This is a genomic window from Paraburkholderia suaedae (assembly GCF_040812055.1).
Lineage (GTDB): Bacteria > Pseudomonadota > Gammaproteobacteria > Burkholderiales > Burkholderiaceae > Paraburkholderia.
The window spans coordinates 115,344-230,413 of sequence record NZ_JBFOAH010000001.1; the positions used below are offsets into that span (position 1 = coordinate 115,344).

Annotated in this window: 102 protein-coding genes and 6 tRNA genes (2 of these 108 cut by a window edge); 82 read left to right on the plus strand and 26 right to left on the minus strand. The window is 64.0% G+C overall.

The genetic code is table 11. The features are described 5' to 3' along the window. Nucleotides 1-891 carry the 3' portion of a D-alanyl-D-alanine endopeptidase gene (gene pbpG / locus ABQJ48_RS00445; protein ID WP_367835226.1) on the plus strand. It extends 300 nt beyond the left edge of the window, so 891 of the gene's 1,191 nt are visible here — the last part of the coding sequence; the start codon falls outside the window, past its left edge; it ends in the stop codon at nt 889-891. 127 nt (nt 892-1,018) lie between these two features. Here pbpG and ABQJ48_RS00450 read toward each other — a convergent pair whose 3' ends face one another. Further along, nucleotides 1,019-1,825, minus strand: coding sequence for an IclR family transcriptional regulator (locus ABQJ48_RS00450; RefSeq protein ID WP_367835227.1), 807 nt, complete (start codon nt 1,823-1,825; stop codon nt 1,019-1,021). A 179-nt stretch (nt 1,826-2,004) separates the two neighbouring features. Here ABQJ48_RS00450 and ABQJ48_RS00455 point away from each other — a divergent pair, with 179 nt between their 5' ends. Continuing rightward, the gene (locus ABQJ48_RS00455; RefSeq protein WP_367835228.1) at nt 2,005-2,733 is read left to right on the plus strand and encodes a (Fe-S)-binding protein; all 729 of its coding nucleotides are present in this window, start codon (nt 2,005-2,007) and stop codon (nt 2,731-2,733) included. Nucleotides 2,734-2,900: 167 nt separating this feature from the next. Next, a complete protein-coding gene (locus ABQJ48_RS00460; protein ID WP_367835229.1) occupies nt 2,901-4,316 on the plus strand; it encodes a lactate utilization protein B in 1,416 nt (471 codons plus the stop codon). Between the two features lie 184 nt (nt 4,317-4,500). Here the strand turns inward: ABQJ48_RS00460 and ABQJ48_RS00465 are convergent, their stop codons facing one another. Further along, the gene (locus ABQJ48_RS00465; RefSeq protein WP_367835230.1) at nt 4,501-5,067 is read right to left on the minus strand and encodes a hypothetical protein; all 567 of its coding nucleotides are present in this window, start codon (nt 5,065-5,067) and stop codon (nt 4,501-4,503) included. Between the two features lie 263 nt (nt 5,068-5,330). Between ABQJ48_RS00465 and ABQJ48_RS00470 the strand changes: the two genes are divergently transcribed. The 10 genes from ABQJ48_RS00470 (at nt 5,331) to iscX (ending at nt 12,519) form a co-directional block, all read left to right on the plus strand. Beyond that, nucleotides 5,331-5,570, plus strand: a complete 240-nt coding sequence (locus ABQJ48_RS00470) for a hypothetical protein (RefSeq protein WP_367835232.1) — start codon at nt 5,331-5,333, stop codon at nt 5,568-5,570. A gap of 193 nt (nt 5,571-5,763) precedes the next feature. After that, nucleotides 5,764-6,261 carry a low molecular weight protein-tyrosine-phosphatase gene (locus ABQJ48_RS00475; protein ID WP_367835234.1) on the plus strand — a complete coding sequence of 166 codons (498 nt, stop codon included), beginning with the start codon at nt 5,764-5,766 and terminating at the stop codon, nt 6,259-6,261. 132 nt (nt 6,262-6,393) lie between these two features. After that, on the plus strand, nt 6,394-6,924 hold the full coding sequence (iscR, locus tag ABQJ48_RS00480) for a Fe-S cluster assembly transcriptional regulator IscR (RefSeq protein ID WP_367835236.1): 531 nt from the start codon (nt 6,394-6,396) through the stop codon (nt 6,922-6,924). A 76-nt stretch (nt 6,925-7,000) separates the two neighbouring features. Continuing rightward, a complete protein-coding gene (locus ABQJ48_RS00485; protein WP_367835237.1) occupies nt 7,001-8,224 on the plus strand; it encodes an IscS subfamily cysteine desulfurase in 1,224 nt (407 codons plus the stop codon). Nucleotides 8,225-8,288: 64 nt separating this feature from the next. Next, nucleotides 8,289-8,702: a Fe-S cluster assembly scaffold IscU gene (iscU, locus tag ABQJ48_RS00490; RefSeq protein WP_367835238.1), complete on the plus strand. Its 414-nt coding sequence runs from the start codon at nt 8,289-8,291 to the stop codon at nt 8,700-8,702. Nucleotides 8,703-8,851: 149 nt separating this feature from the next. After that, nucleotides 8,852-9,175, plus strand: a complete 324-nt coding sequence (gene iscA, locus ABQJ48_RS00495) for an iron-sulfur cluster assembly protein IscA (RefSeq protein WP_367835239.1) — start codon at nt 8,852-8,854, stop codon at nt 9,173-9,175. 136 nt (nt 9,176-9,311) lie between these two features. Continuing rightward, nucleotides 9,312-9,839 (plus strand): Fe-S protein assembly co-chaperone HscB, encoded by a 528-nt coding sequence (gene hscB / locus ABQJ48_RS00500; protein ID WP_367835241.1) that lies wholly within the window; start codon nt 9,312-9,314, stop codon nt 9,837-9,839. 121 nt (nt 9,840-9,960) lie between these two features. Beyond that, nucleotides 9,961-11,832, plus strand: a complete 1,872-nt coding sequence (gene hscA / locus ABQJ48_RS00505) for a Fe-S protein assembly chaperone HscA (RefSeq protein WP_367835242.1) — start codon at nt 9,961-9,963, stop codon at nt 11,830-11,832. A 132-nt stretch (nt 11,833-11,964) separates the two neighbouring features. After that, entirely contained in the window at nt 11,965-12,306 is a 342-nt protein-coding gene (gene fdx / locus ABQJ48_RS00510; protein ID WP_367835244.1) for an ISC system 2Fe-2S type ferredoxin, read from the plus strand. 15 nt (nt 12,307-12,321) lie between these two features. Continuing rightward, nucleotides 12,322-12,519, plus strand: coding sequence for a Fe-S cluster assembly protein IscX (iscX, locus tag ABQJ48_RS00515; RefSeq protein ID WP_007181290.1), 198 nt, complete (start codon nt 12,322-12,324; stop codon nt 12,517-12,519). A gap of 132 nt (nt 12,520-12,651) precedes the next feature. On the opposite strand, the gene ABQJ48_RS00520 is transcribed toward iscX, so the two are convergent. The 5 genes from ABQJ48_RS00520 to ABQJ48_RS00540 all read right to left on the minus strand — a co-directional run bounded on the left by ABQJ48_RS00520 (nt 12,652) and on the right by ABQJ48_RS00540 (nt 19,564). After that, a complete protein-coding gene (locus ABQJ48_RS00520) occupies nt 12,652-13,386 on the minus strand; it encodes a glycine zipper 2TM domain-containing protein (RefSeq protein ID WP_367835245.1) in 735 nt (244 codons plus the stop codon). Nucleotides 13,387-13,694: 308 nt separating this feature from the next. Next, on the minus strand, nt 13,695-15,236 hold the full coding sequence (gene lysS / locus ABQJ48_RS00525) for a lysine--tRNA ligase (RefSeq protein WP_367835246.1): 1,542 nt from the start codon (nt 15,234-15,236) through the stop codon (nt 13,695-13,697). Nucleotides 15,237-15,409: 173 nt separating this feature from the next. After that, nucleotides 15,410-16,514 (minus strand): peptide chain release factor 2 gene (prfB, locus tag ABQJ48_RS00530; protein WP_367835248.1). Its coding sequence is split into 2 segments (ribosomal slippage): nt 15,410-16,432 and nt 16,434-16,514, totalling 1,104 coding nucleotides; the frame shifts between segments, so codons are not numbered across the junction. Between the two features lie 160 nt (nt 16,515-16,674). Beyond that, complete coding sequence (gene recJ, locus ABQJ48_RS00535; RefSeq protein WP_367835249.1) at nt 16,675-18,381, minus strand: single-stranded-DNA-specific exonuclease RecJ; 1,707 nt, start codon at nt 18,379-18,381, stop codon at nt 16,675-16,677. 40 nt (nt 18,382-18,421) lie between these two features. Next, a complete protein-coding gene (locus tag ABQJ48_RS00540) occupies nt 18,422-19,564 on the minus strand; it encodes a regulator (RefSeq protein ID WP_367835251.1) in 1,143 nt (380 codons plus the stop codon). Between the two features lie 356 nt (nt 19,565-19,920). Between ABQJ48_RS00540 and ABQJ48_RS00545 the strand changes: the two genes are divergently transcribed. The 9 genes from ABQJ48_RS00545 (at nt 19,921) to ftsB (ending at nt 31,910) form a co-directional block, all read left to right on the plus strand. Then, nucleotides 19,921-21,174 carry a lipoprotein-releasing ABC transporter permease subunit gene (locus ABQJ48_RS00545; protein WP_367835252.1) on the plus strand — a complete coding sequence of 418 codons (1,254 nt, stop codon included), beginning with the start codon at nt 19,921-19,923 and terminating at the stop codon, nt 21,172-21,174. Then, complete coding sequence (gene lolD / locus ABQJ48_RS00550) at nt 21,167-21,910, plus strand: lipoprotein-releasing ABC transporter ATP-binding protein LolD (RefSeq protein WP_367835253.1); 744 nt, start codon at nt 21,167-21,169, stop codon at nt 21,908-21,910. The genes ABQJ48_RS00545 and lolD overlap by 8 nt, the downstream gene beginning before the upstream one ends. A 56-nt stretch (nt 21,911-21,966) precedes the next feature. Next, complete coding sequence (locus ABQJ48_RS00555) at nt 21,967-22,755, plus strand: TatD family hydrolase (RefSeq protein ID WP_367835254.1); 789 nt, start codon at nt 21,967-21,969, stop codon at nt 22,753-22,755. A gap of 111 nt (nt 22,756-22,866) precedes the next feature. Next, a complete protein-coding gene (locus ABQJ48_RS00560; RefSeq protein ID WP_367835255.1) occupies nt 22,867-26,073 on the plus strand; it encodes a ComEC/Rec2 family competence protein in 3,207 nt (1,068 codons plus the stop codon). Between the two features lie 180 nt (nt 26,074-26,253). Next, entirely contained in the window at nt 26,254-27,057 is an 804-nt protein-coding gene (locus ABQJ48_RS00565) for an alpha/beta fold hydrolase (protein WP_367835256.1), read from the plus strand. 301 nt (nt 27,058-27,358) lie between these two features. Next, entirely contained in the window at nt 27,359-29,032 is a 1,674-nt protein-coding gene (locus ABQJ48_RS00570; RefSeq protein WP_367835258.1) for a CTP synthase, read from the plus strand. Continuing rightward, on the plus strand, nt 29,029-29,883 hold the full coding sequence (kdsA, locus tag ABQJ48_RS00575; protein WP_367835260.1) for a 3-deoxy-8-phosphooctulonate synthase: 855 nt from the start codon (nt 29,029-29,031) through the stop codon (nt 29,881-29,883). Before ABQJ48_RS00570 ends, kdsA begins: the two co-directional genes overlap by 4 nt. A 192-nt stretch (nt 29,884-30,075) precedes the next feature. Further along, nucleotides 30,076-31,359 carry a phosphopyruvate hydratase gene (eno, locus tag ABQJ48_RS00580; protein WP_121317352.1) on the plus strand — a complete coding sequence of 428 codons (1,284 nt, stop codon included), beginning with the start codon at nt 30,076-30,078 and terminating at the stop codon, nt 31,357-31,359. A gap of 116 nt (nt 31,360-31,475) precedes the next feature. Beyond that, nucleotides 31,476-31,910 carry a cell division protein FtsB gene (gene ftsB, locus ABQJ48_RS00585; protein WP_367835262.1) on the plus strand — a complete coding sequence of 145 codons (435 nt, stop codon included), beginning with the start codon at nt 31,476-31,478 and terminating at the stop codon, nt 31,908-31,910. A gap of 147 nt (nt 31,911-32,057) precedes the next feature. On the opposite strand, the gene hslO is transcribed toward ftsB, so the two are convergent. Both hslO and ABQJ48_RS00595 read right to left on the minus strand, forming a co-directional pair. Next, nucleotides 32,058-33,008 carry an Hsp33 family molecular chaperone HslO gene (hslO, locus tag ABQJ48_RS00590; protein ID WP_367835264.1) on the minus strand — a complete coding sequence of 317 codons (951 nt, stop codon included), beginning with the start codon at nt 33,006-33,008 and terminating at the stop codon, nt 32,058-32,060. A gap of 61 nt (nt 33,009-33,069) precedes the next feature. Continuing rightward, nucleotides 33,070-33,594, minus strand: coding sequence for a gamma carbonic anhydrase family protein (locus ABQJ48_RS00595; protein ID WP_367835265.1), 525 nt, complete (start codon nt 33,592-33,594; stop codon nt 33,070-33,072). A gap of 358 nt (nt 33,595-33,952) precedes the next feature. Between ABQJ48_RS00595 and ABQJ48_RS00600 the strand changes: the two genes are divergently transcribed. From ABQJ48_RS00600 to ABQJ48_RS00645, 10 genes are all read left to right on the plus strand, one after another. Continuing rightward, nucleotides 33,953-34,888: a ferritin-like domain-containing protein gene (locus ABQJ48_RS00600; protein ID WP_367835266.1), complete on the plus strand. Its 936-nt coding sequence runs from the start codon at nt 33,953-33,955 to the stop codon at nt 34,886-34,888. A gap of 80 nt (nt 34,889-34,968) precedes the next feature. Beyond that, nucleotides 34,969-35,853, plus strand: coding sequence for an alpha/beta fold hydrolase (locus ABQJ48_RS00605; protein WP_367835267.1), 885 nt, complete (start codon nt 34,969-34,971; stop codon nt 35,851-35,853). Between the two features lie 88 nt (nt 35,854-35,941). Further along, the gene (locus tag ABQJ48_RS00610; protein WP_473094084.1) at nt 35,942-36,796 is read left to right on the plus strand and encodes a 3',5'-nucleoside bisphosphate phosphatase; all 855 of its coding nucleotides are present in this window, start codon (nt 35,942-35,944) and stop codon (nt 36,794-36,796) included. 163 nt (nt 36,797-36,959) lie between these two features. Next, entirely contained in the window at nt 36,960-37,595 is a 636-nt protein-coding gene (locus ABQJ48_RS00615) for an L-threonylcarbamoyladenylate synthase (protein ID WP_367835270.1), read from the plus strand. A 47-nt stretch (nt 37,596-37,642) separates the two neighbouring features. Further along, nucleotides 37,643-38,305 carry a site-2 protease family protein gene (locus ABQJ48_RS00620; protein WP_367835271.1) on the plus strand — a complete coding sequence of 221 codons (663 nt, stop codon included), beginning with the start codon at nt 37,643-37,645 and terminating at the stop codon, nt 38,303-38,305. A 6-nt stretch (nt 38,306-38,311) separates the two neighbouring features. After that, the gene (locus ABQJ48_RS00625; RefSeq protein ID WP_367835272.1) at nt 38,312-39,514 is read left to right on the plus strand and encodes a tryptophan--tRNA ligase; all 1,203 of its coding nucleotides are present in this window, start codon (nt 38,312-38,314) and stop codon (nt 39,512-39,514) included. A 16-nt stretch (nt 39,515-39,530) separates the two neighbouring features. Further along, complete coding sequence (locus tag ABQJ48_RS00630) at nt 39,531-40,127, plus strand: class I SAM-dependent methyltransferase (protein WP_367835273.1); 597 nt, start codon at nt 39,531-39,533, stop codon at nt 40,125-40,127. 42 nt (nt 40,128-40,169) lie between these two features. After that, entirely contained in the window at nt 40,170-41,105 is a 936-nt protein-coding gene (gene dapA, locus ABQJ48_RS00635; RefSeq protein WP_367835274.1) for a 4-hydroxy-tetrahydrodipicolinate synthase, read from the plus strand. Nucleotides 41,106-41,233: 128 nt separating this feature from the next. Further along, nucleotides 41,234-42,373 (plus strand): outer membrane protein assembly factor BamC, encoded by a 1,140-nt coding sequence (bamC, locus tag ABQJ48_RS00640; protein ID WP_367835275.1) that lies wholly within the window; start codon nt 41,234-41,236, stop codon nt 42,371-42,373. Between the two features lie 7 nt (nt 42,374-42,380). Further along, on the plus strand, nt 42,381-43,154 hold the full coding sequence (locus ABQJ48_RS00645; protein ID WP_367835276.1) for an MBL fold metallo-hydrolase: 774 nt from the start codon (nt 42,381-42,383) through the stop codon (nt 43,152-43,154). A gap of 139 nt (nt 43,155-43,293) precedes the next feature. On the opposite strand, the gene ABQJ48_RS00650 is transcribed toward ABQJ48_RS00645, so the two are convergent. Further along, nucleotides 43,294-43,992: a Bax inhibitor-1/YccA family protein gene (locus tag ABQJ48_RS00650; protein WP_367835277.1), complete on the minus strand. Its 699-nt coding sequence runs from the start codon at nt 43,990-43,992 to the stop codon at nt 43,294-43,296. A gap of 287 nt (nt 43,993-44,279) precedes the next feature. Between ABQJ48_RS00650 and ndk the strand changes: the two genes are divergently transcribed. The 17 genes from ndk (at nt 44,280) to ABQJ48_RS00735 (ending at nt 63,647) form a co-directional block, all read left to right on the plus strand. Beyond that, a complete protein-coding gene (gene ndk / locus ABQJ48_RS00655; RefSeq protein ID WP_367835278.1) occupies nt 44,280-44,705 on the plus strand; it encodes a nucleoside-diphosphate kinase in 426 nt (141 codons plus the stop codon). 169 nt (nt 44,706-44,874) lie between these two features. Next, on the plus strand, nt 44,875-46,026 hold the full coding sequence (rlmN, locus tag ABQJ48_RS00660; RefSeq protein WP_367835279.1) for a dual-specificity RNA methyltransferase RlmN: 1,152 nt from the start codon (nt 44,875-44,877) through the stop codon (nt 46,024-46,026). 215 nt (nt 46,027-46,241) lie between these two features. Next, nucleotides 46,242-47,345 carry a helix-turn-helix domain-containing protein gene (locus ABQJ48_RS00665; protein ID WP_367835280.1) on the plus strand — a complete coding sequence of 368 codons (1,104 nt, stop codon included), beginning with the start codon at nt 46,242-46,244 and terminating at the stop codon, nt 47,343-47,345. 85 nt (nt 47,346-47,430) lie between these two features. Next, nucleotides 47,431-48,768 carry a flavodoxin-dependent (E)-4-hydroxy-3-methylbut-2-enyl-diphosphate synthase gene (gene ispG / locus ABQJ48_RS00670; protein ID WP_367835281.1) on the plus strand — a complete coding sequence of 446 codons (1,338 nt, stop codon included), beginning with the start codon at nt 47,431-47,433 and terminating at the stop codon, nt 48,766-48,768. Further along, nucleotides 48,765-50,105, plus strand: coding sequence for a histidine--tRNA ligase (gene hisS / locus ABQJ48_RS00675; RefSeq protein ID WP_367835282.1), 1,341 nt, complete (start codon nt 48,765-48,767; stop codon nt 50,103-50,105). The genes ispG and hisS overlap by 4 nt, the downstream gene beginning before the upstream one ends. Nucleotides 50,106-50,171: 66 nt before the next feature. After that, complete coding sequence (locus ABQJ48_RS00680) at nt 50,172-50,801, plus strand: YfgM family protein (RefSeq protein ID WP_367835284.1); 630 nt, start codon at nt 50,172-50,174, stop codon at nt 50,799-50,801. Between the two features lie 75 nt (nt 50,802-50,876). Beyond that, nucleotides 50,877-52,022, plus strand: a complete 1,146-nt coding sequence (bamB, locus tag ABQJ48_RS00685) for an outer membrane protein assembly factor BamB (RefSeq protein WP_367835285.1) — start codon at nt 50,877-50,879, stop codon at nt 52,020-52,022. A gap of 437 nt (nt 52,023-52,459) precedes the next feature. Continuing rightward, the gene (gene der / locus ABQJ48_RS00690; protein WP_367835287.1) at nt 52,460-53,797 is read left to right on the plus strand and encodes a ribosome biogenesis GTPase Der; all 1,338 of its coding nucleotides are present in this window, start codon (nt 52,460-52,462) and stop codon (nt 53,795-53,797) included. A gap of 141 nt (nt 53,798-53,938) precedes the next feature. Next, complete coding sequence (hfq, locus tag ABQJ48_RS00695) at nt 53,939-54,175, plus strand: RNA chaperone Hfq (RefSeq protein ID WP_006051315.1); 237 nt, start codon at nt 53,939-53,941, stop codon at nt 54,173-54,175. A gap of 57 nt (nt 54,176-54,232) precedes the next feature. Continuing rightward, nucleotides 54,233-55,420, plus strand: coding sequence for a GTPase HflX (hflX, locus tag ABQJ48_RS00700; RefSeq protein ID WP_367835290.1), 1,188 nt, complete (start codon nt 54,233-54,235; stop codon nt 55,418-55,420). A 49-nt stretch (nt 55,421-55,469) separates the two neighbouring features. Continuing rightward, nucleotides 55,470-56,843, plus strand: a complete 1,374-nt coding sequence (gene hflK / locus ABQJ48_RS00705; protein ID WP_367835291.1) for an FtsH protease activity modulator HflK — start codon at nt 55,470-55,472, stop codon at nt 56,841-56,843. A gap of 12 nt (nt 56,844-56,855) precedes the next feature. Continuing rightward, nucleotides 56,856-57,758, plus strand: coding sequence for a protease modulator HflC (gene hflC, locus ABQJ48_RS00710; protein WP_367835293.1), 903 nt, complete (start codon nt 56,856-56,858; stop codon nt 57,756-57,758). 44 nt (nt 57,759-57,802) lie between these two features. After that, nucleotides 57,803-57,994 carry a DUF2065 domain-containing protein gene (locus ABQJ48_RS00715; RefSeq protein WP_367835295.1) on the plus strand — a complete coding sequence of 64 codons (192 nt, stop codon included), beginning with the start codon at nt 57,803-57,805 and terminating at the stop codon, nt 57,992-57,994. A gap of 161 nt (nt 57,995-58,155) precedes the next feature. Further along, nucleotides 58,156-59,307, plus strand: coding sequence for an ATP phosphoribosyltransferase regulatory subunit (locus tag ABQJ48_RS00720; RefSeq protein ID WP_367835297.1), 1,152 nt, complete (start codon nt 58,156-58,158; stop codon nt 59,305-59,307). 217 nt (nt 59,308-59,524) lie between these two features. After that, complete coding sequence (locus ABQJ48_RS00725) at nt 59,525-60,871, plus strand: adenylosuccinate synthase (protein ID WP_367835299.1); 1,347 nt, start codon at nt 59,525-59,527, stop codon at nt 60,869-60,871. 3 nt (nt 60,872-60,874) lie between these two features. Continuing rightward, a complete protein-coding gene (locus ABQJ48_RS00730) occupies nt 60,875-61,459 on the plus strand; it encodes a phosphoribosyltransferase (RefSeq protein ID WP_367835301.1) in 585 nt (194 codons plus the stop codon). A 301-nt stretch (nt 61,460-61,760) separates the two neighbouring features. Continuing rightward, entirely contained in the window at nt 61,761-63,647 is a 1,887-nt protein-coding gene (locus ABQJ48_RS00735) for a potassium transporter Kup (protein WP_367835303.1), read from the plus strand. A gap of 209 nt (nt 63,648-63,856) precedes the next feature. Here ABQJ48_RS00735 and ABQJ48_RS00740 read toward each other — a convergent pair whose 3' ends face one another. Beyond that, nucleotides 63,857-66,202: a Tex family protein gene (locus ABQJ48_RS00740; protein ID WP_367835305.1), complete on the minus strand. Its 2,346-nt coding sequence runs from the start codon at nt 66,200-66,202 to the stop codon at nt 63,857-63,859. 281 nt (nt 66,203-66,483) lie between these two features. Here ABQJ48_RS00740 and ABQJ48_RS00745 point away from each other — a divergent pair, with 281 nt between their 5' ends. The 3 genes from ABQJ48_RS00745 to ABQJ48_RS00755 all read left to right on the plus strand — a co-directional run bounded on the left by ABQJ48_RS00745 (nt 66,484) and on the right by ABQJ48_RS00755 (nt 70,237). Further along, nucleotides 66,484-67,569: a hypothetical protein gene (locus ABQJ48_RS00745; RefSeq protein ID WP_367835307.1), complete on the plus strand. Its 1,086-nt coding sequence runs from the start codon at nt 66,484-66,486 to the stop codon at nt 67,567-67,569. A gap of 130 nt (nt 67,570-67,699) precedes the next feature. After that, on the plus strand, nt 67,700-67,918 hold the full coding sequence (locus ABQJ48_RS00750; RefSeq protein WP_042322843.1) for a DUF465 domain-containing protein: 219 nt from the start codon (nt 67,700-67,702) through the stop codon (nt 67,916-67,918). A gap of 63 nt (nt 67,919-67,981) precedes the next feature. Continuing rightward, nucleotides 67,982-70,237, plus strand: a complete 2,256-nt coding sequence (locus ABQJ48_RS00755) for a DNA repair helicase YoaA (RefSeq protein ID WP_367835309.1) — start codon at nt 67,982-67,984, stop codon at nt 70,235-70,237. A 159-nt stretch (nt 70,238-70,396) separates the two neighbouring features. On the opposite strand, the gene ABQJ48_RS00760 is transcribed toward ABQJ48_RS00755, so the two are convergent. Together ABQJ48_RS00760 and ABQJ48_RS00765 are read right to left on the minus strand one after the other, a co-directional pair. Next, nucleotides 70,397-70,672: a hypothetical protein gene (locus tag ABQJ48_RS00760; protein ID WP_367835311.1), complete on the minus strand. Its 276-nt coding sequence runs from the start codon at nt 70,670-70,672 to the stop codon at nt 70,397-70,399. A gap of 235 nt (nt 70,673-70,907) precedes the next feature. Beyond that, nucleotides 70,908-72,158, minus strand: a complete 1,251-nt coding sequence (locus ABQJ48_RS00765; protein WP_367835313.1) for a JmjC domain-containing protein — start codon at nt 72,156-72,158, stop codon at nt 70,908-70,910. Between the two features lie 32 nt (nt 72,159-72,190). Here ABQJ48_RS00765 and ABQJ48_RS00770 point away from each other — a divergent pair, with 32 nt between their 5' ends. Continuing rightward, complete coding sequence (locus ABQJ48_RS00770; protein WP_367835314.1) at nt 72,191-72,730, plus strand: FKBP-type peptidyl-prolyl cis-trans isomerase; 540 nt, start codon at nt 72,191-72,193, stop codon at nt 72,728-72,730. On the opposite strand, the gene ABQJ48_RS00775 is transcribed toward ABQJ48_RS00770, so the two are convergent. The 4 genes from ABQJ48_RS00775 to ABQJ48_RS00790 all read right to left on the minus strand — a co-directional run bounded on the left by ABQJ48_RS00775 (nt 72,710) and on the right by ABQJ48_RS00790 (nt 79,510). Beyond that, entirely contained in the window at nt 72,710-74,107 is a 1,398-nt protein-coding gene (locus tag ABQJ48_RS00775) for a hypothetical protein (protein WP_367835315.1), read from the minus strand. The genes ABQJ48_RS00770 and ABQJ48_RS00775 overlap by 21 nt on opposite strands. Then, a complete protein-coding gene (gene mutS / locus ABQJ48_RS00780; protein WP_367835316.1) occupies nt 74,094-76,778 on the minus strand; it encodes a DNA mismatch repair protein MutS in 2,685 nt (894 codons plus the stop codon). Before mutS ends, ABQJ48_RS00775 begins: the two co-directional genes overlap by 14 nt. Nucleotides 76,779-76,938: 160 nt before the next feature. Beyond that, complete coding sequence (gene lplT, locus ABQJ48_RS00785; RefSeq protein WP_367835317.1) at nt 76,939-78,237, minus strand: lysophospholipid transporter LplT; 1,299 nt, start codon at nt 78,235-78,237, stop codon at nt 76,939-76,941. A 469-nt stretch (nt 78,238-78,706) separates the two neighbouring features. After that, on the minus strand, nt 78,707-79,510 hold the full coding sequence (locus tag ABQJ48_RS00790) for an inositol monophosphatase family protein (RefSeq protein ID WP_367835318.1): 804 nt from the start codon (nt 79,508-79,510) through the stop codon (nt 78,707-78,709). Between the two features lie 490 nt (nt 79,511-80,000). Here ABQJ48_RS00790 and ABQJ48_RS00795 point away from each other — a divergent pair, with 490 nt between their 5' ends. Together ABQJ48_RS00795 and cysE are read left to right on the plus strand one after the other, a co-directional pair. Further along, nucleotides 80,001-80,846, plus strand: coding sequence for an RNA methyltransferase (locus tag ABQJ48_RS00795; protein ID WP_367835953.1), 846 nt, complete (start codon nt 80,001-80,003; stop codon nt 80,844-80,846). A gap of 180 nt (nt 80,847-81,026) precedes the next feature. Beyond that, entirely contained in the window at nt 81,027-81,878 is an 852-nt protein-coding gene (gene cysE / locus ABQJ48_RS00800) for a serine O-acetyltransferase (RefSeq protein ID WP_367835320.1), read from the plus strand. Between the two features lie 195 nt (nt 81,879-82,073). Here the strand turns inward: cysE and ABQJ48_RS00805 are convergent, their stop codons facing one another. The 4 genes from ABQJ48_RS00805 to ABQJ48_RS00820 form a co-directional block, all read right to left on the minus strand. Further along, nucleotides 82,074-82,871 carry a UDP-2,3-diacylglucosamine diphosphatase gene (locus ABQJ48_RS00805; protein WP_367835321.1) on the minus strand — a complete coding sequence of 266 codons (798 nt, stop codon included), beginning with the start codon at nt 82,869-82,871 and terminating at the stop codon, nt 82,074-82,076. 36 nt (nt 82,872-82,907) lie between these two features. Next, nucleotides 82,908-83,402 (minus strand): peptidylprolyl isomerase, encoded by a 495-nt coding sequence (locus ABQJ48_RS00810; RefSeq protein WP_367835322.1) that lies wholly within the window; start codon nt 83,400-83,402, stop codon nt 82,908-82,910. Nucleotides 83,403-83,554: 152 nt separating this feature from the next. Then, nucleotides 83,555-84,136, minus strand: coding sequence for a peptidylprolyl isomerase (locus ABQJ48_RS00815; RefSeq protein ID WP_367835324.1), 582 nt, complete (start codon nt 84,134-84,136; stop codon nt 83,555-83,557). A gap of 87 nt (nt 84,137-84,223) precedes the next feature. Next, nucleotides 84,224-85,033 (minus strand): tetratricopeptide repeat protein, encoded by an 810-nt coding sequence (locus ABQJ48_RS00820; RefSeq protein ID WP_367835325.1) that lies wholly within the window; start codon nt 85,031-85,033, stop codon nt 84,224-84,226. Nucleotides 85,034-85,263: 230 nt separating this feature from the next. Here ABQJ48_RS00820 and cysS point away from each other — a divergent pair, with 230 nt between their 5' ends. The 12 genes from cysS (at nt 85,264) to ABQJ48_RS00880 (ending at nt 97,456) form a co-directional block, all read left to right on the plus strand. Next, nucleotides 85,264-86,661 carry a cysteine--tRNA ligase gene (gene cysS / locus ABQJ48_RS00825; protein WP_367835326.1) on the plus strand — a complete coding sequence of 466 codons (1,398 nt, stop codon included), beginning with the start codon at nt 85,264-85,266 and terminating at the stop codon, nt 86,659-86,661. 47 nt (nt 86,662-86,708) lie between these two features. Then, nucleotides 86,709-87,761: an endonuclease III domain-containing protein gene (locus tag ABQJ48_RS00830; protein ID WP_367835328.1), complete on the plus strand. Its 1,053-nt coding sequence runs from the start codon at nt 86,709-86,711 to the stop codon at nt 87,759-87,761. Between the two features lie 124 nt (nt 87,762-87,885). Then, nucleotides 87,886-88,857 (plus strand): acetyl-CoA carboxylase carboxyltransferase subunit alpha, encoded by a 972-nt coding sequence (locus ABQJ48_RS00835; RefSeq protein ID WP_367835329.1) that lies wholly within the window; start codon nt 87,886-87,888, stop codon nt 88,855-88,857. A 48-nt stretch (nt 88,858-88,905) separates the two neighbouring features. Continuing rightward, nucleotides 88,906-90,381, plus strand: coding sequence for a tRNA lysidine(34) synthetase TilS (gene tilS / locus ABQJ48_RS00840; protein WP_367835331.1), 1,476 nt, complete (start codon nt 88,906-88,908; stop codon nt 90,379-90,381). Between the two features lie 385 nt (nt 90,382-90,766). Then, nucleotides 90,767-92,017 (plus strand): aspartate kinase, encoded by a 1,251-nt coding sequence (locus ABQJ48_RS00845; protein WP_367835333.1) that lies wholly within the window; start codon nt 90,767-90,769, stop codon nt 92,015-92,017. Nucleotides 92,018-92,197: 180 nt separating this feature from the next. Beyond that, a tRNA-Ser gene (locus ABQJ48_RS00850) sits at nt 92,198-92,291 on the plus strand. Between the two features lie 604 nt (nt 92,292-92,895). Continuing rightward, nucleotides 92,896-93,729, plus strand: a complete 834-nt coding sequence (locus ABQJ48_RS00855; protein WP_367835334.1) for an ABC transporter substrate-binding protein — start codon at nt 92,896-92,898, stop codon at nt 93,727-93,729. 38 nt (nt 93,730-93,767) lie between these two features. After that, complete coding sequence (locus ABQJ48_RS00860; protein ID WP_367835336.1) at nt 93,768-94,484, plus strand: amino acid ABC transporter permease; 717 nt, start codon at nt 93,768-93,770, stop codon at nt 94,482-94,484. Between the two features lie 21 nt (nt 94,485-94,505). Next, complete coding sequence (locus tag ABQJ48_RS00865; protein WP_367835337.1) at nt 94,506-95,156, plus strand: amino acid ABC transporter permease; 651 nt, start codon at nt 94,506-94,508, stop codon at nt 95,154-95,156. After that, nucleotides 95,153-95,905: an amino acid ABC transporter ATP-binding protein gene (locus ABQJ48_RS00870; protein ID WP_367835338.1), complete on the plus strand. Its 753-nt coding sequence runs from the start codon at nt 95,153-95,155 to the stop codon at nt 95,903-95,905. The genes ABQJ48_RS00865 and ABQJ48_RS00870 overlap by 4 nt, the downstream gene beginning before the upstream one ends. 136 nt (nt 95,906-96,041) lie before the next feature. Further along, on the plus strand, nt 96,042-96,803 hold the full coding sequence (locus ABQJ48_RS00875) for an IclR family transcriptional regulator (protein WP_367835339.1): 762 nt from the start codon (nt 96,042-96,044) through the stop codon (nt 96,801-96,803). Between the two features lie 305 nt (nt 96,804-97,108). Then, nucleotides 97,109-97,456, plus strand: a complete 348-nt coding sequence (locus ABQJ48_RS00880) for a hypothetical protein (protein ID WP_367835341.1) — start codon at nt 97,109-97,111, stop codon at nt 97,454-97,456. A gap of 198 nt (nt 97,457-97,654) precedes the next feature. On the opposite strand, the gene ABQJ48_RS00885 is transcribed toward ABQJ48_RS00880, so the two are convergent. After that, nucleotides 97,655-97,777, minus strand: coding sequence for a hypothetical protein (locus ABQJ48_RS00885; RefSeq protein ID WP_367835343.1), 123 nt, complete (start codon nt 97,775-97,777; stop codon nt 97,655-97,657). Between the two features lie 120 nt (nt 97,778-97,897). Between ABQJ48_RS00885 and ABQJ48_RS00890 the strand changes: the two genes are divergently transcribed. The 5 genes from ABQJ48_RS00890 to ABQJ48_RS00910 all read left to right on the plus strand — a co-directional run bounded on the left by ABQJ48_RS00890 (nt 97,898) and on the right by ABQJ48_RS00910 (nt 104,572). Next, a complete protein-coding gene (locus ABQJ48_RS00890) occupies nt 97,898-99,925 on the plus strand; it encodes an extracellular solute-binding protein (protein ID WP_367835345.1) in 2,028 nt (675 codons plus the stop codon). Between the two features lie 68 nt (nt 99,926-99,993). Beyond that, entirely contained in the window at nt 99,994-101,031 is a 1,038-nt protein-coding gene (locus tag ABQJ48_RS00895; RefSeq protein ID WP_367835346.1) for a microcin C ABC transporter permease YejB, read from the plus strand. Then, a complete protein-coding gene (locus ABQJ48_RS00900) occupies nt 101,031-102,137 on the plus strand; it encodes an ABC transporter permease (RefSeq protein WP_367835347.1) in 1,107 nt (368 codons plus the stop codon). The genes ABQJ48_RS00895 and ABQJ48_RS00900 overlap by 1 nt, the downstream gene beginning before the upstream one ends. Further along, nucleotides 102,134-103,768, plus strand: coding sequence for an ABC transporter ATP-binding protein (locus tag ABQJ48_RS00905; RefSeq protein ID WP_367835348.1), 1,635 nt, complete (start codon nt 102,134-102,136; stop codon nt 103,766-103,768). The genes ABQJ48_RS00900 and ABQJ48_RS00905 overlap by 4 nt, the downstream gene beginning before the upstream one ends. 138 nt (nt 103,769-103,906) lie before the next feature. Further along, a complete protein-coding gene (locus ABQJ48_RS00910) occupies nt 103,907-104,572 on the plus strand; it encodes a C40 family peptidase (RefSeq protein WP_367835349.1) in 666 nt (221 codons plus the stop codon). 209 nt (nt 104,573-104,781) lie between these two features. Here the strand turns inward: ABQJ48_RS00910 and ABQJ48_RS00915 are convergent, their stop codons facing one another. Beyond that, nucleotides 104,782-105,729: a patatin-like phospholipase family protein gene (locus ABQJ48_RS00915; RefSeq protein WP_367835351.1), complete on the minus strand. Its 948-nt coding sequence runs from the start codon at nt 105,727-105,729 to the stop codon at nt 104,782-104,784. Nucleotides 105,730-106,216: 487 nt separating this feature from the next. Here ABQJ48_RS00915 and gltX point away from each other — a divergent pair, with 487 nt between their 5' ends. The 7 genes from gltX to ABQJ48_RS00950 all read left to right on the plus strand — a co-directional run bounded on the left by gltX (nt 106,217) and on the right by ABQJ48_RS00950 (nt 109,146). Next, on the plus strand, nt 106,217-107,626 hold the full coding sequence (gene gltX / locus ABQJ48_RS00920) for a glutamate--tRNA ligase (RefSeq protein WP_367835352.1): 1,410 nt from the start codon (nt 106,217-106,219) through the stop codon (nt 107,624-107,626). A gap of 124 nt (nt 107,627-107,750) precedes the next feature. Next, a tRNA-Ala gene (locus ABQJ48_RS00925) sits at nt 107,751-107,826 on the plus strand. Nucleotides 107,827-107,988: 162 nt separating this feature from the next. Further along, nucleotides 107,989-108,064: transfer RNA gene (locus ABQJ48_RS00930), tRNA-Glu, on the plus strand. A gap of 103 nt (nt 108,065-108,167) precedes the next feature. Beyond that, nucleotides 108,168-108,244: transfer RNA gene (locus ABQJ48_RS00935), tRNA-Asp, on the plus strand. 62 nt (nt 108,245-108,306) lie between these two features. Then, a tRNA-Glu gene (locus ABQJ48_RS00940) sits at nt 108,307-108,382 on the plus strand. 82 nt (nt 108,383-108,464) lie between these two features. Further along, nucleotides 108,465-108,541: transfer RNA gene (locus tag ABQJ48_RS00945), tRNA-Asp, on the plus strand. A 140-nt stretch (nt 108,542-108,681) separates the two neighbouring features. Continuing rightward, entirely contained in the window at nt 108,682-109,146 is a 465-nt protein-coding gene (locus ABQJ48_RS00950; protein ID WP_367835354.1) for a GNAT family N-acetyltransferase, read from the plus strand. A gap of 17 nt (nt 109,147-109,163) precedes the next feature. Here the strand turns inward: ABQJ48_RS00950 and ABQJ48_RS00955 are convergent, their stop codons facing one another. After that, a complete protein-coding gene (locus ABQJ48_RS00955; RefSeq protein ID WP_367835355.1) occupies nt 109,164-110,072 on the minus strand; it encodes an AraC family transcriptional regulator in 909 nt (302 codons plus the stop codon). A 200-nt stretch (nt 110,073-110,272) separates the two neighbouring features. On the opposite strand from ABQJ48_RS00955, the gene rraA reads away from it, so the two are divergent. Both rraA and ABQJ48_RS00965 read left to right on the plus strand, forming a co-directional pair. Continuing rightward, nucleotides 110,273-110,767 carry a ribonuclease E activity regulator RraA gene (gene rraA / locus ABQJ48_RS00960; RefSeq protein WP_367835356.1) on the plus strand — a complete coding sequence of 165 codons (495 nt, stop codon included), beginning with the start codon at nt 110,273-110,275 and terminating at the stop codon, nt 110,765-110,767. Nucleotides 110,768-110,925: 158 nt separating this feature from the next. Further along, nucleotides 110,926-111,327, plus strand: coding sequence for a gamma-glutamylcyclotransferase family protein (locus ABQJ48_RS00965; protein ID WP_367835357.1), 402 nt, complete (start codon nt 110,926-110,928; stop codon nt 111,325-111,327). Nucleotides 111,328-111,540: 213 nt separating this feature from the next. On the opposite strand, the gene aceB is transcribed toward ABQJ48_RS00965, so the two are convergent. Further along, a complete protein-coding gene (aceB, locus tag ABQJ48_RS00970; protein ID WP_367835359.1) occupies nt 111,541-113,142 on the minus strand; it encodes a malate synthase A in 1,602 nt (533 codons plus the stop codon). 98 nt (nt 113,143-113,240) lie between these two features. Beyond that, nucleotides 113,241-114,092: a (S)-2-haloacid dehalogenase gene (locus ABQJ48_RS00975; protein ID WP_367835360.1), complete on the minus strand. Its 852-nt coding sequence runs from the start codon at nt 114,090-114,092 to the stop codon at nt 113,241-113,243. A gap of 173 nt (nt 114,093-114,265) precedes the next feature. On the opposite strand from ABQJ48_RS00975, the gene ABQJ48_RS00980 reads away from it, so the two are divergent. Beyond that, nucleotides 114,266-115,070, plus strand: the 5' portion of a protein-coding gene (locus tag ABQJ48_RS00980) for a LysR family transcriptional regulator (protein ID WP_367835361.1). The gene runs 98 nt beyond the window's last position; 805 of the gene's 903 nt are visible here — the first part of the coding sequence; it begins with the start codon at nt 114,266-114,268; its stop codon lies off the right edge, out of view.

The following is a 115,070-nucleotide window of genomic DNA, read 5'->3' on the forward strand; positions in this document are numbered from 1 at the left end:
GTGAGTTTCACGTCGAACGGCCGGCATCACTCCGTGATGCGCCGCATCGCATTCGAGCCGCGCCAGCCGAGCGTCGGGCAGGCTTTCGGCCTGCATGAAACGCCGGACGCGCTGATGCTGCGCTCAAGCGTGGCTTATGTGATCGACCAGAACACCGGCGAGTCGCTGTTCGACAAAAATTCGCGCGCCGTGGTGCCCATCGCGTCGATCACCAAGCTGATGACGGCGATGGTGGTGCTCGATTCGAAAGAGCCGATGACCGACCAGATCGAAGTCACGGACGAAGATCGCGACTACGAGAAGAACACGGGCTCGCGGCTGTCGGTGGGCTCGGTGCTCTCTCGTGAAGACATGCTGCACATCGCGCTGATGGCCTCCGAAAACCGTGCCGCGGCAGCGCTGTCGCGGTACTTCCCGGGTGGCCGCCCGGCGTTTCTCGCGGCGATGAACGCCAAGGCCAGGCAACTCGGCATGAGCGACACGCACTTCGAGAATCCGACGGGTTTGACGAGCCAGAACGTGTCGAGCGCGCGCGACCTCGTGAAGATGGTCAACGCGGCGTACCAGTATCCGTTGATTCGCCGGTTCTCGACCGACCACAGCTACGAGGTGTACACCGGCAAGCGTACGCTGGCGTACAACAGCACGAACGCGCTGGTGCGCAACCCGACGTGGGACATCGGCCTGCAGAAGACGGGGTTCATCAACGAAGCGGGGGAGTGCCTCGTGATGCAGGCGACGATTCACGGCCGTCCGATGATCATGGTGCTGCTCGATTCGTCGGGTAAGTACTCGCGTTTCGCCGACGCTTCGCGTTTGCGCACGTGGCTGGACAACGGCGGCGAGCAGGCGCGGATCACAAGCGCGGACGCCGGCGGTCCCGGCACCTGACGCGGTTTCGCGGCCTGGCGCTTCTTTGCGCGCCGGCCGGTTGGAAAAAAGCCTCGCGAACAACATGCGAGGCTTTTTTTATGCCAATGACGGATCGCCGGACGCCGGCAGAAAAGTCGCCGTGGTCCTAGCTTTGCTGACCGTACCCGTGGTCAGGCGGCGCCTTCGGCCGATAGCCGAGCGATTCCGAAATCATCAGCGCCGTCTGGCTGACCTGCCCGAGCCACGAGTCCTGCAAACGGTCCGCGGGCGCGGACAACGACAGCCCGGCGACCAGCTTGCCGGTGTCGTCGTAGATTCCCGCGGCAATACAGCGAACACCGAGTTCGAGTTCCTCGTTGTCGCGCGCGCAAGCCTGCTGACGCACGTGCGACAGTTCGCGCTCGAGCTTGGTCAGGTCGGTGATGCTGTTCTGCGTGTGTCCCGACAGGCCGGTGCGCGTGGCGTAAGCCCGCACGCGGGCCGATTCGTCGGCGGCGAGGAACAGCTTGCCCACCGAGGTCAGATGCAACGGCGCCCGTCCGCCGATGGCCCGCACCACCTGCATGCCGGAGCGTTCGGAGTAGGCCCGTTCGATGTAGACGATCTCGTCGCCCTGGCGCACGGACAGATTCACCGTCTGGCCGGTCTGGCGGTGCAGTTCGCGCATCGGCGTGAGCGCCGCGTCGCGGACCGACAGGCGCGCCTTCACCAGATTGCCCAGTTCGAGCAGGCGCATGCCGAGACGGTAAGTGCCGGGGTCCGAGCGGTCGACCAGCCGGCACATCACCATATCGTTCAGGATGCGGTGCGCGGTGGACGGATGCAGCTCCGTGCGGATGGCGAGTTCTTTCAGGCTGACCGGGTCGCTATGCGCCGCGAGGGCATCCAGCAGGCGCATCATGCGTTCGATCACCTGGATCGAAGTTTTTGGATCCGGGTTCGTTTCGCTCATGGGGGGAATCGGTGGCGCGTCAAACAGCGGAAATTGATTGTATCTCGTATCGTGAAAAAAGCGAACGCGCTTCGAAGCCTGCATCAATTGGATTTCGCGTTCGTGTCTTATGCCTTCTGGCCGTTGGTACTGTGCGCGAAACAGCGGATAATCAGGGACGTTTTCCCGAAGGAGGGCTCATGCGAGTCGGATTGTTCGTCACCTGCCTGATCGACCTGATGCGCCCCGAGATCGGTTTTTCGGTCATCAAGCTGATCGAAGGCGCCGGTTTCCAGGTGGTGGTGCCGCCGGCGCAGACGTGCTGCGGGCAGCCGGCGTACAACTCGGGCGAGCGGCGCATCGCGCGCGACCTCGCCGAAAAAGCCCTGCGCGAGTTCGAACAGTTCGACTACGTGGTCGTGCCGTCGGGGTCGTGCGGCGGCATGATTCGCGCGCACTACGGCGACCTGTTTGCCGACGATCCCGAGCTGATGAACCGTTTCGGACGATTGCGCGCGAAGGTGTTCGAGCTGACCGATTTCCTCGTGAATGTGGCCAGGGTGCAATTGCAGCCGGGCGAATTCTCGGGCCAGGGGCAGGTGACATACCACGACGCTTGCGCCGGGTTGCGCGAACTCGGTGTCAAAAGTCAGCCGCGCGCGTTGCTTGCGCAAGTGGGCGTCGCCGTGAAGGAGATGAAGGACTGTGAGCATTGCTGCGGATTCGGCGGCACGTTCGCGATCAAGTACGGCGACATTTCGACGGCGATCGTCGACGAGAAATGCGCGAATATCAGTGCGAGCGGCACGGGGACGGTGGTGCTGGGCGATCTTGGCTGCATGCTCAACATCGAAGGCCGTCTGCGGCGTACCGGAGACTTGACGACCCGCGTGCTGCACATCGCACAGGTGCTGGCCGGCGACGTGTGACGCATCGGGCGGTGATCACGCGTCAGCTCGCACGACCGGCGCGGCTCGTCGACGCTAGCGGTTTCGCACATTCCGTTTCTCACGGTCCGTTTCGCGCGTTTCGTTTCGCACATTGCGTTTCGCGCTTTCCGTTTCGCACTTTCCGTTTCGATATGCATAAGGCCGCCATGCAAGTTCAATCGATGCAGTTCAAAGCTCGCGCTGGTCAGAAACTCGCCGACCAGCGTTTGCAGCAGAACCTGACCAAGCTGTCCACCAAGTTCGTGTCGGCCCGAGCCACCGCGATGACCGCCATCGACTTTCCGGCGACCCGCGCCGCGCTGAAGGAACGTCGCAATCGCGCGCTCGAGAATCTCGACGTGTGGCTTGAATGCTTCGAGCGTGAGGCCACCCGGCGCGGCGTGACGGTGCTGTTTGCCGAAACGACGCAGGATGCCGCGCGGATCGTCGGGGACATTGCGCGCAAGCACGATGTCAAAAAGGTGATCAAGACCAAGTCGATGGTCACCGAGGAAATGCGTCTGAACGAAGTGCTGGGGCAGATGGGCGTGCAGTCGATCGAAACCGATCTCGGCGAATACATTCTGCAGATCAACGACAATGAGCCGCCGAGCCACATCATCGCGCCGGTCGTCCACAAAGATAAGGACGAGATCGCCGATCTTTTCGCGAAGACACATGGCCGGCCACGTCTGAGCGCCATTACCGAGATGACGCGCGAAGCGCGCGAGGTGCTGCGGCCGCACTTCCTGAACGCGGACATGGGTGTGACCGGCGGCAACTTCGTCGTCGCGGAAACGGGCTCGGTCGTGCTCGTCACGAACGAGGGTAACGAAGGCATGTGCACGGTCATGCCGCGCGTGCACGTGGCCGTGACCGGCATCGAGAAAGTGCTGCCGACGCTCGAAGACCTGGCGACGGCGATGCGACTCTTGCCGCGCTCGGCGACCGGGCAGGCAACGTCAAACTATTTTTCCGTGCTGACCGGACCGCGCGGTGCGGGCGATCAGGATGGTCCCGAGCATATGTATGTGGTGCTGGTCGACGGCGGGCGCACGGGGCTGATCGGCGGCGATTTTCAGGCGATGCTCCGGTGCATTCGATGCGGTGCGTGCATGAACCATTGCCCGGTTTATCAGAAGGTCGGCGGCCATGCGTATGGTTGGGTCTATCCCGGGCCCATGGGGTCGGTGTTGACGCCAAGCTATGTTGGGATTGACAAGGCGCTGGATTTGCCGCAGGCCGCAACGCTGTGCGGGGAGTGCAATAGCGTTTGCCCCGTGGGGATTCCGCTCTCCGATCTGTTGCGCAAGCTGAGGGAAAAACAGGTCGAGCGGCGTCTGCGGCCCTGGAGGGAACGCTTGGGTCTTGCCTTGTGGGGTTTTCTCGCGCTCCACCCGGATGCTTATGCGCTCGTTACCAGACTGGCCGTGCGGGTGCTCGAACGGATGGGTGGACGCCGCCGTTCCATCGCCAGGCTGCCACTGGGCGGCGCCGGCTGGACCGACACGCGCGATATGCCGGCGCCGGTCGGCCGCACGTTCAGGGAATTGTATGCCGCGCAGCGCAGCCATATCGGCTGACGCGCACGGCAGCATTGGCACCTTGAGGTAGCTTTGCAGCTCGAGCCGGTCGCCTCAATCGCTCTCTCAAGCAAGCGAGGCCGAAGGAGCGACGCGCGACACTGCGCAGAGCCTCAAACGTCGTCGCGGACGGTAACACGCTGCGGTCCCGCGAAAGTGCCGGCGCTAGAGCGGAACAAGCGACTCAATGGTAAGTCGCCTCGCCAGTGTGGTGACCGGATCCACCTCTCACCTGGTCACCGCCTCCACGGCCTCCACCGCCTCCACCGCCTCCACCGCCTCCGGCGCTATTGCCGCGTCCGCCAGCCCCAGCCTGCGGCGGCGATGGCGATGGCGGGGGACCGCCTGCAGCCGGGTGGGGAGCATTGGAACCGCTGGGTCCGCGCGGGCCGCCGAGCGCGCCCTGAGCGGGCGGCCCACCGTTGGGCGGCCCATGCCGCCCACCGTTGGCGCCGCCACCGTCATGGTTGCCTTCGTTGCCGTGGTTTGGTCGGCCGTGGTCGGGGTAGCCTCGATATCCCGGTCCCGGTCCGTAATAGCGGCCCGGACCGCCGTCGTAGCCCGGAGCCGAATAATTGCCATACTCCATGTAGACATTCGTTTGCGGTACGACGGGACCGCCGGGCGGGTATCCGTAGCCGTCATACGGGCCGTAACCGTTGCCATACATGGGCGTGCCGTCGGGGTATACCGCACAGCCGCCAAGTAAAGCGGCGAGGAACAGACCAGCCAGTGGTGCAAAGCGCTTCATTTCAAGGACCCGTGCGTGAGGATTACTTTTATAAGACCGCTATTATCCCCATCCGTCAGCGCGTTTTTGTATGTGTTTGTAAGGATTTCTTTTTCGTGCCTGCCCGTCGGAAAGCAAAGCGGCAGGACCGCGCGTCGACTGTTCCGCTTTGGGCAACGGTCTATCGCGCGACGGCGGCTTTTTCGTGATTGTGATTTCCTATAGGATTCGGACTTGGCATAGTGGGTCACGAGCTCATGCGCCCCTATCTGGAAAACGACCTCATGAAAAAGACAATATCGGTGCACTGGCTCTTCGCCATACTTGTGCCGCTTGCGGCACTCGCCTATCTGTACATAAGCGGCAATGCCGCCGCTCACGCGCCGCAGGCCCGTCTCGATGCCGATCAACTCACCGCCGAACTGGCGCACGCGGTCTCGTATGGCATGATCGACGCCGCCGCAGGCCTCCCGCCCAAGCCAATCCGCGCGGCTACCGCGCTGCCTCTGGCGCAAGCGTCCTAACGGTGGGAGCGCGGGGCGGGAGACCACCAGGCGGCCAGCACCTGCCGCCTTTGCCGGGAACCCCCGGAGACTGCGCTGTGGCGCGTGGCGGCGCGAGAGCGGCCTCCGGCAAGAAGGGGCCTTGCTTTGTATAATCGCGGCACCGTTTGCCAACCGTCAGTCTCACCGTCGCGCAACAGCGCCTGAACTCCAGATGAAAACCGTGTCCGTCTGTTTCGTGTGCCTCGGGAACATCTGCCGTTCGCCGACTGCGGAGGGCGTGATGCGGCATCTCGTCGAACAGGAGGCGCTATCGCAGCGCATTCTGATCGACTCGGCTGGCACGGGCGACTGGCACATCGGCTGCGCGCCCGACGAACGCGCGCAGCATGCAGCCGCACAGCGCGGCTACCCACTCTCCGGGCTGCGTGGTCGGCAGATCGACGCAGCCGACTTCGAGCGCTTCGACCTTCTGATCGCGATGGACGACAAGAACGTCGCCGCACTACGGCAGATGTGCCCGCCGCCGATGCGCGACAAAATCCGCCTGCTGATGGAGTTCCTGCCGAAAGACGACAGCCGTTGGGGCGGCACGCGAGAAGTCGCCGATCCTTACTTCGGCGGAATAGAAGGTTTCGAGCAGGTGCTGGATCAATGCGAAGCCGCTTGCCGCGGTCTGATCGTCGCGTTGCGGGCGCAAGTGCTCGCATAGCTGCCGCGGGTACGCCCCTTGCGCGCTCAGCTATTAAGCAAATCCCTCAAAAATGCGGGGCGTATACTTGACTAAATCGCTCATGTATTTATACTTGACCAAACTTGTCGAGAATAGCGGTTCCCACACCATATGAGACTCACCACGAAAGGCCGTTTCGCCGTCACGGCGATGATTGACCTGGCGCTGCGCCAGGAGCAGGGCCCGGTGACGCTTGCAGGTATCAGCCAGCGCCAGCATATCTCCCTGTCCTATCTCGAGCAGCTGTTTGGCAAGCTGCGTCGTCACGAAATCGTCGAGTCCGTACGCGGGCCGGGCGGCGGCTACAATCTGGCGCGCCGTGCCGAAGACGTCACGGTGGCCGACATCATCATCGCGGTGGACGAGCCGCTCGACGCCACCCAGTGCGGCGGCAAAGGTTCGTGCGAAGGCACCAAGCAGCACGACGGCCACTGCATGACGCATGAACTGTGGTCGACGCTGAACCAGAAAATGGTCGAATACCTCGACTCGGTATCACTGAAAGACCTGGTCGATCAGCAGCGCTCGCGCGAAGGCACCCCGACGGTATTGCGCGACAGGCGCAATGAAGCGCCCCCGGTCGAGCCGGTGCGGGCGGCGCCGAAAGGGCCCAATTCCGTTTTCAACATGGCCGGTTCCTGATGCGCGGCATGACCTGCTCGCCGCAGTCTGACAGAGAACCCGGAAGCCAGAGCACACGACGTCCCCGGAGCAATTGATGAACAACGACTCTCTCCATCTGCCCATCTACATGGACTACAGCGCCACGACCCCGGTCGATCCGCGCGTGGTGGACAAGATGATTCCGTATCTGCGCGAGCAGTTCGGCAACCCCGCATCGCGCAGTCATTCGTATGGCTGGGCGGCGGAGCGCGCGGTCGAGGAAGCGCGTGAGAACGTCGCCGCACTGGTGAACGCCGACCCGCGCGAGATCATCTGGACCTCGGGCGCAACGGAGTCGGACAACCTTGCGATCAAGGGCGCGGCGCACTTCTACAAGAGCAAAGGCAAGCACGTCGTCACGGTGAAGACGGAGCACAAGGCCGTGCTCGACACCTGCCGCGAACTCGAACGCGAAGGCTTCGAGGTCACGTACCTGGACGTCAAGGACGACGGTCTGATCGACCTCGAGAAGTTCAAGGCCGCGCTGCGTCCGGACACGATCCTGGTGTCGGTCATGTCGGTGAACAACGAAATCGGCGTGATCCAGGACATCGAGGCGATCGGCGAGATCACCCGCGCAAAGGGCATCATTTTCCACGTCGACGCGGCGCAATCCACCGGCAAGATCGACATTGACCTGCAAAAGCTGAATGTCGACCTGATGTCGTTCTCGGCGCACAAGACGTACGGTCCAAAGGGTATCGGCGCCCTGTACGTGCGTCGCAAGCCGCGTGTCCGTATCGAGGCGCAGATGCACGGCGGCGGGCATGAGCGCGGCATGCGCTCCGGCACGCTGGCTACCCACCAGATCGTCGGCATGGGCGAAGCGTTCCGCATCGCGCGCGAAGAAATGGCGACGGAGAACGAGCGCATCCGCATGCTGCGCGACCGTCTGCTCGCCGGCCTGTCGCAAATGGAAGAGGTATACGTGAACGGCAACATGGAAAAGCGTGTGCCGCACAACCTGAACATCAGCTTCAACTTCGTCGAAGGCGAGTCGCTGATCATGGCGGTGAAGGACGTGGCGGTGTCGTCGGGCTCGGCGTGTACGTCGGCGTCGCTGGAGCCGTCGTACGTGCTGCGCGCACTGGGCCGCAACGACGAGCTCGCGCACAGCTCGATCCGCTTCACGGTGGGCCGCTTCACGACCGAGCAGGATGTCGACTACGTGATCAACCTGCTCAAGAGCAAGATTTCGAAGCTGCGCGACCTGTCGCCGCTGTGGGAAATGCATCAGGACGGGATTGATATTTCGACCATCCAGTGGGCAGCGCACTGACGCGTCGTCTGGGCGGCGCCGAATTCATCGAATTGCAGGTTGAAACGAATCAAGGAGTGTAATCATGGCTTATAGCGACAAGGTTCTGGACCACTACGAAAACCCGCGCAACGTCGGTTCCTTCGCGAAGGACGACGATGCAGTCGGCACGGGCATGGTCGGCGCGCCCGCCTGCGGCGACGTGATGAAGCTGCAGATCCGCGTGGGCGCGGACGGCGTCATCGAAGACGCGAAGTTCAAGACGTATGGCTGCGGTTCGGCGATCGCGTCGAGCTCGCTCGTCACCGAATGGGTGAAGGGCAAGACGCTCGACCAGGCAATGTCGATCAAGAACACGCAGATTGCCGAAGAACTGGCGCTGCCGCCGGTGAAGATCCACTGCTCGATCCTCGCGGAAGACGCGATCAAGGCAGCGGTCGCCGACTACAAGCAGCGTCACGGCGCAGCGGTGGTCGAAGGCGACAAGCAGCACGCCTGAGCGCGCGCGTGAATGGAAGCGGACGGCGCGGTATTGGAGCGCCGCCCGGCATGGGCGATATTCGATGCAGACAGGGTAGCAGTGCGCGGGCCGTCAAAAGGGTGATCGACACCCGGTTCACGCTTACGCACTGCGCAATGAGAAATGCTATGGCAATTACGTTGACCGAAAAGGCAGCACAACACGTCCAGAAGTATCTGAGCCGTCGCGGCAAAGGTGTCGGACTGCGCGTCGGCGTGCGCACCACCGGTTGCTCCGGCTTGGCGTACAAGCTCGAGTACGTGGACGAACTCGCGCCCGAAGACGAAGTATTCGAATGCAACGGCGTGAAGATCATTGTGGACCCGAAGAGTCTCGCGTATATCGACGGCACGCAACTCGACTTCGCGCGTGAAGGGCTGAACGAAGGCTTCAAGTTCAACAACCCGAACGTGAAGGACGAATGCGGCTGCGGCGAGTCGTTCCGCGTGTAGGTTCGAGGTATTCCGCGTGCAGCGGATCAAAGGCGGCGCGGGCCGCCTTTTTAGTTTGATCCGCGTTTTCGAACTTCGCGCCGTCTTTTTTGACCCGCACTCCCGTGCGCTTTCCTGAACGGACCCGTTCTATCCGATGACCTCGCTGAAAGACAGCCACTTCGACCTGTTCGATCTGCCGGCGCAATTCGCGCTCGACACGGCAACGCTCGAGCACGCGTACCGCACAGTACAGGCGCAAGTGCATCCGGACCGCTTCGCGGCCGCCGGCGACGCGCAAAAGCGCATCGCCATGCAATGGGCGACGCGCACCAACGAGGCGTATCAGACGCTGCGCGACCCGCTCAGGCGCGCGCGGTATCTGCTGTCGCTGCGCGGCATCGACGTGGATGCGGAGAACAACACGGCGATGGAGCCCGCGTTCCTGATGCAGCAGATGGAATGGCGCGAGAGCATCGAAGATGCCGCCGCGGCGAAGAACGTCGACGCGCTCGACGCCCTGCTCGCCGAACTGCGCGACGAAGAACGCATGCGTTTCGACAAGCTCGGCGCGTTGCTCGACAGCGGCGCGAACCAGGCGGCGGGCGAGGCGGTGCGACAGTTGATGTTCATCGAGCGGGTCGCGTCGGAGATCGGCGCGCAGATCGAGCGGCTCGAGAGTTAGCGTTTTTAGCGCGGCGCGCGTCGTCGGCATCAGGCAAGCAGCCGGGAGCCAGCAGCCGTAGCATTACATCCAGCAACGCGAAAAATTCAGGACGGGGCGCAGCCGCCCCGACAAGATCCAGATGGCCTTACTGCAAATCTCCGAACCCGGCATGGCGCCGGCGCCGCACCAGCGGCGTCTGGCAGTCGGCATTGATCTCGGCACCACCAACTCCCTCGTCGCCGCGGTGCGCAGCGGCGTGCCCGATGTGCTGCCCGACGCGGACGGCCATGTGCTGCTGCCGTCGGTGGTGCGGTACCTGGAAAAGGGCGGCCGCCGTATCGGCCGCCATGCAAAGGCCGAAGCCGCGAGCGACCCGCGCAACACCATCGTCTCGGTCAAGCGCTTCATGGGCCGGGGCAAGGCGGAAGTGGAGGGCGCCGAGAACGCGCCTTACGATTTCATCGACGCGCCCGGCATGGTTCAGATCCGCACCGTCGACGGCGTGAAGAGCCCGGTCGAAGTATCGGCCGAAATCCTCGCGACGCTGCGCCAGCGCGCCGAAGACACGCTTGGCGACGAGCTGGTTGGCGCGGTGATCACGGTGCCGGCTTATTTCGACGAAGCACAGCGCCAGGCGACCAAAGACGCCGCGCGTCTGGCCGGCCTGAACGTGTTGCGCTTGCTCAACGAACCGACCGCGGCCGCCATCGCCTATGGCCTCGACAATGGTTCCGAGGGGCTCTACGCGGTATATGACCTGGGCGGCGGCACCTTCGACCTGTCGATTCTCAAGCTCACCAAGGGCGTGTTCGAGGTGCTTGCGGCGGGCGGCGATTCCGCGCTCGGCGGCGACGATTTCGATCACGCGCTGTATCGCCATGTGCTGGAACAGGCAGGCATCGCGCCGCAAACGCTCGCGGCGGAAGACGTGCGTCTGCTGCTCGACAGCGTGCGCGAGGTCAAGGAGGCGTTGTCGAGCGCGCCCGAGGCTATCCTCGCGGCCACGCTCTCGAACGGCACCAGGCTCGATCTGACGATCACTGAAGCCACTTTCGAAGCGATCACTCAGGCGCTGGTCCAGCGCACGCTCGGCCCGACCCGAAAGGCGCTGCGCGACGCCAAAGTGACGACGCAGGAAATCAAGGGCGTGGTGTTGGTGGGCGGCGCGACGCGCATGCCGGTGATCCGCCGCGCGGTCGAGGCGTTCTTCGGCCAGCCGCCGCTCATCAATCTCGATCCGGATCAGGTGGTCGCGCTCGGCGCCGCGATCCAGGCCGATCTGCTTGCCGGCAACCGCGGCGCGGACGGTGACGACTGGCTGCTGCTCGACGTGATCCCGCTATCGCTCGGCGTGGAGACGATGGGCGGACTCACCGAGAAGATCATCCCGCGCAACTCGACGATCCCGGTCGCGCGTGCGCAGGATTTCACGACGTTCAAGGACGGTCAGACCGCGATGGCGATTCACGTCGTGCAAGGCGAGCGCGAGCTCGTGAGCGACTGCCGTTCGCTCGCCCGCTTCGAGCTGCGCGGCATTCCTCCGATGGCCGCGGGCGCCGCGCGCATCCGCGTGACCTATCAGGTGGATGCCGACGGTCTGCTGTCGGTGTTCGCGCGCGAGCAGGGCTCGGGCGTGGAAGCGTCGGTGGTGGTCAAGCCGTCGTACGGTCTGGCCGACGACGACATCGCCCGCATGCTCGAAGACAGCTTCTCGACCGCCGAAGTCGACATGCGCGCGCGCGCGTTGCGCGAGGCGCAGGTCGAAGCGCGGCGTCTGGTGGAAGCTACCGACGCGGCGCTCGCCGCCGACGCCGAATTGCTCGACGACAGCGAGCGCGCTGCGCTCGACGCGCAGCTCGCCACTCTGCGCAGCGTCGCCCAAAGCGACGACTCCGATGCGATCGAAGCCGCCACCAAAGCGCTTGCCGAAGGCACCGACGAATTCGCCGCGCGCCGCATGAACAAGGGCATTCGCCGCGCGCTGGCCGGCCGCAAGCTCGACGAGATCTGAGCGCGGCGCGCCTGCCGGTGCCCCGGCCCCTGGACTCGAGCGCGCCGTGTGGACTTAAAAAAGTCCCCACGGCGCCAGTAAAATCGTGCGGAGCCCCTTGGGCGCCGCGCTGCAGACCCAAACGGAAAATGTATGCCTCAAATCGTTGTGCTGCCCCACGTCGAATTGTGCCCGGAAGGCGCCGTGATCGACGCCGTGCCCGGCAAGAGCATTTGCGACAATCTGCTCGATAACGGCGTCGAAATCGAGCATGCGTGCGAGAAGTCCTGCGCGTGTACGACCTGTCACGTGATCGTGCGTGAGGGTTTCGCCGCCTTGACGCCGTCCGAGGAAGACGAGGACGATCTGCTGGACAAGGCATGGGGGCTCGAGCCGGCCTCGCGCCTGTCGTGCCAGGCGATCATGCCCGCAGAGCAGGACCTGGTCGTCGAAATCCCGCGTTATTCGATCAATCACGCGAAGGAAAATCACTAAAAGGAGGATGCAGCCATGAAGTGGACCGACACGCAAGACATCGCGATGGCTCTGACCGACAAGCACCAGGACATCGATCCACAGCAGGTGCGCTTCACCGATCTGCACCGTTGGGTCACGGAGCTTGAAGGGTTCGACGACGATCCCAACCGGTCGAACGAAAAGATCCTCGAAGCGATCCAGGCTGCATGGATTGAAGACGCGGATTATTAAAACGCGTCCCTGTTCCCCGTTTGCCGGCTGCGAGGGGCAAAAGAACAAGGCGATTCCACTGCATGGAATCGCCTTTTTTAACGCTCGTGCAACGCCGTGCGGCTTGCGTCGGCCGGCGCGCTCGCGTTTGGCCTAGCGAGCGACCAGCGTGCCGTTTTCGACACGCACATGCTCGCCTTGCTGGAATGGCGGCGCTTCGTGGTACGTGAAGTAGCGCGTCTTGCCGTTCTCCATCCGCACGCGCACCGAGTATGAGGTCGAGCTGCGCAAATGCTTTTCGACCGAATTGCCGGCAAGCCCGCCGCCGAGCGCGCCGAGCAGCGTCATCGCCGTGCGGCCGCCGCCGGAGCCGAACTGATTGCCGACCACGCCCCCGGCCACCGCGCCGCCCACCGCGCCGATCCCCGTGCCGTGACCCTCTTGATGCACTGCCGAGATAGCGACGATCGTGCCGCACGTCGAGCAGTACGCCGGTTCAGGTGCCGGCCCTTGCGCGTACTGCGGTGCGGCTTGCGCTGGCTGCTGCCGGGCGAGTGGTGGCTGTTGCGATGTCGGCGCTGGGGCGGGTGCCGGCTGCGGCGGCGCGGCTTGTTGCAACTGCTGCGGTTGACGGGCGACGGGTTGTTGCTCTGCTGCGCCGTTCACAGGTGCGGCCGAATCGACAACCGGAGGTTGGGCCTGTTGCTGTGCGGTGACTTGCGCCGCCTGGGTGTGACCGCTCTGCGCGTCCGTTCCCGACGCCCTCGAAAACAGACCGGTGACAGCGGCCGTGCCCGCGAGACTCGCGACGATCACTGCGCCCGCCGCGGCAGCGATCAGCGGATGAAGTCGGCGCGGCTGCGAAGGTGGGGTATTGCGACCGTCCATGTCGACCTCCGTCTATGGCAGAGTGGACTGTAGTTGAGACTCAATGGCCCGTGATTTGATCCCCACAGCGTGTCAATTTGTAACCGCTGCGCGGAAGGCCGGGCGGCCTCGCCCTGGCAACGACCGCGCGACGCCTTGGCTTGTGCGCGGTTCGAAGCGCTGGCCCAAAGTGACCCGCCGACCGACGTAACCCGTTTTTACCGATGGTTACAAATGGTCGTGCGGCACCAACGTCGTCTTCCATACGCCCCAAGACAAAACGCCCGGCAGCGAGCCGGGCGTTTGCTTTCACGCGAACCGCGCAGCGATCAGTCTTCGCGGCGCAGATGCGGGAACAGGATCACGTCGCGGATGCTCGGGCTGTCGGTCAGCATCATCACCAATCGGTCGATGCCGATCCCGCAACCCCCGGCCGGCGGCATGCCGTATTCGAGCGCGCGGATGTAGTCGGCGTCGTAGAACATCGCTTCTTCGTCGCCGGCGTCTTTCTGGTCGACCTGCTTCTTGAAGCGGGCGGCCTGATCTTCAGGATCGTTCAGCTCGGAGAAACCGTTGGCAATTTCGCGACCCGTGATGAACAGCTCGAAACGCTCCGTGATGCCGTCGACCTTGTCCGATGCGCGCGCGAGCGGCGACACCTCGATCGGGTAGTCGATGATGTAGGTCGGCTCCCACAATTGCGACTCGGCGGTCTCCTCGAACAGCGCGAGTTGCAGCGAGCCCACGCCCGCATTCAGGAACTGCGGCTGCTGCGCATCGACACCGAACTTTTTCAGCTCGGTGCGCAGAAACGCGCTGTCCGCCAGCTGCTCGCTGGTGTACTGCGGCGCGTACTTCTGGATCGCCTGGGTGATGGTCAGCCGGTGAAACGGCTTGGCAAGATCGAGTTCGCGGCCCTGATAGCTGATCGTGGCCGTGCCCAATGCCTCTATCGCGGCCTGGCGGATCAGCCGCTCGGTGAAATCCATCAGCCACTTGTAATCGGTGTATGCCGCGTAGAACTCGATCATCGTGAATTCCGGATTGTGGCGCACTGACACGCCCTCATTGCGGAAATTCCGGTTGATCTCGAACACACGCTCGAAGCCGCCGACCACCAGCCGCTTCAGATACAGCTCCGGCGCGATACGCAGGAACATCTGCATGTCGAGCGCGTTGTGATGCGTGGTGAACGGCTTGGCCGCGGCGCCGCCCGGAATGGGGTGCAGCATCGGGGTTTCGACTTCCATGAAACCGGCGTCGGCCATGAACTTGCGGATCGACGAAATGGCCTTGGTGCGCGCGACGAAGGTCTTGCGCGTCTCGGGTGTGACGATCAGGTCCACATAGCGCTGGCGATACTTCATCTCCTGGTCCGACAGGCCGTGGAACTTGTCCGGCAGCGGACGCAGCGACTTGGACAGCAGACGCAGTTCGGTGCAGCGCACCGACAGCTCGCCCTTGTTGGTGCGAAACAGCACGCCCCGCGCCGCGACGATGTCGCCCATGTCCCATTTCTTGAACGCGTCGTACGTTTGCTGACCGACGTCGGCCGGCGTGATGAAGAACTGGATTTGACCCGAGCCGTCGCGCACGGTCGCGAAGCTCGCCTTGCCCATCACGCGCTTGAGCATCATGCGGCCGGCGATCGCGACTTCCAGCGGATTCGCTTCGAGTGCTTCCTTGTCGGCGTGCTCGTATTCTTGCTGTAGCTCTTCGGCGTGGTGCGTGGGGCGGAAGTCGTTCGGATAGGCGACGCCTTGTTCACGCAACTCGCGCAGCTTTTCGCGGCGTTCGGCGATGATCTTGTTGTCGTCCAGTTCAGGCGCCGGAATGGGCTGGGCCGCAATGGGCCGGGTCGGTTCAGTCATGATGATTTGGTATTCGGTGGCCCGCCGCGGAGTGCTCCGCGGGCGGGAGGCCAGTCAGTGTAAAAACCTCAGGCGGTATCGGGGAACGGCGAAGAAGCGGCCAACAATCAGCCACCAGCAGCCAACCAGCAGCGAAGCTGCGGCGCAGCGCTGGCTGGCCGCGCCGGGGAGGCTCAAACGCCCTGTTTCAGGCTGGCGCTGATGAACGGATCCAGGTCGCCGTCGAGCACGCTCTTGGTGTTGCTGATTTCGACGTTGGTGCGTAAATCTTTGATACGGCTGTTGTCCAGCACGTAGGAGCGAATCTGATGACCCCAGCCGACATCGGTCTTGCCGGCTTCGAGCTTGTCCTGCTCGGCCTGACGCTTGCGGATTTCGGCTTCGTACAGGCGTGACTTCAGCATGGCCATCGCTTCGGCGCGGTTGCGGTGCTGCGAGCGGTCGTTCTGGCATTGCACGACGATGCCCGACGGCAGGTGCGTGATGCGCACCGCGGAGTCGGTCTTGTTAATGTGCTGACCGCCCGCGCCGGAGGCGCGGTAGGTGTCGATGCGCAGGTCGGCCGGGTTGATGTCCACTTCGATGGAGTCGTCGACCTCCGGGTACACGAACACCGACGAGAACGACGTATGACGACCGCCCGACGAGTCGAACGGCGACTTGCGCACGAGCCGGTGCACGCCGGTCTCGGTGCGCAGAAAGCCGTAAGCGTATTCGCCTTCGATCTTGATGGTGGCGTTCTTGATGCCCGCCACGTCGCCGTCGGTCTGCTCCAGCACTTCGGTCTTGAAGCCCTTGCGCTCGCAGTAGCGCAGATACTGGCGCAGCAGCATCGACGCCCAATCGCACGCTTCGGTGCCGCCGGCGCCGGCCTGAATGTCGAGGAACGCGTTGTTCGGGTCGGCCGGGTTCGCGAACATCCGGCGAAATTCCATGTCGGCCACGCGCGCTTCCAGCGCTTGCGCATCGGCTTCACAGGCGAGCAGCGTTTCGTCGTCGCCTTCTTCGCGGGCCATCTCGAACAGGTCTTGCGCGTCGCGCAGATCGTTATGCAGCGACGTGAGCTTGCCGACGGTGTCGTCGAGCAGCTTCTTTTCCCGGCCGAGCGCCTGGGCGTGCTTCGAGTCGTTCCAGACGTCCGGGTCTTCGAGTTCCCGGTTGACTTCGATCAGACGCAGTGCTTTGTCGTCGTAGTCAAAGATACCCCCGTAGGTCGGCCGCGCGCGTGCGCAGGTCCGCCAGAGAGGCTTCGATCGCGTTGAGACGTTCCGCTTCCATGTCGATCTTTCAGAGCTTCGTAAAAGGGGGAAATTATAGCCGATCGGCGCGGCCAGCCGGAGGCTCTCGAGCGCTGCGGCGCCGGTTCGGACTTGATTGTGCGGAGCTTTTCGACGCTCGACGCAGGCGCGCCGTGCGCTCGCCAGTTCGGCCAGCCGCTTTAGCTCACCGCATGCTCGACGATCAACTGCACCCGCGAGACGCCGTTCCACGTGTCGCTCGCCAGCCGGTAAGCGACAGTGGTGCGCGCGGGCAGGGTGTCGGTGTGATTGAACCAGATCGCGTTGAAGCGCTGACGGCCGCGCACCAGTTGCAGCTTCAGATGCTTGTCCTTCACGAGCGCTTGCGACGCGATGTCGAATTCGCCGGAAAACACCGGCGCCGGAAAGCCCTGGCCCCAAACGGCCGCGTCGAGCATTTCGACGAATTGCGGTGTGAAGTACGCGTCCTCGAGTTCGCCGTCGGTTTCCACGGTGCGCGACAGGGCGTCCGCCGACAGCCACTCGCGGCCAACTGCTTCGAACGCGGCGCTAAAGCGCGGCACGTCGGCGGCGGCGAGCGTGAGGCCGGCGGCCATCGCGTGGCCGCCGAACTTGGCGATCAGGTTGGGCTCGCGCTTTGAGATCAGATCGAGCGCGTCGCGCAGATGAAAGCCCGCTATCGAGCGGCCGGAGCCTTTGACGGTCTGGCCGCTATCGTCGGCAAGCGCGAAGGTGAACGACGGCCGGTGGAACTTCTCCTTCAGGCGTCCGGCGACGATGCCGATCACGCCCTGATGCCAGCCCGGATTGAACAGCGTGATGGTGGTCGCGCCGTCCGGGTCGATCGACGAGAGGTCGTCGAGCGCCTGTTGCTGCATGCCCGCTTCGATCTCGCGGCGTTCGCGGTTCATCGCGTCGAGCTGCTGCGCGAGTTCCCACGCGCGGCCGATGTCGTCGGTGGTCAGGCATTCGATCCCGAGCGACATGTCCGACAGGCGTCCCGCTGCGTTGAGCCGGGGCCCGAGCGCGAAGCCGAGGTCGAAGCCCGACGCGCTGCGGGCGTCGCGTGCGGCGGCGCGAAAGAGCGCGGCGATGCCCGGCTGCATCCTGCCTTTGCGAATGCGCTGCAAACCCTGCGCGACCAGCACGCGGTTGTTGCCGTCGAGCTTGACCACGTCGGCGACCGTCCCGAGCGCGACCAGATCGAGCAGGCCGTCCAGGCGCGGTTCGGGCGACGCATCGCCGAACGCATTGCGCCGGCGCAGTTCGGCGCGCAACGCGAGCAGCACGTAGAACATCACGCCGACCCCCGCAATGCACTTGCTCGGAAACGTGCAGCCAGGCTGGTTGGGATTGACGATCGCACGGGCCGCGGGCAGTTCGTCGCCCGGCAGGTGGTGATCGGTCACGAGCACGTCGATGCCGAGTGCGTTTGCCGCCGCGACGCCATCGACGCTGGCGATGCCGTTATCGACCGTGATCAGCAGGTCGGGCTTGCCCGACGCGCCGCGCGCGGCCAGCGCGACGATCTCCGGTGTCAGACCGTAGCCGTACTCGAAGCGGTTCGGCACCAGATAGTCGATGTGCGCGCCGAACATGCGCAGCCCGCGTACCGCGACCGCGCAGGCGGTGGCGCCGTCGCAGTCATAGTCGGCGACCACCAGTATGCGGCGCTCGCGCTGAATGGCATCGGCGAGCAGCGTGGCGGCGTCTTCGCAGCCCCGCAGTGCGGCGGGCGGCACCAGCCGCGCGAGGCCGGTTTCGATTTCATCGGGCAGGCAAACGCCGCGCGCTGCGTACAGACGCGCGAGAACCGGATGCAGGCCATGGCGGGTGAGGATCTCGGCGTCGACCGGGGAGCACGTGCGCGTAACGATTCGAGTCATTCGGAAAGGCCGTGGATCAGGCGATGAGTCATTCGTTGAGTCATTCGATGAGAAGCGAGGCCAGCACGCGCCGCCGCCAGAATTTGCGCAGGTCGCCGCGCGTGACGGTGAGCGTCACGGAGCCGGTGTCGCCGCACAGGGTCAGGCCGAGTTCGCCGAGCTCGCCGGATTGCAGTGCCGCCAGTGCCGGTTCGAACCAGTCGGTTTGCACGGTGGCGAACGCGTGGTTCCAGCGTGCCCAGTCCTGTTGGATGTACGGTGCGGAAAACGGATCGAGTTCGACCAGCATGGTGTTCGGGTCGACGCTCGCCGGCGCGGCGGTTGAATTTCCGATTGCGTCGCCAGCATGTCTTGCAAGTGCGGCCAGCGCGCCGAACGACGCCGGCGGGGCGCCGGTCTGCACGCCCGCGCTCAGTGCGAGGCCGCGCGTCGCGGCGGCGTCGGAAAACACGCGGGCAAACGGGCTGCGCACCGGCTGCGCCGCGCCTTGCGCGTGAAACCAGATGGAATTGACGGCGGGCAGCCCGCGCGCCTCGCGCGCTTCGTTGACCGGATGCTCGAACCACGCCATCTGCACTTCGTTCTGCAGCTTCATCCATGCACGCGAGCGCTCGCCGGAATGCGCTTCGTGCGGCAGCCAGATTTCGATGTTGCGGCCGCTCGCGCGCAGCGGCGACGCGCCCGCCAGCATGCCGAAGCCGTCGCCCGACAGATACCAGCGCGCGGGCTTGGGCGCCTCGATGCGTACTCCGAGTTCTTCGATGAGCGGCCGGGCGACCGCCAGCAGCGCGCGGGCTTCGTCGTCGGACAGTTCCAGCGACGCGGGATCGATCAGTACGAGGTGATCGTGCGCGATGCGTACGTGGACAGGCTGCACGCAGCCCCAGGTCGCGCTGCCGGGCTCGCCGCCGTCGGCACGCAGCATGTAGGGGGCGAGCGGCGCTTCGTCGGCGGCTGCCGTGTCGGCGGGCAGCGCGCCGAACTGGCGGGCCACCCAGCGTTCGTGCGGCAGCGTGCGCTGAAAATCTTCGCCCACCACCCGTTCGACCAGCGTCGCACGCGCGATGAGCCGGTCGAAGGCCGGGCTGCGGATGTCGTGGAAGGCGGTGGAGGCGTCCGCTGCGGCGGGCAGCGCGAACGGAAGGAGCAGATGGACACGGTTGGCGGGCATGATGCTGCGCATTGTAGGGCAAAGAGTGCGAGTATTTCCCCGTTCTGTCGCGCATGGCCTTTGCGCGAGCCGGCGGCATTGTATGGCAAACTTCGCGCTTGATCGGGCGATGGCACCGACGCTTGCTGCGGTGACGCCACCGGCGAGGCGCCGGCTCCCGCGCAGCGGAGCGCGTCCTGCTGGGAGGCGCCGCACGGCGCGGTGGCACCGGAACCATCGGTGCCGCGGCGACACCAACCAACACGACGCCCGGCCGCACGGCTGAGCTTTCACGTCGTTCGCGCGCGGCAGACACGCAAGCGCAGCCGATACCCAGGCCGAACAAAGTAGCCGAACCACGTAGCCGCAGAACGCAGAAAAGGATTCGCTTGAAATTTCCCTACGAATGGCAGATTGGCTGGCGCTACACGCGCGCCGGCAAACGCACGACCGGCAACGGCTTCATCTCTTTCATCGCGCTGGTGTCGATGTCGGGCATCGCGCTCGGCGTGGCGGCGCTGATCGTCGTGTTGTCGGTGATGAACGGGTTTCAGAAAGAGGTGCGCGACCGGATGCTGTCGGTGCTCGCGCACGTCGAGATCTTTTCGCCGACCGGCTCCATGCCCGACTGGCAACTGACCGCCAGGGAAGCCCGCCAGAACAGGCAGGTGATCGGCGCGGCGCCGTACGTGGAAGCGCAGGCGCTCCTCACGCGCCAGGACGCCGTGAGCGGCGTTGCATTGCGCGGCGTCGAGCCGACGCTCGAGCCGCAAGTGTCGGACATCGGCAAGGAAATGAAAGCCGGCAAGCTGACCGATCTCGTGGCGGGCGACTTCGGCATCGTGCTGGGCGCGGACCTCGCCACCAATCTCGGCGTGCAGCTGAACGACAAGATCACGCTGGTCGCGCCCGAAGGCACGATCACGCCGGCCGGCATGTTGCCGCGGCTGAAACAGTTCACGGTGGTGGGCATCTTCGAGTCGGGGCATTACGAATACGACAGCACGCTCGCGCTGATCGACATCAAGGACGCCCAGGCGCTGTTCCGGCTGCCCGCGCCGACCGGCGTGCGGCTGCGTCTGAGCGACATGCAGCGTGCGCCCGAAGTCGCGCATGAGCTTGCGCGCAGCCTGTCGGGCGATCTGTACATCCGCGACTGGACCCAGCAGAACAAAACCTGGTTCTCGGCGGTGCAGATCGAAAAGCGCATGATGTTCATCATCCTCACGCTGATCATCGCGGTGGCGGCGTTCAATCTGGTCTCCTCGCTGGTGATGACGGTGACCAACAAGCAGGCCGACATCGCGATCTTGCGCACGCTCGGCGCGCAGCCCGGCTCGATCATGAAGATCTTCGTCGTGCAGGGCGTGACGATCGGCTTCATCGGCACCGCGACCGGCGTCGCGCTCGGCTGTCTGATCGCGTGGAGCATTCCGTGGCTCGTGCCGATGATCGAGCACCTGCTCGGCGTGCAGTTCCTGCCGCCGTCGGTGTACTTCATCAGCGAGCTGCCGTCGGAGCTGGTTCCCGCCGACGTCGCGCGCATCGGCATCATCGCGTTCGCGATGTCGGCGGTCGCGACCCTTTACCCGAGCTGGCGCGGCGCGAAAGTGCGTCCGGCGGAGGCGCTGCGCTATGAATGACCGTTCCGCCAACCTATCCATGCCCATTCAGGACACCGTGCAGCATCCGTACGTGCTCGAAGCCACCGGCATTTCCAAATCGTTCGTGCAGGGCGGTCTGAACGTGCAGGTGCTCAACAATACGCAACTGAACGTGCTGCGCGGCGAGAAGCTGGCGATCGTCGGCGCGTCGGGCTCGGGCAAGAGCACGCTGCTGCACGTGCTCGGCGGCCTCGACGATCCGAGCACGGGTCACGTGTCGGTGATGGGTAAGCCGTTCACGCAACTCTCCGAGCGCGAGCGCAACGACTTGCGCAATCGCGCGCTCGGGTTCGTCTATCAGTTCCACCATCTGCTGCCGGAGTTTTCCGCGCTCGATAACGTCGCGATGCCGTTGCGGATTCGGCGCATGACGACTGAAGCCGCGCGCCGCGAAGCGCTCCAGGTGCTCGAGCGCGTTGGCATGGGGCATCGCGCGAAACATCGGCCCGGTGAGCTGTCGGGCGGCGAGCGTCAGCGCGTGGCGATCGCGCGGGCACTGGTCACGAGGCCCGCCTGCGTGCTCGCCGACGAACCCACCGGCAACCTCGACGGCGGCACCGCCGACACAGTGTTCAACCTGATGCTCGAACTGTCGCAAACGCTCGAAACGAGTTTCGTGATCGTCACGCACGACCCGGAACTGGCCGGCCGCTGCGACCGCATCATGCGGCTGCGCGACGGCGTGCTGCACGAAGAGCCGCCGGTGCCGGTCTGACCGCAGGGGCGTGTTGCTTGCGGTGAGCGGGCGCCGTTAGTCTGACGAGGTCTGTCATGTGGATCGATACGCACTGCCATCTCGATGCTGCGGAATTCGACGCCGACCGCAACGCGGTCGCGGCGGCGGCGCGCGGTGCGGGCGTCGCGCGGATCGTGATTCCGGCGATCGGCCGGCAGAATTTCGCCACGGTGCGCGAGCTTGCGCATCGGGTCGACGGCGGCGCCTATGCGCTCGGGATTCATCCGCTCTTCACGCCGGACGCCGACGAGGGCGATCTCGACCTGCTGCGCACGGAGATCGAAGCGAGCCTCGGCGATCCGCGCTTCGTCGGGATCGGCGAGATCGGGCTCGACTATTTCGTCGACGGTCTCGACGATGCGCGCCAGCAATTCTTCTATAACGGTCAACTGCAGCTCGCGCGCGAGTTCGATCTGCCGGTGATCTGCCATGTGCGCAAATCGCAGGATCAGGTGATCAAGGGACTGCGGCGGCATCAGATCCATCGCGGCATCGCCCACGCATTCAACGGGAGTTTCCAGCAGGCCCGGGCCTACATCGACCAGGGTATGCACCTCGGTTTCGGGGGCAACCTCACGTTCGAGCGCGCCCGGCAAATCCGCCGCCTGGCCGGGCAGTTGCCCTTCGACGCGCTAGTCGTAGAGACCGATGCGCCGGACATCGCCCCTTCATGGATCTACAAGCAGCGCAACTCGCCAGAGCAGATCCCGGGCATCGGAGCGGGCCTCGCGCAACTGCGCGGCATGAGCGCCGACGAAACCGCCCTAGGCACAACGGCTAACGCGCTTGCCGCGCTGCCCCGGCTCGCCCTTTCGTCTGCATAATCGAACGCGTTGGCTGATTGGTTCGCGCCTGGCGAAACCCACGCCAGGCGGGCTCGCTGACGCCTGTTCGCCGGCTGCGGGGTCGCCTGGCGTTGCTGCGACGGAGGGCGAATGCGGGCAGGGTGGTGCGGGTTTGCGTTGGGCGTGATGGGGCTGCAGCAGCAGGCCGCACTGCCGGACTGGAAGGGTTGGTGCGGGTTGCTGGCGCTCGGCGCGATGGCGATTGCGCTCGCGGTTTGGGGGTTGCGCCGGGACGCGGAGGCAGTCGCACGTGGGCGGGCGGCGAATAGAGCAGATGCAGCGGACGCATGCGAGCCACCGGTGGCGACGCACGGGAGGGATTCGGCGAATTCAGCCGATGCGGCGCGCGCGACATATGCGGCGACCGCGACTCGGCTAGCCAACCCCACGGATGAACGCGCTGCGACGGATCCAGCGCATGGGACCGAGCGAGCGTGCGCAACCGATGCAGCGTTGTGGCGCTCGCAGTTCGACAGGCATGTGCGGTTGCTGACTCACCGCCGTGCAATTGCAATCGTGCCGTCGCGCCGTGCGCCGATAGATGCGCGCATCCGGTTGATCACCCGCTGCGATGCGGCTGCGAATATCCCGGTTCCGCGCTTACGCCCGGATGCGCGCGCCCGGTCATGGGTCGGCTGGACTGCGCTCTGGTGCGCGGCCGCGTCCGCGGGCTTCGGCTACGCGGCCGTGCGCGCGGAATTGCGGCTCGCCGCGAGCTTGCCTGCTGCATGGGAGGGTCGCGACCTCGAGGTCGTCGGCAGCATCAAGGGCCTGCCGTCACGCGAGGGCAACGGTGCGCGGTTTTTATTCGACGTCGAATCGGCCGCTGCGCCGGTTATTGCACCTGCCACTGGGTTTGTCGCTGCGTCTGCCACCGCGCCGTCGGTCCATTTTCCGCGCGTAATCCAGTTGTCGTGGATCGATGCGGATGCCCCCGCGCCACGGCTCGAACCGGGCGATCGCTGGCGACTGGCGGTGCGGCTCAAGCGCCCGCATGGCAATGCGAACTTCGGCGTGCGCGACGCCGAAGCGAACCTGCTTGCGCGCGGCGTGCGAGCCACGGGCTACGTGAGCGGGCCGTCGCGCGCGCTGCGCTTGCCGGGCCGGGCGCGCGGGCTGAGCGTGCTCGTGGACCGTTGGCGCGCCGCGCTACGCGCGCGGATCGACGCGGTGTTGGCTGACGCGCCGCATCGCGGGATTGTCGTCGCGCTGGCGATCGGCGCTCAGGACGAAGTCAGCGCCGCCGACTGGCTGCTGATGCGCGGCACGGGCACCAGTCATCTGGTGGCGATTTCGGGCCTCCATATCGGCATCGTCGCGGGACTGGCCGGCTGGCTTGCGGGTGCGGTGTGGCGGCGCTCCGGGTGGATCGGGCGCGAATGGCCGTTGTGCTTGCCCGCGCAGATCGTCGCGGTGACCGCAGGTGCCGGCTTCGCGGCACTGCACGCCGCACTGGCCGGCTTCAACGTACCGGCGCAGCGCGCGCTGTGGATGGCGGGCGTCGTCGCGCTGGCGTTCGTCAGCGGGCGCGAGCTGGCGCGCTCGGTCGTGCTGGCGTGGGCGCTCGGACTCGTGCTGCTGATCGATCCGTGGGCGGTGGTGTCGGCCGGATTCTGGCTGTCGTTCTGCGCGGTGGCAGCGATCCTGTTCGCGGTGTCGGGGCGCCCGGTGGTGCGGAGTCGCCGGCAGGGTCGCGACGGCGAGGATGGCGGCGAGCATGTCGGCGAGGCCGAGGCCCATCGCGAGGGCGAGGGCGAGCGCCACGGCGAGGGCAAGGGCGAGGGCGAGGGCGAAGAATCGACCCCGCGCACGCCCCTGCGCCGCCGCATTCGCGCGCTCGCCGAACGGCTGCGCAGCGCCGCGCATGTGCAGATGGCGGTGACGCTTGCGCTCGCGCCCCTGACCGTCTACTGGTTCTGGCAGATTCCGCTGACTGGTCCACTCGCGAACGCGTTCGCGATTCCGTGGGTCAGTCTGCTGGTTACACCGGCGGTGCTGGCCGGCATAGCTTTGCCCGTGCCGCTCGATGCCTGGCTGTGGCACACGGCCAATCTGCTGCTCGATCTGCTGGCCGTCGGTTTGCAGATGTTGTCCGGCCCTGCGTGGGCGTTGTGGAGACTGCCGCAACCGGACGCATGGACGCTCGCCGCAGCCACCTTGGGCGCGTTCTGGTGTCTCGCCCCGCGTGGCTGGCCGCTGCGCTGGGCCGCACCGCTCACGTGGCTGCCGCTGCTGATGCCGGCGCCGCCGGGTCCGCCGCCCGGCAGTTTCCGTCTGACCGCGCTGGATGTCGGGCAGGGCAGCTCGGTGCTGGTGCAAACCGCGCATCACGCGCTGCTGTTCGATGCAGGACCGGGCCCGGAGTCGACCCACGCCGGCGAGCGGGTGGTGGTCCCGTTCCTGCAGGCACATGGCATCGCGGCGCTCGACACGTTGATCATCAGCCACGCGGACTCCGACCATTCGGGCGGCGCGCCAGCCGTGCTCGACGCGATCGACGTACATCAGCTGGTGGCCGCATTGGCGCCGGACAACGTGCTGTGGTCCAGCGCGCAGCAGCACGGCGCGCAGACGGTGCCGTGTGCCGCCGGGCAGCGCTGGCAGTGGGACGGCGTCGAGTTCGCGATATTGTGGCCGGATGCGGGCCCGTTGCACGGCAAGCCGAACGACCATTGTTGCGTGTTGCGGGTTCGCACGATGCCTGGCGCCGTGGGCGGTGCGGGAGCGCTTTCCCAGGCGGTAGCGCCTGCTACGGCAGGCGCGCTTGGGCAAGCGCCAAGGTCTCCGGGGACGGCAGCAGTACGGGAATCAGCGCCGCTACCGGCAATGGCGCCGCTATCGCACACGGCTTCGTCACCTCAACCAGCGCCTCTGTCCGAAACGGCAGCTCATCCTCGATCGACGGAGCCGTCTGCTCAGCCGGCATCGCCGCCCATCGCCGCCTTGCTGAGCGCCGACATCGAGGCGCCGGCCGAGCGCGTGCTGCTTGCGCGCGATCGCGGCGGGTTGCGCGCCCAGGTGCTGGTCGTGCCGCATCACGGCAGCAAGACTTCGTCGACTGAGCCGTTCCTCGACGCTATCCAGCCGTCCATCGCGTTATTTCAGGTAGGCTATCGCAACCGCTTTCAGCATCCGAACAAAGGGGTGTTCGAGCGGTACAAGGCGCGCCATATCGAGCTCGGGCGCAGTGATACTGACGGCGCAGTGCGGGTGGACGTAATGACGGGTCGGTCGGGCGCCAGGCTGACAATCGAACGCTATCGCGATACGCGGCGCCGCTACTGGATGGATCGCTAACGGCTCGAAGAATGAATCGTCAGCTTCTTTGTATATGCCGAAGTACATGCGGCAGGCAAAAAAACGCGGCCATCACGCCGCGTCGGCCGCACGAGGGCATGTGCGAAACACCGACGAACACGCACTGCAAAAAGGCGCGCGCGAATCCGCGCGCAAAACCCGGAACGGAGATAGCCGCTGTTGAAAAACATCATTCATTTTTCGCACGCCAACGGCTTCCCAGCGTCCACCTACCGGACCATCTTCGCCGAACTCGCGGACGACTACGATTTGCGCTTCATCGAGCGGATCGGCCACGACGCGCGTTTCCCGGTGACACGGGATTGGCCGCATCTGGTCGAACAGCTGCTCGACGATATCGCCCGCGCTTACCGACAGCCGGTCTGGCTGGTCGGGCATTCGCTCGGCGGTTATCTGTCGCTGATGGCTGCCCTGAAAAAGCCGCAATGGGTGAGGGGCGTGGTCATGCTCGATTCGCCGGTGATCGCAGGCTGGCGCAGCGGCATGCTGCGCGTGTCGCAATGGACCGGGCTCGACGAGCGGCTTTCGCCCGCCGCCGCCACGCGCACGCGGCGCACGCGCTGGGCGAGCCGCGACGAAGCCTGGCGCCACTTTCATTCGAAGCCGGCGTTCGCGCGCTGGGACGAGCGCATGCTGTCCGATTACATCGACTTCGGGATTCCGCAGACCTCGCCTGACGGCGGCCGCTCGCTGGCATTCGAGCGCCGCATCGAGTATCAGATCTATAAGACTTTGCCGCACACGCTTGGCGCGCGGCTCGCTCGCGGTGCGACCGTGCCGGTCGGGTTCATTGCCGGCACGCGCTCCAAAGAGATGCGACAGGCAGGGCTCGATGCCACTCGCCGCGCCACCGGGGGGCATCTGGAATGGATCGAGGGCAGCCATCTTTATCCGATGGAAAAGCCAATCGAAACTGCGCGGGCGGTCCAGCGGATGTTGCGCGAACTCGAGCGCCGCACGTGAGCTCGCGCGACGGAGCACGGCACATCGGATAGAGCGCCGGCTGGTTTGGCCAGGCGTCACTTTTCATTGATCGACCGGTCTGAGCAGCCAAGGCTGCGGCCGTTAAGGCGCTCCGCAAGCGCTCGGCCACCGCACTCTCGCAACAGAACGCGCAAGCGCCCCGCAGCACACCACCGCAACACGAAAAACACCGCATGACTGACACGCCATGATGACAGCCAGCGTGCCCATGCCGGTCGGATTTTGCTGGGTCGGGCCCTTGCTTTACGGTATAATCCGTTTTTCCCGCGAGCATCCAGCGATGACCAAATATGTTTTCGTCACCGGCGGCGTAGTATCTTCCCTCGGCAAGGGTATTGCCGCCGCTTCCCTCGCCGCGATCCTCGAGTCGCGCGGTCTCAAAGTCACCCTCCTCAAGCTCGATCCGTACATCAACGTCGACCCCGGCACGATGAGCCCGTTTCAGCACGGCGAAGTGTTCGTGACCGAAGACGGCGCCGAAACCGACCTCGACCTCGGCCACTATGAGCGCTTCATCAGCACGAAGATGCGCAAGGCCAACAACTTCACCACGGGCCAGATTTACGAATCGGTGATCCGCAAGGAACGCCGCGGCGATTATCTCGGCAAGACCGTGCAGGTCATCCCGCACATCACGAACGAAATCCAGGCATTCATCGAGCGCGGCGCAGCTTCTGCGACGTGTGGCGAGCCAGATGTCGCGATCGTCGAAGTAGGCGGCACCGTGGGCGATATCGAATCGTTGCCGTTTCTCGAGGCCGCGCGTCAGATGAGCTTGCGCATGGGCCGCAACAGTGCATGCTTCGTGCACCTCACGCTGGTGCCGTGGGTTGCGACGGCCGGCGAACTCAAGACCAAGCCTACCCAGCACAGCGTGCAGAAGCTGCGCGAAATCGGCATCTCGCCGCACGTGCTGCTGTGCCGCGCCGACCGCCCCATTCCCGACGACGAGCGCGCGAAGATCTCGATGTTCTCGAACGTGCCGGAAGACGCGGTGATTTCCGTGTGGGATGCGGACAGCATCTACAAGATTCCGCAGATGCTGCACGACCAGGGTCTGGACGCGATCATCTGTGAAGAACTGAAGCTCGCGCCCAGGGCGGCCGACCTGTCGATGTGGTCGGACCTCGTCGAGAAGCTCGAACATCCAAACCATGAAGTGACGATCGGCATGGTCGGCAAATACGTCGACCTCACCGAGTCGTACAAGTCGCTGATCGAAGCGCTGCGCCATGCGTCGATGCATACATCGACCAAGGTCAACATTGAATACATCGACTCCGAAGAAGTCGAAACGCAAGGCGTCGGCAGCCTCAAGCATCTCGACGCGGTGCTCGTTCCGGGCGGCTTTGGCCGTCGCGGCACTGAAGGCAAGATCGCGGCCATCCGCTATGCGCGTGAAGCGAAGGTGCCGTATCTCGGCATCTGCCTCGGCATGCAACTGGCAGTGATCGAATTCGCCCGCGACGTGGTGGGCCTGAAGGACGCGAACAGCACCGAATTCGATCAGGACACCGAAAACCGCGTGGTCGCGCTGATCACCGAGTGGTACGACCGCGAAGGCCGTGTCGAGAAGCGCACGGAAGAATCCGATCTGGGCGGCACGATGCGCCTCGGTTCGCAGCGTTGCCCGATCAAGCCCGGCACGATGGCCGAAGAGATCTACGGCCGCGACGTGAACGAGCGCCATCGCCACCGTTATGAAGTGAATAACCGCTTCGTGCCCCAGCTCGAAGCCGGCGGCCTCATCATCAGCGCACGAACTCCGAGTGAAGATCTGCCGGAAATGATGGAGTTGCCGCGCAGCATGCACCCGTGGTTCGTCGGCGTGCAGTTTCACCCGGAGTTCACGTCCACGCCGCGCGACGGCCATCCGCTGTTCAAGTCGTTCGTCGAAGCGGCAGTGGCGCGCCAGCAATCGCGCGTGGCGAACCAGGTCCGGGAGAAAGCATGAGACTGGGCGATTTCGAAATCGGGCTCGACAAGCCGTTTTTCCTGATCGCGGGCACCTGTGTGGTCGAATCCGAGCAGATGACGATCGACACCGCGGGCCGCCTGAAGGAAATCTGCGCGAAACTGAACATTCCATTCATCTACAAATCGTCGTACGACAAGGCCAATCGCAGTAGCGGCAAGTCGTTCCGCGGTCTGGGCATGGACGAAGGTTTGCGCATTCTTTCGGAAGTCAAGCGTCAGCTCGGTCTGCCGGTGCTCACCGACGTTCACGCCGAGCACGAGATCGAACAGGTCGCCTCCGTCGTCGACGTGCTGCAAACGCCGGCCTTCCTGTGCCGTCAAACCGATTTCATCCACGCTTGCGCACGTTCGGGCAAACCGGTCAACATCAAGAAAGGCCAGTTTCTCGCACCGCACGACATGAAGAACGTGATCGACAAGGCCCGTGACGCGGCGCGCGAAGCGGGTCTGTCGGAAGACCGTTTCATGGCGTGCGAGCGCGGCGTGTCGTTTGGTTATAACAACCTCGTGTCGGACATGCGTTCGCTTGCGATCATGCGCGAAACCAACGCGCCGGTCGTGTTCGACGCCACGCACTCGGTGCAGTTGCCGGGCGGTCAAGGCACGAGCTCGGGCGGTCAGCGTGAATTCGTGCCGGTGCTCGCGCGCGCCGCGGTCGCGGTCGGCATCGCTGGCCTCTTCATGGAAACGCATCCGAATCCGGCGCAGGCCAAATCGGACGGCCCTAACGCGGTGCCGCTGAACCGCATGGCCGATCTGCTGGAGACGCTGTTGACGCTCGACGAGGCCGTCAAGCGCGCGCCGTTCCTCGAGCGCGATTTCAACTGATTCAGGCGTTCGCCGCGTGTCGCGATCGGCTTGGCATCGGGGGAAGATCAGCGGCGTGCGGCGGATGTACGCAAGGGTCGTCGAACGTATCGGCGCACGAGTTGTCTGTCGGAGATCCAAAGCGCTAACCCGGATCGCCGTGCCAGGTACAGTTTCACGGTAAAGAATTCAACGTCATTTCTTGAGGAAACCATGAGTGCTATCGTAGATATCATCGGTCGCGAGATTCTCGATTCGCGAGGCAACCCCACCGTCGAATGCGACGTGCTGCTCGAGTCGGGCACGATGGGCCGCGCCGCGGTGCCGTCGGGTGCGTCCACGGGCTCGCGTGAAGCCATCGAACTGCGTGACGGCGAAGCAGGCCGTTACGGCGGCAAGGGCGTGCTGAAGGCGGTCGAGCACATCAACACCGAAATCTCCGAAGCTATCATGGGCCTCGACGCTTCCGAGCAGGCCTTCCTCGACAAGACCCTGCTCGAACTCGACGGCACCGACAACAAGTCGCGCCTCGGCGCGAACGCGATGCTGGCCGTGTCGATGGCCGTCGCGAAGGCCGCCGCTGAAGAAGCCGGCCTGCCGCTGTACCGCTATTTCGGCGGCTCGGGCGCGATGCAACTGCCGGTGCCGATGATGAACATCGTCAACGGCGGCGCGCACGCGAACAACAGCCTGGACATCCAGGAATTCATGATCGTCCCGGTCAGCCAGCCGACCTTTCGCGAAGCACTGCGCTGCGGCGCAGAAGTGTTCCACGCGCTCAAGAAGATCCTGTCGGATCGTGGCATGAGCACCGCAGTCGGTGACGAGGGCGGCTTCGCGCCGAACTTCGGCAGCAACGACGAATGTCTGTCCACCATCCTGCAAGCGATCGAAAAAGCAGGCTATCGCGCGGGCGAAGACGTGCTGCTCGCGCTCGACTGCGCGGCAAGCGAGTTCTACCACGACGGCAAGTACCAGCTGGCGGGCGAAGGCCTGCAACTGTCGTCGACGGAATTCGCGGACTATCTTGCGAATCTGGCCGACAAGTTCCCCATCGTGTCGATCGAAGACGGCATGCACGAAAGCGACTGGGCAGGCTGGAAGACGTTGACCGAGAAGCTCGGCAAGAAGGTCCAGCTGGTCGGCGACGACCTGTTCGTCACCAACACGCGCATCCTGAAGGAAGGCATCGAGAAGGGCATCGCCAACTCGATCCTGATCAAGATCAACCAGATCGGTACGTTGACGGAAACCTTCGCCGCGATCGAAATGGCCAAGCGCGCAGGCTACACGGCCGTGATCTCCCATCGTTCCGGTGAAACCGAAGATTCGACCATCGCCGATATCGCCGTCGGCCTGAATGCCGGTCAGATCAAGACGGGTTCGCTGTCGCGCTCTGACCGCATCTCCAAGTACAACCAGCTGCTGCGCATCGAAGAAGACCTTGGTGATATCGCCAGCTACCCGGGCAAGTCGGCGTTCTACAATCTGCGCTAAGTCTGTTAGTGGCCACCTTGTCAACGGGCACCGATGAGCCGGTTATCTTTCGTTTCTGATTGACCTCGCCGCCCTGCGTATAGCGCAGGGCGGCGCGTATTTATTGTGCTTACTTCATGCGGCTTGTCACTGCTGTCCTGATCGTTCTGCTGGCGCTGATCCAGTACCCGCTCTGGTGGGGCCACGGTGGCTGGTTGCGCGTGCACGAGTTGCAGCAGCAACTGGCGCAACAACTGCAGAAGAACGCAGATTCGAAACTGCGCAACGAGCGTATCCAGGGCGAAGTGCAGGACTTGCAGAACGGCACCGCCGCGGTGGAAGAACGCGCGCGCTATGAGATGGGCATGGTGAAGGACGGCGAAGTGTTCGTGCAGTTCGTCTCACCCAATGCGCCGCTTTCCGGCGCGAACGCGCCTTCGGTGACGACTTCCACGCGCGGCGAAGTATCGGCTGCGCCTTTGCACGTAGTGCCGAATCCGGAGTCGCGCGCGAAGCCGGATCGCAAGCGTGGCGGGAAAGCGGCGGCCAAGGAGAAGAAGGCCGCGCATTGAGGTTGGCCGGCCAGCGTTGGATTCGGTGCGAACGATGGAAGAAGGCGCTGTGTTCAGAAATGAACCGCGCCTTTTTTGCTGGTGCTCGCGCTGCGGCGTCGTTGCGCGAGCGTCCGCGCTCGCATGCAAAAGCGGTTTAATGCGGCTTCAATGCCGCTGCTTGGGAGCCGGCGTCACGCCTTCCGACAGCGCATTGGCGACGAAAAGTTGCGCCACGTCGACCGGATCGAATTCATACCGCTGATTGCAGAACTCGCAATGGATCTCGACGTGGCCGCGCTCTTCGATCACGCCGTCCACTTCTTCGCGGCCGAGCATCTTCAGCATTCCGCCGACTTTTTCACGCGAGCACGAGCACTCGAAACGCGCGGTGGCCGGCTCGAAATGCTGCACGTTCTCCTGCCAGAACAGACGGCGGAACACCGTTTCCGGTTCTTCCTTCAACAACTCCTCCTGCGACAGGGTGCCCCCGAGCGTGCACACGCGCTCCCACGTATCCGCGTCGAGCTCGCCCGGATGCGGAACGATCCCGCCGTCGCCGGGCAGCTTTTGCAACAGCATGCCGACTGCGCGCTCGGTGTTCGCCGCGAGCCACAGGCGCGTGTCGAGCTGCTCGGAGTGATGCATGTAGTGTTCGAGTACTTCGGCCATCGACTTGAGCGGGCCATCCACGCCGGACAGCGGCACGATACTTTGATACGGCTGCTGGCCCGGCTGCTTGTCGGCTGGGTCGAGCGTGATCACGCAGCGGCCGTGACCGCTCGCGTTCAACAATTCGATCATCGAGGTCGTGTCGTCGATCGTGTTGCCCGCGTCGCTGGATAGCTTCGCGGTGGCGCGCATCGACAGATCGGAGCCGCACTGGACCACCAGCATCCTGATCGGGCCGTCGCCGAAAATCTGCATGACGAGCGTGCCGTCGAACTTGAGGTTCGCCGACAGCAGCGCGCACGCGGCCATCATTTCGCCCAGGATCGTCCGCACGGGCGCGGGATAGTCACGGCGCGTCAGCACTTCCTGCCATGTGTTGCGCAGCGAAACGATCTCGCCGCGCACCGGCGCCGCGTTGAACAAGAATTTTTGCAACTGGTCGCTCACAGATTTTCCTTGGTGGAATGGCGCAGCGTCATGCCGCACCGTGCGCGCCGCGCGCCGACTGCTAGCCGATGCGTACGAGCTGCGCCTTGAAATAGTCGCGGCGCTCGGCATAACTTGCCGCGCCGCGCTGCATATTGGCGATATCCGTCTCGGTGAGTTCGCGCACCACCTTGGCGGGCGCGCCGAGAATCAGCGAATTGTCGGGAAACACCTTGCCTTCGGTGACGATGGCGCCCGCTCCGACCAGACAGTTGCGGCCGATTACCGCGCCATTCAAGACCACGGCCTGAATTCCGATCAGCGAGCCTTCCTTGATCGTGCAGCCATGCAGCATGACCTGGTGGCCGACCGTCACGTTGCGCTCGATCGTCAGCGGGAAGCCGGGGTCGGTGTGCAGCACCGCGTTTTCCTGCACGTTGCTGCCGGCGCCGATCGTGATCGGCTCGTTGTCGCCGCGGATCGTGGCGCCGAACCAGACGCTCGCGTTTTCCTCTACGGTCACGTGGCCGATGATGTTCGCAGAATCGGCGATGAACACGCTTTCATGGATGGTCGGGGCGGCTTCGCCAAGCTTGTAAATCGTCACAGTGTCTCCTCTTGATCCGCTCGATCGGTTAGGGCGCACGCGCGTTGGAACGGGACGGCGTCCAGCGCATGCTGCCTGACCATGCGTGCCCCGTTACCGGCGCGAAGGGTGGTCGAATCGAGTATTGTAAACGCTGGCGTGCTGGGGGCCATGCTGGCGTGCTGGGGGCCATGTCGCCGGGCTGCGGGAAAGTTCGCCGGCCTGCAGTACGGGCTGGCGGGCGGGTCGCCGCGCCAGCCGTCGCGCTTCGCGATCCTCCTTTTGCCGCGTATGCTATCGCGTCCTTCGCCGCCATCGTGCCTCCACGTTCCACTACGTCCCTCTACGTTCCGTTCCCGTCGCCGATCCGCCTGCCACGATGTCCGCCGCTCCGTTCGCCTCGCCAGAGTCAACCGCCTCGCACGCCTCGACGGCTGCCACCGCTCGATCCGTCCCGAACCCGCCCGGGCAGCCGGCTTGCGCGCGAACCGCCGCGCTGGCCACATTGCGCGAAAGCGACCCCGCCGCCAAGGCAGTCGCAGCCCGCGCGCTATACGCTGCCGTGCTCGACGGCCGCGCGACCTGTGCAGCCAGCCTGGAACTCGATGAGCCGCCCGGCCTGCCAGGCCGTCCTGCGCGGCCCGAACTGGTCGAGCCGCGCAAGCTCGGTCGACGCAGCATGCAATCGCCGCAAGGCCGCGCGGTGTTGCTGCACGCGCTCGCGCACATCGAATTCAACGCGATCAATCTTGCGCTCGACGCCGTGTGGCGCTTCGCCGCCATGCCCGCCGCGTTCTACGTCGACTGGCTCAAAGTGGCCGCCGAAGAGGCCTATCACTTTTCGCTGCTGACCGCGCGCCTCGCGGACTACGGCCACGCCTACGGCGATTTTGCCGCGCACGACGGCCTATGGGATATGTGCGAGCGCACACGCGGCGACGTGCTGGCGCGTATGGCGCTGGTGCCGCGCACGCTCGAGGCACGCGGCCTCGACGCGTCGCCGCCCCTCCGCGCGCGCCTGCAGCAGGCGGGCGACCACGCCTCCGCGGCCATCCTCGATGTGATCCTGCGCGATGAAATCGGTCATGTGCTGATCGGCAACCGCTGGTTCCGGCATCTGTGCGACGCAAGCGGGCTCGATCCGCATCGCACGTACACGCGCCTCGCCGATCAGTATCACGCACCGAAATTGCGTGGTCCGTTCAACTTCGAGGCGCGCCGTGACGCCGGGTTCGACGAAGCAGAACTCGCCGCGCTCGCGGGTCTGGACGCGCGAGAGCCGGCCCCATCGGCCCCATCGGCCGCGCTCGACTGAGTGCCTGACGATCATCGATCCGCAAGCGTCGCCGGCTGCCTCTATAATCGAACGATCATTCTTTTCTGGGCCTGCCGTTCATGAATCCTTCCCGATCCGAGTTTGTCGCAGGTCGCGGCGTCCGTCTGCACGTGCGGCGCTGGGGCAATCCCGACGCGCCCATGCTTTTCATGCTGCATGGCTGGATGGACGTGGCGGCCTCGTTCCAGTTCGTCGTCGATGCGCTGGGCGGCGCCTGGCAGGTGATCGCGCCGGACCTGCGCGGCTTCGGCTTGTCGGACTGGCCGGTGGCCGAGCACGGTGGCGGCAACTACTGGTTCCCGGACTATCTTGCGGATCTGGACGCACTGCTGGACCACTACGCGCCGGCCGGCGAAGTAAACCTGGTCGGCCACAGCCTGGGCGCGAACATCGTCTGCCTGTATGCGGGGGTACGGCCGGAGCGCGTGCGGCGCGTGGTCGACCTGGAGGGATTCGGGCTCGCGCCGTCGCACTCGGCGCAGGCGCCCAAACGCCTGCGCAACTGGCTCGACGAACTGCGCGACCCGCCTCAACTGAAGCGCTACGCGTCGCTCGCCGACGTCGCCGCCCGGCTGACCAAAACCAATCCGCGGCTCGACCCTGCGCGCGCGACGTTTCTCGCGCAGCACTGGTCGAAGCCGGACGGCGAAGGGCGCTTCATGCTGCTCGCCGATCCGGTGCACAAGCTGCGCGGGCCGACGCTGTATCGACTCGACGAGGTGATGGCGGTATGGCGCAAGGTGAGCGCCCCAGTGCTGCACGTCGAGGCGGCCAACTCGCCGACGCTCGCGCAGCTCGCCGGAGAGATTCCGCTCGAGGAGTTCAAGGCGCGCTTCCAGGCGTTTGCCGACTGGCGCGAGGCGATCATCGACGAAGCGGGGCACATGGTGCACCACGACCAGCCCGAGCAGGTGGCCGCGCTGATCGACGGCTTTTGTGCCTGAGCGCGGCGCATAGCGCTGCAAACATCGGCCGCCATCGGCGTGCCGGCGAGATAGCTCTGCGCCCACTTACTGCGTTGCAGTAAAATGGATGCAGAACTTTTCCCGGACCACGATGAACGCCGATCTCCACTGCCACTCCACCGTTTCCGACGGCCAGTTCGCGCCGGCCGAAGTCGCGCGCCGCGCGCATGCGGGCGGCGTGACGCTGTGGGCGTTGACCGACCACGACGAGGTGTCCGGCCAGCAGGAAGCGCGCGCCGCCGCCGAGGCACTCGGCATGCGCTATCTGAGCGGTGTCGAGATTTCCGTGACATGGGCCTCGCGTACGGTGCACGTGGTCGGCTTGGGAATCGATCCGGCGAGTTCGGTTCTGGTCGACGGTCTCGCACGTACCCGCGACGGCCGGGCGGCGCGCGCCGAAGCGATGGGCGAGCGGCTCGCCGCGCTTGGCATTCCCGGCGCGTACCTCGGCGCGCTCAAATACGTGTCTAACCCGGACATGATCTCGCGCACGCATTTCGCCCGTTTCATGGTCGAGAGGGGTTACGCCAGCTCCACGCAAGAGGTGTTCAACCGCTATCTCGGCGACGGCAAGCCCGGTTACGTCGCGCATCGCTGGGCCAAACTGGCCGACGCGGTCAACTGGATCCGGGCCGCCGGCGGCGAGGCGATCATCGCGCATCCGGGTCGTTACGCGTACACGGCGGTCGAATTCGACGCGTTGTTTGCCGAGTTCATCGATCTGGGCGGCAAGGCGATCGAAGTGGTGACCGGCAGCCACACGCCCGATCAATATCGCGAATACGCGGACGTCGCCCGCCGGTTCGGCTTCGAGGCGTCGCGCGGTTCCGATTTCCACGCGCCTGGCGAAGGCCGCATCGAACTGGGCGCGCTGCCGCCATTGCCTGCCGATCTCAAGCCCGTGTGGGAACGCTGGCTGTGATCGTGCGCTGTGCCATGCGGCACGTCGCGCGCGAACACAACGGGAGCCGACCGCGCGCCGCGCACGCCTGCGTCCGGCCGCCCGGCTGCCGCTCATCGACAATCCAGCTGCAACCCAGTCGTCGTCATCAGCCGCTGTTCACCGGTCGCCATCCTTAGTCGCCATGTCCCAATACTTTCGGCTTCACCCTGATAACCCGCAGCCGCGCCTCGTCAAACAGGCCGCGCAGATCATCAAGGACGGCGGCGTGGTTGCATTGCCGACGGACTCGAGCTACGCGCTTGCCTGCCAGCTCGACGACAAGGACGCGGTCGAGCGTCTGCGGCGGATTCGCGGGATCGGCGAAAAGCAGTTACTGTCCTTGCTGGTGCGCGATCTGTCGGAACTGTCGAACTTCGCGATGGTGGACAACCGGCAGTACCGGTTGATCAAATCGGTGACGCCGGGTCCGTACGTCTTCGTGCTGCAGGCCACCAAGGAAGTGCCGCGACGCCTGTCGCACCCGTCGCGCAAGACCATCGGACTGCGCGTGCCGGATCACGCGATTACCCTGGCGATTCTCGAGGAACTCGGCGAGCCGCTGCTCGGCTCGACGCTGATCATGCCGGGCGAAACCGAGCCGCTGAACGACCCCGAAGAAATCCGCTCGCGTCTGGAAAAGCAACTCGATCTGGTGATCGACGGCGGCGCCTGCGTGTGCGAGCCCTCGACCGTGGTCGACCTGACGGGCGCAGAGCCGGTGCTGGTGCGCGCGGGGCGCGGCTCGCTCGCGCCGTTCGGCCTCGAAGAGACGGCATGAGTGAAAGCGGACAGACGCACGCAATCGCGTTGTTACAATAGCGAGCTATGGATTCTTCCCTGATACAGACCATTGCGGTATACGCGTTGCCGGTCGTTTTCGCGATAACGCTGCACGAAGCCGCTCACGGCTACGTCGCGCGCTGGCTCGGCGACAACACGGCTTACGTGCTCGGGCGCGTGTCGATCAATCCGATGCGGCACATCGATCCGCTCGGCACCATCGCGATTCCCTTGCTGCTGTACTTCGCGACGAGCGGCGCGTTCATGTTCGGATATGCGAAGCCCGTGCCGGTCGCTTTCGGCAACCTGCGCAATCCGCGCTGGGGCAGCCTGTGGGTCGCGGCGGCGGGCCCCGCGTGCAATTTCGTGCAGGCGCTGATCTGGGGCCTCGTCGGCGTCGGGTTGGCGGTGATGAACGTCGACGAACCGTTTTTCACGCGCATGGCGGGCGCGGGCGTCGGCGTGAATCTCGTGCTCGGCGTGCTGAACCTGTTTCCGTTGCCGCCGCTGGACGGCGGCCGCGTGTTGATGGCGCTGTTGCCGCCGCGCCAGTCGATCGGGCTGGCGCGCCTCGAACCGTACGGTTTTTTCATCGTCATGGCACTGGTCATGACTGGCACGCTGACGCGCTACTGGCTCAATCCGCTCGTCACGCTCGGCTACAGTGCGATTACCGCGGTTCTGACTCCACTTGTTTCGCTTCTCTAAATAACCATGTTCCCAGACCGTATCTTCTCCGGCATGCGGCCCACCGGGTCGCTGCACCTCGGCCACTATCACGGCGTGCTGAAAAACTGGGTGCGGCTGCAGTCCGAATACCCGTGCTTCTTCTGCGTGGTCGACTGGCATGCGCTGACGACGCACTACGAAACGCCCGAAGTGATCGAAAAGAACGTCTGGGACGTGCTGACCGACTGGCTCGCCGCCGGCATCGACCCGTCGCAGGCTACGCTGTTCATTCAGAGCAAGGTGCCCGAGCATGCGGAGATGGCGCTGCTGCTCGGTATGAGCACGCCGCTCGGCTGGCTCGAACGCGTGCCGACCTACAAGGAGCAACAGGAAAAGCTCAAGGACAAGGACCTGTCCACGTACGGCTTCCTCGGCTATCCGGTGCTGATGGCGGCCGACATTCTGCTGTATCGCGGCTCGCTGGTGCCGGTCGGTGAGGACCAGGTGCCGCACGTCGAAATGACGCGTGAAATCGCGCGCCGGTTCAACTACCTGTACGGCCGTGAGCCGGGCTTCGAACAGAAGGCCAACGAAGCCGCGCGGAAACTCGGCGGCAAGCGTTCCAAGCTTTATCACGAGCTGCGCAACGCGTATCAGCAGGACGGCGACGACGAAGCGCTGGAGCAGGCGCGCGCGATGTTGCAGGAGTCGCAGAGCCTGTCGATGAGCGATCGCGAGCGCCTGTTCGGCTACCTCGAAGGCTCCCGCAAGATCATTCTCGTCGAGCCGCAGGCCATGCTGACCGAAGCATCGCGGATGCCGGGCCTGGATGGCCAGAAGATGTCGAAGTCGTACGGCAACACGATCGGCCTGCGTGAAGACGCGCAAACCATCACGAAGAAAGTGCGCACCATGCCGACCGATCCGGCCCGCGTGCGCCGCACCGATCCGGGCGATCCGGACAAGTGCCCGGTCTGGCAACTGCACCAGGTCTATACGGATGAAGCGACGCACGATTGGGTGCAAAAGGGCTGCCGCAGCGCGGGCATTGGCTGCCTCGACTGCAAGCAGCCGGTGATCGAAGGCATTTTGCGCGAGCAGCAACCGATGCTCGAGCGCGCGCAGAAGTACATGGACGATCCGTCTCTGCTGCGTGCAATCGTCGCGGACGGCTGCGACAAGGCCCGCAGGTTCGCCACGGAAACCATGCGCGACGTCCGCGAGGCCATGGGCCTGTCGTACAACTGAGCCGCGGTCACTAGCAATGAACACGTCCGCGGCCGTCCATGGATCGGGTGAGCCGTCGCCCTGGGTGCGCGATTGGGCGCATCTGGTCGCCGCGGGTGGCGCCGTGCTCGACGTCGCGTCGGGAGCCGGGCGGCATGCGCGGTTCTTCGCGGCGCGGGGGCACCCGGTGACCGCCATCGACCGCGATGCGGCCGCACTCGGCATGCTGCGCGACGAGCCGCTCGTCACCCGGCTAGCGGCCGACCTGGAAACCGCCTCGTGGCCGCTGCCCGCCGATGCCAGATTCGCCGCCGTGATCGTGACGAACTATTTGCACCGGCCGCTCTTCGCGAATCTCTTGCACGCGCTCGCACCCGGCGGCGTACTGGTTTACGAGACCTTCGCGCAAGGAAACGAAAGCGTCGGCAAACCCTCCAATCCGGCGTTTCTACTCGCGCCCGGCGAGCTTCTCGACAGGGTGCGCGGCCAGCTCCGGGTGGTCGCGTTTCAGGACGGTTTTCTCGCGCGGCCGCGCCCGGCCTACGTCCAGCGCATCTGCGCAATTCGCGAGGCAAAGCGCCCAGACGACCCGACGCAGGCGGCACCCCCGCCGTGTTACGAGTTGGCTGGCTAATCCGCTACAATCGCGGTTTACCTGATCAATTCATGGCGTTTCATGACTAACGGCAAGCAGAGCGGCAACCCCAGCGGCAACCCCAGCACCGGCGGCGTTCAGATCCGCGGCAGCATTCCTGCCATCATCACCCCGATGCTGGAAGACGGCAGCCTCGATCTGCCGGCGTTTCGCAAACTGATCGACTGGCACATCGCGGAAGGCACGAATGGCCTGGTCGTGGTCGGCACGAGCGGCGAGTCGGCCACGCTATCGGTCGAAGAGCACGTGCTGATGGTCAAGACCGCGGTCGAGCACACAGCGGGCCGGATTCCGGTGATCGCGGGCTCGGGCGGCAACTCCACCACAGAGGCGATCGAACTCACGCAACGGGCGAAAGACGTCGGCGCGGACGCAACGCTGCAGGTCGTGCCGTACTACAACAAGCCGACTCAGGAAGGCATCTACCGCCACTTCGCGAAGATCGCCGAAACCGTCGATCTGCCCGTGATCCTGTACAACGTGCCGGGCCGCACCGTCGCGGACATGAGCAACGAGACCATCCTGCGCTGCGCGCAGGTTCCGGGCATCGTCGGTGTGAAGGAGGCGACCGGCAACATCGACCGCGCCGCGCACCTGATCAAGTCCGCGCCCGCGCACTTCGGCATTTACAGCGGCGACGATCCGACCGCCATCGCGCTGATGCTGCTGGGCGGCCACGGCAATATCTCGGTCACGGCCAACGTCGCACCGCGCGCAATGAGCGAGCTGTGCCGGGCCGCGCTTGCGGCCGACGCGAAGAGCGCGCGTGAAATCCATCTGAAACTCCTGTCGCTGCATAAGAACCTGTTCATCGAATCGAATCCGATTCCGGCCAAATGGGCGTTGCAGCAGCTGGGTCGTGTGCAGGGCGGAATTCGCCTGCCGCTCACGCCGCTCGACCCGCAGTACCACGAAGCGGTGCGCGGCGCGCTGCGCGAAGCGGGCCTGCTGGGCTAAGCGGGTCGACCGCGGCTCGCGCAGCCCAACGAAAGACTGCCACCGGCATTCCCTTAACCGACGTCGATCCAGCCCACGTTCCCGGCACACAGAACCAGGCACCGCGTTCCAGCATCACGAAGGACCTCATGAAACGTTCCGCACTTTCCCTCCACGCAACCCGCATGGCGGCGCTGGCGCTTGCCCTGACGACGCTCGCCGGCTGTGACACGCTGAACGACTGGTTCGCTTCCGACCGCGTCAACTACAAGGGCGCGGCAACCGCGCCGCCGCTGGCCGTTCCGAACGACCTGAGCGCAACGCCGACCGACCAGCGCTACGTCGCACCGCCCGCGAATCTGGCTCTGGGCGGCGCACCCACGCGCGCCGTCACGGCTGCCGGCAATGCGACAGAAGGCCAGCCGACTGCGCAAGACCCGCTTGGCATGCATATCGAGCGTGACGGCGACCGTCGCTGGCTGGTGGTCGACGGACGTTCGCCCGAGCAACTGTGGCCGCAACTGCAGGAGTTCTGGCAGGAAAACGGTTTCGTGCTGAAAACGGACGCGCCGGCTACCGGCATCATGACGACCGACTGGGCTGAAAACCGCGCAAACATTCCGGACGACTGGTTCCGCCGCACGGTCGGCAAGGTAATCGACTTCGCTTACTCGTCCGGTACGCGCGACAGCTTCCGCACTCTGGTGTCACGTGGAGCCTCCGACACCACCGACATTTCGATCACGCACAGCGCGATGGAAGAAATGATGACGGGCCAGGACAAGACGTCGTCGCGCTGGGAAGAGCGTCCGCGCGATCCCGCGCTCGAAGCGCTGTTCCTGAGCAAGCTGATGGAGAAGTTCGGCCTGACCGAAGCGCAATCGAAGCAACTGCTGACCGACGCGCGCCCGACCACCGCGCCGGCCACGATCGCCCTGAACGAAGGCGCGTCCACGCTGGATCTGCAGGAATCGTTCGACCGCGCGTGGCTGCGCGTGGGCCTCGCGCTCGACCGCACCAACTTCACGGTCGACAACCGCGATCGTGCGAAGGGCATCTACTACGTGCGTTACGCGGACTCGATGCAGGAACTCAAGCGCGAAGGCCTGTTCGGCAAGCTGTTCTACAGCGGCAATTCGCCGAAGAAGCCGGGTCAGGAATTTCTGGTCAACGTGCGCTCGAAGGGCGACACGGTGACGCAGGTGGCGGTGCTCGACGCGAACGGACAGATCGACACGTCGACTGACGCACAGCGCATCGTGAAGCTGCTGCATGCGCAACTGAACTAGACGGGCCGTGCGATTCGCGAGTCTTGGCAGCGGTAGTGAAGGCAATGCGCTGCTGGTGGAAGCGCACAGCGGCGCGACCACCACGCGCGTGCTGCTCGACTGCGGCTTTTCGGCGCGGGAAGTCGAGCGGCGTTTGACGCGCATCGGTGCGAGCGTCGAAGCTCTCGACGCGATTCTGATCACCCATGAGCATAGCGATCACATAGGCAGCGCGCTGACGCTAGCGCGCAAGTGGTCGATTCCGCTGTACATGAGTTGGGGCACCGCTCAAGCGGTGGGTGCCGACGAAGCCGATGTCGACCTGCAGGTGCTGTGGGGCGACGAAGCCGTGACGATCGGCGACCTCAGCGTCCTTCCATATACGGTGCCTCACGACGCGCGCGAGCCGCTTCAATACGTGTTCTCGAATGGCGCGAGCCGGCTCGGCGTACTGACCGATGTCGGCACCTTCACTCCGCATATCAGTGCGGTGTTGAGCGGCTGCGACGCGCTGGTGCTCGAATGTAATCACGATCTGCGGATGCTCGCGGGCAGCCGTTACCCACAGTCCCTGAAGGCGCGGATCGGCGGCGATCATGGGCACTTGAACAACGACGCGGCGGCGCAGATCCTTGCATCGCTCGACCGCTCGCGGCTGCGTCATCTGATTGCTGCGCATTTGAGTCAGCAGAACAATCTGCCCGAGCTGGCGCAGGCAGCAATGGCCGGTGTGCTGGGCGCAGCGCCGACTGAAGTCGTGGTCGCTTCGCAGGATGACGGGTTCGCGTGGCTGAGCATGTGAGGCTTGTCTGAGCGCAAATGCGCTAGCTGGCGCTAGCCGCCCCGGGACACCCATGAGAAAAGCCCATAACGATTGCTCGTTATGGGCTTTCTTTTTGGTGGCCGCGCGTTCGTTCGGGAACGCGCGCGCCGAGTCAGGCTTAGTTGCGATTGCCGCCGAAGATGCCAAGCAACGCCAGCAGGTTGACGAACACGTTATACAGATCCAGGTAGATCGCGAGCGTGGCCGTAATGTAGTTCGTCTCGCCACCGTTCACCACGCGCTGCACGTCGAACAGCATGTAGGCCGAAAAAATCACGATGGCCATTACCGAGACCGTCAGCATCAGCGCCGACAGTTGCAGGAACACGTTCGCGACCGAAGCCAGCAGCAGCACGATCACGCCCATGAACAGCCACTTGCCGAGACCGGAGAAGTCGCGCTTGCTGACCGTGGCGATGGTCGCCATTGCCGTGAAGATCACACCGGTGCCACCGAAGGCCAGCATGATGAGCGACGGCCCGTTCGAAAAACCCAGCACGAAGCCGAGGATGCGCGACAGCATCAGGCCCATGAAGAACGTGAAGCCCAGCAGCACGAACACGCCGACCGAGCTGTCTTTGGTTTTCTGGATCGCGAACATGAAACCGAAGGCGATCGCGAGGAACGCCAGCATGCTCATCGCCGGGCTGGTGGCGGCGAACAGCGAGAAGCCGGTGGCGAGACCCACCCACGCGCCGAGCACGGTCGGAATCATGGACAGCGCCAGCAGCCAGTAGGTGTTCCGTAGCACGCGGTTGCGCGTTTCGGCGGTGCTGACAGCGCCGTTGCGGCCAAAGCTATACGGATGTTCGTTCATGGTCTCTCCTTACCTCGGAAGCGTGTTTCGTGATGGTGGTACCGCGGGTCGTGCAGCGCCTGCCGCAGGGATTGTAGCCGGGCGCAAAGCGTTCATCCCTAAGATTAGCGCGGAAGCCCAGAGTTTCAATAGCTCGAAAACATCCACACGGCCTACGCTACCAGTATTTCGCCGCTCTTGCCGGAATGCTTTCAGCGTTGTAAGGGTTCCATCGCAATCATACACGGGAACATGCTACAATAGCGGATTCATTTGAATCTGTAACCTCTTAATTTTTTGGAGTTTTTATGGCGATCGAACGCACCCTGTCCATTATCAAGCCGGACGCAGTGGCCAAGAACGTGATCGGTCAGATCTATACCCGTTTCGAAAACGCTGGCTTGAAGATCGTGGCATCGCGCATGGTTCAGCTCTCGCGCGCCGATGCGGAGAAGTTCTACGCCGTGCACGCAGCACGTCCGTTCTTCAAGGACCTGGTCGACTTCATGATCTCCGGTCCGGTGGTCGTGCAGGCGCTCGAAGGCGAAAACGCCATTTTGAAGCACCGCGACCTGATGGGCGCCACCGATCCGAAGAAAGCGGAAAAAGGCACGATCCGCGCCGACTTCGCCGACAGCATCGACGCCAACGCAGTGCACGGTTCGGATGCCGCGGAAACGGCAGCGGTCGAGATCGCGTTTTTCTTCCCGCAAGTGAACGTCTATTCGCGCTAATCGCCTCGGGCGCGTTTTTGCCGCGCGCGGTTCGAGCCGCCAGTCTATTTGTCGCACGAATCGCCCGGCAAAGTAGTAAGGTAAAAGCAGCAGGAATAGGCGCGAACGGCATGGGGTTCATGCAGGTTGCTGCAGAACCTGGTCTCGCACTGAAATGGCAGGATTCGATATGACGAGCAATTCCACCGTCAACCTTCTCGACCTCGACGCCCAAGGGCTCGTCGCCTACTGCGACAGCCTGGGCGAGAAGCCGTTTCGCGCCAGGCAACTGCAGCGTTGGATTCACCAATACAACGCTGCCGACTTCGATGGCATGACCGATCTGGCGAAGTCCTTGCGCGAAAAGCTCAAGGGCCGCGCCGCGATCACCATGCCCGGCATCGTCAGCGACCACATTTCGACCGACGGCACACGCAAGTGGCTGATCGACGTCGGCAACGGCAACGCGGTCGAAACCGTGTACATCCCTGAAGAAACGCGCGGCACGCTGTGCGTATCGTCGCAGGCGGGGTGTGCGGTCAACTGCCGTTTCTGTTCCACCGGCAAACAGGGTTTTTCCCGCAATCTGACTACCGGCGAGATCATCGGGCAGTTGCGCATGGCCGAGTTCGCGCTGCGCGCGTCGCGCGGAGTTGCCGGCGGCCGTGCGAATGGCGGCGACGGCAAGGGCGCGCGGGTGGTCACGAACGTCGTGATGATGGGTATGGGCGAGCCGCTGCTCAATTACGACGCGGTGGTCCCGGCCATGCGCCTGATGCTCGACGACAACGCGTACGGCTTGTCGCGCCGGCGCGTCACACTGTCCACCTCGGGTGTCGTGCCGATGATGGACCGGCTCGGCGCGGATCTGCCCGTAGCGCTCGCGGTTTCCTTGCATGCGCCCACCGATCCCTTGCGCGACATGCTGGTGCCGCTGAACAAGAAGTATCCGTTGCGCGAACTGATGGCGGCCTGTCAGCGTTATCTGAAGGTCGCTCCGCGCGATTTCATTACGTTCGAATATTGCATGCTCGACGGCGTGAACGACAGCGAAGCGCAAGCGCGCGAGCTGCTCGCGCTCACACGCGACGTGCCATGCAAATTCAATCTGATTCCATTCAATCCGTTCCCTGAATCGGGCCTCGTGCGCTCGAAGCCGGAACAGATCAAGCGGTTTGCACAAGTGTTGATGGACGCAAGCGTCGTCACCACGGTGCGCAAAACACGCGGCGATGACATCGACGCTGCCTGCGGTCAGCTGGCCGGTGCGGTGCAGGACCGCACGCGCCTCGCGGAGCGCACCGGGAAGGCGGCCAGGGTTATCGAAGTTCGCGCCGTGTAGTCGAGCGGCTTAGCAGGCGTCGGCGTTCGCTAAACAGTTCGGCGAGCGCGTCCCGGGGCCTCATGGTGCGGTCGATTGAAAAGAAAGTTTGCAGAAGCGATCGGAAGCGGCACACGAGGCCGCGCATTTTGTTATAAACGGTCTGCGATTCCGGGGCGATGCTTTGGCCCGCCGGGATGCACCAGTGAAAAAGAATCGACGCGAAAGGATTTGGGATGAGTGAGCCGCAGCACCCGCAGCCGCACGAGACAGACAGGAACGAAAGCCATCCGGCGCCGCTCGCTCGGGCGGTAGTGCAGCCTGTCATGCAGCAGGGCCTGGATTCGTTGGCGGCGGTCGGCGCGCGTTTGACCCAATTGCGTGAATCGAAGGGCTGGTCGATCGAAGACGTGTCGGCCCGTCTCAAAGTATCCGTGGTCAAGCTGCGCGCGCTCGAAGCGGGCGACATCAGCCATCTGCCCGACACGACCTTCGCGCTCGGCGTGGTGCGCAGCTACGCGAAGATGCTCGACGCCGATCCGGCGCCATTCACGCAGGCGTTGCGCCGCGAGAAGGGTGTGCCGGCTCCGGACCTGTCGATGCCCGCGTCCTCGGGCAAGGACCTGCCGCGCGGCCGCGTGTCGTTGACACTCGGCGGAAGCGGGCAGAAAAGCCGCTCGTGGCTGTGGGGGATTGCGGCGGTGGTCGTCGCGGTGATCGCGCTTGCCATGTGGCATACGAATGGCGGCGATTCGACTGCGTGGCTGGCGCGTTTGAAGGCGAGCGCGAACGGTGCCGCCGGTGGCGTGAACGGCGCATCGGGCGCGGTCGCGCAGGCAGCATCGGCAGGCGCGACGGCGGAAGACGTCGCGTCGGCGCCGCAAGTGGCGGGCGTCGCAGAAAACGCAGCGTCGGCTACGCCGATGCCCGCGCCGCTCGCGACCGGCACCGCGCCGTCGTCCGCGTCGGGCGTCACGGCGATGGCGGCGGCTCCCAAGGTCGGCTCCCAGGCGCAGGTTGCAGCGCCGGCCGCGAGCTCGCCGGCCGCTGCGGTCGCGGGGTCCTCGGTCACAACGGCTGCGCCCGCCGCGGGTGAGGCGATCGTCGCGCTGCGCGTGACGCAAGACAGCTGGTTCAGCGTGCGCGGCAAAGACGGCAAGGAAGTGTTTTCCGGCCTCGTGCACGCAGGCGACAGCAAGGAGGTTACAGGTGAACCGCCGTTCAGGATTACGGTCGGCAACAAGGCCGGTCTCGAGTCGCTGACGCTCGACGGCCAGCCGGTCGATCCGGCGAAATATTCGGCAGCCAAGGGCAATGTGGCGCGGTTCGCGTTGCCCTGACAGATACGGTATGCGTCGCGGCCAACCGGTCGGCGGCGCTTTTTCAATTCAGGCGCGACATTTCAATGTGGCGCGGGCGACGTAAATGGGTTTTCCGATGCAATCCGAAGCTCAATCCCAATCCAGTAGCAAGATCGTTTCTACCGAGCCGGTGTTCGGCGGCCACGCTGCGCGGCGCCGGTCGCACGCGGTCGATGTCCGTTGGGGGGGGCAGCTCGTCACGATCGGCGGCGATGCGCCGGTGCGCGTGCAGTCGATGACCAACACGGACACGGCGGACGCAATCGGCACCGCGATCCAGATCAAGGAACTGGCGCAAGCCGGCTCGGAACTGGTGCGCATCACGGTCAACACGCCGGAAGCGGCGGCGGCCGTGCCGGCCGTGCGCGAGCAGCTCGACCGAATGGGCGTGTCGGTGCCGCTCGTCGGCGATTTCCACTACAACGGCCACTTGCTGCTGCGCGATTATCCCGCGTGCGCCGAGTCGCTGTCGAAGTACCGGATCAATCCGGGCAACGTCGGTCACGGCGCAAAACGCGACACGCAGTTCGCGCAGATGATCGAAGCGGCCGTGAAGTACGACAAGCCGGTGCGAATCGGCGTCAACTGGGGCAGTCTCGACCAGGACCTGCTCGCGAAGATGATGGATGAAAACGCCGCGCGTGCGACGCCGTGGGAAGCGCAAAGCGTGATGTACGAAGCGCTGATCCAGTCGGCGATCGGTTCCGCGGAACGGGCGGTCGAACTCGGCCTCGCGCGCAACAAGATCATTCTGTCGTGCAAGGTCAGCGGCGTGCAGGATCTGATCGCCGTGTACCGCGAACTCGCGCGCCGTTGTGAATTCGCGCTGCATCTCGGCTTGACCGAGGCGGGCATGGGCTCCAAGGGTATAGTCGCGTCGACCGCGGCGTTGGCGGTGCTGCTGCAGCAGGGCATCGGCGACACGATCCGCATCTCGCTAACCCCGGAGCCGGGCGGCCCGCGCACGGGCGAAGTCATCGTCGGCCAGGAAATCCTGCAGACCATGGGTCTGCGCTCGTTCACGCCGATGGTGATCGCGTGCCCCGGCTGCGGCCGTACCACGAGCACGCTGTTTCAGGAACTGGCATCGCAAATCCAGACCTATCTGCGCACGCAGATGCCGGTGTGGCGCGACCAGTACCCCGGCGTCGAGAAGATGCACGTCGCGGTGATGGGCTGCATCGTCAACGGGCCGGGCGAGTCGAAACAGGCCAATATCGGTATCAGCTTGCCGGGCTCCGGCGAGAACCCGGCCGCGCCGGTCTTTATCGATGGCGAGAAGGTCAGGACGCTGCGCGGCGAGCATATCGCGCAAGAATTCCAGCAAATCGTGAGTGACTACGTCGAGCGCCGCTATGGCGCTGAAGCACTCAATTCAACACCGGCTACCGAAGACAGATGACTGAACAGAAGAAAAAGCTCGAAAAGCTCTCCGGCGTGAAGGGGATGAACGACATCCTCCCGCAGGAAGCCGGGCTCTGGGAATTTTTCGAAACCACCGTCAAGTCGATGCTGCGTTCGTACGGATACCAGAATATCCGTACGCCGATCGTCGAGCATACGCAGCTGTTCAAGCGCGGCATCGGTGAAGTGACCGACATTGTCGAGAAAGAGATGTACAGCTTCACCGACGCGCTGAACGGTGAAAACCTCACCATGCGCCCGGAGAACACGGCGGCGGTCGTGCGTGCGGCGATCGAGCACAACTTGCTGTATGACGGCCCGAAGCGCCTGTGGTATATCGGGCCGATGTTCCGCCACGAGCGTCCGCAGCGCGGCCGTTATCGCCAGTTCCATCAGGTCGGCGTGGAAGCGCTCGGCTTCACGGGCCCGGACGCCGACGCTGAAATCATCATGATGTGCCAGCGCCTGTGGGACGATCTCGGCCTGCTCGGCATCAAGCTCGAGATCAATTCGCTCGGTCTCGCTGAGGAGCGCGCGGCGCATCGCGTCGAACTGATCGCATACCTCGAACAGCACATGGACGTGCTCGACGAAGACGCGAAGCGCCGTCTGTATACGAACCCGCTGCGCGTGCTGGATTCGAAGAATCCAGCACTGCAGGAAGTCGCGCAGAACGCGCCGAAGCTGATCGATTTTCTCGGCGACGCATCGCGCGCGCACTTCGAAGGTTTGCAGCGCATTCTGAAAGCGAACAACATTCCGTTCACGATCAACCCGCGTCTCGTGCGCGGTCTCGACTACTACAACCTCACCGTATTCGAGTGGGTGACCGACAAGCTCGGCGCACAGGGCACGGTCGCGGCTGGCGGCCGTTACGATCCGCTGATCGAGCAGCTCGGCGGCAAGGCGACGGCAGCATGTGGCTGGGCAATGGGCGTCGAGCGGATTCTCGAATTGCTGAAAGAAGAGGGACTCGTGCCTGACGCCGAAGGCTGCGACGTGTACGTGGTCCATCAGGGCGATGCGGCGCGCGAGCAGGCTTTCATCATCGCCGAGCGTCTGCGCGACACCGGCCTCGACGTGATCCTGCATTGCAGCGCCGACGGTCAGACGGCCAGCTTCAAATCGCAGATGAAGCGCGCAGACGCGAGTGGCGCAGCCTTTGCCGTCGTGCTCGGCGAAGACGAGATTGCCAACGGCACGGTCGGCGTGAAGCCGCTGCGCGATACCCATGCTGACGGCGGTAAAAGCGAGCAACATAACGTGCCCGTTGAAGACTTGACCGAATTTCTAATCAATGCGATGGTTGCAACCGCCGAAGACGGCGACGACTGATCGCGATGTCGTCGAGCCGGTTGGCTCGACACGCACACGTATCAAGAAAGAGGAAATCGCCGGGCAATGAGTTACCACGACGAACAAGAATCGGTTGAAAGTCTGAAGGCATGGTGGGCGCAATGGGGTAATGCAACCACGTGGATCGTGCTAGTGGTATTGGTGGCAGCCACCGGCTGGAACGGCTGGAATTTCTGGCAGCGGCGCGAGGCGGCGCAAGCCGCCGTGCTGTACGACCAGGTGCAGCAAGCGGTGGCATCGGGCGACAAGGCCAGGATCACGCGCGCGGCCACCGACATGGAAGACAAGTTCAGCCGCACGGCGTACGCGCAGATGAGCGCGCTCGGCGCCGCGAGGGCGCTCTACGCCGCGGGCGACGAAGCCGCCGCGAAGGCCCAGTTGCAGTGGACCATCGACCACGCGAAGGACGACGAGTTCAAGCAGATCGCCAAGCTGCGCATGGCTTCGCTGCTGCTCGACGACAAGGCCTACGATCAGGGCCTCGCCTTGCTTGCCGAGCCGCAATCCGACGCGTTCAAGGGCATCGTGGCGGACCGCCGCGGCGACCTGCTCGCGGCTCAGGGCAAGCGCGACGATGCCCGCACGGCCTACAAGCTCGCGCTCGACTCGCTGTCGAAAAGCGACAGCTCGGCACGCCAGTTGATCCAGTTCAAGCTCGACGCGCTCGGCGGCTGATCGCCGCCGTGCCGCGTGCTGCATGCAACGACCAACCGGTTTCCTTTCAATCAATTCCTGAATGCCCGTCCACCGATGAATCTGCTGAAACGTTACGCCGTGCCCGTTATCTGTGCGATGACCGTCCTCACCATGGCGGCTTGCTCATCCACGAAAGACGAGCGCCGCGTGCCGACGCCGCTCACCGAGTTCAAACCCGTGCTCGACGTGCAGCAGGCGTGGACGGCGAGCGTGGGCAAGGCGGGCCGCTACCTGTTCTCGCCGGTCGCGGTGGGCAATGCGGTGTTCGCGGCCGGCAACAACGGCTCGGTTGCGAAGATCGACGCGCAAACCGGTAAGGACGTCTGGCGCGTCAAGCTGCCCGACGACCTGTCGGCGGGTGTTGGCAGCGACGGCACGCTGACGGCGGTCGGCGGGCTGAAAGGCGATGTCTACGTGCTCGGCGCGGACGGCAAGCAGTTGTGGACCGCCAAGGCGCCCGGCGAAATCGTGACGCCGCCGCTGGTCGGCAACGGCCTCGTGGTGGTGCGCACGGTCGACGGCCAGATCGTCGCCTTCAACGCGCAAACGGGCGAGCAGAAGTGGAACTACCACAACCGCGCGGTCCCGCTGAATCTGCGGGTGTCGTCGGGCATGACGTTCGCGGGCGACGCCGCGGTGCTGGCGGGCTTCCCGGGCGGCTCGTTCGCGGCAATCAACCTGCAAACGGGCGACGCCTACTGGCAAACGCCGGTGTCCTATCCCAAAGGCGTGACGGAAGTGGAGCGCATCAACGACGTAACCGGTCCGCCTATTCTGGTCGGCTCGCAAACCTGCGCGGTAACGTTCCAGGGCCAGATTGGCTGTTTCGACGCCAACTCTGGCCGTGCGCTGTGGGAAGCCGCGTTCTCGAGCACGACCGGTCTCGCGCAGGACGACCGCGCGGTGGTGGCGGCGGACGACTGGTCGGTCGTGTCGGCGTTCGACGTGAACACCGGTGCGCGACTGTGGAAAAACGACCAGCTAAAGAACCGCGATCTTAGCGTGCCGGTCCTGCTCGGCCGTGCCGCGGTGTTCGGCGACTATCAGGGCTATGTGCACTTCCTGTCGACTGCCGACGGTTCGCTGGTCGCTCGCGTAAAGACCGACGGGAGCGCAATTACCGCGGCGCCGGTGCTCGCGGGCGATACACTGGTCGTGCAAACGCGCGACGGCGGCCTGTACGGCTATCGTCCGCGCTGATCGCGCACGCCGCTGAGTCGAACGCGCGGGCCGGCATCGCCGGCCGCGCGCGTTTTTGTTGGACTTGTTTTGAGCCTGGGTCGTATCGCAGGACACTCGCAGCATCGCCGGACTGGCTGGTCCGGCAGTCGGATCGGAAAACGGCACACGTGGCCCACGCGTGCATCGGTGGCTGCTTGCGGCGCCACCTTCGGCGGGATCGCAGACCATCGTCCTGGAACGGGCGTGCGAGCGGTCGAACAAGCAAGACTGAATCTGGCGGCCCGCTCGCGCCGCCCTCCAGCCAAATCCCGTCCGCCCGGACGCGCAGATCGACAGCGCAACCGGGGCCGGCCGAATTCGTGATAATTTTTGTCAAACGCTGCCGTGTAGCGGCCGCATGGCGGCGCTACGCGGAGATCGACTTCGATCCCGCGTTTCACTGTGAACAACATCTGATGAAACCCGTTATTGCCCTCGTCGGGCGCCCCAATGTGGGGAAATCCACGCTTTTCAACCGTCTCACGCGCTCGCGCGATGCGCTGGTTGCCGACCTGCCCGGTCTCACGCGGGACCGCCACTATGGCGAAGGCCGCACCGGCGACCGGCCCTATCTCGTCGTCGATACCGGCGGGTTCGAGCCGGTCGCGAAAGACGGCATTTTGCACGAGATGGCGCGTCAAACCCGCCAGGCGGTCGAGGAGTCCGACATCGTCGTGTTCATCGTCGACGGCCGCAATGGTCTCGCGCCGCAGGACAAGTCGATCGCCGACTACTTGCGCAAGGTCGGCCGGCCGATTTTCCTCGTCGTCAACAAGGCGGAGGGGATGAAGTACAGCACCGTCGCCGCCGACTTCTACGAGCTGGGTCTCGGCGACCCGCGCGCGATTTCGGCCGCGCATGGCGACGGCGTCACTGAAATGATCAACGAGGCGCTAGACGTTGCCTATGCCGGTCAGCCGGAAGAAAGCGACGACGAGAAACAGGCGCGCGGTGTGAAGATCGCGATCGTCGGCCGCCCGAATGTCGGCAAGTCGACGCTGATCAATGCGCTGGTCGGTGAAGAGCGCGTGATCGCGTTCGACATGCCGGGCACCACGCGCGATTCGATCTACGTCGACTTCGAGCGTCAGGGCAAGCCGTACACGCTGATCGATACGGCCGGTCTGCGCCGCCGCGGCAAAGTGTTCGAAGCGATCGAAAAATTCTCGGTGGTGAAGACGCTGCAGTCCATTTCGGATGCGAACGTCGTGATCCTGCTGCTCGATGCGCGCCAGGACATCTCCGAACAGGACGCGCATATCGCCGGCTTCGTCGTGGAGCAGGGGCGCGCGCTGGTGGTGGGCGTGAACAAATGGGACGGTCTCGATCCGCATGTGCGCGAGCGCACCAAAGCGGACCTCGAGCGCAAACTAAAATTCCTCGACTTCGCCAAATTCCATTTCATTTCCGCTGCGGAAAAAACCGGAATTGGTCCGTTGATGCGTTCGGTCGACGACGCCTACAGCGCTGCGATGGCGAAGCTGCCCACGCCGAAGCTCACGCGCGCGCTGATCGATGCAGTCGAATTCCAGCAGCCGCGCCGACGTGGTCCGGTGCGTCCGAAGTTGCGTTACGCGCACCAGGGCGGACAGAATCCGCCGATTATCGTGATTCACGGCAACGCGCTCGATGCGATCACCGAAACATATAAGCGCTACCTGGAAAACCGCTTCCGGGAAACTTTCAAGCTCACCGGGACTCCATTGCGAATAGAGTTCAGATCGTCGACGAACCCTTACGCGGACAAAGGCTGAAACCCGCGTGCATGCTGGCTTTGGCGTACCGCCCGGGCCCTCGCGCAGAAACGAAAATCGGCTATAGTGTAGCGGTTGGCGGCGGATCTCTTTTTCTCCGTCGTCAATTCAGTCAACCTGCAAAAAAATACGGAGTTTGCTATGAGCAACAAAGGGCAATTGTTACAAGACCCGTTTTTGAACGCACTGCGTAAAGAGCATGTGCCGGTGTCGATCTACCTGGTCAACGGCATCAAGCTTCAAGGGAACATCGAATCGTTCGACCAGTACGTCGTGTTGCTCAGGAATACGGTCACCCAGATGGTCTACAAGCACGCAATCTCCACTGTCGTGCCAGCCCGCCCGGTGAATTTCCACCCGGATTCCGAACAGTCCTAACCCTGTCGCGGCCGGCGTAGCGTCGCCCGTTGGCGATTCCCTTCCGGCCGCCTCATTTTGACATCCTCCAATTTGATCAATGCAGCGCTTGTCGGCATCGACTTCGGTAAGATCGATTTCGAAGCCAGTCTCGAAGAACTCAGCCTGCTCGCGCAAAGCGCGGGCGCGAATCCCTTAGTCACCCTCACCGGACGCCGGTCCAGCCCCGATGCGAAGATGTTCGTCGGCAGCGGCAAGGCTGAAGAATTGCGTCTTGCGTGTGAGGCCAACGACATCGAACTCGTCATTTTCAATCACGCTCTGGCGCCGGCGCAGCAGCGCAATCTGGAGCAAGCGCTTAATCGGCGCGTGGTCGATCGCACCAGTCTCATTCTCGATATCTTCGCGCAACGCGCCCGCAGCCACGAAGGCAAGTTGCAGGTGGAGCTCGCGCAGCTGCAGTATCTGTCTACCCGGCTGATTCGCGCGTGGACTCACCTCGAGCGCCAGAAAGGCGGTATCGGCTTGCGCGGTCCCGGTGAAACGCAGCTCGAAACCGACCGCCGTCTGATCGGCGAGCGCATCAAGGCGCTCAAGACGCGCCTCGAAAAATTGCGCCGCCAGCATGGCACGCAGCGCCGCGCGCGCAGCCGCAATCAGACCATGTCGGTGTCGCTGGTCGGCTATACGAACGCGGGCAAGTCCACGCTGTTCAATGCGCTCACCAAGGCCCAGGCGTATGCCGCCGATCAACTGTTCGCCACGCTCGACACGACCTCGCGGCGCGTGTACCTCGGTGACGAAGCGGGGCAGGTGGTGGTGTCCGACACCGTCGGCTTCATCCGCGAGTTGCCTCACCAGCTCGTGGCCGCGTTTCGCGCCACGCTCGAGGAAACCATTCACGCCGATTTGCTGCTGCACGTGGTCGATGCATCCAGCGCCGTGCGCCTCGATCAGATCGACCAGGTGAACGAGGTACTGCATGCAATCGGCGCGGACACGATTCGCCAGGTGCTGGTGTTCAACAAGATCGACGCGGTACCCGAGTTGGCGGCCCGTGGCGAGGCGGTCGAGCGTGATGAGTATGGTAATATTTCGCGCGTCTTTTTGAGCGCGCGCACTGGTCAGGGGCTGGATGCGCTGCGCACTGCCATCGCTGAAATCGCTACTGCCGAACCTCTTGCCGAGACGTTCGTCGATCGGCCGGGAGAAGACCGGTCCGCAGCACCGCGCGAGGACCGCAAGGTTCCAGAACTCGGGCACTGACCCGTTCCAATTGCACTGACCCGCTGTCTACTCTGGTGAACGAACACAGGTGAACGATTACAACGAGCGGAGTATCTGGCTGCGCATGCGCGCCTTGCTTTCACTGAACGATCCGCGTTGGGGCCGGGGCGACGGCAATGGCGAGCGACCGCGGCCGAACGAGCCGAAGCGTCCAGTCAAGGAAAGTGAAGGTCCGCCCGATCTTGACGAAATGTGGCGGGATTTCAACCGCCGCCTGAGCCGGATCTTCGGACGCAAGGGCGGCGGTGCAGGGGGCGGCCGACCCGACAACGGACGTGGCGCGCGCATTGGCGTGGGCATCGTGATCGGCGTGCTGATCGCCATCTATCTCGGCAGCGGCGTGTTCGTCGTGCAGGATGGGCAGGCCGCGGTCGTCATGCAGTTCGGCAAGTATCGCTACACCGCCGGCCAGGGCGTGCACTGGCGTTTGCCGTATCCGTTCGAAGCCCATGAATTCGTCAATGTCGGGCAGATCCGCCAGGTGGAGATCGGCCGCAGCAACGTCGTACGTCTCGCGAATGTGAAGGACGCTTCGATGCTCACGCACGACGGCGACATTGTCGACGTGCGCTTCGCGGTGCAGTACCAGGTGCGCAAGCCGACCGACTATCTGTTTCGCAGCACCGATCCCGATCAGAGCGTGATGCATGCTGCGCAGGCGGCGGTGCGCGGCATCGTCGGCGCGCGCAGCCTGAGCGAGGTCCTTGATCAGGATCGCGAAACAATGCGTCAGCAGTTGATCGCGGCGATCCAGCAATCCCTCGATCAATACGAGTCCGGCCTTGCCGTGACCGGCGTGACGATCCAGAGCGTACAGGTACCCGATCAGGCGCAGCCCGCATTCGACGACGCGGCCAAGGTGCGGCACGAAAACGAGCGCGCGAAACGCGACGCCGAGGCGTATGTGGCGGAGTTGCTGCCGCGTGCCCAAGCCGATGTGGCGCGGCAGGTCGAAGACGCGAAAACCTACAGCGAGAAAACCGTCGCCCAGGCGCAAGCCGAAGCCGACCGCTTCAAGCAGGTCTACGCGCAGTACGCAAAAGCGCCTGCGGTGATTCGCACGCGCATGTACATGGAAACCATGCAGCAGATCTACTCGAATACGACCAAGGTTTTCGTGGACAGCAAGAACGGCAACAACGTGCTTTATCTGCCGCTCGACAAGCTGGTCGAACAGAATCGCCAGCGACTCGCCGAGGCCGCTGCCGCTGCACCGGGTGCCGCTAACGCTGGCGCAAGCGCGCCGGCGGCGGCGGCGTCCGCCGCTGCGGCCGGGTCGGCCGGGTCGGCCACTTCCGCGCCCGCCGCGACAGAGACGCCCGCCAGCCAGCCGGCGAGCGGCGCTTCGCTGCGTTCACGCGACGCCTTCCGCAATCGCATGCGCGAAGACGACGTTCAATAAGGAGCGCACAACATGAACAAGATCATTGCGCTCGTGGTGGCCATCGTCGTCGTGCTGTTCGCAGCTTCGTCGATGGTGTTCGTCGTCGACCAGCGGCACATGGCCGTGCTGTCCTCGCGCGGCGATACGCCGCCCGCCTTGCTCGGCCCCGGGTTGCACGTCAAATTGCCGCCGCCGTTGCAAACGCTCACGCTGGTCGACAACCGCATTCAGTCGCTCGACGCACCCGACGAGGACCGCTTCGCCACATCGGATAAAACCGATCTGCTGGTCAACCCGGTCGTCAAGTTCCGCGTCACCGATCCGCTGAAGTTGCTCGCTGAAACGAAGGGCGACATCCAGAGCCTGCCCGACCGGCTCGCGCTGCTGTCACGCAGCGCACTCGGCGATGCGTTCGGTCAGTTCGCGCTGTCCGATGCGCTCGCCAAGCAGCAAACCATCGCCGAACAGGCGCGCGGCGCGATGGACAAGAGCGCGGCGTCACTCGGCGTGTCGGTGGTCGATGTGCAGCTGACGCGCGTCGACTTTCCGGCGGCGACGGCCGATTCGGTTCTCAAGCGGATGATCGCCGCTCGCGAGCAGGTCGCGGCCGACGAGCGCGCGAAGGGTGCCGCCGAGGTTGCCCGGATCAAGGCGGACGCCGCAACGCAGCAGCAGGCAGTGCTCGCGGACGGCAACGCGCAGGCGCAGACCATTCGGGGCGAGGGCGACGCGAAGGCCGCGGAAATCGCCGCCGAAGCATTCGGCAAAGACCCGGAGTTCTACCAGTTTTATCAAAGCATGCAGGCTTATCGGAAGACCTTCAAGCCGGGCGATCTGGTCGTCGTCGACTCGAACAACGAATTTTTCCGCTTCATGCGTAGCGCAACCGGCGGCGTTGCCCCGGACGCTTCCGCGGCCCCGCGCAAACACTGATAACCGGAACGCCGCGGCATCCGCATCGCGGCCCCTTGATTCGCATGGACATAGCCGGCTCTTTACTGCTCGCGATCGCACTGATGCTGATTATCGAGGGGATGTTTCCCTTCGTTTTTCCGAGCGCCTGGCGCGACACGTTCCGTAAGATAGCGGAACGGCCGCCGCATCAGATTCGCGTCGGCGGACTGATCGTGATGGTGCTCGGATTGGTCCTGCTGTTTGTCGTGACCTGAGCGGGCGCTCGTGACGCGCTCGCGCTGCCGGCGTGTCGGCGAGGGCGCGGCGCGCGGGCGGTGCCTGGCGTGGTCGCCAAGAATCGAGCCGCCGCCCGTCATTCACATACTCACTTATCGGCGTCTTCAGCCGCCGTGTTCAACGCCGTAGGACTGTACCGATGTCGACCTGGTTGCTCCCCGAGAATATTGCCGACGTGCTGCCGTCGGAAGCCCGCAAGATCGAAGAGTTGCGGCGTCATCTGCTAGACCGCTTCCGGTCGTACGGCTACGAGATGGTCATGCCACCGCTGCTTGAGTACATCGAGTCGCTGCTGACCGGCGGCGGTCACGATCTGAATCTGCGCACCTTCAAGCTCGTGGATCAGCTGTCCGGGCGCACGCTCGGTCTGCGCGCCGACATCACGCCCCAGGTCGCGCGGATCGACGCCCACTTGCTGAACCGTCAGGGCGTGACGCGTCTTTGCTACGCCGGCAACGTCGCTCACACGCGGCCGCGCGGTTTGCACGCCACCCGCGAGCAGATCCAGATCGGCGCGGAAATCTACGGTCACGCGGGCCTCGAAGCGGACCTGGAAATCCAGCAACTGATGCTCGACGCGCTGCGTCTGGCGGGCCTCGCCAAAGTGCGCCTCGATCTGTGCCACGCGGGCGTGCTTGCGGCATTGATCGAAGCCGAGCCGGCCGCAGCCGAATTCGGCCAGTCGCTCTACGACGCGCTGGCGGGCAAGGACGTGCCGCGCCTCGTGGAACTGACGGCGGCGCTCACGCCGGTCATCCGCGACGCACTGCGCGCGCTGCCCACGCTGTACGGCGGCGCGTCGGTGCTGGACGAAGCGCGCGCGCGCCTGCCGAACGCGCCGGCTATCGCCCGTGCGTTGGACGATCTCGCGTTTCTCGCGAGCCAGGTGGACGGCGCCGAGGTGATGATCGACCTCGCCGATTTGCGTGGCTACGCATACCACAGCGGCGTGATGTTCTCCGCGTATGTGGACGGCGTGCCCAATGCGGTGGCGCGCGGTGGCCGTTACGACCACGTCGGCCAGGCCTATGGTCGGGCTCGCGCGGCAACCGGCTTTTCGCTCGATCTGCGCGAGGTGGCGCGCATCTCGCCGGTCGAAGCGCGCAGCAGCGCGATTCTCGCGCCGTGGCAACACGACGACGCGCTGCGCGTGAGCGTCGCCGCATTGCGCGATGCCGGCGAAGTGGTGATCCAGGCGCTGCCCGGCCACGAGCACGATCTGGACGAATTCGCATTCGACCGCGTGTTGGTCGAGCGCAACGGCGCATGGGTCGTCGAGCAGCGCCAGTGAACTAGTGAGCTAGTAAGCGTTCGGTTCATGTTGCGTGAGCACTCTCCTCAGCGCCGCGCGAACGGCAGAGAATGCGCCGCCGAAGGCGGCGCGGTCACTCGCCGCGCCGTCTTTTTCCTACTTACCAAAGCGTGCATACCGTTGAGCGGAAACGGAAAAGTTCGGAACGTTCCGCGAACCTAGGTAGAATACGTTTTTAACCAGCTTACGAAACAACATGTCTGCCAGCGCAGTGAATCTGAACCCCGGACGCAACGTCGTCGTCGTGGGGACCCAGTGGGGTGATGAGGGCAAGGGCAAGATCGTCGACTGGCTGACGGACCACGCTCAAGGCGTCGTTCGCTTCCAGGGCGGTCACAATGCCGGTCACACGCTGATCATCGGCGGCAAGAAAACCATCTTGCGTCTGATTCCGTCGGGCATCATGCATCCTGGCGTCGCGTGCTATATCGGCAATGGCGTCGTGTTGTCGCCAGAAGCGCTGTTCAAGGAAATCGGCGAACTCGAAGCCGCAGGCGTCGACGTCCAGAATCGCCTGTTCATCTCCGAAGCCACTACGCTGATCCTGCCGTATCACATTGCGATCGACCAGGGCCGCGAAGCGCGCCGTGGCGCGAGCAAGATCGGCACCACCGGCCGCGGCATCGGCCCGGCTTACGAAGACAAGGTGGCGCGCCGCGGTCTGCGCGTGCAGGACCTGTTCGACCCCGTCACTTTCGCCGAACGTCTGCGCGAAAACCTCGACTATCACAACTTCGTGCTCACGCAGTATCTGGGCGTCGCCGCTGTCGACTTCCAGCAAACGCTCGACACGATGCTGGGCTACGCCGACCGTCTGAAGCCGATGGTCACCGACGTATCGCGCCGTCTGTACGACGCGAACGCCGCCGGCAGCAATCTGCTGTTCGAAGGCGCGCAAGGCACGCTGCTCGACATCGACCACGGCACGTATCCGTTCGTCACGTCGAGCAATTGCGTGGCCGGTGCGGCGACCTCGGGCGCAGGCGTCGGTCCGCAAAAGCTGAACTACATTCTCGGCATCACCAAGGCGTACTGCACCCGCGTCGGTTCGGGCCCGTTCCCGAGTGAACTGTACGACGCGGACAACGCCGCCCGCCAGGAAGCAATCGGCCTCGAACTGGCCACCGTCGGCAAGGAGTTCGGCTCGGTCACCGGCCGTCCGCGCCGCACGGGCTGGCTCGACGTCGCCGCGCTGCGCCGTTCGATCCAGATCAACGGCGTATCGGGCCTGTGCATGACCAAGCTCGACGTGCTCGACGGCCTCGATGAAGTCAAGCTGTGCGTCGGCTATACGGTCGACGGCCAGACTATCGACCTGCTGCCGCGCGGCGCGTCCGAAGTCGCGCGTTGCGAACCGGTGTACGAAACGTTCGCGGGCTGGAAGGAAAGCACCGTGGGCATCAAGGAATGGGACAAGCTGCCGGCCAACGCGCGTGCGTATCTGTCGCGTGTGCAGGAAGTTGCCGGCATTCCGATCGACATGGTGTCGACCGGTCCGGATCGCGACGAGACCATTCTGTTGCGTCATCCGTTCAAGGTTTAACCCATGGTTCAAGGTGTACCCATGATCGCGATGAAAGATCCGCGCAATGACGACAAGAACCTGTGGGTCGGCTGGGACGAATATCACCGGCTGATCGAGTTGCTCGCGTTGGCCGTGCACGAATCCGGGTGGAAGTTCGACAAGATCCTGTGCCTCGCGCGCGGCGGCTTGCGCGTGGGCGACCAGCTTTCGCGCATCTACGATCTGCCGCTCGCGATCCTCGCGACGAGCTCTTACCGCGAAGCGGCCGGCACGGAGCAAGGCGAACTCGACATCGCGCAATACATCACGATGACGCGCGGCGAGCTGCACGGCAACGTGCTGCTGGTCGACGACCTGGTCGATTCGGGCGTGACGCTTGCCCGCGTTCAGCAGCATCTGAAGGAGCGTTATCCGGCGATCACCTCGGTGCGTTCGGCGGTGCTCTGGTACAAGGGCTGCTCGAAGGTGAAGCCCGATTACCACGTACAGTATCTGCCGACCAATCCTTGGATTCATCAGCCGTTCGAGGAGTGGGACACGGTTCGTCCGCACAACCTCGGCGCGTGGATCAAGCGCGGCATCGCGCAGGAGACGGCGGCGGAGTAAGCTGAGCGCCAGCGCTTGTGGCTGGCGTCGTTATTGTCGCAGTGCCCGCAAAACGGAGCCCGGTTGGGCTCTGTTTTTTTTGCGCGTCTTCACCGCACGGGCAAAAGCACGCTGCGAGTCGCCTGACGCGAATTCAGGCGTGACCACGACACCGCCTGCGCGCCGCAGACGCGCCCAAACCGCGGTGCTACACTGCGCGGACTATCCACGTGGCGTATCCACAACAAGCCTGGCGGCGCTAGATGGGCAGTTTAGAATAGCGGTCGTTTTTTCCGCTCAGGAAACGGATTTCCTCGCGTCTATGACAGATAACAATCACGTGCACAAGCAGCCACTGCCTTCTCTCGCGATTGCCGCGATCGGCGTGGTGTTCGGCGATATTGGCACGAGCCCGTTGTACTCGCTGAAAGAGGCCTTCAGTCCGTCGCACGGCATTCCGTTGACCGAGCAATCCATCCTCGGCGTGATTTCGCTGCTGTTCTGGGCGATCATGATCGTGGTCGGCGTCAAGTACGTGCTGTTCGTCATGCGCGCGGACAACAATGGCGAGGGCGGCGTGCTTGCGCTGATGGCACTGGCGCTGCGCTCGCTCGAAGAGAAATCGAAAATGGCCGGTCTGCTGATGATGCTCGGCATCTTCGGCGCCTGCATGTTTTACGGCGACGCGGTGATCACACCGGCGATCTCGGTGATCTCGGCGGTCGAAGGCCTGGAGATCGCCGCACCTCATCTGACGCATCTGGTCCTGCCGTTGACGGTCGTGATCCTGATCCTGCTGTTCTGGATTCAGCGGCACGGCACCGCGATGGTCGGCCGGCTGTTCGGGCCGATCATGGTGCTATGGTTCGTCGTGCTCGCCGCGCTCGGCCTGTGGCACATCGCGCAGTCGCCCAACGTGATCCGCGCGCTGAACCCGTATTACGCGTACTCCTTCATGGCCGCGCACGTGTTGCAGGCGTATGTGGTGCTCGGCTCGGTCGTGCTGGTGCTGACCGGCGCCGAAGCGCTGTACGCCGACATGGGCCATTTCGGCGCGAAGCCAATCCGCATGGCTTGGTATCTGCTGGTGATGCCCTCGCTGGTACTGAACTATTTCGGCCAGGGTGCGCTGCTGATGCATGACCCGAAGGCCATCGAAAATCCTTTCTTCCTGCTCGCGCCTGACTGGGCGTTGCTGCCGCTCGTCGTGCTATCGACGGTGGCGACGGTGATCGCATCCCAAGCCGTGATTTCCGGCGCGTATTCGCTGACGAGCCAGGCGATCCAGCTCGGCTACGTGCCGCGTATGAAGATCCTGCACACGTCGGAACTCGCGATCGGGCAGATCTATGTGCCGGTGGTGAACTGGATGCTGCTTTTCATCATCCTGTGCATCGTGATCGCGTTCAAGAGCTCGGACAATCTCGCTGCCGCGTACGGTATCGCAGTGACGGCCACGATGGTGATCACCACGATCCTCGCCTGCGTCGTGATGGTGAACGTGTGGAACTGGAACAAGCTGCTGGTCGCACTGATCATTGGCGTGTTCATGACGGTCGACGTGGGCTTTTTCGGCGCCAATCTGCTGAAGGTGGAAGAGGGCGGCTGGTTGCCGCTCGGCATCGGCGCCTTGTTGTTCTTCCTGCTGATGACGTGGTTCAAGGGCAGGATGATCGTCAAGGAACGCACGGCCGCCGACGGTATTCCGCTGATGCCGTTCCTGCAGGGACTGCTCGCGCATCCGCCGCATCGCGTGTCGGGTACGGCGATCTATCTGACCGGCAGCGATTCGCTGGTGCCGGTGAGCCTGCTGCACAATCTGAAGCACAACAAGGTGCTGCACGAGCGCACCATCTTCCTGACCTTCGTGACGCGCGACATCCCGTATGTGAACGACGCGGAGCGGGTGACGGTAAGGGATATCGACGGCGGTCTGTATCTCGTCAAGGCGGCCTACGGTTTCAACGAAACGCCTGACGTCAAGGCGGTGCTGCTCGACGTCGGCCGCACGCACGACATGACCTTCGAACTGATGGACACGTCGTTCTTCCTCGCGCGCGAAACGGTGGTGCCGACGCAACTGCCGGGCATGTCGGTGTGGCGCGAACGTGTGTTCGCGTGGATGCATCAGAACGCCGCGAAGCCGACGGACTTCTTCAGCATCCCGGCCAACCGGGTGGTGGAGTTGGGGACCAAGATCGAGATCTGACACGAGCCGATGAAGGGTTGCGCGCCTCGGTCTTGCATCGCGGCGCGAAGCGGAGCCCGCGCGAATGCGTGGGCTTTTTATTTTGCCGGAGCGCGTGACATCACGACGGTTTCATCGCGGTGTCGCGGCGTTGAGCGCCCGCGTGCCGTTGCCAAGCGCTGCTCGCGAAAGCCGGCGCGTGAACCGTGTCACGCACCGGTCTCGCGCACTTACTTCTGCTTGAGCTTGGCGAACGCGGCGGCCATTGCGCCGCCCGATTCCGGCTCGCGCGGGCGCTGTTGCGACGCGCCGCGTCCGTTGCCGGTCGGCCGGCCGGCGGCGCCGCGCTGCTGCGCACCCCCGCTGCTGCGCGCAGCAGCCGCGCCGAACTCGTCGTCCAGACGCATGGTGAGCGCAATACGCTGACGCTTCACGTCGACTTCCAGCACCTTCACCTTGACGATCTGCCCGGCCTTTACGACTTCGTGCGGGTCCTTGATGAATTTCGTCGACATTGCCGACACGTGCACCAGACCATCCTGGTGCACGCCGATGTCGATGAACGCGCCGAATGCCGCGACGTTCGTCACGACCCCTTCGAGCACCATACCCGGTGTCAGATCGCTGACCTTCTCGACGCCTTCGCGGAACGTCGCCGTCTTGAACTCGGGGCGCGGGTCGCGGCCGGGCTTTTCGAGTTCGAGCAGAATGTCGCGCACGGTCGGCAGACCGAAACGGTCGTCGACGAATTCGCCTGGCGACAGCCCACGCAGCGCGTCGCGATTGCCGAGCACTTCGCCGACATGCTTGTTGATCTTCGCGAGAATCCGCTCGACGACCGGGTACGCTTCGGGGTGGACCGACGAGCGGTCGAGCGGATTGTCGCCGTTGTTGATGCGCAGGAAGCCGGCCGCCTGTTCGAAGGTTTTGTCGCCCAGGCGCGGCACCTTGCGCAGATGCTCGCGCGACGGAAACGGACCGTTCGAATCTCGATAGTCGACGATGTTGCGCGCAAGAGTGGCGTTCAGTCCCGACACGCGAGCAAGCAGTGCGACTGACGCGGTGTTCGCGTCCACGCCGACCGCGTTCACGCAGTCTTCGACCACCGCGTCGAGCGAGCGCGCCAGTTCCCGCTGGTTGACGTCGTGCTGATACTGGCCGACGCCGATCGCCTTCGGCTCGATCTTGACAAGCTCCGCGAGTGGATCTTGCAGACGGCGCGCGATCGACACCGCGCCGCGCAGCGACACGTCCATATCGGGGAATTCCTTCGCCGCGAGTTCGGAGGCCGAGTACACCGACGCGCCCGCTTCGGACACCACGATCTTCTGCAGCTTGAATTCGGGATGACGTGCGATCAGCTCGCTCGCGAGCTTGTCCGTTTCGCGCGACGCCGTGCCGTTGCCGATACTGATCAGTTCTGCCTGGGTTTGCGCGCAGATGCGCGCGAGCTTCGCGATGGAACCGTCCCAGTCGCGGCGCGGCTCGTGCGGGTAGATCACGTCGGCGGCGAGCACCTTGCCGGTGCGGTCGACCACCGCCACCTTGACGCCCGTGCGCATGCCCGGATCGAGTCCGATCACCGCCTTGGGACCGGCGGGCGCCGCCAGCAGCAGGTCCTTCAGATTGCGTGCGAACACGCGAATCGCTTCGTGCTCGGCTTCCTCGCGCAGCTTGGTCAGCAGTTCGTTTTCGATGTGCGGCTGCACCTTCACACGCCAGCACCAGCGGCATACGTCGGACAGCCACTTGTCGCCGGGGCGGTTCTGATTGGCGATGCCGAAATGGCGCGCAATCAGTGCTTCGCCCGGATGCGGCACCTGCGCGTCGAGTTCTTCGCCCAGACCGAGCTTGACCATCAACACGCCCGCGTTGCGGCCGCGAAACAGCGCCAGCGCGCGATGCGACGGCACGGTGCGGATCGTCTCGGCGTAGTCGTAGTAGTCCCGAAATTTCTCTTCTTCCGCGCTTTCCTTGCCTTCGACGACTTTCGACGACACCACGCCCTGGTTGAACAGATAGTCGCGCAGTTTGCCGAGCAGATCGGCGGTTTCGCCGAACTGTTCGGACAGGATGTCGCGCGCGCCGTCGAGGGCGGCCTTGATGTCGGCGACGCCTTTGTCGGCGTTCACGTAAGCGGCGGCTTCGGTTTGCGGGTCGAGCTGCGGATTGCCGAGCAGCGCGTCGGCGAGCGGCTGCAGACCGGCTTCGCGCGCGATCTGCGCACGCGTGCGGCGCTTCGGCTTATACGGCAGATACAGGTCTTCGAGCACCTGCTTGCTCTCGGCGCCTTCGATCGCGCTGCGCAGTTCGTCGGTGAGCTTGCCCTGTTCGTCGATGCTGGCGAGAATCGCGGCGCGCCGGTCTTCCAGCTCGCGCAGGTACAGCAGACGCTCTTCGAGATTACGCAATTGCGTGTCGTCGAGATTGTCGGTCACTTCCTTCCGGTAGCGGGCGATGAACGGAACAGTCGCTCCTTCGTCGAGAAGTTGCACCGCCGCCGCGACCTGGCGCGGCTGGACGGACAGTTCGGCGGCGATGCGCTGTACGATCTTGAGTGCTACGGTTTCCGTCATAAGGTCTTGGTGTTCCTGCGGACTCAGTCAGGGGCCGCGCGCCGACGGCTCGTGGGACACGTCCGGCGTGTGCGCTGCAACCAGGTTGCTGGAGCGGGGCATTTTGCCATAAATGCCAAAGGGCTCAACCGCAGGGTGATAGAATTTCGGGCATGTTCCGTTGCCCCTCTACGACGTTGCCAATATCCTTGTCCATCAACTGCCTGGGCTTTCGCCGGGCCTCCCGCTTGTCACCGGATTTGCTATCGGATGTGTCATCCGAACTGTCGTCGGCTTTGCCAATGGGTTCGGTGAAATCGCCGCTCAGCTCGCGGGTGTCGGACGGCCGTACCGTGTCGGGGCGGGCATTGGGAGTTGCGTCAATCACTGCGCGAATTTTCGCCGCTTCATACGTGTCATGCGTGATGGCCGCCGTGCTTGCCGTGTCGACACCGGCCGCGGCACAAACGCCGTCGGCCGAGGGTAGCAGCGCAAGCCCGCCGGTGTCCGCGCAGGGCGCCGCGCCGTCGGCGGCTCGGGGCGAGCGGCCAGCCGGCAGCGCGGACAGCGCTAGCGAGGCCGCTGCACTGGACAATTCATTCGACGCGCGTCAGCGGGCACTGGACCAACGCAGCGAAGAAAATAACTACCGGTTCGCTGTCGCCCAGCACAATTGCTACAGCCAGTTCTTCGTCAATCACTGTCTGAACCGCGCGCGCGACAGCATGCGCAGCGTGCAGGCCGACATTCGCAAGGAACAACTCGCGCTCGACGGCGAGGAGCGCGCGCAACGCGCGCGGCAGCGTGACGAGCGGGCCGCGCTCGCGCGCGCACGCGACGAGGCGAACGCACCGCAGCGTGCCGCCGAAGATGCGCGCAACGCGCAGGCCTACCAGGACAAGCAGCGTCAGCATGAACTCGATCAGGCGCAGCGCAACGCCGAGGCGCCACAACGCGCCGCCAACGCGCAGGCCTACGAGCAGAAGCAGCGTCAGCATGAACTGGATCAGGCGCAGCGCAACGCCGAGGCGCCGCAACGCGCCGCCAACGCGCAGGCCTACGAGGAAAAGCAGCGCCAGCATGCGCTAGAGCAGGCCCAGCGCGGCACCACTGCGTCGCAGACGGCCCACCAGCAGGCGTACGATCAGAAAGAGAGCGACTTCCAGCGCAAGCTCGACGAAGCGCGCCGGCAGGGCGCACAGAAGGCGCAGGAGCGCGTGGAGAAACAGCAGAGCTTCGAGAAGAAGCAGGCCGATGCCGCGCAACACAAGGCGGAAGTCGAAGCGCGTCAGAAGCAGGCGGCCGATAAGGCCGAGCAGAAGCGTCAGGATCAGTTGAGGCAGCAGCAACTGGAAGAGCAGCAAAAACAGCAACAGCCGCAACAGTAAATGCGCAGTACCGGACGCTGGCTGATCGTAGCCAGCGCCCTCGGGCAGCCGTAACGCGTTTCAAGCTGGACAGCAACCTCAGGCGTCGGTCTGCGCGTGCAGCCCATGCCGCAGACGACAGGAGGCGAGCATGCGTGATCATCACCACGTCATCAACGCGGACACACTTCGCGACCGTATTCTGCAACTGGAATCGGAGCACAGTGGGCTGGATCGTCTGATCGACCGAATGTCGGATGAGCCAGGCATCGACGACTTCGAGTTGCAGCGCCTGAAAAAGCGCAAACTCAAAGTCAAGGACACCATCATCTTGCTGCAATTGCAGCTCGAACCGGACGCACGCGCCTGAGTCCGCGGCCTGGCAGGCGCCGGGCGCGCGCCGCGCGAGCCGGACTTTGCAGGAACGCTTGCCTTGAATTCACCGCTTGAAACTTCATCCCCGATCATATCGGGCGACGCAGCAGCACAAACTGGTGCGCGGGCTGCCGCGTCCGCGCTGAGCGCGTCGCTCGATCCGCGCCGCGCCGCCGAGCTCGACGAGATTTTCGCCGCCAATGGGCTGCTGGCCCGGCAGATCGAAGGCTATCGGTCGCGAGCCTCGCAGATCGAAATGTCCCGTGCGGTTGCCGCGGCAATGCAAGCATCGGGCCGTGCTATGCCCGAGCCAGCGATGTTGGAGTCGCACACCCGTGCGGCGCGGCGCATGCAATCGGCGGGCACGGAAATCACCGCCGACGGCGCTCGGAACGACGAGTCAAGCGGGCTCGACGGCAGCGAAAATACGCTGATCGTCGAGGCGGGCACCGGCACCGGCAAGACCTATGCGTATCTGGTGCCGGCCATGCTGTGGGGCGGCAAGGTGATCGTCTCGACCGGGACCAAGCACCTGCAGGATCAGCTCTTTCAGCGCGATATTCCGACCGTTCGCGATGCGCTCGCGGTGCCCGTCTCGGTGGCCATGCTCAAGGGGCGCGCGAACTACCTGTGCCACTATTATCTCCAGCGCACGGCGGACAACGGCCGTCTGCCGTCGCGCCAGGAAACCTCGTATCTGCAGGAAATCGTTCGCTTCGCGAAGATCACGCGCACCGGCGACAAGGCCGAACTGGCGAGCGTGCCGGAAACGGCGGCGGTATGGCCGATGGTCACGTCCACGCGCGAGAACTGTCTCGGCCAGGAGTGCCCGCATTATAAGGACTGCTTCGTGATGCAGGCGCGCCGCGAAGCGCAGCAGGCCGACATCGTGGTGGTCAATCACCATCTGTTTTTCGCCGACATCATGTTGCGCGATACCGGCATGGCCGAACTGCTGCCCACTGCCAACACCGTCATCTTCGACGAGGCGCATCAACTGCCCGAAACCGCGACGCTCTTTTTCGGCGAGACGTTGTCCACTACGCAGTTCCTCGAGCTCGCGCGCGATTCGGTGGCCGAGGGCCTGGGCCATGCGCGCGAGGCGATCGACTGGGTCAAGCTCGGGGCGACGCTGGAGCGCGCCGCGCGCGATGTGCGGCTCGCGTTCAAGGAGGATTCGGTGCGCCTGTCGATCGGTCAGCTGGCCGACGATCATCCGCTCTTTCCCGCGTTAGCAACGCTCGAAGCCGAGCTGAACGCGTTGGCTTGCGCGCTGGCGGGCCAGGCCGAACGCGCCGAATCGCTCGGTGCGTGTCTGCGGCGCGCGCGCGAGTTGCAAGGCGTGCTCGCGGGTTGGACCACGCCGCCCACCGACACCGAGCGCAAGGCCGCCGATGCACCGCAGGCCAGCTCGAACGACGGCCGTGCCGAACGCGCGGACCCGAATGAAAAGGTGCGCTGGATCGAAGTTTTCTCCCATACCGTTCAATTGCATGAAACGCCGCTGTCCGTTGCGCCGATCTTTGCAAAGCAGCGAGCCGGCGTGCCGCGCGCGTGGATCTTCACATCAGCCACCTTGTCGGTGCGCGGCGACTTCACGCATTACGCCGCGCAAATGGGCCTGAACGCCAAACGGTCGATGACGCTGCCCAGCCCCTTCGACTATTCGTCGCAAGGCTTGCTATACGTACCGCGCAACTTGCCGCAGCCGTCGTCGCCGATGTTCACCGACGCGGTGTTCGACGCCGCGTTGCCCGCCATCGAAGCATCGGGCGGCGGCGTATTCATGTTATGCACGACGCTGCGCGCGGTGGACCGCATCTCGGCGAAACTGCGCGATACGATCGAAGCACGCGGCTGGAACTATCCGCTGCTCGTGCAGGGCGACGCCAGCCGCACCGAGTTGCTCGAGCGCTTCCGGGCGTACGGCAATGCGATCCTCGTGGGCAGTCAAAGCTTTTGGGAAGGCGTGGACGTGCGCGGCGATGCGCTGTCACTGGTGGTAATCGACAAGCTGCCGTTTGCGCCGCCGGATGACCCCGTACTGTCGGCGCGGCTCGAGGCGCTCACCAGGAAGGGCTTGAGCCCGTTTGCCGTACATCAGTTGCCGCAAGCCGTGATTACGCTGAAGCAGGGCGCAGGCCGGCTGATTCGCGCTGAGACCGATCGCGGCGTGCTGATGATCTGCGATACACGTCTGGTCGACAAACCGTATGGGCGGCGGATCTGGCAAAGCCTGCCGCCGTTCAAACGCACGCGTGAGATGGAGGTGGTGCGCGAGTTCTTCGAGGCGAAGACAGAGCCGCTTCGCTGAACCGACAATGCCGGATGTGCCGCCATAGACGTCGTAAAACTGGCGCGCAAATGGCAAAACGCCACGGATGCGAGTCCGTGGCGTTTTGCTTTACTGCCCGGGAAACCGCGACGATGTCCCGGTGCAGTTTTCGCCCAGAGGCGAGCCCTACGCGACAGCTTACTGGCTTGCGCCCGAAGCCGGAGCAGCTGCCGATGCAGCAGCGTCCGAAGCAGCAGCGCCTGCGTCCGAAGCAGCAGCCGTAGCCGAAGCAGCAGCATCGCTCGCAGCAGCAGCGGCACCCGAAGCAGCCATAGCCGAATCCGAAGCTGCAGCAGCCGGTGCCGAAGCAGCAGCTGCGTCGCTAGCCGGGGCAGCGGCTTGATCGTTGCTCTTGTTGCATGCAGCCAGTGCGACAGCTGCCAACAGGGATGCTACGAGGAGGGATTTCTTCATGATCACGTCCTTTTATGGTTTAAAGGTAAGCAACAGCGCAAAATAAAACCGGTAATGTGCTCCAACACCGACATGGGCCGCTGGTGGAGACGCTCTTTTGACGAGCTGGAATCTTCCCTACGGCTTGGGCGGAAATTATATGCACTTTCGTACTGACAGTCGATAAATCCGGGGTCAAATACGTTGTCTTTCTCATACAAAATTTCAAGGGTACGGTATAGCAGGCAGGCGGGCCCTATGCAAGCTCGCCCACTTGTATCCAGCCCGCACAATACCACTCGTGTAGCCGTGCTGTCACCGATGAATCGTGCCAGAGTGTTACAAAGCGTTTCGCACTCATGGACCGCTGGTCGGCGAGATCAAATAACCATTTTTTCGCGCCTTCTAAGCGCATTTCTTCTCCATTTAGGAAGAAAAAACGGCGGTCGTACAACAAACTGGTCTTACGGTCGAGTCGTAGGCCGGACTTGGATGCCACGTCGATAAAACGGGCTTCGTTTAGTGGCCTGGACGGCGGATCGAACACGACATTCGGTTTTGGTTCGCTCAGATAGGTGCCGAGAAACGACGCAATATCCCGCTCATTCCAGTTAATGCCAGCAAGGATTGCGCCGACCTTTTCGACCAAGGCGCCGGGCAACTCGGCGGGACGTTTGACGGCGGCCTGCTGGGGATCCCGGTAAAGCCCGCCCCGTTTGCGCGCGGTCTCCCCGCGTTCGGCCAGATGGTAGAGAAACTGGGCGGTCAGCTCGCTGGCCGAAGGCGCGCGAAACCCGATCGAACAGGTCATGCATTCGCCTTCGGCGATGCCGTCGTGGGCGATATGCGGCGGTAGATACAGCATGTCGCCGGGTTCGAGCAACCATTCCTGTTCGGGCGCGAAACTCTGTAAAACTTTCAAAGGCAAACCGGCCTGCAAGGTCAGATCTTTCTGCGCACTGATCCGCCAGCGTCGCTTGCCTTTTACTTGCAAAAGAAACACGTCGTAGGAATCGAAGTGGGGGCCCACGCCGCCGCCGTCGGTTGCGTAGGAAATCATTAGGTCATCAAGGCGTGCGTCCGGCACGAAGCGGAAGCGGTCCAGCAACGCGCGCGCGCGGTCGTCGTGCAGGTCCACGCCCTGCACGAGCAGGGTCCACGCACGCTGCTTTACCGAGGGCAGTTCGTCCGGCGCGAATGGCCCATCCTGGAGCTGCCATTTGTTGCGAAAGTGGGTGATCAGACGTGCTTCCACTTCATCCTGATCGGCCAGTTCGAAAAATTGCTCGCGCGACAGCGGCGGCTCGATGTCCGGAATGGCCTGGCGGATCAGCAACGGTTTTTTTTGCCAGTACCGGCGCATGAATTGCGACGGGGTCAAATTGCCGAGCAACGCGGTCGGCGCATCAGGCGAGGGCGGGAGGACAGAAAGCGCGGGCCTGCGGATCGGCGACGAATTCCGCGCCGAAGCCCGGTCGGCTGGGTGGTCAGTGGGCCGCTTGGGCATCGTATAATGTGACTTGTATTCTGGAGAGTCGAATGAAAATCGCAAAGAACACCGTCGTGTCGGTCGCTTACAAGCTGTCGGATGCGCAGGGCAACCTGATAGAAGAAAGCGACGAGCCGATGGTCTATCTGCACGGCGGCTATGATGGCACGTTCCCCAAGATCGAGGAAGAGCTCGACGGCCACGAGGCCGGCTTCGAGACTCAGATTCAGCTGGAGCCGCAAGACGCTTTCGGCGAGTACGACCCCGACCTGGTGAAGATCGAACCGCGCGATCGTTTCCCCGAACCGCTCGAAGTCGGCATGCAATTCGAAGGCACGCCGGAAGAAGGCGACGAAGACCTCGATTCGCTGGTCTACGTGGTCACCGACGTGGCGGAGGACAAAGTGGTGCTCGACGGCAATCATCCGCTCGCCGGCATGGCATTGCGTTTTGCGTTGACGGTCAGAGACGTGCGCCCGGCTACGGAAGACGAGATCCAGCACGAACACGCGCATGGCGCTGACGGCCTCGAAATCCTCGACGAAGACGACGAGGAAGACGACGACAAGTCAGGGCCGACTCTGCACTGAACTTGCCGGCACGCCGCCGGGTGCGCTCAGGCCTGAAGCGGCGCCTGGCGCGTGCGGCGCCGTGGGTGGAGTGAGCGGAGTAGGCGGAGTAAGCGCGGCGGCGGGCGGCGCCGACAACGGCGGTCCGTATGCGCCGCCACCCTGGTCCGCCGGTATGCGCGGTTGCTGATCCGGTTGCGGTTCTGCAGGCGATCGCAATAGCGGCGGCAAGTCGGAGGCAGGTCCTGGCGACGGCGCCACGGGCATCGACGCAGCCGGCTCCTCATGCGGTAGCACGGGTTGTGCGGTCGGCATCGGCATCTGCTTCGGCACATCGCGCACGCTCACACGGAACGGTGGCTTCCTGCCCGGTTCCGCCTCAATCTGGATCCACTGGTTAAGACGATCATGCGGCGCAAGCGCGACACGTGTGAGATTCGTCACCAGCATCCCTTTGTCATTGCGCAGTGGCTGGTCGATCACGAAGCCGCCGCTCGCCGCTTCGTCGTCGCAATGAATCAGCAGCACCGGCCCGTGGAATATTTGCGCGAGCTTGACGAGGCTGCGCTTGAATTCAAGAAAACCGTCGCGGCGCGGGCTGCGCGCAAAGCGCAGCCATGCAAAGCGGTCGGGCCGTTCATAGCGTGCCGCATCGGGATCGCCCTGAATGAATACGACGATCGCGTGCGCGTCGCGGCGTTTCGCGAATTCGCCGGCATGTTCGAGCCAGAACGCATCGGCGATGACGCGATCTTCGAACTCGCCGTTGCGACCGCCCGCACTCAGGTAATGATTGTTCGGACTCGGCGCGTTAAGCCCGACGAACACGATGTCACCCGCTTGCCAGCGCACGTTTTCCCGAAACGGACGAAAGCGCGAGACTTCGCTTTCGCGCGTGAGGGCGATCGGCTTCTGGCCCATCGATGTAGCGTCCGCAAATAACGTTTGACGCAGCAAGTCGAGCCGCTCGACCGGATCGAAGCCACCGGCTTCGGCCGCGCCGCAGTCGACCCAGTCGTGCTGGCCCGGGATGAAAAAAAGCGCAGGCCGCGACGTTTCGAGCAGCGCCTGGCGGCGCTCGTATAGCGCGTCGCGGCAGGCTTCCTTCGATCCTTTCAGGTTGCCGTCATAGACGATGAACGACACGTCGCGCTCACGGCCGATCGCCTCGATCAGACGTTGTGTGGCGGCTTCATCGGCGGGGCTGCGCAGCGTGTTGGCGATCACTGCGAACGTGAAGCGGGACGCGCTGGCGCTGGCGGGCGTGGCGGCCATCCAGAATGCAGCGAGCGTTGCCGCAAACCACGTGTGAGCGCCGCTGACTGAGAAGGCAAACGTCAGCGCCGCGCGAAGTCGGCGCGGAGACTGGGCAGGTTGGCGGGCGTTAATGGTCCGCATCCGGCGCGCTGGCCAGGTCATGCAGTTCGTACAGCAGATCGAGTGCTTCGCGCGGGCGCAAATCGTTTGGATCGATGCCGCGCAAACGCTCGACGAGCGCATGCATCGCGGGTGACACTGATGCTGCACCGGAGCCGGCCGCGCGCTCGTTGTCCGCATCCTCGGCCAGCGGCAACGGCGCGGAGAAGAGGTCCAGCTGCGGCGCCGGTTGTGCGGCAGATTGCTGTTCGAGATGCGCGAGATGCTTGCGCGCGGCGCGAATCACCGCGTTCGGCACGCCGGCCAGTTGCGCGACCTGCAAGCCGTAGCTTTGATTCGCCGGGCCTTCGTCGACCGCATGCAGGAACACGATGCCGTGCCCATGTTCGACCGCCGACAGGTGCACGTTGGCCGCATGCGCAAACTCCGCCGGCAACTGAGTCAGTTCGAAGTAGTGCGTGGCGAACAGCGTATGGCAGCCGTTGTGCGCGAGCAGATGCCGGGCGATCGCCCAAGCCAGTGCGAGCCCGTCGAAGGTGGAGGTGCCACGGCCGATTTCATCCATCAGTACGAGACTTTGGGGCGTCGCGTCGTTCAGGATCGCGGCGGCTTCTGTCATTTCGACCATGAAGGTGGAGCGACCGCCGGCCAGGTCGTCGGCCGCGCCGATGCGCGTGAAGATGCGGTCGATCGGCCCGAATGTCGCGCGCCGGGCCGGCACGTAGCTGCCCACGTAGGCGAGCAGCGCGATCAACGCGGTTTGCCGCATGAACGTCGACTTGCCGCCCATATTCGGGCCGGTGATCAGCAGCAGCTTGCGTTCGGGCGTCAGCACGCAATCGTTCGCAATGAATTGCTCGACCTGCGCTTCGACAACCGGGTGCCGTCCCTGTTCGATCTCGATGCCGGTGTCCGGCGAGAAGGCGGGCGCAGTCCAGTCGAGGGCACGCGCGCGCTCGGCGAAGGCGGCAAGCAGGTCGAGCTCGGCGAGCGCGGACGCGACCCGCTGGCATTGCGGAATGAATGGCAGCAACGATTGCAGCAATGCGTCGTACAGCGAGCGTTCGCGCGCGAGCGCGCGTTCCTGCGCGGACAACGCCTTGTCCTCGAAGGTTTTCAACTCTGGCGTGATATAGCGCTCGGCGTTCTTCAGCGTCTGGCGGCGGCGATAGTCGTCGGGCACCTTGTCGGTCTGGCCGCGCGTGACTTCGATATAAAAGCCGTGCACCTTGTTGTACTCGACCCGCAGATTGCCGATGCCCGTACGCGCTCGCTCGCGCGTTTCGAGGTCGATCAGGAACTGTCCGCAGTTCTCCGAAATATCGCGGAGTTCATCGAGTTCCGGGTCATAGCCTCGCGCGATCACGCCACCGTCGCGCACCATCGCCGCCGGCTCCTGCGCGACCGCACGGCTGAGCAGGTCGACGCAGGCCTGCGGCGGTTCCAGCGACGCGTCGATTCGCGCGAGCGAATCCGCGTTGGACGACACCGCCGCGAGCTGCGCGCGCAGTCCGGGCAGCGCGATAAACGTGTCACGCAGGCTCGACAGATCGCGCGGTCGCGCCGAGAGCAGCGCGAGACGCCCGGTGATTCGTTCGATATCCGAAATCTGCCGCAATGCGCCGCGCAGCGTGTCGACGTCGGCGCCCGGCGGCGCCTCGAGCAATGCGCCGATGGCTTGCTGACGCGCCTGCGCCACCGCCCAGTCGCGCGGCGGATGATGCAGCCAGTGACGCAGCAACCGGCTGCCCATGGTCGTGCAGCAGGTATCGAGCAAGGAACACAGCGTGGGGGCTTCGGTGCCGCGCAGCGTTTCGGTCAGTTCGAGGTTGCGGCGCGTGGCGGGGTCGAGGCCGATATATTCGGATTCGTACTCGACCTTCAGGCTGCGCACGTGGCGCAATTGCTGGCCTTGCGTGGCCGCGGCATACAGCAGCAGTGCGCCCGCCGCGCCGCATGCGCAGCTCAGCGAATGCGCGCCGAAGCCGTCGAGGCCCGCCACTTCGAGCTGATCACACAGGCGTTGTGTGCCCGACGCGATATCGAAGTGCCAAACCGGCACGCGCGTGAGCGCGCCGACGTTGACGGGCGGCGTCCAGCTTGCGGAATCGGCGCCGCTGTCGGCGACCAGGATTTCCGCTGGACGAATGCGTTCGAGCGCCGCGGCCACCTGGTCGGGGGCGACTTCGGCGAGCCGCAGCGCGCCGCTCGCCAGATTGAGCCACGCGAGGCCGACGCTAGTCGCGACGCCGCGCCGGTTGTGCGCCGCGCATATGGCCAGCAGATACACATCGCTCTTGTCGGACAGCAGCGCCGCGTCCGTCAGCGTGCCCGGTGTCACGACGCGCAGCACCTTGCGCTCGACCGGGCCTTTCGACGTAGCCGGGTCGCCGATCTGCTCGCAAATCGCGACGGATTCGCCGAGCTTGACGAGCTTCGCCAGATATTGCTCTACCGCGTGATGCGGCACACCCGCCATCCTGATCGGATTGCCGCCGGATGCGCCGCGTTGCGTGAGTGTCAGATCGAGCAGGCGCGCGGCTTTTTCCGCGTCTTCGAAGAACAGTTCGTAGAAGTCGCCCATCCGGTAGAACACCAAGGTGCCCGGATGCTCCGCCTTGATGCGGAGGTATTGCTGCATCATCGGCGTATGTTGTGCGACGTCGTTGGCCGCTGCGGTTGGAATGCCCATCCTCGGTGTCTTCTTGCGTTAGCTGTTCAGGGCGTGAGTTTAACCCGCCAGCGCGACGAGTGGACCCTGGCCGGATGGCCAGTCCGCGCAGCGGGCCTCGTCGCCGCCGCGTCCGGATTGCGCTCGCTGGAACACGCCGCAGCGGTTCCCCGGCGAGCCGTCATTCGCCGATCATCGCCCGTATGTTGACTCTGCGCTCGTTCAATGCGCTGCGCCGTTTGGCGAGCCACATCATGAACGTGATGAAAGTGCCGAACACGACGATGATCCATTGCGCCGGCATCCTGGCCGTGAGTAGGAGCGCATACGCGCCGAGCATCAGCAGCACCGCGAGGTTCTGGTTGAAATTCTGCACGGCGATAGAGTGGCCAGCCGACAGCAGCGTCGCGCCGCGATGCTGGAGAATCGCGTTCATCGGCACGATGAAAAAGCCCGACAGCGCGCCGAGCAGCACCATCAGCGGATACGAGAGCAGCATGTAAATCGGCGCGACGTACGAGCCGATGCGAATGCCCGCGCCCGCGGGGAACAGATCCTTGTTGTAGAACGCCATGGCGATCGCCACCGCGCCGGTCACGATGCCGACCGGCAAGACCCGCAGCGATTTGCGCAACGGAATCAGCGCGGCTGCGGCGCCCGCGCCGAGCGCAATGCCGAGGCCTGTGACGCCCTGCATCACCGCCGCTTTGGAGAGCGACAGACCGAGGTTCACGTTTGCCCATTTGAGCACCAGCAATTGCATCGTCACGGCGCCGCCCCACATCAGCGTCGTCACCCACAGTGCTATCTGCGCAAGCTTGTCCGCCCACAGCACGTTGAAGCAGTGGTAGAAGTCGCCGACCAGTTTCCCGGGTTCCGACAGACGATTGGGATAACGGGCGCCGGTATCGGGAATGAAGATGTTGATTGCGGCGGCGATCGCGTACGTGATCATGACCGCGAACATCGCCAGGTCAGCCGACGAACGGATCAACGGCAGATGCGCGCGAGCGACGAATTTGTCGGCGAAGGTGCTGATCAGCGCGCCGCCCACCATCGTGCCGACGATGGTCGAGAGCACCGTCGCCGATTCGAGCCACGCGTTGGCCTTCACGAGCTTGTCGGCGGGCAGCAGTTCGGTGAGGATGCCGTACTTGGCCGGCGAATACGCGGCCGCGCCGAAGCCGACCACGCCGTAGGCGATCATCGGGTGGACGCCGGCGATCATCATCAGACAGCCGCTCGCCTTCAATGCGTTGGAGATGAACATCACGTGGCGCTTTTGCATCGAGTCGGCGAACGCGCCGACGAACGGCGCGAGCAGCACGTACGAGACGGTAAACAAAATCTGCAGCAGCGGCGTGACCCAGGCGGCCGAGCGAATCACGGAAAGCAATGCGATGGCGGCGATCAACAGTGCATTGTCCGCGAGCGACGAAATGAACTGCGCCGCGATGATGGTGTAGAAGCCTTTTTTCATGAAGTGGATGGCAAGCTGCGCGCGAGTGGGGAGCGGCGCGCTCGGGGCGAGCCCGGGAACGCCGATGGCGAGGCGCAGCGAGGACCGCGCGAAACGCAGCCGGGCGAAGCAGCGCGCCGGCGCGGCATCCCGCTTTGTAGCACGAACGTCCGCGGGTTGCCGGGCAGCTAACAAAAAAGCGGCCGAAGCCGCTTGGTTGATCTGCGTGCGGTGGTATGCGCCGCAGCGGCCGTATTGTGCGTACGCCGTTCGTTTGGCCGTTTAACTGTGCAGGCGGGCTACGTCGCATCGGCGGTTTGGGCCGCAAGACAGCAAGACAGCAAGACGCAAGACGGCAAGACGCAAGACAGCAAGACAGCAAGACAGCAAGACAGCAAGACAGCAAGACAGCAAGACCACCCAGCCTGCGTAGGGCGATCCCTGCCAACCGCTCACACGCCGATAACTGCCTCAACGGCAGCCGGCCGCCTTAAGCCGCTTGCTGGCGCGTGCGGCTATAGCGCGACAGCACTGGGATCATCTGCGCATAGATCTTCGGATTGCCCGCGACGACCTCGCCCACGTGCAGGAACTCCGAGTCGCCGGTGTAGTTGCCGACGAGCCCGCCGGCTTCCGTGATCAGCAGGCTGCCCGCGGCGACGTCCCATGCGTTCAGGCCCTGCTCGAAGAACCCGTCCATGCGGCCGGCGGCGACGTTGGCCAGATCGAGCGCGGCTGCGCCCGGGCGGCGCAGGCCCGCGCACGCCTGGGTCATTTCGGCGAACTGTCGGCCGTACGCTTCGAGGCCGTCGGTTTCACGGAATGGAAAGCCGGTGCCGATCAGACCGTCGGCCAGACGGTCGCGCTTGGCCACGCGGATGCGGCGATCGTTCAGGAACGCGCCACGGCCGCGCGACGCAGTGTAGAGGTCGTTGCGGGTCGGGTCGTAGACCACTGCCTGCGTCACGATGCCCTTGTGCGCGAGCGCGATCGACACGCAGTAGTACGGGAAGCCGTGGATGAAGTTCGTGGTGCCGTCGAGTGGATCGATGATCCACTGGTATTCCGAGTCGTTGTCCGATTTGCCGGATTCTTCGGCAAGGATTGCGTGATCGGGGTATGCGGTCTTGAGCGTGTCGATGATCGCCGCTTCGGACGCTTTGTCGACCTCCGTGACGAAATCGTTGTGCTGCTTCTTGCTGACCTGGAGCAGATCGAGGTCGAGCGACGCGCGGTTGATGATCTGCGCTGCGCGGCGCGCGGCCTTCACAGCAATGTTGAGCATGGGATGCATGAGACTGGATCCTTGTGCCGGGGCAGCACGGCTGCTGGCCGGGAAATGAGCGCTGATGCGCCGACTGGCGCCCGAAGAGGCGCGGAAACAGCACGGAACGCCGCCCGGCACAGGACCGGTGCGCATTCCGCCGACGGAGACGAATTGAATAAGAACAAGGCGCCCGGCTGAGCAGAGGGCTGAGGCCGGGCGCGAATAGGCGCATTTTACCTGAGTCCGGACGACCCGGCAGCGTTCGCGGCGTGGGCGGCTGCCGCGCCCGGTGTTGACGGCGAGGGACCGCGATGTAGCTGACTGCAGTTCGCCGCAGAGCAGCAGAATGCCGTCGACATCATGGCGATATGGCGCCCACGAAATAATCGCAATCGTCCCGGCATTCCCCCGTGATCCGCATTAACCGCAGCGGCTGCCACATCGAGAAGCGCCGGCAATTCAAAACCCGCGCGCTGTTGGCGCTACCATACGCGTCTTTAGCATGCACAAATCCATCGTGGACCACCCGCACCATTCTTCCGATCCCGCCGTGGCCGAGCTTCGCGCCGGCTTCACTTCGACCCGCTTCGTGCTCGTCGAGCCCAGTCATCCGGGCAATGTCGGCGCGGCCGCGCGCGCGCTGAAAACCATGGGGTTTTCGCGGCTCGTGCTGGTGTCGCCGCGCGTGCCGAACGTGCAAAGCGATCCCGAAGCGATCGCGATGGCGAGCGGCGCCGACGATGTGCTCGCATCCGCGCACGTCGTGCCGACGCTCGCCGACGCATTGACAGGCGTGCATTGGTCGATCGCGCTGACCGCACGGCTGCGCGAATACGGGCCGCCGCAATCGACGCCGCGTGCCGCGGCGGCCGTGGCGCAGGAGCAGGCGCTGCACGGCGAGATCGCGCTGGTGTTCGGCAACGAGCGCACGGGGCTGTCGAACGAGGACGTGGAGCGCTGCAGCGCGCTGGCGCATATCCCGGCCAATCCGGCCTATAGCTCGCTCAATCTCGCGCAGGCCGTGCAGGTGTTGGCATACGAACTGCGCACCACGTATCTGTCGGCGCATCAGCCGGTGGCAGCGGCACGTTCTGCGGCCAACATGTCGACGCTACATGCAGCAGAAGGCGAACCGTCCGGCGCGCGCGCGCCGAGCGACGAAATCGAAAGCATGTTCACGCATCTGGAGACCGCGCTCATTGCGATCGGCTTTCTCGATCCGGCCAATCCGAAGAAGCTGATGTCGCGTCTGCGACGGCTCTTCGCGCGTTCGGGACTCGAGCGCGAGGAAGTGAACATCGTGCGTGGCATCGCCAAGCACATCCTGCTGAAGGCCAAACGCTCCGGCGACGATGCATCCTAACCGCGCCTTCGTCCGCTGACGACGACCTTGCCGGCAGCGTGGACTTCCGGCAGGTTTCATGCAATCGACCTACAATCCCCGAAACGTTCGAAGCAAACCTACCGCCGTGCTATGCGGCAACCGTGCCGTCATGCGTCACTTCGCGCAAGCGGTCTTTTTTCCCACGACACAGTGCCTGCCATGTTCACGAGACTTCGCGAAGACATTGCCACGATCCGCGAGCGCGACCCCGCCGCCCGCAGTGCATGGGAAGTGCTGACGTGTTATCCGGGCTTGCACGCGCTGGTGCTGCACCGGCTCGCGCATGCATGTTGGCAGGCGCGGCGTCGCTGGCTCGCGCGCTTCATCTCGCAGATGGCGCGTTTCATGACCGGCATTGAAATCCACCCCGGCGCGACGGTGGGGCGGCGCGTGTTCATCGATCACGGTATGGGTGTGGTGATCGGCGAAACCGCGCAGATCGGCGACGACTGCACGATCTATCAGGGCGTGACGCTCGGTGGCACGTCGCTCACGCGCGGCGCGAAGCGGCACCCCACCCTGGAACGCGGGGTGATCGTCGGCGCAGGGGCGAAGGTGCTCGGCGGCTTCACGATCGGCGCGGACGCGAAGATCGGCTCGAATGCCGTCGTTACGAAGCCGGTGCCTGCACGCGGCACCGCGGTGGGCAATCCGGCGCGGGTCATCGTGCCGGCGGCGGCAACGTCGGTTGCGTCGGTGATGGCGTCGGCGGCCGCCGCCAACGCCGGTCCGGGCGACGCCTCGCGCGGCGCGAAACGCGCGACCCAGCGCAGCGAATTCTGCGCGTACGGCATTACGCCGAATGCGGACGACCCGGTGTCGCTGGCGATCCACGGCCTCATCGACCATGCCGCCGCGCAAGCGAAGCGTATCGATGAAATCGTCGACGCGCTCGAACGATTGGGCACGAGCCTGGAAGGTCTGCCAGGTGCGGATGCGGCGCTGCTTGATCTGCGGCGCTTGTCGGCAGCGATTGCGGGCAAAGAGGAAGGGGCGGTGGCGCAGCGCTAGTTTGATGGGGTAAAGGCATCAGGCTGGCGCTTCGGGCGCTGGCCCGTTCACCCCACTACCAACGCATTGATGCTGCATACGCCGCACTTCACGACAAGCGGCTTTACACCACAGGCTTCGCACAACACAGGCTGGGCCACGCGACGCACGAGGCAACCCGAGCGCGAAGCAACACAAGCAGCGCCTGAACCCATCTCAATCCAGTGGCGACGCCCGGATGCCATCCGCGTCGATCCGCAGATACCCGCCGCGGCGCGTCCCGTGATCGAGGTCCCAATCCGGCAATACCCAGCGTGTGCCGCCCGGCTCGCGATGCCGCGCCGGCCGATGCGTGTGTCCGTGAATGATGGTTGCGGCCCTGGACGCCTTGAACAATGCGGCCACCGCCTTTGGCGTCACGTCGTACTTCATCGAGACAGGCCGCAAGCGGCCATGCTCGCTCTTCGACCGCATGTTCTCCGCGAGCTTCTGCCGCCAGCGAAACGGCCACGCGAGAAACAGCATCTGCGCGAAACGATTGCGCGCAACATGCCGGAACATCTGATAGCCGCGGTCCGCGCTGCACAGCCGGTCGCCGTGCGCGAGCGCAACGCGTGTGCCGAATGCGGTGATGACGAACGGATCGGGCAGCCAGATCGCGCCGGCCGCTTTCATGAAGCGCTTGCCGAGCAGAAAGTCGCGGTTACCGTGCATCAGATAGAGCGCGATGCCGCGCTCGGACAGCGTATGCAGCAACGCCGCCATGCGTGCGACGAACGGCTCGGCGAGCATGTCGTCGCCGACCCAGTATTCGAACAGATCGCCCAGAATGAATACCGAGTCCGCCTGCTCGGCAGTGACCCGAATGAAGTGTTCGAACGCGGCGACCGTGCGCGGAATCGCCTCGCTCAAATGAATGTCGGAGAGGAAAAAAAACGGACGTGCGGCGTGCGGGCGTTTGCCCTCGCCAGGCACGCCCGCAGCGACGCTTCGCAGCGGCGTTTCTTGCAGCATTGAAGGTGCCTGATTCCGGATGGAATGAATCGACGCTCAGTCGACGATCACAGCCTTTTCGATCACGACGTCGTCGGCCGGCACGTCCTGATGAAAGCCCTTCGAACCCGTCTTGACCTTCTTGATCTTTTCGACCACATCCATGCCTTCGACCACCTTGCCGAACACCGCGTAGCCCCAGCCCTGCGGCGTCGGCGACGAGTGGTTCAGGAAGTCGTTGTCGTTCACGTTGATGAAAAATTGCGCGGTCGCCGAATGCGGGTCGTTGGTGCGCGCCATCGCCACCGAGCCGTTGACGTTTTTCAGGCCGTTGTTCGCTTCGTTGTTGATCGGCTCGGCCGTCGGCTTTTGCTTCATGCCCGGTTCGAAGCCGCCGCCCTGGATCATGAAGCCGTCGATCACCCGGTGGAACACCGTGTTGTCGTAGTGGCCAGCCTTCACGTAGTTGAGGAAGTTCTCGACCGACTTCGGCGCCTTTTCAGCGTCCAGTTCGAGTTTGATAACGCCGTGGTTCGTATGCAGTTCAACCATGATGGAATCCTTTGATGAACGGGGTGGATAAGAGGCGCGGCGAGTCGTGATGGGTTGACGACGGACCGCGCCGGGGCGTGGATTGTGCAGTAGCGCGCAGTCGAGCGCTGTTGTGCCTGTTCGGCTGCGTCTCTCGTTGTGCTCGCGTTCGCTTACTTGCCGAGCAGCGTAGCCGACTGGATCACGACCGGCGTTTTCGGCACGTCGCTCATCGGGCCACGCGTGGTGGTGGGCGAGGCTTCGATCTTCTTCACGACGTCCATGCCGCTCGTGACCTTGCCGAACACCGCATAACCGTTGCCGTCCGGATTCGGATAGTCGAGATTGGCGTTGTCCACCGTGTTGATGAAGAACTGCGCGGTGGCCGAATTCGGATCGCTGGTGCGCGCCATCGCGAGCGTGCCGGCCGCGTTCTTCAGACCGTTGCGGCTCTCGAGCGCAATCGGCGCGCGCGTGGGCTTCTCCGCGAAGCTTTGGGTGTAGCCGCCGCCCTGGATCATGAAGCCCGGAATCACGCGATGGAAGATCGTGCCGCTGTACTGGCCGGACTTCACATAGTCGAGAAAGTTGGCGACCGTCTTTGGCGCTTTCTCAGGATACAACTCGACGCGGATGTCGCCTTCCGATGTCTTGAGCAGCACGGACGGATGCGCGGCTTGCGAACCGGACTGGGCAAAGGCGGGTGCGTTTGCGATCAGGGCGGCGCTGCCGAGCGCCAACATCAACCATTTCATGAAGATCCTCGGGGTTGGGAAAACGTGGTGCCTGGAATAGCTGCCTGGAATGCTGCGAAAGCGCGCAATGCCGATAGCGCGCCGGCGTTATCGCGACGGCGCCATATACGGCGGCATAGCGAGTGACCCGTTCGGACCGCCGAACTGGAAGCTGGGGGTTTGCGTCATGTTTGCGGTCGCGCGATCCGTGTACTCGTCGACCGGTGCCGCGGCTTGCTTCGGTCGCGCAGGCGTCCTGGGCGGCGAGACGATCTTCTGGATGTCCGCGAGACGCTGCGTGGTCGTGGCGCTGGCCTTGCCGAGACTTTGCGCGCGACGATACGTTTCGTTGGCCATGCGCAGATACAGGTCGCCGAGATTTTCGTAGGCGAGGCCGTAGCCCGGGTTGATCTTGATCGCCGTTTCGAGCGCGGCGCGTGCTTCGGTGAGATTGCCCTGCTTCGCATAAAGCGCCGCCAGGTTGTTGTACGGCTCGGGCAATTCGGGGTAGGTCTGCGTGAGTTCGGTGAACGCGGCGATTGCTTCGTCGTCGCGATTCAGGTGGGCGAGCACCGTCGCGCGTTTGAACCTGGCCTGCGCGTCGCGCGGATTGCTCGCGATACGCGCGTCCAGTTGTGCGAGCGACGCTTGCCAGTTTTTCTGCGCGATGGATGCGTCGACCTCCGGCGTGTCGTCGCGCACCGCGGGCCCTTGGGGCGTGAGCGGGGCCTTCTGCGCGTAGACCGCCGTAGCCGGCAGCACGGCAAGGGCGGCGGCGACGGTGACGCCGGTGACGCGCAAGGCGAGGGCGCGCGTCGCATCATGGGCGGCGCCGCGGACGAGGCCGCGCACGAGCCGATGGAGCGCCGTCGCGGCGAGGGTCGCAGCGCTGCGCGCGCGGCCGCTGGAAGGTTTCATAGGCTTGGGTCTGGATGTTATACTCCGACCCATTCTAACAAAAGGTCTGTGCGTTCCGTCGAACCGCCGACTGTCTTTTCGCCACTCGTGGTCGTCTCCGCCTTGATCGCAGCCTGACCGCCGCACCCGCTGCACCGGTTTTGCTGCATGCGACGCACCGCCGTTCTGTTAGCGGGCGCGGCGCGCATGAAACACAATGCGGATTTCTTTCGGCCCACGCACCGTTCTCTATGGAATCACTGCGCATCTACAACACGCTCGCGCGTGACAAGCAAACCTTCGTGCCGCTGCGCGAAGGGGCCGTGCGGATGTACGTCTGCGGGATGACCGTGTATGACTATTGTCACGTCGGTCATGCGCGGGTGATGGTCGTGTTCGACATCGTGCAGCGCTGGCTGCGCACGCTCGGCTACGACGTGACCTACGTGCGCAACATCACGGATATCGACGACAAGATCATCCGTCGCGCCGTCGAGAACGGGGAGACGATCAAGTCGCTGACCGACCGCTTCATCGCGGCTTTGCATGAAGATGCGGACGCGCTCGGCATCCAGCGTCCCGACATCGAGCCGCGCGCCACCGACTTTATTCCTCAGATGCTCGGCATGATCGAGACGCTCGAGGCGAACGGCTACGCGTACCAGGCCAGCGACGGCGATGTCAACTACGCGGTGCGCAAGTTCGCGGGCTACGGCAAGCTGTCGGGCAAGTCGCTCGAAGACCTGCGCGCGGGCGAACGCGTCGCGGCCAACGACGCCAAACAGGACCCGCTCGACTTCGTGTTATGGAAGCAGGCCAAGCCCGAGGAACCCGCCGACACCGGCTGGGATTCGAGGTATGGGCGCGGCCGTCCCGGCTGGCATATCGAATGCTCGGCGATGAGTTGCGCGCTGCTCGGCGAACAGTTCGATCTTCATGGCGGCGGCCAGGATCTGCAGTTTCCGCACCACGAAAACGAAATTGCCCAAAGTGAAGCCGCTACCGGTCAAAGGTTCGTCAATTATTGGATGCACAACGGCTACGTACAGATCGACAATGAGAAGATGTCGAAGTCGTTGAATAATTTTTTTACGATTCGCGAAGTGCTCGCGCAGTACGATGCCGAGGTCGTGCGCTTTTTCATCGCGCGCGCCCACTACCGCTCGCCGCTGAACTATAGCGACGTGCATATCGACGACGCTCGCAACGCACTCGCGCGTTTGTACACCGCGCTGAAGGACGTCGCGCCGGACGACGCGGAACTCGACTGGAACGAAGCGCATGCGCAGCGTTTCCAGACGGCCATGAACGACGACTTCAACACACCGGTTGCAGTGTCGGTGTTGTTCGAGTTGGCAACTGAAGTGAACCGCACGCGCGACCCCGCGCTGGCCCGTCAACTGCGCGCGCTCGGCGCGGTGATCGGGCTGCTCGGCCGCGAGCCGCGTGCATATCTGCAGCAGGCCGCGGGCGCCGCAGCGCAAGGCGCGCTCGAGCCCGCCGCGATCGAAGCGAAGATCGCCGCGCGGGTGGCCGCCAAGCAGGCGAAGGACTATGCAGCAGCAGACCGGATCCGGGCCGAATTGCTCGAGGCCGGCGTTGCACTTGAAGACAAACCCGGCGGGTTGACCGAGTGGCGGCGCGTGTGAGCGCACCTCGTACTTCCCTCTGATCGACTCGCCAGGCAGGAGGCAGGATGGCAACGGCCACGAAGACGCCGGCTAAACGAGCCACGTCTCAAACAAACGCGAGAGCCGCGGCAAAGCCGGCACGTACGTCGGCTCGCGGGGGCAACGGCGCGGTACAGCAAGGATCGTCGAAAGCCGCAGGGGGGGGCGCGAAGGCCCTGACCAGCGCCGTGGCGGAGCCAGCGAAAAAAGCAGCAGTCAAACGCGCGCTCAACGGTGCATCGGGGCATGGGTCGGCTGCGACGCGCGCCTCGACGTCGCGTGCGAAAAGCAATGGCGCGTTGCCGGCCGAACTCGCAGGCGACGTGCAGCAACTTGCGCGCGACGCGAATGCAGGCGAAGTGGTGCGCAAGACGCGCGCGTCGGCGAGCCCCAGCGGCGAAGCGGCGAGCGCCAGCGAAGTCGCGGTGCCGGTGCAGATCGGCGGCCTCACGCCCGAAGTGACGCGTCCGGCGTATTGGGACAAGGCCTGCGCCGACCTCGTCAAGCGCGACCGTATCCTGAAGAAACTGATTCCGAAATTCGGCCCGGTGCACCTGCTCAGTCGTGGCGATCCGTTCGTCACGCTCGCGCGCTCGGTGGTCGGGCAGCAGATCTCGGTCGCGTCCGCGCAGGCGGCATGGGCCAAGGTCGAGGCCGCATGTCCGAAGCTGGTGCCGCAGCAGTTCATCAAGCTTGGCCAGGACAAGCTGACCGCATGCGGGCTGTCCAAACGCAAGGCCGAGTACGTGCTCGATCTGGCGCAGCATTTCGTCTCGGGGGCGTTGCACGTCGGCAAGTGGACGTCGATGGAAGACGAAGCGGTGATCGCCGAACTCACACAGATTCGCGGCATTGGGCGCTGGACCGCGGAGATGTTCCTGATCTTCAATCTGTCGCGGCCCGACGTGCTGCCGCTCGACGACCTCGGCCTGATCCGTGCGATCAGCGTGAATTATTTCAGCGGCGAACCGGTGACACGCAGTGAAGCGCGCGAGGTCGCCGCAAACTGGGAGCCGTGGCGCACCGTCGCCACCTGGTACATGTGGCGTAGTCTTGATCCGTTGCCGGTCGACTACTGAAAAACAAGAAGCGAGACCGTTTCGCGCGCTATGGGTTGTCCACGTCCGATAGTTGAGAAATGGTTTTGACATGGGCGCGCGCGGTTAGAATACGCGCTGCCGATAAGTCCAAGGATTACAACCAATGAAGACCACGTTTCTGGATTTCGAGCAGCCGATCGCTGAACTCGAAGCGAAGATCGAAGAATTGCGCTTCGTGCAGGACGATTCGGCCGTCGATATTTCGGAAGAAATCGAGCGGCTGTCCAAGAAGAGTCAACAACTCACCAAAGACCTGTATGCCAACCTGACGCCGTGGCAGGTTTCGCAAATTGCCCGTCATCCGCAGCGTCCGTACACGTTCGACTACGTGAGCGAACTGTTCACCGATTTCCACGAACTGCACGGCGACCGCAACTATGCGGACGACCTGTCGATCGTCGGCGGCCTTGCGCGTTTCAATGGCCAGGCCTGCATGGTGATCGGTCATCAGAAGGGCCGCGACACCAAGGAGCGCGCGCTGCGCAACTTCGGCATGCCGCGTCCCGAAGGCTATCGCAAGGCCGAGCGTCTGATGCGTCTGGCCGAAAAATTCAGCCTGCCGATCTTCACCTTCATCGACACGCCCGGCGCGTATCCTGGCATCGGCGCAGAAGAGCGCGGCCAGTCCGAAGCGATCGGTCGTAATCTGTATGTGATGGCGGAACTCAAGACGCCGCTGATCGCGACCATCATCGGTGAGGGCGGTTCGGGCGGCGCGCTCGCTATCGCTGTCGGCGACAGTGTGCTGATGCTGCAGTTCTCGACCTATTCGGTGATTTCGCCGGAAGGCTGTGCATCGATTCTCTGGAAGAGCGCCGCGAAAGCGCCGGAAGCCGCTGAAGCGCTCGGGCTGACTGCGCATCGTCTGAAGGCGCTGGGACTGATCGACAAGATCGTCAACGAGCCGCTTGGCGGCGCGCATCGCGATCCGAAGGGCATGGCCGCCATGCTGCGCCGCGCGCTCTCCGATTCGCTGCGGCAGTTCCAGGGCATGAGCATCAACGACCTGCGTCAACGCCGTTTCGAACGGTTGATGTCGTACGGCAAGTTCAAGGAAACGAAGCCGGGCGCATGAGCCCGCGCGCGTTCTCTTTCGACCCTTGGCGCTTCACGCGCTAGCAACGTGACCACCACCCCCGATTCGCCCGCCGAGCGCCTCGTCATCGAGGCGGTCGGCCTAGCGCTGTCCGCGCTGCCTGCGAGCGCGCGTATTGCGGTGGCATTCAGCGGCGGCGTCGATTCCACGGTATTGCTCGATGCCGCGGTGCGGGTCGCGGGCGCATCGCGTTGTGTCGCGCTGCATGTGCATCACGGACTGAGTCCCAATGCCGATGCCTGGCTCGCGCATTGTCACGCGTTTGCGCGCGAGCGCGCGGTCGAATTCGACGCGCGGCGCGTCGATGTGCCGCGCGGGGCCGGCGCGAGTGTCGAGGCCACCGCGCGCGATGCGCGTTATCGTGCGTTGGATGCAATGTGTGCGACGCGCGGCGTGTCTACGCTATGGCTCGCGCAACACGCGGACGACCAGGCGGAAACCGTATTGCTGCAATTGCTGCGCGGCGCCGGTCTGGCGGGTCTTGCGGCGATGGCCCCCGACTTTCTCGTCGCGGGGACGTGCGCGAGGCGCGTGCGGCCATTGCTTCACCTGTTGCGCGCACAACTCGAGCAATACGCGAGCGAGCGCGCTTTGCACTGGATCGACGACGAGTCGAACGCGGACACCCGCTACGCTCGCAATGCATTGCGTCACGAGGTGACGCCGGCACTGACCGTGCACTTTCCCGGCTTTCGCGACGCGCTCGCGCGCACGGCCGCGCACGCGGCATCGGCGCAGCGCTTGCTCGACGCGCTCGCGCGCCTCGACATGGATGGGACGGCCGTGGACGAAGCGCGTGCACTGTCGCTGAGCGCGCTGCTCGCACTCGACGACGATCGCGCGCTCAACCTGCTGCGCTACTGGATGCGCACATTGGGGCTGGCGGCGGCATCGAGCGCGCGCCTGACCGACGCGTTGCGCCAACTGCGCGAAGTGAGCGCCGCGGGCGAGGGTCATCGTTTGCGGGTCGATCATGCGGGGCATGCGCTGCGCAGCTATCGCGGCCTCGTCTATTGGGAAGCGGGAGACAGCAGCGATCCCGCCGACGAAACTGCGCTCGCCACGCGCGAGATCAGCGAACTCGCGTGGCAGGGGGAGTCCGTGTGGCATTTGCCCCAATGGCGGGGCACGTTCGTGTTTGCCCCAGTGGATGATGCAACGGCCAATGAAGGCGCCGCCCTGCATGCGAACGCCGTCGCATCCACTTCCGACACGGTCCCGGTCGTCGTCCTGCGACGCGCATTGTTGAGCGCACGATCGCGCAGCGGCGGCGAACGAATGCGCATCGCCGAGTCGCCCAGCGCGCCGAAGCGGACCTTGAAGAACCTGTTTCAGGAGCGCGGCATTGCCGCGTGGAAGCGCGATGTGCCACTGCTTTACGTCGGCGACGAATTGCTGTTCGTGCCGCTTCTCGGCATAAATCGCGCCGCGCTAACCGGCCTCGCGGACGCCGGGGAAGCGCGCATTCGGATCATCTGGCGCGAAGATGTGCTGATCGTCTGACCGGCCGGTCGGACTGTTCGGCGAGCGACGCGGCGAGTCTCGAAAGAACGCGTCAAACCGCACGCAACAGGACTTTGCAGCGCCGGTTCCGCGCGTTCCGAGGGCCGGCGCGGCTTGTCTTTTTGCCCCTGATCGGGTAGGTTTACGTGTTTGCCCGACCCGATTTCGCCGTCGCTTTTGTCGCTGTCGCCGGTTTGCGCGCGTGATCCGTCGTTTCCGTTAAGCCACTAGCGATTATTTCCGGGCAAATCCGCGCGTGTTGCACGCGCGCTGCATTTACGCCGCCACACACTCTGCCGTCGTTCACGAGACGTTGCGCTTGCTGTGCTTATGTGCGGGTGTCTCCAGCGCGCCAGCGCGGTTTCTCCTCCAGTTCAGAACGACAATGGCACTCATCGTACATAAATACGGCGGCACTTCGATGGGCTCCGTCGAGCGCATCAAGAACGTCGCCACGCGCGTTGCGAAATGGCACAAGGCCGGCCACAAGATGGTCGTCGTGCCGTCGGCGATGTCCGGCGAAACCAACCGCTTGCTCGGGCTCGCGAAAGAAATCACGACTCAACCGAGCCCTCGCGAACTCGATATGATCGCCGCCACCGGCGAGCAGGTCAGCTCGGGACTGCTCGCCATCGCGCTGCAGGAAGCCGGCGTCGAGGCGGTCAGCTATGCCGGCTGGCAAGTGCCGGTCAGGACGGACAGCGCGTTCACCAAAGCGCGCATCAGCGAGATCGACGGCGAGCGTGTGCTGCGTGACCTCGACGCCGGCAAGGTGGTGGTGATCACCGGCTTCCAGGGCATCGACCCGGACGGCCACATCACCACGCTCGGCCGCGGCGGCTCGGACACCTCGGCGGTCGCGGTCGCGGCGGCGTTGAAAGCGGATGAGTGCCTGATTTACACGGACGTCGACGGCGTATATACGACCGACCCGCGCGTGGTCGAAGAAGCGCGGCGGCTCGATCGCGTGACGTTCGAAGAAATGCTGGAAATGGCCAGCCTGGGTTCGAAGGTGCTGCAGATCCGCTCGGTGGAATTCGCCGGCAAATATCAGGTGAAGACGCGTGTGCTGTCCAGCCTGACCGATCCGCTGACGCCGCTCGACGCTGAGATGAAGTCGGGAACCCTGATTACTTTTGAAGAAGACGAGACCATGGAAAAAGCAGTCATCTCGGGCATCGCGTTTCAGCGCGACGAAGCTCGTATCGCCGTGATGGGTGTGCCCGACAAGCCGGGCATCGCGTATCAGATTCTCGGCCCGGTGGCGGACGCCAATATCGACGTCGACATGATCATCCAGAACCAGAGCGTCGAAGGCAAGACGGCCTTCACGTTCACGGTTGGCCGCGGCGACTATCAGCGCGCGATGGACATCCTCACCGGCCAGGTGAAGGGCCACGTGCAGGCCGAACAGGTGCTCGGCGATCCGAAGGTGTCGAAGGTGTCGGTGGTTGGCGTCGGCATGCGTTCGCACGTCGGCATCGCGAGCACGATGTTCCGCACGCTGTCGGAAGAGGGCATCAACATCCAGATGATCTCGACATCCGAAATAAAGATTTCCGTATTGATCGACGAGAAGTACATGGAGCTCGCCGTGCGCGCGCTGCATAAGGCGTTCGATCTCGATCAGGCATAAATGGCATGAACTACGGGGCGCTGCGAGGCGCCCCTTTTGTTTTGCACGGCCAATGTGAAGGAACTGCCTCCGCTATGACCGGGCTGGCACAAAAAGTGTTCGTCAGACATTGACCTTGGCGGTTCGGCCCGCTATTATCTTGGCTTCGTCGCACTGACTCCCTGTGCGACAGAAAGTTTGGGAGACGTGGCCGAGAGGTCGAAGGCACTCCCCTGCTAAGGGAGCATCTGGGCCAAAACCTGGATCGAGGGTTCGAATCCCTCCGTCTCCGCCAGTGATGGCGGTGGAACCCCGCAGAGTCTCGGCTCTGCGGGGTTTTTGTTTTTCGGCGGTGACTCGCAGCGCGCCTACCGAAACGCTCGATGTTTCATTTCAGCGGGTCATTTCATTCGCTAGCGGTGAAGCCAGCACACTTGCACCGGTCCAGCAGCGGATGCTGGCCACTCTCGCGACAGCCTCGAATCGCACACGAGTTGCGATGGTCAGCCTGTTCGCCGCTTTGAGACGCAGGGCGAAAAGTTGCCGGTGACGGCGCATCCCACAGCCCCGACATATATTTCGGCGTCCATATCAAGTGGCTGCCAACCAGGAAGCAATCTTGCGCGCATGCCGCGCTAATTTCTCCGAGCACGTCTGTCATTGACGAAAGCGACCATGGGAAGCGTGGATCCATCTCCGTGTATACCCGATTGCAACGAATTTTTTCCCGTGAAACACTGCGCTCTATCTGTTGTGTCGGACAAGACTCCGATATATCGGACAGCCGGATGCCGCCGTGCGATCGCTTCGATGTCCTCGATCGGAGAAACCTCACCCAGCTATCGTCGACCGCCGCTCTTCATACACGCATTCGCTTTTCAATCGGATCGGGACTAAAAATGAGACTCTTCAGGGAACGCGCCAGGTTCACTTGTCTAATCGCCGCAGCCGGTCTGTTGGTGCTTGCCGGCTGCACCAAAGTTGCCGCGCCAGAGCAGGGCGTGGCCGCCGACTCGACGCTCAAGCAAGTTCTGCAACGCGGCACGCTACGCGTGGGCGACTGTTTGACATTTGCACCATTCGGTTTCTACAACAAGGACGGCCAACCTGATGGCTACGACGTCGACCTGGCGAAAGAACTGGCGAAGCAGATGGGCGTCAAGCTCGAGGTCGTGAACACGACGAGCGCGAACCGCATTCCGAATCTGCAAACCAGCAAGGTCGACGTGGTGTTCTGCAACTTCACCCGCAACCTCGAGCGGGCAAAGGAAATTGCGTTCACGAATCCCTATGTGGTCGCGAGCGAGGCGCTGCTGGTCAAGAAGAGCAGCGGCATCAAGTCCATCAACGACATGTCGAACCGCACCATTGCGACGGTCAAGGGTTCGACGAATGGCGACGAAGTGCGCTCGCTGAACATGCAGGTGAAAATTCAGGAATTCGACAGCTCGCAAGCGGCCATCCTCGCGGTGAAGCAGGGCCAGGCCGATGCGATGATCGAGGACAACAACTTTCTCGCCTATCAGGCATCGCTCGATCCGGCCCTGACCGTCACGAACGAAGCGCTGGTTCCGCTCGAATACAACGCGTTCGGCGTCAAGGCCGGGGATCAGGGGTGGCTCAACTACCTGAACCTGTTCCTGTTCAACGTCAACGCATCGAAGCAGAACGCACAGTTGTACAAGAAGTGGTTTGGCGCGGAGCCGCGTTTTCCGCTCAATCCGCAGTACTGAACCGGTGAGCGCCGCGCTGCTCGACTGACGGAGGAACCATGAGCTATGAATGGGTGACCCTTGCGGGTTATTGGAGCGATTTCCTTCGCGCGGCGTGGCTGACGCTGCAGGTCACGCTACTGGCTTTCGCTCTCGCGATGCTGCTCGGCTTGCTCACGGCGCTGGCGAGCACATCGCGCGTCAGGCTGCTGCGAGCGATCGCCGGGGTGTATATCGAAGCGATCCGCAATACGCCGGTGCTGCTGCAGATCTTCATTGTGTTCTTCGGATTGCCATCGCTCGGCATCGGCCTCAATGCCTATTCGGCAGGCGTCATCGCGCTAGGCGTGAATGTCGGCGCATATCTGGCCGAAGTGTTTCGTGCCGGTATCCAGTCGGTGCCGCGAGGGCAGCTCGAAGCCGCGTCGATCCTGGGTCTGGAACGTTCGCAGATCTTCGTCGAAGTGGTGCTGCCACAGGCCGCGCGCGCCGTCTATCCGGCGATCGTCAACAACCTGATCCAGTTGCTGCTCGGCACGTCGCTGCTCTCGGCCATCGCGTTGCCGGAGCTGAGCGGAACGGCGACGGTGATCAACGCGCGCACGCTGCTCTATATCCAGACTTTCTCGATCACGCTGATTGCCTATCTGTTCTTGAGCAATCTGCTGTCGTGGCTGGCGGACCAGATCGGCGTGCGCATCTTCCATCCGCCGCTTCTCATGAAAAAGCGCACGGGCCGGCCGTTCTTTCTCGCGCGTCAGGCCGATCGTACGTAAGCGCTCAACAGGAGATCGAACATGTCGAGCGAATTGTTAATGACGAGTCTGGCAATCCTGTTTCAGGGCCTGCTCGCGACACTGCTTCTGTCCGCGGCGTCGATCGTCGGTGGAACGTTGATCGGCCTCGTGGCGGCCGTATTGCGCTCATTCGGACCCTGGGGCACGCCGCGCATCGCAAAGCTCTATACCGAGCTGTTTCGTGGCACGCCGGTGCTCATCACGCTGATGTTCATTTACTTCGGCGTGTCGTACTTCGGCTACGCAATCGATGTGTTCGCAGCGGGTGCCCTGGGCTTGAGTGTCTATCAAGGCGCCTACATTGCCGAAGTGTTCCGTTCCGGCATCGAGGCCGTGCCGAAAGGCCAGTGGGAGGTCGCGCAGATTCTCGGCCTGAGCAAGACCCAGGCGTTCTTTTCGGTGATCCTGCCGCAAACGGGAAAGATCGTGTTGCCGCCGCTCATCGGCCAGTATTTGTCGCTGATCAAGGATACCTCCATCGTCAGCATGATCGGCATGTCGGAACTGATGCATGGCGGTCAAGCCATCGTCGACCGGGTCGGCAAGCCGGTGGAGATTTATGGACTCGTTGCCGTGCTGTATTTCATCGTGTGCTTTCCACTGTCGCAGTGGGTGCGCCACCATGACCGAAGAAGGAGCGTACTGTCATGACCACTGTCACTACGTCGAAGCCCATCATCAACCTTGCCGGCGTGAGCAAGTCGTTTGGCGCTACGCAGGTCCTCAGGGAGATCAACCTCGAGGTGCGGCCGGGCGAAGTGCTCGTGCTGATCGGTGCATCGGGATCGGGAAAGAGCACGGTGCTGCGCATCATGAGCGGTCTGGAAACGGCCGACACGGGTGAAGTCTGGGTCAACGAAGTACCGCTGCACGATGCGCGTCGGGCTAGGGAGATTCGCGGTCATGTCGGTATGGTGTTCCAGCAGTTCAACCTGTTTCCGCATAAGAGCGCGCTTGGCAACGTGACGCTCGCGCTGATCAAGGCACGCAAGATGAACGCGGCGGACGCAAAAAAGCGTGGGATGGAGGCGCTCGAGCGGGTGGGTCTTGCCGATCGGGCGGATCACTACCCCAGCCAGCTCTCGGGCGGGCAGCAGCAGCGCGTCGCGATCGCAAGAGCGTTGGCCGTCGAGCCGGGCATCATGTTCTTCGACGAAGCTACCTCCGCTCTGGACCCGGAACTCGTCGGCGAAGTCACGGAGGTCATGCGCGGACTGGCGCGCGACGGGATGACCATGGTCGTTGTCACGCACGAGATGGGCTTTGCGCGCAAGACGGCCGACCGCGTCGTCTTCATGGATAAGGGTGTCATCGCTGAACAGGGCGCTCCCGACGAGATTTTCGTGAACCCGCAGAACGAACGCACGCGCCAGTTCCTCCATCGTGTGCTGGACCATTGAGTCCCCCGGGACATTGCGTCAGGCGTCGGCGAGCCGCAGCGTGGGCCACGCGTCGCTGCTCACGCGAAACTCGCGTCACAAAAAAAGCAACAGCGAAGATTAACTGCGATCCCTATTCGCCGACGGAGTTCAAGGAATGTCTGCACCGGAATCATCGAGGGCCAGGGGAGTGGACCGCGTCATCGGCATTCTCAAGCAGTTGCATATCGCGCGGCGGCCGATGACGATGCGCGAACTGATCGAAGCGACCGGCGCGCCACGCTCGAGTATCTACGAGCTGGTCACCATGCTTACCGAAGCGGGATGGCTCGAAACAACGCCGGACGGCAGCGTGTTTTTCGGCCGCGAGATGCACTACTACGGCTCGGACTACGCGGTCCACAACGATCTGATCAGCCGCGCGCACCAGGCGATCCTGGCGCTCGTGCGCACGCATGACGAGACCGCGCAGCTGTGTATGCTCGAAGGCAACAAATATACCGTGGTCCTTTCGGAGAACAGTTCGCGGCCGTTCAACATCAGTTCCGACATCGGCGTGAAAGTGCCGATTCCATGGACCGCTTCGGGCCGCCTGCTGCTCGCCCATATGCGGGCGGACGAAATTCGCGGCTTGATTCCCGACGAAGACTTTATTCTCGACAACGGCAGACGCGTCGAATTCGAGGACTTTATTGCCGATGTGGAACGGGCCGCCGAGCAGGGCTACTGTTGCACGGAGGGTCTGTCGAATACTTTTCGGCTTTGCATGGCGGCGCCTATACGCGACCGTGCCGGTCTACCGGTCGCAGCGCTGTGTTTCATGACGAGCCGGGATACGAATGCCGAGAAGCGCGCGTCCATGCTCGCCGATCTGATCAAGTCGTCGAAGGCGTTATCGCAACCGTATGCCCGTTTATAGGTGTATAACGGCTCGCATGTCGCCGTTTGCTTCCTGGGCCGCCGCCACGATGCGTCGGAACGCGGCGGGCGTTCAAGCCCCTTCGATTCGACATCGACATTGGCAATGACCAACGGCGTCCTGCCGCCGGCCCCCCGCATTCGCTCCAGGGGCGGCGTTAGCAAAAGGTGTCCCATGTAAGCAAAAGTAACCGCTCGGCGGCCGGCGGGATGTTGCGCGTCAGTTATTACAAACTTGAAATATCCCGCGACGCGCGTTGCGCTATATTTTTCGGACCAACAACACATTCTTCAAAAGGGTGATCAATGAAGTCCGCTCGTTTTGTTCCGTTTCTGATCGGGGTCTTGACGTTGAGCGCATCGGGTGCTGCTATGGCCTCTGGCCTGAACGTAGGCGTCAATATCGGCATTCCAGCACCGGTCTACGTTGCGCCGGCGCCCGTCTATGCACCGCCGCCGCCCCCGCCGCCGCCTGTCGTTTATCAACCGGCGCCCGTGTACTACGGCGGTCCGTCGATCGTGGTCGGCTGGCATGGCGACCGCTATTGGGACGGCCGCCGCTACTGGGCGCGTGACGACTGGTATCGCCATCATCCTCAGGGCCACGGCAACTACGGTCGGGACCACTACGACAATCATCGCGGCTGGCACTAAGCAGTACGGCGAGCCGTGCGGCGCGATCAGGCTGGCGTCGCAAATCGAAAAGCCGCCCGAAAGGGCGGTTTTTCGTTGCCGGCTCACACGCGGGCTCAATCTCGCTCCGAGACCAGCGCTAGAGCGGGCGCATCGATAGCAAGCGCATCAATCAAACAGGGACGCCATCGTGCAGCCCGAGACCCGCGCGTGCATTATTCATTCGACCGCAGGCGCCATCCCTCCGAACACCCGCACTGATGGCTGCGCGATCCCGTATGCAATCGAACGGTTCAACGACAGGCCTGCCAGCACCCGACGTTCGTCAGCGAGAAAGTCCATGCGAACTACCGGACGGCCGGCTCGCCGCGCGAAGGATGCCCGCTGCCCAGGCGCGACTGCGCGGATTAATTCGGTAGAATTCCCCCACACTGCATCTGCCCACTGACCAAACAGGCCCTCATGATAACCGGCTCGCGACGGGTTCAAACGCCTCATGCATTTCGGTGCAGCGCGCTTCACGGACCTTCGCGCAGCGGCCTCCCCCAGGTAGGGCGTGCGCTTCGCGCGTCGCCCGCGTCTTACGCATGGCGACGCGCACGCGCTGTCGCGGCGGCGTGCGTGCTCGCCATCACGGGTGTGCTTGTCGCGCCCCAAGCCCATGCCGTCCATGCGATCGCGCAATACGGCGAACCGAAATATCCCGCCGGCTTTGCGCACTTCGACTACGTCAATCCGAATGCGCCCAAGGGCGGCACGCTGGTGCTGGCCAACCCCAGCCGTCTGACGAGCTTCGATAAATTCAATCCGTTCACGCTGCGCGGCAATACCGCGCCCGGCGTGGACCTGCTGTTCGAAAGCCTGACCGTGGGCAGTAGCGACGAAATTGCATCCGCCTACGGGCTGCTCGCCGACGACATCCAGCTCGCGCCTGACGGCTTGTCCGTGACTTTCCACATCAACCCGCGCGCGCGCTTTTCGAACGGCGATCCGGTCACCGCCGACGACATCAAGTTCTCCCTGGACACGCTAAAGAGCCCGCAGGCCGCGCCCCAATTCGCGTCGATCTTCGGCGAGATCACGCGCGCGGTCGTGGTCGATCCGCAGACCGTGCGTTTCGAGTTCCGTCAGCGCAATCGCGAACTGCCGCTGCTCGCGGGCGGCATGCCGGTGTTCTCGCGCAAGTGGGGGATGAAGGCGGACGGCAGCCGCATTCCGTTCGACCAGCTGGCGTTCGAAAAGCCCATCGGCAGTGGACCCTATCTGATCGAGCGGTACGACAACGGCCGCACGATCACATATCGGCGCGATCCGAATTATTGGGGCGCACAGTTGCCGGTGCGCGTAGGCATGAACAATTTCGATCGCATCGTCTACAAGCTGTATTCGGATAGCACGGCGCGGCTCGAAGCGTTCAAGGCCGGCGAGTACGATGCACTCGTCGAGTATGTAGCGCGTAACTGGGTGCGGCGCGACGTCGGCAAGAAGTTCGATAGCGGCGAGTTGATCAAGCGCGAGTTCCCGCAGCACAACGGCACCGGCATGCAAGGCTTCATGCTCAATACGCGGCGTCCGTTGTTCCAGGACGTGCGCGTGCGCAAGGCGCTCGGTCTCGCGCTCGACTTCCAGTGGCTCGACCGGCAGCTGTTCTACAACCAGTACCGGCGCATCGACAGCTTTTTCGCCAACACGGACTGGCAGGCGAAGGGCTTGCCTTCCCCGGGCGAACTGGCCTTGCTCGAGCCGTGGCGAGCGCAGATCGACCCCGCCGTATGGGGTCCGCCGCCCAGGCAGCCCGATACCGATCCGCCGGGGTCGCTGCGCGCCAATCTGCTGCAGGCGCGTGCGTTGTTGCAAGAGGCCGGCTGGACTTACCGCGACGGCGCGCTGCGCAATGCCCGGGGCGAACCGTTCCAGTTCGAGATTCTCGACGACTCCGGCTCGGCCGGGCAGATGGAGCCAATTGTCGCGACCTACATCCGCAATCTCGAGAAGCTGGGCATTACCGCGACGTTCCGCGTGGCGGACTACGCGGTCTATCAGAAGCGGCTGGATGCATTTGATTTCGACGTCACGACGATCCGCATGCCGGATGTGCAGGTGCCGGGCTCGGAGCAGATCGAGCGCTTCGGCAGCAAGGCTGCCGATACCAAAGGGTCCGACAACGTGATCGGATTGAAGTCGCCGGTGGTCGATGCCGTTCTGAACGCGCTCGTGCACGCGCAGAGGCGCGAGCAACTGCTGGACGCGACGCACGCACTCGACCGGCTGCTGATGCATGGCTACTATGTGGTGCCACATTGGTACAGCGGCACGCATCGGGTCGCATTCAAGCGCGGCCTCGCGTGGCCGAAAACGCTGCCGCTGTACTATGGCGCGGAGGGGTGGATCACGTCGATGTGGTGGTACGGCGAGCCGCAGGCGTCCTCAGTGGTACAGCCCCAGGCACAGCCGGACCAGGCACCGCCGCAGTCGCCGCCGAAGCCATAGCGAGACCCGCCACGGCAGCAGCGCGCCATTCATTCACCGCCTTCGCATTTCGCACCGGAACGCCGCCCATGTGGAGCTACATCCTCAAACGTCTGTTGCTGATGATCCCGACCTTGCTTGGCGTGCTGACGCTGACCTTCGTCGTGATCCAGTTCGTGCCGGGCGGTCCGGTGGAGCAGATGCAGCACGAGCTGCGCAAGGGCGCGGAGAACGGCGCGCCGTTCGGCCTGCGTGCGCATACCGGTGTCGACGCGCAACAACTCGCGCAACTGAAAGAACTTTACGGCTTCGACAAACCGCCGCTGCAACGCTACCTGCTGATGCTCAAGCGGTTCTCGACCTTCGACCTCGGGCAAAGCTATTTCCGCCATCAAAGCGTGTGGTCGCTGATCGTGTCGAAGCTGCCGGTGTCGATCAGCATCGGCCTGTGGACTTTCTTCCTCACGTATCTGATATCGGTGCCGCTGGGCATCGCGAAAGCGGTGCGCAACGGCTCGCGCTTCGATGTCGCGACGAGCCTCGTGGTGCTGATCGGCTATGCGATTCCGGGCTTCGTGCTGGGCGTGCTGCTGCTCGTGCTGTTCGGCGGCGGCACGTTCTGGCAACTGTTCCCGCTGCGCAATCTCACGTCCGACAACTGGGCGCAGTTAAGTCTTGGCGGCAAGATCGTCGATTATCTGTGGCATATCGCGTTGCCGATCACGGCATCGGTGGTGGGCAGTTTCGCCGTCGTCACGATGCTGACGAAAAACGCCTTTCTCGACGAGATCCGCAAGCAATACGTGCTGACCGCGCGCGCCAAAGGTCTGTCCGAAAAGCGGGTGCTGTGGAAGCACGTGTTCCGCAACGCGTTGTTGCCGCTGATCGTCGGCTTTCCGGCGGCGTTCATTGGCGCATTCTTCACGGGCAGTCTGCTGATCGAGACGCTGTTTTCGCTCGACGGCCTCGGACTGCTGTCGTATGAGTCGGTGGTGCGCCGCGACTATCCGGTCGTGCTGGGCACGCTGTATCTGTTCACGCTGATCGGCCTCGCGACCAAGCTGATCTCCGACCTCTGTTATGTGTGGGTCGATCCCCGCATCCAATTCGAACAACTGGAGCGCTGATGAATCGAGCCCGTCTTTCCGCCGACGCGGCGGCGCGCGCCGAACCCGCTCGCGCATTCGTGTCGCCTTCGCCCGCGCGCCGCGTGTGGCAGCGGTTTCGCCAGCAGCGGCTCGGCTACTGGAGTCTGATCGTGTTCGTGGTCGCGTTCGCCGCGAGTCTCGCGGGCCCGCTCTGGTCGAACGACAAGCCGCTGGTGGTGCGCTACGACGGCCACCTGTATTTCCCGCTCTTCAAGACGTATGCGGAGACCACGTTCGGCGGCGATTTTCCGACGCCCGCCGATTACCTGGATCCGTATATCAAGCACCGGTTCGACGCACCGGGCAACTTGGCCATCTATCCGCCGAACCATTACTACTACGACACGCTGAATTACTTCTCGAAGGCGCCGAACCCGGCGCCGCCGTCGCGCGAGAACTGGCTGGGCACCGACGACCGCGGCCGCGATCTGTTCGCGCGGCTGCTCTATGGCTTTCGGGTGTCGGTGGAGTTCGGGCTGGTGCTGACGCTGATCGGCACGGTACTGGGCATTGCCGCGGGCGCGGTGCAAGGTTATTTCGGAGGACGTATCGATATCGTCGGGCAGCGTCTGATCGAAATCTGGAGCGCGATGCCGGAGCTCTATCTGCTGATCATTTTCTCGTCGATCTTCGAGCCGGGGTTCATTCTGCTGATCGTGCTGCTGTCGCTGTTCGGCTGGATCGGCTTGTCCGATTACGTGCGCGCGGAATTTCTGCGCAATCGCCAGCAGGATTACGTTCGGGCGGCGCGAGCGATGGGGCTGTCGAACTGGCAGATCATGTGGCGCCACGTGCTGCCCAACAGCCTCACGCCGGTGATCACGTTTCTGCCGTTTCGCATGAGCGGCGCGATTCTCGCGCTGACGAGCCTCGATTTTCTCGGCCTGGGCGTGCCGTCGCCGACGCCGAGCCTCGGTGAGCTGCTTGCGCAAGGCAAGGCGAATCTCGACGCATGGTGGATCTCGCTATCCACCTTCAGCGTGCTTGTCGCGATGCTGTTGCTGCTGACCTTCATGGGCGACGCGCTGCGCAACGCGCTCGACACGCGCATCTCCGATGCGATGCGCGCCGGAGGCAATCAATGAGCGCTGCGGTCAAGAACAACGGACAAAAGCTGCCTGCGGCGCCGCTGCTCGAACTCGACCATCTGCACGTGACTTTCGGCGACACCGTCGCAGTCAGCGACGTCACGCTCGCGATCGAGCGCGGTGAGCGCGTCGCGCTGGTCGGCGAATCGGGATCCGGCAAAAGCGTGACTGCGCTGTCGATCTTGCGGCTTTTGAGCGACGCGCAAGTGAGCGGCTCGATCCGTTTCGACGGCGCCGATCTGCTCGGCAAGAGCGAGCGCGAGATGCGCGGCCTGCGCGGCTCGGACATCTCGATGATCTTTCAGGAACCGATGACCGCGCTCAATCCGCTCTACACGGTGGGCGACCAGATTGCCGAAACCATCGTCGTGCACGACGGCGTGTCGGCGCGCGAAGCGCGCAAACGCGCGGTCGCGCTGCTCGGGCGCACGGGTATCGCCGAGCCGGCCAAGCGCGTGAACAGCTACCCGCATCAGCTCTCCGGCGGGCAACGGCAGCGCGCGATGATCGCGATGGCGCTCGCATGCCGTCCCAGACTGCTGCTCGCCGACGAGCCCACCACCGCGCTCGACGTGACGATCCGCGCTCAGATCGTCGATCTGCTGCTGGAGTTGCAAAGGGACGAAGCGCAAAAGCGCGGCATGGCCGTGCTGCTGATCACGCACGACCTGAATCTGGTGCGCCACTTCGCGCAGCGCATTGCGGTGATGGAGCGGGGCGTGCTGGTCGAGACCGGACCGGTCGAGCAGGTGTTCGACTCGCCGCGGCATCCGTACACGCAGCGTCTGCTCGCAAGCCGGCCGCAGCGCACGGTCGTGCCGGTGCTGCCCCTCTCGCCGGTTGTGCTGGAGGCGCGCGCGGTCTCGGTGGATTTCAAAACGAAGCTGCCGGGCTTCGGCGGCTGGTTCCGCTCAGGGCGGTTTCGCGCCGTCGCCGCTGCGAGCGTGTCGGTGCGCCAGGGCGAGACGCTCGGCATCGTCGGCGAATCGGGTTCGGGCAAGTCGACCTTGGCGATGGCCTTGCTCGGTCTGCAGCGCGCCGCGCAGGGCGAGATCGAGTTTCAGGGCAGGGCGCTCGGCAGCTATCGGGGCGCGGAACGGACCACGTTGCGCTCGAACCTGCAGGTCGTCTTTCAGGACCCGTTCAGCTCGCTTTCGCCGCGTCAGACGATCGAGCGCATCGTCGGCGAAGGGCTTGCCCTGCATCGGCCGCAGATGACGCCGCAAGCGCAGCGCGACAAGGTGGTGTCGGTGCTGCGCGAGGTCGGCCTCGACCGCACGGTGCTCTATCGCTATCCGCATGAATTTTCCGGCGGCCAGCGTCAGCGCATCGCGATTGCGCGTGCGCTGGTGCTCGAGCCGCGCGTGCTGATTCTCGACGAACCGACCAGTGCGCTCGATGTGTCCATCCAGCAGCAGGTGCTTAAACTACTCGCCGGGCTGCAACAGAAGTACAACCTCGGTTTTGTTTTCATCAGCCACGATCTGGCGGTTATCGGCGCGATGGCGCATCGCGTGGCGGTGATGCAAAACGGTTCGATCGTCGAAGCGGGCGATGTCGAGAAAATTTTTGCTGCACCCGGCCATCCTTACACCAGAAAGCTGCTGAAAGCGGCGCTTGAGCATTGATTTTGCAACCCTTTTCCCAATTGGGCGTCCATCTCGATTGATTTTCACTATTTGTTTTGACATGTGAATACTTACTGGCTAGTATCGACCCAACTTTTTTCCGTAGACCCCTGATTTTTAGGCAAAAACTACCGACCAATGCAGCACAGAAACCTAACCCAGGCTTGCACGCGCGTCGTCGCCGGGATGTTCATTGGCGTCTTGATGGCAGCAACTCCCGGCGCTTTCGCCGACGAAGTCAGCAGTTACAATCAGAATGCCTCCTATTCGACCCTTGCCGGGTCGAATTTTTCGTCCGCTCCCAGTTCCCCAGCGGCCGCCGCCGACAGCAGCGGCGGCGCGAAATCGTTTCTTTCCGGCATGGCCGGGAAAGCCGGTGACGTGGTGGTCGGCGCGCTCAACATGATCGGCGTGCGCTACCGTTGGGGCGGCAATACGCCCGATTCGGGGCTCGACTGCAGCGGCTTTGTCCGCTACGTGTTCCAGGATACGCTCGGCATGGCATTGCCGCGCCGCGCCGAGGAAATGAGCCGCGTGGGCGAGAAGGTTCGCGTCAGCGACCTGAAGCCGGGCGATCTGGTGTTCTTCAACACCATGCGCCGCACCTTCTCGCACGTCGGCATTTATATCGGCGACAACAAGTTCGTGCATTCGCCATCCACAGGCAGCACGATCCGCGTCGACGACATGGATAGCGGCTACTGGGAAAAACGCTTCACCGGTGCGCGCCGCATCGAAACGTCCTACCAGGAGGGCGAAGATTTGCGCAAGCGCGTCAATGCGACGATTGGCGGCAACAACTGATTTTGAGCCGCTGTTTTAGCGGCGATCAAAAGCCTGCTTCTTTTGAAGCAGGCTTTTTCTATTTGAGCGGTGTTTTTGCAGTGGCGTTGCACTCGCGCGATGCGGTCCGCTCCGGTAATCATCGCTACTGCCAGTGGCTTGCTGCGCGTCGCCTGCGCTCGCCCTGCGCCGCGCGGCTCGCGATGGCAAGCGGCGTTCGGCGCGCCACCTTACGCCGTCGCGCGACGCGCGGTCAGCTTGCGCTGCAACTCCGGCATCATCTTTGCCACCGCTTCTTCGCCGGCCAGAATCGCCGCGTTGCGCTGGGAGAAGTCACTGCCGCTCATCGCGGCCAGGTTCGGCCGGATCACGAAGTCGGCGTACTTGTCGAGTTCATAGGCCTTGATCGTCTGGCCCATGATCGTGAAAGTCTGCATCAGCACGTCGAACGAACTGGCCGTCAGGCCACTTTCCGGGCGCTGCGAAATATCCACGGCGATCACGAAATCAGCGCCCATCTTGCGCGCGAACGATGCCGGCACCGGGCTTACCAGGCCGCCGTCGACATATTCGTGGCCGCCGATCTTCACCGGCTCGAAAATCGACGGCACGCTGCATGACGCGCGCACCGCGATGCCGGTGTTGCCGCGCTGAAACAGGATCGGCTGACCGGTTTTCAGGTCGGTGGCGACCACGCCGAGCGGCTTGACCATCTTCTCGAGCGGGCGGTTGTTCAGCGTGGTGTTCAGGTAGTTTTCCAGAGCGACGCCTTGCAGCAAGCCGCGGGTGCGAAACGGCATTGCCCAGTCGCTTATTGACGCTTCGTCCATGGTCAACGCGAGCTTGTTGAGCGCAAAGCCGTTCATACCGGATGCGTACAGCGCGGCGACCACCGAGCCGGCGCTGGTGCCGGCCACCAGGTCGATGTGGATATTGCGCGCTTCGAGCGCCTTGATCACGCCGATGTGCGCGAAACCGCGGGCCGCCCCGCCGCCCAGCGCGAGCGCGACGCGCATCGGCGGCTGCGGTTTGTCGAGCGGCGGCGCAATGACGGTGGGCGCAGCGGCGAGCGGCGCGTTATCTGTTCTGCCGCCGGTCGTGGTGCAGGCGGCCAGTACGGCGGAGGCGGCCGCCAACGAAAAGTTGCGGCGGGCAAGACAGGGTGACGAGGGTTTCAACGAGTTCTCCAGCAACGGCGCTCGCGACGCAAGTTGCGTCGCGAGCGCCGCGCTCGGCCTGACAGTCAGACGGACGGGATTGCCGCAAGGCAGATCCGCGCGCCCTGGTCCTATCTCCGACCGCGGCGCGCGCACATGATAAAGCAAAGCCCGAGGCGTGCGGCGACCTCGTAACGAACCGTTGCAGAGCCAACGTTCAGATGTGGCGGGCGTTTTTCCAGCCGTTTGGCGTGCGCTTGAGTGCGCCGCGCGCCTGGCGGGCGGGGCGTGTAGCGGTTCGGTCGAATGCCGACGTCTGCCTCAAGGATGCGCGCCCCGGCCCTTCGGCCGAGGAATGGCCGGCGCGCGCGGCAGGTATAATTCCGCTCTCGCATTTATTTCCCTCGTGCCCATGCAACGCGCTTGCGTCGCATGGGTGCGCTCCGCTGCCGCGCTTCACGGCTGATGTTCGCCTGGGGGCCGGCGCCAGTCTTCCGAGTAACCGCTAATGACCACGTCCGTCCGTACCCGTTTCGCACCGAGTCCCACCGGCTTCATCCATCTCGGCAACATTCGCTCCGCGCTCTATCCGTGGGCGTTCGCGCGCAAGATGAAAGGGACCTTCGTGCTGCGGATCGAGGACACCGACGTGGAGCGCTCAACCAGCGAATCCGTCGACGCCATTCTCGAAGGCATGGCGTGGCTCGGTCTCGATTTCGACGAAGGCCCGTTCTACCAGATGCAGCGCATGGACCGTTACCGTGAAGTGCTCAAGCAGATGCAGGACGCGGGGCTCGTGTACCCCTGCTACATGTCGACCGAGGAGCTCGACGCGCTGCGCGAGCGGCAACGCGAAGCCGGCGAAAAGCCCCGCTATGACGGCACGTGGCGCCCCGAGCCTGGCAAGGTTCTGCCGCCGCCGCCGCAAGGCGTGCAGCCGGTGCTGCGCTTTCGCAATCCGCTGACCGGCGTGGTTGCATGGGACGACGCCGTGAAGGGCCGCATCGAGATTTCAAACGAAGAACTCGACGACCTCGTGATCGCGCGGCCGGACGGTACGCCGACGTACAACTTCTGCGTGGTGGTCGACGATCTGGACATGCGCATTACGCATGTCATTCGCGGCGACGATCACGTGAACAACACGCCGCGGCAGATCAACATCCTGCGCGCGCTGGGCGGCGAGCCGCCGGTGTATGCGCACTTGCCGACCGTGCTGAACGAACAGGGCGAGAAAATGAGCAAGCGGCACGGCGCGATGAGCGTAATCGGCTATCGCGACGCCGGGTACCTGCCCGAAGCGGTGCTCAACTACCTGGCGCGGCTAGGCTGGTCACATGGCGACGCGGAAGTGTTCTCGCGCGAGCAGTTCGTCGAATGGTTCGACCTGGAGCACCTGGGCAAGTCGCCGGCTCAGTACGACCACGACAAGCTGAACTGGCTGAACGCGCACTACATCAAAGAAGCCGACAACGCGCGCCTTGCCGGGCTTGCCAGGCCGTTCTTCGCCGCGCTGGGTATCGATGACGCAGCGCTCGCGCAGGGCGCGGATCTGACAGCGGTGGTGGGTTTGCTGAAGGACCGTGCGTCGACGGTGAAGGAGATCGCCGAAAACGCCGCGATGTTCTACCGCACGCCGGCGCCCGACGCCGAATCGCTGGCTCAGCACGTGAGCGACGCGGTGCGCCCGGCGCTGGCCGACCTGGTCGCCGCATTCAAGACCGTCGAATGGACCAGGGAGGCGATCGCCGCGGCGCTGAAGGCGACGCTCGGCGCGCACAAGCTGAAAATGCCGCAACTCGCGATGCCGGTGCGTCTGCTGGTGGCGGGCACGACGCATACGCCGTCGATCGACAGCGTGCTGATGCTTTTCGGGCGCGATGTCGTAGTGAGCCGGATTGAAAAGGCGCTGGCCTGAGTCGGAGCGTTCGCGAGCGCGTCGAGAGCCTTTACGTGCGGCTTGAAAAAGTTTGCATGGATTGGGTCAAAGGCTATTTACAAAGGGCAGGTTGGCCTCTAGAATCTCGTTTCTCTGATGTGCAGGGGGTATAGCTCAGCTGGGAGAGCGCTTGCATGGCATGCAAGAGGTCAGCGGTTCGATCCCGCTTACCTCCACCAACATAGAGCAAAGTTGTTCTGAAGTCTGGAAGTTGGAGTAAAAAAGATTTCACAAACAGCCGAAACGTAGTTAAAATAGCGTTTTACGCTGGTGAATGAACGCAATTGTTGTCGAGTTAGCGTGCATCAGCAGCTGTCAAACGACAGATCTGAAAAGATTATGTCCCCTTCGTCTAGAGGCCTAGGACATCACCCTTTCACGGTGAGTACAGGGGTTCGAATCCCCTAGGGGACGCCAAACATCAGCGTCGCTTTAGTGTTCGAGTTACGGCTCGACGTACATTAAAGCAGCGCAGCTTGCAGAGAATCAACCGACGCTCGCAAGCCAGGGTGCAAAGACTGGAGTGGTAGTTCAGTCGGTTAGAATACCGGCCTGTCACGCCGGGGGTCGCGGGTTCGAGTCCCGTCCACTCCGCCAGACAAAGCCCGTTCACTTCACATCTGAACGGGCTTTTTCATTAAAAGTGTAAGCAGTACGTTGTCCCCTTCGTCTAGAGGCCTAGGACATCACCCTTTCACGGTGAGTACAGGGGTTCGAATCCCCTAGGGGACGCCAGAACATCGGCGTCGTTCGGTCGGTATTTGAACGGTGCAGCAGGCAAATGAGCGTCGCTCATAAGCTGCGGTGCAAGCAATCTGGAGCGGTAGTTCAGTTGGTTAGAATACCGGCCTGTCACGCCGGGGGTCGCGGGTTCGAGTCCCGTCCGCTCCGCCAGATCTGAGAAAGCCCACTTCGAAAGGAGTGGGCTTTTTCATTTCCGTCGACCGTCCGCCTGGGTATGCTCGGGACAAACAGCCATTGCCACCGCGCACGGGCTGTTTTACCGTTGACCGACACCTCTTCGCCGATCCGCCATGTTCGATCCCACCGAAGCTCCGTCACCGTTCCATCTGCGCGCTGCCAGCATGGACGATTTCGAGTTCGCCGAGGCGCTGACCCGTAACAACATGGGCGGCTACTATCGACGTCACCATCTGGTCTGGCGCGGCGATCTGTTTCTCGGCAGCTGGCGCGAATCGGAGAATTTCATCCTCGAAGTGGACAGCCAGCCGATCGGCGTGCTGCGCATCACGCAGGAAGGCGACTCGCTGCATATCCGTGACGTGCAGATTGCCGAAGGACATCGGCGGCTCGGCGCAGGCACTTATCTGCTCGACATCTCGCATCAGTGGGCGCGCGAGCGTGGGTTACGCGAGCTGCAACTGCGCGTGTTCGTCGACAACCCGGCCGCGCGGCTCTATCAGCGCAAGGGCTACAAGCTCGCTGGGCCGCGTCTTGCACAGCTTGGCGCGATCCGTCATCTGGCGCGGCGGGTCTGAAATCGCGAGCTCGCCGATCAGCGTGCTGTTTCGCCCTGGGCACCGGACGCATCCGCGCGGCCTTGCGCGGTTTCGTCGTCTGTCTCATCGTCGTCGGGCTCGCCGCTTTGCGCGCGGTGTTCCGAGCCCCGCTCGATGAACGCGCGCGGGCTCTCACCAAACGCGCGCCTGAACATTGCAGAAAACGCACTCTGGCTTTGATAGCCGAGTTCCTGCGCGACATGCGAGAGCGGGCGCCCCTGGCTCAACAGCGGAATCGCGCGCGCCAGAATTGCCTGCTGGCGCCATTGGGAAAAGCTCACCCCCAATTCCTGACGAAACAGCCGCGCGATCGTGCGCGTACTCGCACCCACACCGGATGCCCATTGTTCGAGCGACTCACCGTGCGTCGGGTCAGCGATCACGGCCTCGCATAGCGCGCGCAGACGCTTTTCGTTGGGCATCGGCACGGACAGTGGCAGCGGCTCGGAGCGCGTCAGTTCGTCGATCGCCAGCGCGCCGAGCAACTGTTCGCGCGCGGCCGGAATGCCAGGCGTGTCGAGCGCAGCAATCACTTCGCGCAGCAAATCCGACACTTCGACCACGCGCGGGGTGTCCAACCCGGCCGGCACGGTGCTTTCGGTGATGTAGAGCGTGCGCAGAAACGCGTCTTCCACGGCCACGACTTCATGCGTCACGTGCGGCGGAAGCCAGATCGCGCGCGACGGGGGCACCATCCACGTGGTGCCGGTGGTGGCGACCCGGAGTACGCCGCGCGACGCGTACGCCACCTGCGCCCACGCATGCGTATGACGCGCGATTCGCCAGCCCGACGGCATTTGCCGCGAGCGCACGCGGATGGGGTGCGTCGCGGTGGGCTGGAACTCGGGCGGGATGTCGGCGAAGCGGGTGAAGCTGGACAGCTCGGAGTCGGCGGACGAAGTCATGGTCAAGCGAGAAAGGGCAAAACGGCAAAACGGCAAAACGCGGATCGGGACAGCGAGTGCCGCGACAGCCGGCGCACGGGTATCCGGAAGTTTTGCAATCGCAGCGCGCGCCGCCATCCCCGCCATCGTTGTCATTGTAGATGTTGCCCTGACTGCGCCGTTGCATAATATTCCGATTGCCCGAACCCAAGGAGCTGGTCATGAGCTTTGCCACCGCGGACTTGTGCGACGCACACGAAGACCAACTGGCGCTCGGCACGTTGCGCCTGCTCGAGCCGGTGTTCCATCTGTTCAGCCGCACCGAGTGTTTTAGTGGGGAGGCGGTGACGCTAAAAGTGTTTGAAGACAACGCGCTCGTGCGGGCCGTGCTCGAAGAGAAAGGCGCTGGCCGTGTGCTGGTGGTCGACGGCGGCGGGAGCCTGCGTTGCGCGCTGGTCGGCGGCAATCTTGCGCGGACCGCGCAGCAGAACGGCTGGGCGGGCGTCCTCGTGAACGGCTGCGTGCGCGATGTGTTGGAACTCAACGAAATGGACGTCGGCGTGGCCGCGCTGACAACCTGTGCGCGCCGTGGCCAGAAGCTAGGCGCCGGCCAACGCGACGTGCCGGTGCAGTTGCCCGGCGCGCTGGTGCGACCCGGTGAATGGATTTACGCGGACCTGGACGGCGTGCTGGTCTCCAGCGCGGCGCTGAGCTGACACGGCATCCGAAGCCGGCTGGAACCCAGCCACGGGACAAGGAGCCAGCCAACCGTGCCGCAACGACCGCGCCAGCCAAAAAGAGTCACCCGATAGAATCACCCGAGTCACCGTTGCAATCCGTGACCAGACAACCTCATCCAGGAGAACCGACGACGATGCAGACCGTCTTTGTCTACGGCACCTTGCGTGCCGGTGAAGTGAACGACATCAGCGAAGCCGCGGCGCGCAACGACATCGCCGCACCGACCCTGCTCGGCACTGCGACCGTGCGCGGCCATCTGTACGACTTCGGCTCCTATCCGGGCCTGGTCGTCGACGAAGCCGGTGTCGACGTGATCGGCGACGTCTACGAAATCGAGGATGAGCTAGTGGCGGTGCTAGACGAAATCGAAGCCGTGTATCCGGACGTCGAGGATCGGTTCCTGGCGCGCGAGGTGATGGTGAAAGTGGACGGCAATGTCGTGAACTGCCGTTTCTACCCCGTTGCAGCGAACGCGGTGAAAGGCTTGCCCGAAATCAGATCGGGCGATTGGGCTGAACATCGTCGAACGCGCTGAGGCACGCGCCGTCTGCGCATACGAGCGCGTGGTGATTGCTCGAGCGCGCGAAGCGTGCTGAAAAGTGGCCCGAGAGGGTGAGCCTGTCGGGCCACCGGTCCGGCCGCTCCAGCCGCCTTCACGCCAGACGCGGCACGCGCAGGCAAGCTTGCCCCCGCATCGTGCGGCGTCGACCCAGCTGATCCGATCGACGCACGCTGCCGGTCAATAGCCTCAGAGTTCTTCGTACAACGGCAACGTCAGGAAATCGGTGAACTGCTCCGAGGTCGACATCTGTTCGAAGATCTGTGCGGCACGCTCGTAAGGTTTCGTATCGCCGGCCACCGCTTGCTTCACCTTGTCGAGCTCCTGCGCCGACAGCTCGCGCATGAGTTCGGCCGTCACCTTGCGGCCGTCGTCGAGCTTGCCCTTCGGCGAGCGAATCCATTGCCACACTTGCGAGCGCGAGATTTCCGCGGTGGCGGCGTCTTCCATCAGGTTGTGAATCGGCACGCAGCCATTGCCAGCGAGCCATGAACCGAGGTAGTGGATGCCGACGTTGATGTTGTTGCGCAGACCGAGTTCGGTAATCGGCGTCTGCGGACGGAAGTCCAGCAAGTCGGTCGCGGTGACGAGCACGTCGATGCGCTGCTTGCCGATCTGGTTCGGCTGGTCGCCCAGCACCTTGACGAACTCTTCCATCGCGATCGGCACGAGACCCGGATGCGCGACCCAGCCGCCGTCGTAGCCGTCACCGGCATCGCGCGCCTTGTCCGAGCGCACGCCGCCCATCGCTTTGTCGTTGGCCGCCGGATCATTCTTGATCGGGATCAGCGCGCTCATGCCGCCAATCGCCGGGGCATTGCGGCGATGGCAGGTCTTGAGCAGCAACAATGCGTACGCGCGCATGAACGGCGAGGTCATCGTGATCTGCGAACGATCGGCGAGGCAGAAATCGCGGTCGGCCTTGAATTTCTTGATTGCTGAAAAGATGTAGTCCCACCGGCCGGCGTTCAGCCCCGCGCTGTGCTCACGCAGTTCGTACAGGATCTCGTCCATTTCGAACGCGGCCAGGATGGTTTCGATGAGCACCGTCGCGCGAATCGTGCCCCGCGGCACGCCGAGGGCTTCCTGTGCGGCGACGAAGATGTCGTTCCACAGGCGCGCTTCCAGATGGCTCTCCAGCTTGGGCAGATAGAAGTACGGGCCCGAGCCTCGCGCGATCAGTTCGTTTGCGTTGTGAAACATGAAGAGCGCAAAGTCGAAAAGGCCGCCCGACACGCGCTTGCCGTCCACCGTGACGTGCTTCTCGTCGAGATGCCACCCGCGCGGACGCACGATCAGCGTGGCGACCTTGTCGTTGAGCTTGTACGACTTGCCGTTCTGATCGAGCGAAATCGTGCGACGCACCGCCTCCTTCAGGTTGATGTGGCCGCCGATCTGATTGTCCCAGCTCGGCGCATTCGAATCCTCGAAATCCGTCATGTACGAGTCCGCGCCTGAGTTCAGCGCGTTGATGATCATCTTGCGCTCGACCGGACCGGTGATCTCCACACGGCGGCACTGCAGATCGCGGGGCAGTGGCGCGATGGTCCAGTCGGCGTCGCGTACGCTTTTCGTTTCGGCAAGGAAGTCGGGACGCTCGCCGGCGTCGAGCCGCCTGCTGCGCTCTGCGCGCGCGTGCAGCAGTTGCTGACGGCGCGGTTCGAACGCGCGATGCAGCGCGGCGACGAGTTCGAGCGCGTCGCGAGTGAGAATGGCTTCGTAGCCGGGCTTGATGTCGGCCGAAATTTTCATGCCTTGCGGCAGCGACAATGATGTTGGCGAATTCGCCATGTTTTTCTCCTTGGTCGTTCAGATTGCAACAATGCAGATGTTCAAAAGCCATTGGGCAGACGATGACGCGGCGTTATCCGTCGCGGCCAATGGTGCTGTCATGTACCGGCGCGGCGACGCGGGCGGCTGCGGCGCGGCTTGTCCGGGCCGTCGCCTGGGTCGTTGGCAACGCGGCCAGGTGGCGCGAGGGTCGCGAGAAAAGCGAGCAGATCGCTCATCGTGCTGCCTGCGCCGTGCGGCGTCACACCGAGTTCTTCGAGCGGCGCATTTGGCCGGTTCAGCCAGAAAGTGGTGAAGCCGAACCAGGCCGCGCCGGCCACGTCCCAGCCGTTCGACGATACGAAGACGATCTCGGAGGGCGACGCGTCGAACGCTTGCGTGCCCAGCGCATAAGCCGCGCGCGACGGTTTGTATGCGCGCACGGCGTCGACGGAAAGCACGTGGTCGAACAGGCCGCTCATGCCGGCGCTTTTGAGCGCGACGTCGAGCATCTGCGGATTGCCGTTGGACAGGATCGCCAGACCGACGCGCCGTACCGCGGATTCGCGGTGCGCCGGTGCGTGCCGGGTCGACGGACTCGCCCCCGGCTCGCGCAGTGCGCGCAGCGTGGGTAGGGCGTCAGGGAAGGCGGACAGGCACGCGTATTCGTCCATCAGCCGCTTCTCGGCGGCGCGGCCGAGCGTGAGCTGAAGCTTTTTCGCGGCGAAGCGCAGCGCGTCGAGCGTGATGTCCTGGAACGGGCGGTAATGCGCGCCGGGCGTTTCAGGCGCATCGGCCAGCGTGCGCAGTTGCGTGTATTCGATCTGCTTCAGGCGCCACAACTGCGACAGCGCATCGCCGTGGCCCGGAAACATCTGCTCGGCAGCGGCGATCACCGAGTGCACGTCGAAAAGCGTGCCGTACGCGTCGAAAATCACTGCTCTCGGGGAAAGTGTCGTTGTGGCCGACATTGCCGTGCGCTCCTGTCAGAGGTCAGGACGGATTGTATTAGTGAGCACCGCCGCAAAAAAAGAGGCTGAACATCACTTGATCTTTTACTTTTATGCACCTAGTCTGACGGCCAACTGTCACCTTGCCCTGCAGCGCTTCAACACTTTTCGGGGCCTCGCCGCTAACCTCGCTCATGGACCGCTTCAAGCAGATCGAAACATTCGTCACCGTCGCGGCCAAGGGCAGCCTGTCCGCGGCGGCGTCGGCCGAGGGCGTCGCGCCGGCGATTATCGGCCGCCGCATCGACGCGCTCGAAGAGCGCCTGGGCGTCAAGCTGCTGGTGCGCACCACCCGTAAGATCACGCTGACCTTCGAGGGCTCCGCTTTCCTCGAGGACTGCCAGCGCATCATTCACGACATGCAGAACGCCGAGGCCAGCGTGTCGGCGGGCGGGGTGAAAGCGAGCGGCCATTTGCGGCTGTCGGCGCCGGCGGGTTTCGGACGACGGCACGTCGCGCCGCTGGTGCCAGCGTTCACCGTCGCGCATCCTGACGTGTCGATCACACTCGATCTGTCCGACCGTCTCGTCGATCTGGTCAACGAGGGTTTCGATTGCGCGGTGCGGCTGGGCGAATTGCCGGATTCGTCGCTGGTGTCGCTCAGGCTCGGCGAAAACCGCCGCGTGTGCGTCGCGTCGCCTGCGTATCTGAGCCGGCGCGGCGCGCCGCACAGCCTCGCCGAGCTCGCGCGGCACAACTGTCTCGCGCTGGGCGCGAGCGCGAATCAGCAGCGCGGCTGGGTGTTCCAGCAGGACGGCAAGGTCGTGTCGATCAAGGTGTCCGGCACCATGGAATGCTCCGACGGCGCGGTGCTGCACGAGTGGTGTCTGGACGGCTATGGGCTGGCGTGGCGCTCGTGGTGGGAAGTCGGCGACGAAATCGCGGCCGGGCGGCTCGTCAGCGTGCTCGACGAATTCGCCGCGCCGCCGATCGGCATCC

Coding starts and splice junctions, on each gene's coding strand:
- ABQJ48_RS00450 (WP_367835227.1), bottom strand. CDS start 1,825: ATGAGCGAAACGAACCCGGATCCAAAAACTTCGATCCAGGTGATCGAA.
- ABQJ48_RS00455 (WP_367835228.1), top strand. CDS start 2,005: ATGCGAGTCGGATTGTTCGTCACCTGCCTGATCGACCTGATGCGCCCC.
- ABQJ48_RS00460 (WP_367835229.1), top strand. CDS start 2,901: ATGCAAGTTCAATCGATGCAGTTCAAAGCTCGCGCTGGTCAGAAACTC.
- ABQJ48_RS00465 (WP_367835230.1), bottom strand. CDS start 5,067: ATGAAGCGCTTTGCACCACTGGCTGGTCTGTTCCTCGCCGCTTTACTT.
- ABQJ48_RS00470 (WP_367835232.1), top strand. CDS start 5,331: ATGAAAAAGACAATATCGGTGCACTGGCTCTTCGCCATACTTGTGCCG.
- ABQJ48_RS00475 (WP_367835234.1), top strand. CDS start 5,764: ATGAAAACCGTGTCCGTCTGTTTCGTGTGCCTCGGGAACATCTGCCGT.
- iscR (WP_367835236.1), top strand. CDS start 6,394: ATGAGACTCACCACGAAAGGCCGTTTCGCCGTCACGGCGATGATTGAC.
- ABQJ48_RS00485 (WP_367835237.1), top strand. CDS start 7,001: ATGAACAACGACTCTCTCCATCTGCCCATCTACATGGACTACAGCGCC.
- iscU (WP_367835238.1), top strand. CDS start 8,289: ATGGCTTATAGCGACAAGGTTCTGGACCACTACGAAAACCCGCGCAAC.
- iscA (WP_367835239.1), top strand. CDS start 8,852: ATGGCAATTACGTTGACCGAAAAGGCAGCACAACACGTCCAGAAGTAT.
- hscB (WP_367835241.1), top strand. CDS start 9,312: ATGACCTCGCTGAAAGACAGCCACTTCGACCTGTTCGATCTGCCGGCG.
- hscA (WP_367835242.1), top strand. CDS start 9,961: ATGGCCTTACTGCAAATCTCCGAACCCGGCATGGCGCCGGCGCCGCAC.
- fdx (WP_367835244.1), top strand. CDS start 11,965: ATGCCTCAAATCGTTGTGCTGCCCCACGTCGAATTGTGCCCGGAAGGC.
- iscX (WP_007181290.1), top strand. CDS start 12,322: ATGAAGTGGACCGACACGCAAGACATCGCGATGGCTCTGACCGACAAG.
- ABQJ48_RS00520 (WP_367835245.1), bottom strand. CDS start 13,386: ATGGACGGTCGCAATACCCCACCTTCGCAGCCGCGCCGACTTCATCCG.
- lysS (WP_367835246.1), bottom strand. CDS start 15,236: ATGACTGAACCGACCCGGCCCATTGCGGCCCAGCCCATTCCGGCGCCT.
- recJ (WP_367835249.1), bottom strand. CDS start 18,381: ATGACTCGAATCGTTACGCGCACGTGCTCCCCGGTCGACGCCGAGATC.
- ABQJ48_RS00540 (WP_367835251.1), bottom strand. CDS start 19,564: ATGCGCAGCATCATGCCCGCCAACCGTGTCCATCTGCTCCTTCCGTTC.
- lolD (WP_367835253.1), top strand. CDS start 21,167: ATGAATGACCGTTCCGCCAACCTATCCATGCCCATTCAGGACACCGTG.
- ABQJ48_RS00555 (WP_367835254.1), top strand. CDS start 21,967: ATGTGGATCGATACGCACTGCCATCTCGATGCTGCGGAATTCGACGCC.
- ABQJ48_RS00560 (WP_367835255.1), top strand. CDS start 22,867: ATGCGGGCAGGGTGGTGCGGGTTTGCGTTGGGCGTGATGGGGCTGCAG.
- ABQJ48_RS00570 (WP_367835258.1), top strand. CDS start 27,359: ATGACCAAATATGTTTTCGTCACCGGCGGCGTAGTATCTTCCCTCGGC.
- kdsA (WP_367835260.1), top strand. CDS start 29,029: ATGAGACTGGGCGATTTCGAAATCGGGCTCGACAAGCCGTTTTTCCTG.
- eno (WP_121317352.1), top strand. CDS start 30,076: ATGAGTGCTATCGTAGATATCATCGGTCGCGAGATTCTCGATTCGCGA.
- ftsB (WP_367835262.1), top strand. CDS start 31,476: ATGCGGCTTGTCACTGCTGTCCTGATCGTTCTGCTGGCGCTGATCCAG.
- ABQJ48_RS00600 (WP_367835266.1), top strand. CDS start 33,953: ATGTCCGCCGCTCCGTTCGCCTCGCCAGAGTCAACCGCCTCGCACGCC.
- ABQJ48_RS00605 (WP_367835267.1), top strand. CDS start 34,969: ATGAATCCTTCCCGATCCGAGTTTGTCGCAGGTCGCGGCGTCCGTCTG.
- ABQJ48_RS00610 (WP_473094084.1), top strand. CDS start 35,942: ATGCAGAACTTTTCCCGGACCACGATGAACGCCGATCTCCACTGCCAC.
- ABQJ48_RS00615 (WP_367835270.1), top strand. CDS start 36,960: ATGTCCCAATACTTTCGGCTTCACCCTGATAACCCGCAGCCGCGCCTC.
- ABQJ48_RS00620 (WP_367835271.1), top strand. CDS start 37,643: ATGGATTCTTCCCTGATACAGACCATTGCGGTATACGCGTTGCCGGTC.
- ABQJ48_RS00625 (WP_367835272.1), top strand. CDS start 38,312: ATGTTCCCAGACCGTATCTTCTCCGGCATGCGGCCCACCGGGTCGCTG.
- ABQJ48_RS00630 (WP_367835273.1), top strand. CDS start 39,531: ATGAACACGTCCGCGGCCGTCCATGGATCGGGTGAGCCGTCGCCCTGG.
- dapA (WP_367835274.1), top strand. CDS start 40,170: ATGACTAACGGCAAGCAGAGCGGCAACCCCAGCGGCAACCCCAGCACC.
- bamC (WP_367835275.1), top strand. CDS start 41,234: ATGAAACGTTCCGCACTTTCCCTCCACGCAACCCGCATGGCGGCGCTG.
- ABQJ48_RS00650 (WP_367835277.1), bottom strand. CDS start 43,992: ATGAACGAACATCCGTATAGCTTTGGCCGCAACGGCGCTGTCAGCACC.
- ndk (WP_367835278.1), top strand. CDS start 44,280: ATGGCGATCGAACGCACCCTGTCCATTATCAAGCCGGACGCAGTGGCC.
- rlmN (WP_367835279.1), top strand. CDS start 44,875: ATGACGAGCAATTCCACCGTCAACCTTCTCGACCTCGACGCCCAAGGG.
- ABQJ48_RS00665 (WP_367835280.1), top strand. CDS start 46,242: ATGAGTGAGCCGCAGCACCCGCAGCCGCACGAGACAGACAGGAACGAA.
- ispG (WP_367835281.1), top strand. CDS start 47,431: ATGGGTTTTCCGATGCAATCCGAAGCTCAATCCCAATCCAGTAGCAAG.
- hisS (WP_367835282.1), top strand. CDS start 48,765: ATGACTGAACAGAAGAAAAAGCTCGAAAAGCTCTCCGGCGTGAAGGGG.
- ABQJ48_RS00680 (WP_367835284.1), top strand. CDS start 50,172: ATGAGTTACCACGACGAACAAGAATCGGTTGAAAGTCTGAAGGCATGG.
- bamB (WP_367835285.1), top strand. CDS start 50,877: ATGAATCTGCTGAAACGTTACGCCGTGCCCGTTATCTGTGCGATGACC.
- der (WP_367835287.1), top strand. CDS start 52,460: ATGAAACCCGTTATTGCCCTCGTCGGGCGCCCCAATGTGGGGAAATCC.
- hfq (WP_006051315.1), top strand. CDS start 53,939: ATGAGCAACAAAGGGCAATTGTTACAAGACCCGTTTTTGAACGCACTG.
- hflC (WP_367835293.1), top strand. CDS start 56,856: ATGAACAAGATCATTGCGCTCGTGGTGGCCATCGTCGTCGTGCTGTTC.
- ABQJ48_RS00715 (WP_367835295.1), top strand. CDS start 57,803: ATGGACATAGCCGGCTCTTTACTGCTCGCGATCGCACTGATGCTGATT.
- ABQJ48_RS00720 (WP_367835297.1), top strand. CDS start 58,156: ATGTCGACCTGGTTGCTCCCCGAGAATATTGCCGACGTGCTGCCGTCG.
- ABQJ48_RS00725 (WP_367835299.1), top strand. CDS start 59,525: ATGTCTGCCAGCGCAGTGAATCTGAACCCCGGACGCAACGTCGTCGTC.
- ABQJ48_RS00730 (WP_367835301.1), top strand. CDS start 60,875: ATGGTTCAAGGTGTACCCATGATCGCGATGAAAGATCCGCGCAATGAC.
- ABQJ48_RS00735 (WP_367835303.1), top strand. CDS start 61,761: ATGACAGATAACAATCACGTGCACAAGCAGCCACTGCCTTCTCTCGCG.
- ABQJ48_RS00740 (WP_367835305.1), bottom strand. CDS start 66,202: ATGACGGAAACCGTAGCACTCAAGATCGTACAGCGCATCGCCGCCGAA.
- ABQJ48_RS00745 (WP_367835307.1), top strand. CDS start 66,484: ATGGGTTCGGTGAAATCGCCGCTCAGCTCGCGGGTGTCGGACGGCCGT.
- ABQJ48_RS00750 (WP_042322843.1), top strand. CDS start 67,700: ATGCGTGATCATCACCACGTCATCAACGCGGACACACTTCGCGACCGT.
- ABQJ48_RS00760 (WP_367835311.1), bottom strand. CDS start 70,672: ATGAAGAAATCCCTCCTCGTAGCATCCCTGTTGGCAGCTGTCGCACTG.
- ABQJ48_RS00765 (WP_367835313.1), bottom strand. CDS start 72,158: ATGCCCAAGCGGCCCACTGACCACCCAGCCGACCGGGCTTCGGCGCGG.
- ABQJ48_RS00770 (WP_367835314.1), top strand. CDS start 72,191: ATGAAAATCGCAAAGAACACCGTCGTGTCGGTCGCTTACAAGCTGTCG.
- ABQJ48_RS00775 (WP_367835315.1), bottom strand. CDS start 74,107: ATGCGGACCATTAACGCCCGCCAACCTGCCCAGTCTCCGCGCCGACTT.
- mutS (WP_367835316.1), bottom strand. CDS start 76,778: ATGGGCATTCCAACCGCAGCGGCCAACGACGTCGCACAACATACGCCG.
- lplT (WP_367835317.1), bottom strand. CDS start 78,237: ATGAAAAAAGGCTTCTACACCATCATCGCGGCGCAGTTCATTTCGTCG.
- ABQJ48_RS00790 (WP_367835318.1), bottom strand. CDS start 79,510: ATGCATCCCATGCTCAACATTGCTGTGAAGGCCGCGCGCCGCGCAGCG.
- cysE (WP_367835320.1), top strand. CDS start 81,027: ATGTTCACGAGACTTCGCGAAGACATTGCCACGATCCGCGAGCGCGAC.
- ABQJ48_RS00805 (WP_367835321.1), bottom strand. CDS start 82,871: ATGCTGCAAGAAACGCCGCTGCGAAGCGTCGCTGCGGGCGTGCCTGGC.
- ABQJ48_RS00810 (WP_367835322.1), bottom strand. CDS start 83,402: ATGGTTGAACTGCATACGAACCACGGCGTTATCAAACTCGAACTGGAC.
- ABQJ48_RS00815 (WP_367835324.1), bottom strand. CDS start 84,136: ATGAAATGGTTGATGTTGGCGCTCGGCAGCGCCGCCCTGATCGCAAAC.
- ABQJ48_RS00820 (WP_367835325.1), bottom strand. CDS start 85,033: ATGAAACCTTCCAGCGGCCGCGCGCGCAGCGCTGCGACCCTCGCCGCG.
- cysS (WP_367835326.1), top strand. CDS start 85,264: ATGGAATCACTGCGCATCTACAACACGCTCGCGCGTGACAAGCAAACC.
- ABQJ48_RS00830 (WP_367835328.1), top strand. CDS start 86,709: ATGGCAACGGCCACGAAGACGCCGGCTAAACGAGCCACGTCTCAAACA.
- ABQJ48_RS00835 (WP_367835329.1), top strand. CDS start 87,886: ATGAAGACCACGTTTCTGGATTTCGAGCAGCCGATCGCTGAACTCGAA.
- ABQJ48_RS00845 (WP_367835333.1), top strand. CDS start 90,767: ATGGCACTCATCGTACATAAATACGGCGGCACTTCGATGGGCTCCGTC.
- ABQJ48_RS00855 (WP_367835334.1), top strand. CDS start 92,896: ATGAGACTCTTCAGGGAACGCGCCAGGTTCACTTGTCTAATCGCCGCA.
- ABQJ48_RS00860 (WP_367835336.1), top strand. CDS start 93,768: ATGAGCTATGAATGGGTGACCCTTGCGGGTTATTGGAGCGATTTCCTT.
- ABQJ48_RS00865 (WP_367835337.1), top strand. CDS start 94,506: ATGTCGAGCGAATTGTTAATGACGAGTCTGGCAATCCTGTTTCAGGGC.
- ABQJ48_RS00870 (WP_367835338.1), top strand. CDS start 95,153: ATGACCACTGTCACTACGTCGAAGCCCATCATCAACCTTGCCGGCGTG.
- ABQJ48_RS00875 (WP_367835339.1), top strand. CDS start 96,042: ATGTCTGCACCGGAATCATCGAGGGCCAGGGGAGTGGACCGCGTCATC.
- ABQJ48_RS00880 (WP_367835341.1), top strand. CDS start 97,109: ATGAAGTCCGCTCGTTTTGTTCCGTTTCTGATCGGGGTCTTGACGTTG.
- ABQJ48_RS00885 (WP_367835343.1), bottom strand. CDS start 97,777: ATGGACTTTCTCGCTGACGAACGTCGGGTGCTGGCAGGCCTGTCGTTG.
- ABQJ48_RS00890 (WP_367835345.1), top strand. CDS start 97,898: ATGATAACCGGCTCGCGACGGGTTCAAACGCCTCATGCATTTCGGTGC.
- ABQJ48_RS00895 (WP_367835346.1), top strand. CDS start 99,994: ATGTGGAGCTACATCCTCAAACGTCTGTTGCTGATGATCCCGACCTTG.
- ABQJ48_RS00900 (WP_367835347.1), top strand. CDS start 101,031: ATGAATCGAGCCCGTCTTTCCGCCGACGCGGCGGCGCGCGCCGAACCC.
- ABQJ48_RS00905 (WP_367835348.1), top strand. CDS start 102,134: ATGAGCGCTGCGGTCAAGAACAACGGACAAAAGCTGCCTGCGGCGCCG.
- ABQJ48_RS00910 (WP_367835349.1), top strand. CDS start 103,907: ATGCAGCACAGAAACCTAACCCAGGCTTGCACGCGCGTCGTCGCCGGG.
- gltX (WP_367835352.1), top strand. CDS start 106,217: ATGACCACGTCCGTCCGTACCCGTTTCGCACCGAGTCCCACCGGCTTC.
- ABQJ48_RS00950 (WP_367835354.1), top strand. CDS start 108,682: ATGTTCGATCCCACCGAAGCTCCGTCACCGTTCCATCTGCGCGCTGCC.
- ABQJ48_RS00955 (WP_367835355.1), bottom strand. CDS start 110,072: ATGACTTCGTCCGCCGACTCCGAGCTGTCCAGCTTCACCCGCTTCGCC.
- rraA (WP_367835356.1), top strand. CDS start 110,273: ATGAGCTTTGCCACCGCGGACTTGTGCGACGCACACGAAGACCAACTG.
- ABQJ48_RS00965 (WP_367835357.1), top strand. CDS start 110,926: ATGCAGACCGTCTTTGTCTACGGCACCTTGCGTGCCGGTGAAGTGAAC.
- aceB (WP_367835359.1), bottom strand. CDS start 113,142: ATGGCGAATTCGCCAACATCATTGTCGCTGCCGCAAGGCATGAAAATT.
- ABQJ48_RS00975 (WP_367835360.1), bottom strand. CDS start 114,092: ATGTCGGCCACAACGACACTTTCCCCGAGAGCAGTGATTTTCGACGCG.